The sequence below is a fragment of the Pseudomonas sp. UBA3149 genome, from assembly GCF_002364655.1.
In the GTDB taxonomy this organism is placed as follows: domain Bacteria; phylum Pseudomonadota; class Gammaproteobacteria; order Pseudomonadales; family Pseudomonadaceae; genus Chryseomonas; species Chryseomonas luteola.
Genome location: NZ_DEYV01000026.1, coordinates 330,560 through 445,902, shown reverse-complemented (window position 1 = coordinate 445,902; position 115,343 = coordinate 330,560). Strand labels below are relative to the sequence as shown.

Annotated in this window: 97 protein-coding genes and 5 tRNA genes (1 of these 102 cut by a window edge); 47 read left to right on the top strand and 55 right to left on the bottom strand. The window is 55.5% G+C overall.

Annotation, left to right across the window (positions count from 1 at the left end):
• Positions 1–10 precede the first annotated feature (10 nt).
• From B3729_RS16530 to fdnG, 7 genes are all read right to left on the bottom strand, one after another.
• Positions 11–106: transfer RNA gene (locus B3729_RS16530), tRNA-Sec, on the bottom strand.
• A 5-nt stretch (positions 107–111) separates the two neighbouring features.
• Complete coding sequence (gene selB / locus B3729_RS16525) at positions 112–2,034, bottom strand: selenocysteine-specific translation elongation factor (RefSeq protein WP_286788415.1); 1,923 nt, start codon at positions 2,032–2,034, stop codon at positions 112–114.
• Positions 2,031–3,443 (bottom strand): L-seryl-tRNA(Sec) selenium transferase, encoded by a 1,413-nt coding sequence (gene selA, locus B3729_RS16520; protein WP_286788414.1) that lies wholly within the window; start codon positions 3,441–3,443, stop codon positions 2,031–2,033. The genes selB and selA overlap by 4 nt, the downstream gene beginning before the upstream one ends.
• Positions 3,444–3,593: 150 nt before the next feature.
• Positions 3,594–4,520, bottom strand: coding sequence for a formate dehydrogenase accessory protein FdhE (fdhE, locus tag B3729_RS16515; protein WP_026004089.1), 927 nt, complete (start codon positions 4,518–4,520; stop codon positions 3,594–3,596).
• A gap of 128 nt (positions 4,521–4,648) precedes the next feature.
• On the bottom strand, positions 4,649–5,272 hold the full coding sequence (locus B3729_RS16510; RefSeq protein ID WP_010797237.1) for a formate dehydrogenase subunit gamma: 624 nt from the start codon (positions 5,270–5,272) through the stop codon (positions 4,649–4,651).
• Positions 5,273–5,319: 47 nt separating this feature from the next.
• On the bottom strand, positions 5,320–6,258 hold the full coding sequence (fdxH, locus tag B3729_RS16505; RefSeq protein WP_019366878.1) for a formate dehydrogenase subunit beta: 939 nt from the start codon (positions 6,256–6,258) through the stop codon (positions 5,320–5,322).
• Positions 6,259–9,333 carry a formate dehydrogenase-N subunit alpha gene (gene fdnG, locus B3729_RS16500; RefSeq protein WP_148100025.1) on the bottom strand — a complete coding sequence of 1,025 codons (3,075 nt, stop codon included), beginning with the start codon at positions 9,331–9,333 and terminating at the stop codon, positions 6,259–6,261.
• A 482-nt stretch (positions 9,334–9,815) separates the two neighbouring features.
• Between fdnG and B3729_RS16495 the strand changes: the two genes are divergently transcribed.
• On the top strand, positions 9,816–11,300 hold the full coding sequence (locus tag B3729_RS16495; protein ID WP_286788413.1) for a SulP family inorganic anion transporter: 1,485 nt from the start codon (positions 9,816–9,818) through the stop codon (positions 11,298–11,300).
• A 37-nt stretch (positions 11,301–11,337) separates the two neighbouring features.
• Complete coding sequence (locus B3729_RS16490) at positions 11,338–12,186, top strand: universal stress protein (protein ID WP_074822734.1); 849 nt, start codon at positions 11,338–11,340, stop codon at positions 12,184–12,186.
• Here the strand turns inward: B3729_RS16490 and B3729_RS16485 are convergent.
• The 4 genes from B3729_RS16485 to B3729_RS16470 form a co-directional block, all read right to left on the bottom strand.
• Positions 12,169–12,585, bottom strand: coding sequence for a VOC family protein (locus B3729_RS16485; protein WP_010797231.1), 417 nt, complete (start codon positions 12,583–12,585; stop codon positions 12,169–12,171). The genes B3729_RS16490 and B3729_RS16485 overlap by 18 nt on opposite strands.
• 48 nt (positions 12,586–12,633) lie before the next feature.
• Positions 12,634–13,944, bottom strand: a complete 1,311-nt coding sequence (locus B3729_RS16480; RefSeq protein WP_286788412.1) for an MFS transporter — start codon at positions 13,942–13,944, stop codon at positions 12,634–12,636.
• Between the two features lie 185 nt (positions 13,945–14,129).
• Entirely contained in the window at positions 14,130–16,664 is a 2,535-nt protein-coding gene (locus B3729_RS16475; protein WP_286788411.1) for a sulfite reductase flavoprotein subunit alpha, read from the bottom strand.
• A 120-nt stretch (positions 16,665–16,784) separates the two neighbouring features.
• Positions 16,785–19,028, bottom strand: a complete 2,244-nt coding sequence (locus B3729_RS16470) for a TonB-dependent receptor (protein ID WP_286788410.1) — start codon at positions 19,026–19,028, stop codon at positions 16,785–16,787.
• Positions 19,029–19,207: 179 nt separating this feature from the next.
• On the opposite strand from B3729_RS16470, the gene B3729_RS16465 reads away from it, so the two are divergent.
• On the top strand, positions 19,208–19,888 hold the full coding sequence (locus B3729_RS16465; protein WP_286788409.1) for a Fe2+-dependent dioxygenase: 681 nt from the start codon (positions 19,208–19,210) through the stop codon (positions 19,886–19,888).
• A 2-nt stretch (positions 19,889–19,890) separates the two neighbouring features.
• On the top strand, positions 19,891–20,709 hold the full coding sequence (locus B3729_RS16460; RefSeq protein ID WP_286788408.1) for a tetratricopeptide repeat protein: 819 nt from the start codon (positions 19,891–19,893) through the stop codon (positions 20,707–20,709).
• Between the two features lie 42 nt (positions 20,710–20,751).
• On the opposite strand, the gene B3729_RS16455 is transcribed toward B3729_RS16460, so the two are convergent.
• Positions 20,752–21,915, bottom strand: coding sequence for a type III PLP-dependent enzyme (locus tag B3729_RS16455; RefSeq protein ID WP_010797224.1), 1,164 nt, complete (start codon positions 21,913–21,915; stop codon positions 20,752–20,754).
• 579 nt (positions 21,916–22,494) lie between these two features.
• Between B3729_RS16455 and B3729_RS16450 the strand changes: the two genes are divergently transcribed.
• The 3 genes from B3729_RS16450 to B3729_RS16440 all read left to right on the top strand — a co-directional run bounded on the left by B3729_RS16450 (position 22,495) and on the right by B3729_RS16440 (position 25,732).
• Positions 22,495–22,686, top strand: coding sequence for a hypothetical protein (locus B3729_RS16450; RefSeq protein WP_010797223.1), 192 nt, complete (start codon positions 22,495–22,497; stop codon positions 22,684–22,686).
• Between the two features lie 272 nt (positions 22,687–22,958).
• Complete coding sequence (locus B3729_RS16445) at positions 22,959–24,011, top strand: glycoside hydrolase family 5 protein (RefSeq protein ID WP_286788407.1); 1,053 nt, start codon at positions 22,959–22,961, stop codon at positions 24,009–24,011.
• Between the two features lie 137 nt (positions 24,012–24,148).
• Positions 24,149–25,732 carry a peptide chain release factor 3 gene (locus B3729_RS16440; protein ID WP_286788406.1) on the top strand — a complete coding sequence of 528 codons (1,584 nt, stop codon included), beginning with the start codon at positions 24,149–24,151 and terminating at the stop codon, positions 25,730–25,732.
• A 48-nt stretch (positions 25,733–25,780) separates the two neighbouring features.
• Here the strand turns inward: B3729_RS16440 and B3729_RS16435 are convergent, their stop codons facing one another.
• Together B3729_RS16435 and B3729_RS16430 are read right to left on the bottom strand one after the other, a co-directional pair.
• A complete protein-coding gene (locus B3729_RS16435) occupies positions 25,781–27,334 on the bottom strand; it encodes an alkaline phosphatase D family protein (protein ID WP_286788405.1) in 1,554 nt (517 codons plus the stop codon).
• 92 nt (positions 27,335–27,426) lie between these two features.
• Positions 27,427–28,809, bottom strand: coding sequence for a chloride channel protein (locus B3729_RS16430; protein ID WP_286788404.1), 1,383 nt, complete (start codon positions 28,807–28,809; stop codon positions 27,427–27,429).
• 245 nt (positions 28,810–29,054) lie between these two features.
• On the opposite strand from B3729_RS16430, the gene arnB reads away from it, so the two are divergent.
• The 9 genes from arnB to B3729_RS16385 all read left to right on the top strand — a co-directional run bounded on the left by arnB (position 29,055) and on the right by B3729_RS16385 (position 39,071).
• The gene (gene arnB, locus B3729_RS16425; protein WP_286788403.1) at positions 29,055–30,203 is read left to right on the top strand and encodes a UDP-4-amino-4-deoxy-L-arabinose aminotransferase; all 1,149 of its coding nucleotides are present in this window, start codon (positions 29,055–29,057) and stop codon (positions 30,201–30,203) included.
• Complete coding sequence (gene arnC / locus B3729_RS16420; RefSeq protein WP_239381758.1) at positions 30,200–31,201, top strand: undecaprenyl-phosphate 4-deoxy-4-formamido-L-arabinose transferase; 1,002 nt, start codon at positions 30,200–30,202, stop codon at positions 31,199–31,201. Before arnB ends, arnC begins: the two co-directional genes overlap by 4 nt.
• Before the next feature lie 6 nt (positions 31,202–31,207).
• Positions 31,208–33,199 (top strand): bifunctional UDP-4-amino-4-deoxy-L-arabinose formyltransferase/UDP-glucuronic acid oxidase ArnA, encoded by a 1,992-nt coding sequence (gene arnA / locus B3729_RS16415; RefSeq protein WP_286788402.1) that lies wholly within the window; start codon positions 31,208–31,210, stop codon positions 33,197–33,199.
• A gap of 2 nt (positions 33,200–33,201) precedes the next feature.
• A complete protein-coding gene (gene arnD, locus B3729_RS16410; protein WP_286788433.1) occupies positions 33,202–34,083 on the top strand; it encodes a 4-deoxy-4-formamido-L-arabinose-phosphoundecaprenol deformylase in 882 nt (293 codons plus the stop codon).
• Entirely contained in the window at positions 34,080–34,424 is a 345-nt protein-coding gene (arnE, locus tag B3729_RS16405) for a 4-amino-4-deoxy-L-arabinose-phosphoundecaprenol flippase subunit ArnE (protein WP_074822769.1), read from the top strand. Before arnD ends, arnE begins: the two co-directional genes overlap by 4 nt.
• Positions 34,421–34,834, top strand: coding sequence for a 4-amino-4-deoxy-L-arabinose-phosphoundecaprenol flippase subunit ArnF (gene arnF, locus B3729_RS16400; RefSeq protein WP_286788401.1), 414 nt, complete (start codon positions 34,421–34,423; stop codon positions 34,832–34,834). Before arnE ends, arnF begins: the two co-directional genes overlap by 4 nt.
• The gene (locus tag B3729_RS16395; protein ID WP_286788400.1) at positions 34,835–36,223 is read left to right on the top strand and encodes a UDP-glucose dehydrogenase family protein; all 1,389 of its coding nucleotides are present in this window, start codon (positions 34,835–34,837) and stop codon (positions 36,221–36,223) included.
• Positions 36,220–37,908 carry an ArnT family glycosyltransferase gene (locus tag B3729_RS16390; RefSeq protein WP_286788399.1) on the top strand — a complete coding sequence of 563 codons (1,689 nt, stop codon included), beginning with the start codon at positions 36,220–36,222 and terminating at the stop codon, positions 37,906–37,908. The genes B3729_RS16395 and B3729_RS16390 overlap by 4 nt, the downstream gene beginning before the upstream one ends.
• A gap of 233 nt (positions 37,909–38,141) precedes the next feature.
• Positions 38,142–39,071: a zinc-binding dehydrogenase gene (locus B3729_RS16385; RefSeq protein WP_312126056.1), complete on the top strand. Its 930-nt coding sequence runs from the start codon at positions 38,142–38,144 to the stop codon at positions 39,069–39,071.
• 60 nt (positions 39,072–39,131) lie between these two features.
• Here the strand turns inward: B3729_RS16385 and B3729_RS16380 are convergent, their stop codons facing one another.
• From B3729_RS16380 to ptsP, 3 genes are read right to left on the bottom strand one after another with little or no spacing between them, the layout of a single operon-like run.
• Positions 39,132–40,886, bottom strand: a complete 1,755-nt coding sequence (locus tag B3729_RS16380; protein WP_286788398.1) for a PTS fructose-like transporter subunit IIB — start codon at positions 40,884–40,886, stop codon at positions 39,132–39,134.
• A gap of 13 nt (positions 40,887–40,899) precedes the next feature.
• Positions 40,900–41,841 (bottom strand): 1-phosphofructokinase, encoded by a 942-nt coding sequence (pfkB, locus tag B3729_RS16375; RefSeq protein WP_122043358.1) that lies wholly within the window; start codon positions 41,839–41,841, stop codon positions 40,900–40,902.
• Positions 41,838–44,720, bottom strand: a complete 2,883-nt coding sequence (ptsP, locus tag B3729_RS16370) for a phosphoenolpyruvate--protein phosphotransferase (RefSeq protein WP_286788397.1) — start codon at positions 44,718–44,720, stop codon at positions 41,838–41,840. Before ptsP ends, pfkB begins: the two co-directional genes overlap by 4 nt.
• 336 nt (positions 44,721–45,056) lie before the next feature.
• On the opposite strand from ptsP, the gene cra reads away from it, so the two are divergent.
• Both cra and B3729_RS16360 read left to right on the top strand, forming a co-directional pair.
• A complete protein-coding gene (cra, locus tag B3729_RS16365; RefSeq protein ID WP_286788396.1) occupies positions 45,057–46,052 on the top strand; it encodes a catabolite repressor/activator in 996 nt (331 codons plus the stop codon).
• Positions 46,053–46,064: 12 nt separating this feature from the next.
• On the top strand, positions 46,065–46,853 hold the full coding sequence (locus tag B3729_RS16360; protein ID WP_286788395.1) for a TatD family hydrolase: 789 nt from the start codon (positions 46,065–46,067) through the stop codon (positions 46,851–46,853).
• Between the two features lie 4 nt (positions 46,854–46,857).
• Here the strand turns inward: B3729_RS16360 and ampE are convergent, their stop codons facing one another.
• The 5 genes from ampE to B3729_RS16335 all read right to left on the bottom strand — a co-directional run bounded on the left by ampE (position 46,858) and on the right by B3729_RS16335 (position 51,816).
• On the bottom strand, positions 46,858–47,691 hold the full coding sequence (ampE, locus tag B3729_RS16355; protein ID WP_286788394.1) for a regulatory signaling modulator protein AmpE: 834 nt from the start codon (positions 47,689–47,691) through the stop codon (positions 46,858–46,860).
• Positions 47,688–48,248 carry a 1,6-anhydro-N-acetylmuramyl-L-alanine amidase AmpD gene (gene ampD / locus B3729_RS16350; protein ID WP_286788393.1) on the bottom strand — a complete coding sequence of 187 codons (561 nt, stop codon included), beginning with the start codon at positions 48,246–48,248 and terminating at the stop codon, positions 47,688–47,690. The genes ampE and ampD overlap by 4 nt, the downstream gene beginning before the upstream one ends.
• Positions 48,249–48,349: 101 nt before the next feature.
• On the bottom strand, positions 48,350–50,545 hold the full coding sequence (locus tag B3729_RS16345; RefSeq protein WP_286788392.1) for a DUF1631 domain-containing protein: 2,196 nt from the start codon (positions 50,543–50,545) through the stop codon (positions 48,350–48,352).
• Between the two features lie 684 nt (positions 50,546–51,229).
• Positions 51,230–51,305 (bottom strand) — tRNA-Thr (locus tag B3729_RS16340).
• Between the two features lie 31 nt (positions 51,306–51,336).
• The gene (locus tag B3729_RS16335; protein ID WP_286788391.1) at positions 51,337–51,816 is read right to left on the bottom strand and encodes a pilin; all 480 of its coding nucleotides are present in this window, start codon (positions 51,814–51,816) and stop codon (positions 51,337–51,339) included.
• A 219-nt stretch (positions 51,817–52,035) separates the two neighbouring features.
• Here B3729_RS16335 and pilB point away from each other — a divergent pair, with 219 nt between their 5' ends.
• The 5 genes from pilB to yacG all read left to right on the top strand — a co-directional run bounded on the left by pilB (position 52,036) and on the right by yacG (position 56,749).
• Complete coding sequence (gene pilB, locus B3729_RS16330) at positions 52,036–53,721, top strand: type IV-A pilus assembly ATPase PilB (protein WP_286788390.1); 1,686 nt, start codon at positions 52,036–52,038, stop codon at positions 53,719–53,721.
• A 131-nt stretch (positions 53,722–53,852) separates the two neighbouring features.
• Positions 53,853–55,070, top strand: coding sequence for a type II secretion system F family protein (locus B3729_RS16325; protein ID WP_286788389.1), 1,218 nt, complete (start codon positions 53,853–53,855; stop codon positions 55,068–55,070).
• Complete coding sequence (locus tag B3729_RS16320) at positions 55,070–55,939, top strand: prepilin peptidase (RefSeq protein WP_286788388.1); 870 nt, start codon at positions 55,070–55,072, stop codon at positions 55,937–55,939. The genes B3729_RS16325 and B3729_RS16320 overlap by 1 nt, the downstream gene beginning before the upstream one ends.
• Complete coding sequence (gene coaE / locus B3729_RS16315; RefSeq protein WP_286788387.1) at positions 55,939–56,553, top strand: dephospho-CoA kinase; 615 nt, start codon at positions 55,939–55,941, stop codon at positions 56,551–56,553. The genes B3729_RS16320 and coaE overlap by 1 nt, the downstream gene beginning before the upstream one ends.
• Positions 56,546–56,749, top strand: a complete 204-nt coding sequence (gene yacG / locus B3729_RS16310; protein WP_010797204.1) for a DNA gyrase inhibitor YacG — start codon at positions 56,546–56,548, stop codon at positions 56,747–56,749. The genes coaE and yacG overlap by 8 nt, the downstream gene beginning before the upstream one ends.
• Before the next feature lie 90 nt (positions 56,750–56,839).
• Here yacG and B3729_RS16305 read toward each other — a convergent pair whose 3' ends face one another.
• Positions 56,840–57,313, bottom strand: coding sequence for an FAD/FMN-containing dehydrogenase (locus B3729_RS16305; protein WP_286788386.1), 474 nt, complete (start codon positions 57,311–57,313; stop codon positions 56,840–56,842).
• 202 nt (positions 57,314–57,515) lie between these two features.
• On the opposite strand from B3729_RS16305, the gene B3729_RS16300 reads away from it, so the two are divergent.
• Both B3729_RS16300 and B3729_RS16295 read left to right on the top strand, forming a co-directional pair.
• Positions 57,516–57,998 carry an MOSC domain-containing protein gene (locus tag B3729_RS16300; protein WP_286788385.1) on the top strand — a complete coding sequence of 161 codons (483 nt, stop codon included), beginning with the start codon at positions 57,516–57,518 and terminating at the stop codon, positions 57,996–57,998.
• A gap of 105 nt (positions 57,999–58,103) precedes the next feature.
• A complete protein-coding gene (locus B3729_RS16295; RefSeq protein ID WP_286788384.1) occupies positions 58,104–59,402 on the top strand; it encodes an NAD(P)/FAD-dependent oxidoreductase in 1,299 nt (432 codons plus the stop codon).
• Between the two features lie 187 nt (positions 59,403–59,589).
• Here B3729_RS16295 and B3729_RS16290 read toward each other — a convergent pair.
• From B3729_RS16290 to rluD, 6 genes are all read right to left on the bottom strand, one after another.
• Positions 59,590–59,665 (bottom strand) — tRNA-Lys (locus B3729_RS16290).
• Positions 59,666–59,671: 6 nt separating this feature from the next.
• Positions 59,672–59,748 (bottom strand) — tRNA-Pro (locus tag B3729_RS16285).
• Positions 59,749–59,758: 10 nt separating this feature from the next.
• Positions 59,759–59,834: transfer RNA gene (locus B3729_RS16280), tRNA-Asn, on the bottom strand.
• A gap of 191 nt (positions 59,835–60,025) precedes the next feature.
• Entirely contained in the window at positions 60,026–62,590 is a 2,565-nt protein-coding gene (gene clpB / locus B3729_RS16275) for an ATP-dependent chaperone ClpB (RefSeq protein ID WP_286788383.1), read from the bottom strand.
• 136 nt (positions 62,591–62,726) lie between these two features.
• Positions 62,727–63,470 (bottom strand): peptidoglycan editing factor PgeF, encoded by a 744-nt coding sequence (gene pgeF / locus B3729_RS16270; RefSeq protein WP_286788382.1) that lies wholly within the window; start codon positions 63,468–63,470, stop codon positions 62,727–62,729.
• Positions 63,467–64,429 carry a 23S rRNA pseudouridine(1911/1915/1917) synthase RluD gene (gene rluD, locus B3729_RS16265; RefSeq protein WP_197872026.1) on the bottom strand — a complete coding sequence of 321 codons (963 nt, stop codon included), beginning with the start codon at positions 64,427–64,429 and terminating at the stop codon, positions 63,467–63,469. The genes pgeF and rluD overlap by 4 nt, the downstream gene beginning before the upstream one ends.
• 157 nt (positions 64,430–64,586) lie before the next feature.
• Here rluD and B3729_RS16260 point away from each other — a divergent pair, with 157 nt between their 5' ends.
• The 4 genes from B3729_RS16260 (at position 64,587) to B3729_RS16245 (ending at position 68,972) form a co-directional block, all read left to right on the top strand.
• Positions 64,587–65,600, top strand: a complete 1,014-nt coding sequence (locus B3729_RS16260) for an outer membrane protein assembly factor BamD (protein ID WP_010797197.1) — start codon at positions 64,587–64,589, stop codon at positions 65,598–65,600.
• A gap of 216 nt (positions 65,601–65,816) precedes the next feature.
• Positions 65,817–66,056 carry a PP0621 family protein gene (locus B3729_RS16255; protein ID WP_239381792.1) on the top strand — a complete coding sequence of 80 codons (240 nt, stop codon included), beginning with the start codon at positions 65,817–65,819 and terminating at the stop codon, positions 66,054–66,056.
• Entirely contained in the window at positions 66,046–67,629 is a 1,584-nt protein-coding gene (locus B3729_RS16250; protein WP_150347965.1) for a sensor histidine kinase, read from the top strand. The genes B3729_RS16255 and B3729_RS16250 overlap by 11 nt, the downstream gene beginning before the upstream one ends.
• Before the next feature lie 2 nt (positions 67,630–67,631).
• Positions 67,632–68,972, top strand: a complete 1,341-nt coding sequence (locus B3729_RS16245; protein ID WP_286788381.1) for a sigma-54-dependent transcriptional regulator — start codon at positions 67,632–67,634, stop codon at positions 68,970–68,972.
• On the opposite strand, the gene thiO is transcribed toward B3729_RS16245, so the two are convergent.
• Positions 68,973–70,082, bottom strand: coding sequence for a glycine oxidase ThiO (thiO, locus tag B3729_RS16240; protein ID WP_286788380.1), 1,110 nt, complete (start codon positions 70,080–70,082; stop codon positions 68,973–68,975). It lies immediately after the preceding gene.
• An 86-nt stretch (positions 70,083–70,168) separates the two neighbouring features.
• On the opposite strand from thiO, the gene B3729_RS24810 reads away from it, so the two are divergent.
• The 8 genes from B3729_RS24810 to B3729_RS16205 all read left to right on the top strand — a co-directional run bounded on the left by B3729_RS24810 (position 70,169) and on the right by B3729_RS16205 (position 78,178).
• Positions 70,169–70,693 carry a GspH/FimT family pseudopilin gene (locus B3729_RS24810; RefSeq protein ID WP_414704027.1) on the top strand — a complete coding sequence of 175 codons (525 nt, stop codon included), beginning with the start codon at positions 70,169–70,171 and terminating at the stop codon, positions 70,691–70,693.
• Positions 70,694–70,785: 92 nt separating this feature from the next.
• Positions 70,786–71,310 carry a GspH/FimT family pseudopilin gene (locus tag B3729_RS16235; protein ID WP_312126029.1) on the top strand — a complete coding sequence of 175 codons (525 nt, stop codon included), beginning with the start codon at positions 70,786–70,788 and terminating at the stop codon, positions 71,308–71,310.
• Positions 71,311–71,342: 32 nt separating this feature from the next.
• A complete protein-coding gene (pilV, locus tag B3729_RS16230; protein ID WP_286788379.1) occupies positions 71,343–71,930 on the top strand; it encodes a type IV pilus modification protein PilV in 588 nt (195 codons plus the stop codon).
• The gene (locus tag B3729_RS16225) at positions 71,927–72,733 is read left to right on the top strand and encodes a PilW family protein (protein ID WP_286788378.1); all 807 of its coding nucleotides are present in this window, start codon (positions 71,927–71,929) and stop codon (positions 72,731–72,733) included. Before pilV ends, B3729_RS16225 begins: the two co-directional genes overlap by 4 nt.
• Before the next feature lie 10 nt (positions 72,734–72,743).
• Complete coding sequence (locus B3729_RS16220; RefSeq protein ID WP_286788377.1) at positions 72,744–73,229, top strand: pilus assembly PilX family protein; 486 nt, start codon at positions 72,744–72,746, stop codon at positions 73,227–73,229.
• Between the two features lie 2 nt (positions 73,230–73,231).
• Complete coding sequence (locus B3729_RS16215; protein ID WP_286788376.1) at positions 73,232–73,561, top strand: hypothetical protein; 330 nt, start codon at positions 73,232–73,234, stop codon at positions 73,559–73,561.
• Positions 73,562–73,571: 10 nt separating this feature from the next.
• Positions 73,572–77,747, top strand: a complete 4,176-nt coding sequence (locus B3729_RS16210; RefSeq protein WP_286788375.1) for a PilC/PilY family type IV pilus protein — start codon at positions 73,572–73,574, stop codon at positions 77,745–77,747.
• Positions 77,747–78,178 (top strand): type IV pilin protein, encoded by a 432-nt coding sequence (locus B3729_RS16205; RefSeq protein ID WP_286788374.1) that lies wholly within the window; start codon positions 77,747–77,749, stop codon positions 78,176–78,178. The genes B3729_RS16210 and B3729_RS16205 overlap by 1 nt, the downstream gene beginning before the upstream one ends.
• A 69-nt stretch (positions 78,179–78,247) precedes the next feature.
• On the opposite strand, the gene ispH is transcribed toward B3729_RS16205, so the two are convergent.
• From ispH to murJ, 6 genes are all read right to left on the bottom strand, one after another.
• Complete coding sequence (gene ispH / locus B3729_RS16200) at positions 78,248–79,198, bottom strand: 4-hydroxy-3-methylbut-2-enyl diphosphate reductase (RefSeq protein ID WP_286788373.1); 951 nt, start codon at positions 79,196–79,198, stop codon at positions 78,248–78,250.
• 40 nt (positions 79,199–79,238) lie between these two features.
• Positions 79,239–79,685: an FKBP-type peptidyl-prolyl cis-trans isomerase gene (locus B3729_RS16195; protein ID WP_010797184.1), complete on the bottom strand. Its 447-nt coding sequence runs from the start codon at positions 79,683–79,685 to the stop codon at positions 79,239–79,241.
• Positions 79,678–80,181 carry a signal peptidase II gene (gene lspA / locus B3729_RS16190; RefSeq protein ID WP_286788372.1) on the bottom strand — a complete coding sequence of 168 codons (504 nt, stop codon included), beginning with the start codon at positions 80,179–80,181 and terminating at the stop codon, positions 79,678–79,680. The genes B3729_RS16195 and lspA overlap by 8 nt, the downstream gene beginning before the upstream one ends.
• Complete coding sequence (ileS, locus tag B3729_RS16185) at positions 80,174–83,005, bottom strand: isoleucine--tRNA ligase (protein ID WP_286788371.1); 2,832 nt, start codon at positions 83,003–83,005, stop codon at positions 80,174–80,176. The genes lspA and ileS overlap by 8 nt, the downstream gene beginning before the upstream one ends.
• Positions 83,006–83,015: 10 nt before the next feature.
• Positions 83,016–83,960: a bifunctional riboflavin kinase/FAD synthetase gene (gene ribF / locus B3729_RS16180; RefSeq protein ID WP_019367076.1), complete on the bottom strand. Its 945-nt coding sequence runs from the start codon at positions 83,958–83,960 to the stop codon at positions 83,016–83,018.
• 99 nt (positions 83,961–84,059) lie between these two features.
• Complete coding sequence (gene murJ / locus B3729_RS16175; protein WP_026004125.1) at positions 84,060–85,598, bottom strand: murein biosynthesis integral membrane protein MurJ; 1,539 nt, start codon at positions 85,596–85,598, stop codon at positions 84,060–84,062.
• A gap of 236 nt (positions 85,599–85,834) precedes the next feature.
• Between murJ and rpsT the strand changes: the two genes are divergently transcribed.
• Positions 85,835–86,113 (top strand): 30S ribosomal protein S20, encoded by a 279-nt coding sequence (gene rpsT / locus B3729_RS16170; RefSeq protein WP_010797179.1) that lies wholly within the window; start codon positions 85,835–85,837, stop codon positions 86,111–86,113.
• 105 nt (positions 86,114–86,218) lie between these two features.
• On the opposite strand, the gene proB is transcribed toward rpsT, so the two are convergent.
• The 4 genes from proB to rplU all read right to left on the bottom strand — a co-directional run bounded on the left by proB (position 86,219) and on the right by rplU (position 89,274).
• Positions 86,219–87,337 carry a glutamate 5-kinase gene (gene proB / locus B3729_RS16165; RefSeq protein ID WP_286788430.1) on the bottom strand — a complete coding sequence of 373 codons (1,119 nt, stop codon included), beginning with the start codon at positions 87,335–87,337 and terminating at the stop codon, positions 86,219–86,221.
• 10 nt (positions 87,338–87,347) lie between these two features.
• Complete coding sequence (cgtA, locus tag B3729_RS16160) at positions 87,348–88,574, bottom strand: Obg family GTPase CgtA (protein ID WP_074822896.1); 1,227 nt, start codon at positions 88,572–88,574, stop codon at positions 87,348–87,350.
• Between the two features lie 107 nt (positions 88,575–88,681).
• Positions 88,682–88,939, bottom strand: coding sequence for a 50S ribosomal protein L27 (gene rpmA, locus B3729_RS16155; protein ID WP_010797176.1), 258 nt, complete (start codon positions 88,937–88,939; stop codon positions 88,682–88,684).
• Between the two features lie 23 nt (positions 88,940–88,962).
• A complete protein-coding gene (gene rplU / locus B3729_RS16150; protein ID WP_010797175.1) occupies positions 88,963–89,274 on the bottom strand; it encodes a 50S ribosomal protein L21 in 312 nt (103 codons plus the stop codon).
• Positions 89,275–89,585: 311 nt separating this feature from the next.
• Here rplU and B3729_RS16145 point away from each other — a divergent pair, with 311 nt between their 5' ends.
• Positions 89,586–90,557: a polyprenyl synthetase family protein gene (locus B3729_RS16145; RefSeq protein ID WP_074822899.1), complete on the top strand. Its 972-nt coding sequence runs from the start codon at positions 89,586–89,588 to the stop codon at positions 90,555–90,557.
• A gap of 162 nt (positions 90,558–90,719) precedes the next feature.
• Positions 90,720–90,974 carry a hypothetical protein gene (locus B3729_RS16140; protein WP_010797173.1) on the top strand — a complete coding sequence of 85 codons (255 nt, stop codon included), beginning with the start codon at positions 90,720–90,722 and terminating at the stop codon, positions 90,972–90,974.
• Between the two features lie 26 nt (positions 90,975–91,000).
• On the opposite strand, the gene B3729_RS16135 is transcribed toward B3729_RS16140, so the two are convergent.
• The 5 genes from B3729_RS16135 to B3729_RS16115 form a co-directional block, all read right to left on the bottom strand.
• Positions 91,001–91,618 (bottom strand): FKBP-type peptidyl-prolyl cis-trans isomerase, encoded by a 618-nt coding sequence (locus B3729_RS16135; protein ID WP_010797172.1) that lies wholly within the window; start codon positions 91,616–91,618, stop codon positions 91,001–91,003.
• 113 nt (positions 91,619–91,731) lie between these two features.
• The gene (locus tag B3729_RS16130) at positions 91,732–92,049 is read right to left on the bottom strand and encodes a DUF6482 family protein (RefSeq protein ID WP_286788370.1); all 318 of its coding nucleotides are present in this window, start codon (positions 92,047–92,049) and stop codon (positions 91,732–91,734) included.
• Between the two features lie 61 nt (positions 92,050–92,110).
• Positions 92,111–92,605 (bottom strand): TIGR00645 family protein, encoded by a 495-nt coding sequence (locus B3729_RS16125; RefSeq protein WP_010797170.1) that lies wholly within the window; start codon positions 92,603–92,605, stop codon positions 92,111–92,113.
• A gap of 120 nt (positions 92,606–92,725) precedes the next feature.
• The gene (locus B3729_RS16120; RefSeq protein ID WP_010797169.1) at positions 92,726–93,067 is read right to left on the bottom strand and encodes a hypothetical protein; all 342 of its coding nucleotides are present in this window, start codon (positions 93,065–93,067) and stop codon (positions 92,726–92,728) included.
• Positions 93,068–93,223: 156 nt separating this feature from the next.
• Positions 93,224–95,656, bottom strand: a complete 2,433-nt coding sequence (locus tag B3729_RS16115; protein ID WP_010797168.1) for a Lon protease family protein — start codon at positions 95,654–95,656, stop codon at positions 93,224–93,226.
• 283 nt (positions 95,657–95,939) lie between these two features.
• On the opposite strand from B3729_RS16115, the gene B3729_RS16110 reads away from it, so the two are divergent.
• The 3 genes from B3729_RS16110 to B3729_RS16100 all read left to right on the top strand — a co-directional run bounded on the left by B3729_RS16110 (position 95,940) and on the right by B3729_RS16100 (position 97,873).
• Positions 95,940–96,320 (top strand): hypothetical protein, encoded by a 381-nt coding sequence (locus B3729_RS16110; protein WP_010797167.1) that lies wholly within the window; start codon positions 95,940–95,942, stop codon positions 96,318–96,320.
• A gap of 107 nt (positions 96,321–96,427) precedes the next feature.
• Positions 96,428–97,375, top strand: a complete 948-nt coding sequence (gene rhtA / locus B3729_RS16105) for a threonine/homoserine exporter RhtA (protein ID WP_010797166.1) — start codon at positions 96,428–96,430, stop codon at positions 97,373–97,375.
• A complete protein-coding gene (locus tag B3729_RS16100; RefSeq protein WP_010797165.1) occupies positions 97,376–97,873 on the top strand; it encodes a gluconokinase in 498 nt (165 codons plus the stop codon). It abuts the gene before it with no gap.
• Positions 97,874–97,920: 47 nt separating this feature from the next.
• Here B3729_RS16100 and ettA read toward each other — a convergent pair whose 3' ends face one another.
• Positions 97,921–99,585, bottom strand: a complete 1,665-nt coding sequence (ettA, locus tag B3729_RS16095; RefSeq protein WP_010797164.1) for an energy-dependent translational throttle protein EttA — start codon at positions 99,583–99,585, stop codon at positions 97,921–97,923.
• 296 nt (positions 99,586–99,881) lie between these two features.
• On the opposite strand from ettA, the gene B3729_RS16090 reads away from it, so the two are divergent.
• Together B3729_RS16090 and glyA are read left to right on the top strand one after the other, a co-directional pair.
• Positions 99,882–104,051 carry an EAL domain-containing protein gene (locus B3729_RS16090; RefSeq protein ID WP_286788369.1) on the top strand — a complete coding sequence of 1,390 codons (4,170 nt, stop codon included), beginning with the start codon at positions 99,882–99,884 and terminating at the stop codon, positions 104,049–104,051.
• 110 nt (positions 104,052–104,161) lie between these two features.
• Positions 104,162–105,415: a serine hydroxymethyltransferase gene (glyA, locus tag B3729_RS16085; protein WP_286788368.1), complete on the top strand. Its 1,254-nt coding sequence runs from the start codon at positions 104,162–104,164 to the stop codon at positions 105,413–105,415.
• A gap of 49 nt (positions 105,416–105,464) precedes the next feature.
• Here the strand turns inward: glyA and yjiA are convergent, their stop codons facing one another.
• The 3 genes from yjiA to B3729_RS16070 all read right to left on the bottom strand — a co-directional run bounded on the left by yjiA (position 105,465) and on the right by B3729_RS16070 (position 108,793).
• A complete protein-coding gene (gene yjiA / locus B3729_RS16080) occupies positions 105,465–106,442 on the bottom strand; it encodes a GTPase (RefSeq protein ID WP_286788367.1) in 978 nt (325 codons plus the stop codon).
• A 68-nt stretch (positions 106,443–106,510) separates the two neighbouring features.
• On the bottom strand, positions 106,511–106,714 hold the full coding sequence (locus B3729_RS16075; protein WP_010797159.1) for a YbdD/YjiX family protein: 204 nt from the start codon (positions 106,712–106,714) through the stop codon (positions 106,511–106,513).
• 12 nt (positions 106,715–106,726) lie between these two features.
• Positions 106,727–108,793 (bottom strand): carbon starvation CstA family protein, encoded by a 2,067-nt coding sequence (locus tag B3729_RS16070; protein ID WP_286788366.1) that lies wholly within the window; start codon positions 108,791–108,793, stop codon positions 106,727–106,729.
• A 308-nt stretch (positions 108,794–109,101) separates the two neighbouring features.
• Between B3729_RS16070 and B3729_RS16065 the strand changes: the two genes are divergently transcribed.
• Positions 109,102–109,467 (top strand): PilZ domain-containing protein, encoded by a 366-nt coding sequence (locus tag B3729_RS16065; protein WP_010797157.1) that lies wholly within the window; start codon positions 109,102–109,104, stop codon positions 109,465–109,467.
• A 10-nt stretch (positions 109,468–109,477) separates the two neighbouring features.
• Here B3729_RS16065 and radA read toward each other — a convergent pair whose 3' ends face one another.
• The 4 genes from radA to B3729_RS16045 all read right to left on the bottom strand — a co-directional run bounded on the left by radA (position 109,478) and on the right by B3729_RS16045 (position 113,673).
• Positions 109,478–110,842 (bottom strand): DNA repair protein RadA, encoded by a 1,365-nt coding sequence (gene radA / locus B3729_RS16060; protein WP_286788365.1) that lies wholly within the window; start codon positions 110,840–110,842, stop codon positions 109,478–109,480.
• Positions 110,843–110,941: 99 nt separating this feature from the next.
• Positions 110,942–111,517, bottom strand: a complete 576-nt coding sequence (locus B3729_RS16055; protein ID WP_286788429.1) for an ankyrin repeat domain-containing protein — start codon at positions 111,515–111,517, stop codon at positions 110,942–110,944.
• Between the two features lie 208 nt (positions 111,518–111,725).
• Positions 111,726–113,267 carry a catalase gene (locus B3729_RS16050; protein ID WP_286788364.1) on the bottom strand — a complete coding sequence of 514 codons (1,542 nt, stop codon included), beginning with the start codon at positions 113,265–113,267 and terminating at the stop codon, positions 111,726–111,728.
• A gap of 169 nt (positions 113,268–113,436) precedes the next feature.
• Positions 113,437–113,673 carry a YdcH family protein gene (locus B3729_RS16045; RefSeq protein ID WP_010797153.1) on the bottom strand — a complete coding sequence of 79 codons (237 nt, stop codon included), beginning with the start codon at positions 113,671–113,673 and terminating at the stop codon, positions 113,437–113,439.
• A 203-nt stretch (positions 113,674–113,876) separates the two neighbouring features.
• Between B3729_RS16045 and mscL the strand changes: the two genes are divergently transcribed.
• Complete coding sequence (gene mscL / locus B3729_RS16040; RefSeq protein WP_010797152.1) at positions 113,877–114,323, top strand: large-conductance mechanosensitive channel protein MscL; 447 nt, start codon at positions 113,877–113,879, stop codon at positions 114,321–114,323.
• A 44-nt stretch (positions 114,324–114,367) separates the two neighbouring features.
• Here mscL and B3729_RS16035 read toward each other — a convergent pair whose 3' ends face one another.
• The gene (locus tag B3729_RS16035) at positions 114,368–115,144 is read right to left on the bottom strand and encodes a ferredoxin--NADP reductase (RefSeq protein WP_286788363.1); all 777 of its coding nucleotides are present in this window, start codon (positions 115,142–115,144) and stop codon (positions 114,368–114,370) included.
• 97 nt (positions 115,145–115,241) lie between these two features.
• Positions 115,242–115,343, bottom strand: the 3' portion of a protein-coding gene (gene kduD / locus B3729_RS16030) for a 2-dehydro-3-deoxy-D-gluconate 5-dehydrogenase KduD (RefSeq protein ID WP_286788362.1). The gene runs 660 nt beyond the window's last position; only the last 102 of its 762 coding nucleotides appear in the window; its start codon lies off the right edge, out of view; the stop codon is at positions 115,242–115,244.

Here is a 115,343-nt window from a genome sequence, read left to right as displayed (position 1 = left end):
CTAAAGGAAATGGCGGAAGGCAGTGAGAGTCGAACTCACCCGGGAACGGCTGCCGTCCCCAACCGGGTTTGAAGCCCGGCCGCGCCACCGGGCACGATTGCCTTCCATCAATCAACTCGCCTGTTCGACCTGAGCAGCCAGTGCGCTGTCTGGACGGATCTTGCGCTCATCACCCATACGGCGAGTCAAACCGATCCGATCGAAGAATTCGAGTATCTGGATTGTGCGCTTACGTCCGATCCCCAGACCGTCCCTAAACGCGGCTGCACGAATGATCCCCTCTTCGCGCTCAAGACGCAACGTCAATTGCACTAAATGGTTTATCGTATTTTCAGGATAGAAGAGATCCTTGACGATCTGCTGCAGCTGCCCCAGGCGTGCCAGCTTGCGTAGCAGATGACGAACCCCTGCTTCGTCCTCACCAATTTCCCGGGCCAGATCACGTACCCACGGGGGATCAAAGCGGCCTGCTTCGAGAAGAGGCCAGAGCTTTTGTTTCAATGCCTCTTCGGCCTCGGTCAGACGAACCCGATGGCCCGGCAGGTGCAGCCACGGCCCGCTCGCCTCGATCTGGCTGGACGCCATCAGGCTTTCCAACAACGCAATGAACACAGGCCGCTCCAGTTGCGGCAAGGCAAAACGACGTAATCGATCACGATCAGGCCCTAGCTCATCGGGCTGTTCGACATGAAAGGCTCCGAGCCGCTCCAACAGCGTAGACTGCAAGTGCTGCCAGCGGGTCGCATCGAACAGACGGATACCCTGTCGGGTAGCAACTTCCATGACATGTTCAGGCAGTTGCCAGCGCGCCCTCGGTCGATTGAACTGGCGCTCCAGCACGGCAGGAGCTACGCCATTGTCCGCCTGTTTGAGCAACTCCGGCAGTGCGTCCTCAAAGGTGCCCTGACGCAACGCCTCAAGCTGTGCCAGACGTGTGGGGGTACGCCGATTGCGGGCAGGCCCGAAAGGATCCAGCACACGCCCACCGCCAATGGTTCGCTGCGCGGATTGATCCCGCAGTACCAGATAGTCACCATGAGCAGCCTGTAGCGGCGAGTTGAGCACCAGCTGCGCCAGTGTGCGTCCACCAGGCCTCAATACACCCTCATCCTCCAACAGCGCCACCCGACCGGTCAGATTCTGGGCACCCAGATGCACATGGACAGGGGTCCAGTGGGCCAGCGCCTTACCTTCGCTGCCAAGCAGGTGCAAATCAATATCGACACGGGTAGACGGCGCGTGGAGGGCTTCATCGAGCAGCCAATCGCCTCGCCGGATCTGTTCGACATTGAGCCGCTCACCCGCCAGGTTTACTGCCACACGCTGCCCTGCGTGGGCAATCTGGGCCTCTCGATTTTGCGCATGCAGGCCGCGCACGCGCACGCGACGCCCCAGCGCGCCCAATAACAACTCATCTCCGACTGCAACACGACCGTCGAAAGCCGTTCCCGTGACCACCACCCCGGCACCCGAGACGCTGAAGACACGGTCGACTGCAAGCCTGAAATACCCTTGGTCGCTGCGGGCCAGTGCCTGTTCAGCCTGATCCAGAAGCGCTGCACGCAGTGCCTCGATACCCACTCCCGTCTGGCTGGAGACCGGAAATACCGGAGCCCCAGCAAGGGGGCCGTCTGCTAACAGTGCATCAATTTCTTCCCGTACCGCGTTAACACGCGCAGCCTCAACCCGATCCGTTTTGGTCATGGCGACCATCGCACGGCGTATGCCCAGCAATTCAACAATGGCCAGATGTTCGCGTGTTTGTGGCATCACACCGTCATCGGCAGCCACGACCAGTAACACCAGATCAATTCCACTGGCCCCGGCCAGCATGTTATGAACAAACCGCTCGTGGCCAGGAACATCGATAAACCCCGTCAGCTCTCCATTCCCTAGATCCGAGTAAACGTACCCCAGGTCAATGGTGATGCCTCGCTCCTTTTCCTCACGGCGACGATCGCCCTCTATACCCGTCAGGGCTCGGATGAGGGACGTCTTGCCGTGGTCGATATGGCCCGCTGTTCCAACGATCATGCGTCCCACTCCCCAACCGATAGCGCTCCCAGCTGCCCCAGAAAGCCGGCCTCGTCATCGAGCTGACGCAGATCAAGCCAAAGCGCATCGTCATCGATACGTCCAATCACAGGGATAGGCAGCTGTCGCAAGGCCTCTTCCAGCAGACGCAGCGCACGGCCTCGCAGGCGCTTGGAGCTATTCGGCTGCATGCACAACGCTGCGCTGGGCAGACGAGCCACCGGCTGGGTACCACTGCCGATCATGCCGAGCGTAAGCTCACTCGTCACCTGCCAACGCTCGCCCAGTGCTTGAGATAAAGGACGCATTACCCGCTGAACCTGACTATCAATATCCCCCTGGCCACGGGAGAGTAATCTGAGGCTGGTCAGCTTTTCACCCAAACGATCCGGATCTCGATAAAGCGCCAACACCGCCTCAAGTGCAGCCAAGGTGATCTTGTCGACTCGCAAAGCACGTTTGAGGGGGTTTTTCTTGATGCGGGCAATCAGGTCCTTATGCCCGACGATAATTCCACACTGCGGACCACCGAGCAGCTTATCGCCGCTAAAGGTCACGATGTCAGCGCCATCGCGTAGCGCTTCCTGGACGGTTGGCTCCTTGGGCAGCCCCCAACGGGTGAGGTCTACCAGAGAGCCGCTCCCCAAATCCTCCAGTAAGGGGACTTCATAGGCGCGAGCAATAGAGGACAGTTCGGGAGTTGCCACACTGCTGGTAAACCCCTGCACAGTGTAGTTACTCGTGTGAACACGCATGAGCAGCCCGGTACGCTCGGTAATGGCGCTCTCGTAATCCTTGGCGTGGGTACGGTTGGTCGTACCGACCTCGACCAGCCTTACATTGGCGCGCGCCATGATATCCGGAATACGAAAAGCGCCACCGATCTCGATCAACTCGCCACGCGAAATGATGCCTTCCTTGCGAGCGCCAAGACTGTTAAGGGCAAGCAATACGGCGGCGGCATTGTTGTTGACTACCGTCACCGCTTCGGCGCCGGTCAGCTCACGGATCAATCCCGCAATCAGGTCGTCGCGGTCACCGCGCTTGCCGGTATTGAGGTCAAACTCAAGATTGAGCGGGTAGCGAGCAGCTAGGGTCATCGCATCGATGGCCTCTTCAGGCAGCAGCGCACGCCCAAGATTGGTATGGAGAACAGTTCCAGTCAGGTTGAATACGCGTCGGACCTGACGCTGGTTTCGGGCAGCCAATCGCTCCCCGGCCCGGCCTGTCAGCACGGCCTCATCGACATCCGCCTCGCTGATCTGTCCCTGTCGAAAAGGCTCACGCAGCTCATCGAGCAGCTCGCGAAAGGTCTTGAGCAATGCTTCACGACCATAGCGGTCCAGGAGCGATGTCGCAGCGGGATGACGTAACAGACGATCAACAGAAGGCAAACGGACGGCTGTCATGCAGGCCTCATAACAAGAACATGAGCCTGGAGTTTACAACCGGATGCAACATCGCGCATGCGCACGTAGCAAGACCAACACTTCAGCCCCGTAAAAGAAAGGCTGGCAGAGCCCGCCGCTATAAGCGAAACGGACTCTGTTTATCAGGAATCAGCCGCCGGGAGCCAGCAGCAGATTAGGGGCCTGACGGTGATAACCTTCCTGATCGAGCCGCATGTCCAGCGCCAAGCTGGCCAGATCGGCTGACACGGCCTCCGCCTCGGTATCATGCTCCAGATACAGCAGCTTGAGGTAGGTTTCGCAGCTGGGACAAGCTTCCGCTCGCAGCGGTGCCTTTTCGGCCAGGACCGCATCGTTTTCCAGCGAGAAGTAACCCAACTCCTTGCTGTTTTCGCACTGGGTGCACTTTACCCGCACGTAATGCCATTCACACGAGCACAGTGAGCAACTCAGGTAGCGAAGACCATTGAGCTTGCCGCGGTGACGAATTACACCGGCAACCGGTAGTGAGCCACAGGCTGGGCAATGGGTCTGACTCTTGGACTCACGAAACTTGTCCGTCTCGATCTGAAACAGCCAATTTGTCCAGGCAACCTGTAGCGCTGCGCCCAGGAAAGGCACCAGTGCCGCTGGAACCTGATCGTACTGCCCGCTGACCAAGGCAATTGCCCACACCTTGCGCTGTCCGGCGTCCGCTGTACGAATCTGCTCAAGCGCTTCCTGCACGGCAGTATTGCCTTCAGGCACCTGATACACCTTCAGTACGGCGTCTAGAACACCTAGCCACGCCTCTTCGCGGACCAGCGTATCGCAGCTCAGCGGGGGCAGGCCGTGATGCTGGCTCTGCTCAATCCGCTTAGCCTCCAGCGGAAGGTTTTCCAGGTTGTCGAAAACCTGCTGCTGAGCACGGCAGATGCCACTGACAAGCAGCAAGTAATCACGGAGTGGGTTACCGTCCGCCAACTTTTCCAAACGCTCGGCACGGTAGCTGAACGCATTTTTCGGCGGCAGGTTGATGAAGGGAGGCGTTACGGCTGAGGCTTCGATCTGCCCCGGTTCGAGAATCTGACCTGACACGCAGGAAACCTCTTCGGTAATGGGAGCCGCCACAGACCTCCTGGTCCGTGGCGGCGACAACCATGCCAGGCATGGCTACACGTTTGACGCCTGTTCATGGCCTGCCGAAACAGGCCATGAAGGGGCTTTTACTTCTTGTCTCGCGTGATGTCCTTGTACCAGAGCGAGTGATGCTTCTTGGCCCACAGGAGGCTGACCTTACCGTGCAGCATGGCACCAATCGAACCCTTGATCCAGATACCGGCATAGATATGCACGATGATCGACAGAATCAACAGGAACGCTGCAGCCGCATGGGCCAGTGCCGCCAGACGGATGCCACCAATCGGGAAGAAATGGCTGAAGTACTCACGCCAGATCACGATCCCGCTGAGCATCAGTACCAACATGGAAGCCAGCAGCACCCAGAACAACACTTTCTGCCCCGGATTGTACTTGCCGATTTCGGGCAACTTGTCTTCCCGGTTGTTCAGCACGTCACCGATCTGCTTGACCCACTGCATATCCCGCTTTTCCAGGATATTGTGATGCCAGAAGCGGATCACGAGTCCCATGAAGAACAGGAACATCGCCACACCCATGAAGGGGTGAAGAATCCGTGTCCACGGTCCGCCGCCGAACAGGTTGGTCAGCCAGAACAGCGCTGGATGGAACAGCGCCAGCCCCGACAGGCCTGCCATGAAGAACAGTATAGCCACCGCCCAGTGATTGGTGCGCTCACTGGCACCGTAACGAACGATCTCTTTTTTCATTTGAAGGCTCCTGGAGCGTCTCCCCCGCCTGCGAGGGAGACGTTATCTCAGCGTTTGGTCGGATCGAACGTCTTCACCGACGTGTCCTGGGACTTTTTCTCCACCTGCTCGGCGGCAGCATCGTGATGAGCCTCATCCTCTTCGTCCGCACGGTTCGGTCCGATACGTACGTAGTGGAAGAAGCCCGCCAGCACCGCAGCGCCCATGGCAAGCAGCGACAACGGCTTGGTGATGCCTTTCCACAGGCTTACCATCGGGCTGATGGCCGGATCGTTCGGCAGGTTGTTGTACAACGCAGGCTGATCGGCGTGGTGCAACACGTACATGACGTGCGTACCGCCTACACCCGCCGGGTCGTACAGACCGGCGTTCTCGTAACCACGGCTCTTCAGGTCGACGATGCGCTCTTCGGCATGGTGCTTCATGTCTTCCTTGGTGCCGAACGTAATGGCACCCGTCGGACAGGTCTTCACGCACGCAGGCTCAAGCCCTACGGACACACGGTCGGAACACAGGGTGCACTTGTACGCCTTGTGATCCTTCTGCGAGATCCGCGGAATGTTGAACGGACAACCCGTAATGCAATAGCCACAGCCAATGCAATGGTCCTGATTGAAGTCAACGATACCGTTGGCGTGCTTGATGATCGCACCCGGGCTCGGGCATGCCGTGAGGCAGCCCGGCTCCGCGCAATGCATGCAGCCATCCTTGCGGATCAGCCATTCCAGATCGCCGGCCTGGTTCTCATGCTCGGTAAAGCGCATGAGCGTCCAGGTATCGGAGGTCAGGTCGGCCGGGTTGTCGTACGTACCATGGTTGTGCCCCACCTCATCACGCAGCTCGTTCCACTCTGAACACGCCACCTGGCAGGCCTTGCAGCCAATGCACTTGGAGACGTCGATCAGCTTGGCGACCTCCTCCACCTGACGGATGGAGGAAGGCGTGGTCGTCGTCGCGGATTGGGCAACGATTTCTTGAAGTGCCATTTATGCCTTCTCCACGTTGACGAGGAACGATTTCGATTCGGGCGTTTGCGAGTTGCCATCGCCGACGAATGGAACCAGTGTGTTGGTCAGGTAACCGTGACGCGTCAGACCCGAGAAGCCCCAGTGCAACGGAATACCAATCTGGTGCACGGTCTGGCCGTTCACTTCCAATGGCTTGATCCGCTTGGTTACCACCGCGACGGCCACGATGTAACCGCGTTTGGAGCTCACCCGAACCTTGTCGCCCGCCGCAATGCCCTTCTCCTTCGCCAGCGCTTCGCCGATTTCGACGAACTGCTCGGGCTGGACGATCGCATTCAAACGGCAATGCTTGGTCCAGAAGTGGAAATGCTCGGTCAGACGGTACGTGGTCGCCGCATACGGGAACTTGTCGGCCTTGCCGAACGACTCCCATACGGAGGGCAGAACACGAGCGGCCGGGTTGCTGATCACCTTGTCGTTCTTCGGATGCATCGGGTTAACCCCGATCGGCGTCTCGAAGGGCTCGTAGTGCTCAGGGAACGGACCTTCGGCCATCTTGTCGACGGCGAAGAAACGCGCCACACCTTCCGGGTTCATGATGAACGGATTCATACCGGCTTCCGGTGCGCTGTCCGGCTTGAAGTCCGGAACGTCAGCGCCGCCCCAGTTCTTGCCGTTCCACCAGACCAGCTTCTTGTCCGGTCCCCATGGCTTACCGCTTGGGTCAGCCGAGGCACGGTTGTACAGAATCCGGCGGTTCATCGGCCACGCCCATGCCCAGCCCAGACTCTGACCGACACCATATGGATCGCTATTGTCACGGCGCGCCATCTGGTTGCCTTGCTCGGTCCAGCTGCCACAGAAGATCCAGCAGCCCGATGCAGTCGTACCGTCGTCCTTGAGCTGAGCGAAGCCCGACAGCTGTTGGCCAGCCTTGGCCACTACCGCGCCAGTGGCATCGGTAACGTCCTTGACGGCATAACCGTTGAATTCCTTGGCCAACTCCTCGGGAGACGGCTCGTGCGGAATCTTGTACGGCCAGTACAGGTTCAGGATCGGATCCGGATAGGCACCGCCCTCCGTGCGATACATCTCGCGCAGCTTGAGGAACATTTCCGACATGATGGTCACGTCAGTACGCGCCTCACCGGGTGCTTCAGCGCCCTTCCAGTGCCACTGCAGCCAACGGCTACTGTTGACCAGAGAGCCATCTTCTTCAGCGAAGCAGGTCGTGGGCAAACGGAACACCGCGGTCTTGATGCTGGCGGTATCAACGTTGTTGTACTCGCCGGCATTACGCCAGAACTCGGAGGTTTCGGTTGCCAGCGGGTCCATGATGACCAGCCACTTCAACTTGGCAAGCGCAGCTACTACGCGATTCTTGTCCGGCAACGATGCGATCGGGTTGAAGCCTTGGCAGAAATAGCCACGGACTTCGCCACGAGACATCATGTCGAACATCTTCATCACGTCATAACCGGCACCCGGTACGTCCAGCTTGGGCAGATAGTCGTAGCACCAGTTGTTTTCAGCTGTCGCCGCATCGCCATACCAGGCCTTCATCAGGCTGACATGGAATTTGCCGTAATTCTGCCAATAGGACATTTGCCCAGGACGAAGCGGTTTGAGCGCACGCTTGGTGATGTAAGCGTTAAAGTCCTGCTCACCATCATTGCCCAGCGTCATGTAGCCCGGCAGAAGGTTCGACAGCAGACCCAGGTCGGTCAGACCCTGGATGTTGGAATGACCGCGCAGTGCGTTCACACCGCCACCCGGCAGACCCACGTTACCCAGCAGCAGCTGAACCATTGCCGCTGTACGGATGATCTGGGCGCCCACAGAGTGCTGCGTCCAACCCAGGGCGTACAGAATGGTCATGGTCTTGCCAGGCTGCGAGGTCTCGGCGATTTCCGCCCAGATCTTCATCATGCGATCCTGCGGCATACCGCAGATATTGCTGGCAACTTCCGGTGTGTAACGGCTGTAGTGCTTCTTCATCAGCTGGAAGACGCAACGCGGGTGTTCCAGGGTCGGATCGACCTTGGCAAAACCATCCGCGCCCTTCTCATAGCTCCAGGTGGACTTGTCGCTATAGGTGCGCTTCTCGGCGTTGTAACCGCTGAACAGACCGTCCTCGAACGTGAAACCTTCGTTCACGATGAAGGAGACGTCAGTGTAGTTACGAACGTATTCGTGCTGAATCTTATCGTTTGTGATCAGGTAATTGATCAGGCCGCCCAGGAACGCAATGTCCGAGCCGGTACGAATCGGCGCGTAATAATCCGATACGGAAGCCGTACGGGTATAACGCGGATCGACCACGATCAGGCGTGCCTTGTTATGGGCCTTCGCTTCGGTCACCCATTTGAAGCCGCACGGATGCGCTTCAGCGGCGTTTCCGCCCATCACCAGAATCAGGTTGGCATTACGAATATCCGTCCAGGTATTCGTCATGGCGCCACGGCCATATGTCGGGGCAAGACTTGCCACCGTCGGGCCGTGTCAAACGCGAGCTTGGTTATCGAAACCGACTAGACCAAGGTTACGAACGACTTTCTGAGTCAGATAACCGGCTTCGTTGGAAGCAGCGGACGCAGCCAGGAACCCAACGGACGTCCAACGGTTAACCGTCTGGCCCTGAGCATTCTTGGTGATGAAATTGGCGTCACGCTCTTCCTTGACCAGTTTGACGATGCGATCCATCGCCTCTTCCCAGGAGATGCGCTTCCACTCGTTGGAGCCTGCTTCGCGGACCTCGGGATACTTCAGTCGATTCGGGCTGTGGATGAAGTCCAGCAGACCGGCACCTTTCGGGCACAGCGTACCGCGGTTCACCGGGTGATCCGCATCGCCTTCGATGTGAATGATGTTTTGCGCAACGTTCTTGGCCTTATCGCCATGGCTGTACATAACCAAGCCACAACCCACAGAGCAGTAAGGGCAGGTGTTACGCGTTTCGATGGTGCGCGCCAGTTTGAAATGGCGCACCTGTTCGGCAAAAGCTGGCGTCGGTGCCATGCCTAGTGCCGCCAGGCTAGATCCTGCAAGGCCGATACCCGCGACCTTGAAGAATTGCCGACGGTTCATATCCACGTCTTGACTCCTCATCAGAAGTGAAGTGCGATTCTTCGCCGCACCCCTGAGCAAAATATAACCAATCGAAGCGGTGGCAACTAGCCAGTTATCCGATTATTTTGCTCTTTTGGGAACTTTCGCAGAGCACTTCTGTCAGAGGCGCGCTCCGAAACTTCTGATTTTGTTATCGGCCTAATACAGCAAGTCTTTAATGCTGTCTGCACCTTTTTACATTTTGTGTTAAGGTCGCTCCCTCGTTTATTTTGAAGGCTGAAGACAGGTCTGATGACACTGCTTAACCCTCTTTGCTGGCTGCCTACGCCGCCATAGCGCTTTCCCCTCCTCGCCTGTACCGCTGACGTTGGAAGCACCCGTCAGTGCGGTATTTGCTGCGCGCCTTTCAGGCCCAGCACTTGTCTTTTTTCAACGTGTCATAACCCATGGGCTTCGCATGCCGTCTGCTCGGCGTGCGGGTTTTGGCTTTTGCTTTGGTACCTGCAATGCTGCATACCCTCAAGAATCACTGGTTCTACAATCTACGCGGCGACATTCTTGCCGGCCTGGTCGTTGCTCTTGCGCTCATCCCAGAGGCCATCGCTTTTTCCATCATTGCTGGCGTCGATCCGAAAGTCGGCCTGTATGCGTCCTTCTGTATCGCGGTGACCATCGCCTTCGCAGGGGGTCGTCCCGGCATGATCTCGGCAGCGACGGGCGCGACTGCCCTGCTCATGACCACCCTCGTGCGCGATTATGGCCTCCAATACCTGCTTGCCGCTACGCTGCTGACTGGCGTTATCCAGATCATCATCGGCTTTCTGAGGTTGGGCTCGCTGATGCGATTTGTCTCGCGCTCCGTAGTGACCGGCTTCGTTAATGCACTGGCTATCCTGATTTTCATGGCGCAACTGCCTGAACTGACCCATGTCACTTGGCATGTCTATGCCCTGACGGCGGCTGGCTTGGGCATCATTTATCTGTTTCCCTACGTACCCACGCTAGGCAAGTTCATTCCCTCGCCACTGGTCTGCATCCTGCTGCTGACTGCCCTCTCGATGTATCTGGGTCTTGATGTACGTACCGTAGGGGACATGGGTGAACTGCCTGACAGCCTGCCGGTATTTCTCCTGCCTGACGTGCCGCTCAACCTGGATACCCTGCTGATCATCCTCCCCTACTCGGCTGCCATTGCCGTGGTAGGCCTGCTGGAGTCCATGATGACTGCCACTATCGTGGATGACCTGACCGATACGTCTAGCGACAAGAACCGTGAATGCAAGGGCCAAGGGCTGGCCAATATTGTTTCGGGTCTTCTGGGCGGAATGGCAGGCTGCGCGATGATCGGCCAGTCAGTTATTAACGTGAAGTCTGGCGGCCGCTCCCGTTTATCCACTCTCGTAGCTGGAGTATTCCTGCTGATTCTGGTGGTTTTCATTGGGGATTGGGTCTCGCGCATTCCCATGGCTGCACTGGTTGCCGTCATGATCATGGTCTCTATCGGCACCTTTAGCTGGGACTCCATCCGTAACCTGAAAAAATACCCCCTATCCACCAATATAGTGATGCTGGTCACCGTGGCTGTGGTGGTTTTCACGCATAACCTCGCCTTTGGTGTGCTCACCGGTGTACTGCTGGCTTCGCTGTTTTTTGCCAACAAGGTGGCGTTCTACCTGACGGTAGAGAGTCGACTGGAAAATGGGCAAAAACGGATCTACGACGTAAAGGGGCAGGTTTTCTTCGCATCGACTACTCGTTTCAACGCAGCATTCGACCTGAAGGAAGCGGTTTCCCATGTAGTGATCGACCTGACCCATGCCCACTTCTGGGACATTACAGCGGTTTCGGCACTGGATAACGTCGTTCTCAAGTTCCGTCGGGAAGGAGCGCACGTGGAGGTCATTGGCCTGAACCAGGCTAGTGCTACGCTGGTCGACCGCTTTGGCATCCATGACAAACCGGACGCGGCCAACAAAGTGATGGGCCACTAGATATCGCGTTTTGAATGCTACTGATCGAGGAACAGTAATGAACAGGATCATCGCCTGTATCGATGGCTCCCCTGCAACACGAGGTGTTTGCGATTATGCTGCCTGGGCCAGCCTGAAGCTGGGCACCCCCATACATCTGCTGCATGTGCTTGACCGCAAACATTATCCTGCCGATTCTGACCTGAGTGGCACTATCGGGCTGGGCAGCCGGGAGCACCTGTTGGACGAGTTGGCCAGACTGGATGAGAAACGCAGGGGGCTAGGTCTCAAGCAAGGGCAGCTTCTACTGGAAGCGGCTCAGGAGCATGTTACCAAGCTGGGCGCTCAGGAAACCGATACGCTGCAGCGGCACGGAGACTTTCTCGATACGCTGCGGGATATGCAGGCGCAAAGCGCTCTTTTCGTCATGGGTCGACTGGGCGAGGAAACCCCACCGGCGCGGCTGATCGGTAGCCATCTGGAAAGCGCAATCCGCACCCTGACCCGTCCGATTCTTGTGACACCGGTAGCGTTTGAGATCCCTCAGCGCGTTATGCTGGGCTTCGATAACAGCAACAGTGCGCGAAAGGCACTCGAGCTTATGGCCGAAAGCCCGCTATTTCGGGGTTTGGAGTGCCATATCGTGACCGTCGGAAAGGATAACGCCGAAAATCGTCAGCCTCTTGAAGATGCAGCCACTATCCTACGCTCTGTGGGTTTGAGCGCTGTGACCGCCATCGTCGAAGGCGATGTAGAGCTTGCGCTTGAGAAGTACCGCAAACAGCAGGAAATTGGCCTGACGGTCATGGGCGCCTACGGACATTCCCGATTACGACACTTCTTCATGGGTAGCAATACCGGCAATATGCTGCGTACGGCCGGCGGCGCCTTACTGGTGGTGCGCTAACGGCAGCCCTTCGGCATGAACAAAGCATAACTTGTTGCCCTCAGGGTCGCGGCAGTACGCGCCATAGTAATCTGGCGCGTACTGTGGCCTTAGCCCCGGAGCGCCTTCATCGGAGCCGCCATGCAACAGCGCCTGACGCCATGCGGCATCCACTTTGGTCTGTGAGGGAGCCGCAAAACTTACCTGCGTTCCGTTACCCACCGAAGCGGGTTTTCCATCAAAGGGAAACTGGATAAAGAACTGCGGCCATCGCTGCCCGGGATACTGCCAGCCAGCACCCTCGGGACCACCGTCTTGCTCGTTGGGCATACGAATCATGCCAAGCTCGCTCAACACAGCGTTGTAAAAGGCCGTCATGCCTGACAGATCGTGAATGCCAAGCTGGATGTGACTGAACATGGGCGCCTCCGTAATCAGGACTTCTTTCAGCCTAGCAGCAGGTTGACCTCAGCGGTTTACCACCTTGGCCGGCAGGGCCAGTACAAGCAGACAGCTGAGCAGCAGCGAACCAGCAAAGCACCAGAGCGCTACGGCGCTGCTATGGGTCAAATCCAGCACAAACCCCATCAGCGAGTTGCTGACCAGACCCGCAATGTTGGCTAGCGAACAGGCCAGGGCAAAGCCGGTCGCAGCCGCCGTACCCCTGAGAAAGGTGGCCGGCAGGCTGAAAAAGACCGGGACGGCGCCAATGATCGCAGCCGAGGCGATTCCGAACAGCAGCACCAGCATCATGACGTCCTGGGAGAAGAAGGTACTCATGGACAGCGCACCAGCCCCTACGATGAACGGCACGATGATGTGCCAGCGGCGCTCCCGAAAACGGTCCGAGCTTGCGCCAATGGCCAGCATGCCGATCAGCCCCATGAGGCTAGGAATGGCGGTGAGCCATCCAATATGCACAGTATCGGCTACCCCAGCGCCCTTGATGAAGGTTGGCAGCCAGAATCCCATGGCATAAGCACAAAGCAGGATTGAAAAGTCGATTCCTCCCAGCATCCAGACCTTGATGTCCCAGAATCCGTCGCGAAAACGATAGGGCGTATTGGGTCGATCGGATTCATCTTCCTCAAGCTTCTGCAACAGCACCTGTTTCTGTTCTGCGCTCAGCCAGGCGGCTTCGCTGATGGTGTTGGGCAGCACCCAGAAAGTCAAAATACCCAGAACCACTGTAGGCACGGCTTCCAGCAGAAAGAGCCATTGCCAGCCCTGCAAGCCGTTGACCTGATGGAAATGGCTCATGATCCAACCCGAAATCGGCCCGCCAATCAGGCTCGACAGCGGCAGACCAATCATGAACAGTGCAATGACGCGGCTTCGGCGATAAGTAGGGAACCACTGGGTCAGGTAAAACAGAACACCAGGCAAAAAGCCCGCTTCGGCGGCCCCTAGAAGAAAACGCAGGAGGTAGAACTGCCACGCCTCGGTCACAAACATCGTGGCGCCCGACAATAACCCCCAGGTGATCATGATTCGGGCAATCCAGATACGGGCGCCGACACGCTCCAGCACCAGGTTACTGGGCACCTCGAACAGGATATAGCCGACGAAGAAGAGCCCTGCCCCCAACCCGTAAGCCGTCTCGGAAAGATGCAACTGATCAAGCATTTGCAACTTTGCGAATCCGATGTTGATACGGTCCAGGTAGGCAGCCAGGTAACAGAAACAGAGAAACGGAATGAGTCGCCAGATAACAAGACGGTAAGTCCCTGCCTCGTCAGCAGTGCAATGTTGGGTAGAACCGTGACGTACTTCCGACATACACATCCCTTCTAAGCGAATGCCAGGATCCGAACCATGGCAGTCAGAGTGGAAAGCTGCTTCTCAAGGGGCATCACCGCCGCTATGCATGTGCTTTCCCGAGTGGCCGGAGAGCTTATCGATTTACAGGCAAAGCGCAACTGGCCATCTCCCTCCTGCAAATGGGAATGGCCAGAGGCTATCCGTCAATAAACGTCCCGCTTGTAGCGCCCCTCCTCCTGCAACCGCTCCAGGCCCGATTCGCCCAGGATCTCAACCAGGGCGGCATGTACACCTCGCGCCATGCCCTGCAAGCTGCCACAGACGTAAATGACCGCGCCTTGCTCGACCCAGGCTCGGACGTCTTCTGTGGATTCCAGCAAGCGATCCTGAACATATACCTTGTCTTCCTGATCACGGGAAAAAGCCAGATCAAGCCGGGCAAGCTGCCGATGCGCCAGCCAGTGCTCCAATTCGTCCTGGTAGAAGAAATCATGCTCACGATTCCGCTCACCGAAGAGCAGCCAGTTCCGGCTGTGTCCTGCGTCGATGCGCGCCTTGAGCAGTGCCCGTAAGCCGGCTATCCCCGTGCCGTTGCCAATAAAGAGCGCAGGCCGATCGTCATGAGGCATATGGAACGCGGGATTAGGTCTTAGGCGTGCCATCAGGTGCCCACCCTCTGGAGCATGAATGGTCAGCCAGCCAGACGCGATACCCAACTGCCCACTTCGTTTGCGCTCCTGGCGAATGATCAGTGACATAGTCCCCTCAACGGGCAGGGATGCAATTGAATACTGCCTGACCGCCAAAGGCAGCAGCGCCTCAACCAATCCCTGTGCGTGCATGCCTACCATCTGATGCACGTCTTCAGGCAGAAAACGTGTTGCCAATGCCTGATCCAACGGCAACTCGATCCCGTCCAGCCATACAAGGGAATCTGGAGAAAGTCCCAATGGACTTAGCCATTCCTGTACGAATGACACAGGATAACGCGGCAGTATTTCGATAAGGTCGCCGGCTGCCCACGAGCAATTTGCCGGCATTTGGAGATCGACCCTGAAGACGGGCCATTCCTGCCCTCTGGGGTTCAAGCACTGACGGGCCGACAGGTGATAATCCTGGAACGGAGCAGTAGCTGGTTGGATATGCGCCACGGCACCCAACTCGCCCAGGCGAGACTGCCATAGACCCAAGGCAACCTCATCGTCCCGGTTTACCTCAACCGTATCGAACAGGCTATGAGCGCCCTGCCCGCTCAGCCAACGCTGCAGACGTCGTCCGAACGCACAGAAATCCGGATATTGCCGATCCCCTAGCGCCAGCACACCGTAGGAGAGCTGCTTCAGGGACACCGCCTGCCGTAATACGGCGCGCTCGAATTTGCGGGCATTATCTGGAGCCTCGCCATCACCAAAGGTGCTGACGATAAATAATGCCTTGCGAGCCGCCGTCAAGGCATCAGAATTGAGCTGAGCCAGCGGCTTTACCGTTGCTGGCTGGCCTGCAGCCTGTAGCTGGCCGGCGGTTTGCCAGGCCAGTTGCTCCGCCAAACCGCTCTGACTGGCAAAGCCGATCAACCAGGGCTCATCCCCTGTTGCCGTAGGTATGACTTCGCGACGAGCCTGGCGAATCCCCTTTTTCTTTCGGCGGCGATCCAGATAGAGCAACCAGCCCGTGATAAAGAACAAGGGCATGGCGAGGCTGGCTAGAAACATTAGCAGCCGCCCCGGCAACCCGAAGTATTCTCCCGTGTGCAGCGCATAGATGCTGCCCAGCAGCTGCCCGCCGATGCTCTTGTCAGCGTAGCGCTCATGGCTGCGGACCGCGCCGGTTTGCGGGTCCAGGTCCAGCTTGTTGAGTGCTCGTAGATGATCGGCATTCTGAAGGCGATAAAAGACTGTTGCCGGCTGACCGGCTGCCGAGGGCAGGCGTAAGGTATAACCTTCCAGCGTCGGACCGGCCGCTTGCTGCACGCTTGCCCAAAGGGCCTCATGATTGATGATGGGTGGCACCCCGTTTGGCTGAGGACGTTCCGGCCTGCCGCCTTTGCGCTCGCCTCGCTGCTCGGCAGGCGCATCATCCAACAACCGGATCAGGCCGTTGCGGTACCACTCGTAGGACCAGAAGAGCCCCGTGAGCGCCGCCAGCAGATAGAGCATAAGGCACCAGGTGCCTGCGACAGCATGCAGGTCCCAATTGAAGCTGCGCCCTTTACGGGCCCAATCCAAGGTCAACCAGGCGCGCCAGCTGGCAACCTGCCTGGGCCAGCGAAGATAGAGACCAGACAAACAGAAAAACACGAGCATTAGGGTACAGGCACCCACAATCGCCTTGCCGGTTTCTCCCACAGCAAGAAAACGATGCAATCGCAGCATGAGCCCAAAGAAGTCGGCGCCAACCGGTTCACTCAATACCTCACCGGTATAGGCATCGACAAAGCGCATAGGCCCGCGCCGCTCTCCTGGCGGGGGCTCGAGAAATACGCGGACATTACTGTTGAGCACCAGATCGGCCCATAGCCCGGTTACCTTTTTCCCCTCGTACGCCTCGACGCGCTTGATAAGCTCATAAGGTGCCAGTGCATTTCCAGCCATTCGCTCCTCTACCGCTGCAGAACGATTGATCAGGTTCGATATCTCCGGCTCGAACGAATACGCAGCGCCGGTCACGCCGATGATGACCAGCACCAGTCCTGCCGTGATGCCCATAAACCAATGCAGCTGGAAGAGAAGCTTTTTCATTTAAATCACTCGATCCACGAGCCATTCAAAACCAGAGCGCGTGTGCCATATGCGCCTGACAAGTAAGAGATATCCATACAAAAAGCCCGGCTCACAGGAGCCGGGCCATGCGCTTTTCCATCAGAAATGGAAATTGGCACTCAGGAGCGCTGTACGTCCGGGCGCTACGTGCGCCATATGGGTTGAGTACACTTGGTCGAAATAACGTTTGTCCGTCAGGTTCTGCACATTCAACTGCAGATCCAGATTCTTCGTCACGCGGTAAGCCGCCATCGCGTCATAGCGTGTGTAGGAGGAAATGTAGGTCGAGTTGGCCGTATTGCCGAACTGACGATCCACATATGTGGCACCGCCACCCACCGTGAAGTCCTGAGTAACATCATAGGTGGTCCACAGGGTAAAGTTGTTTTCCGGCGTCTGAGGCATCTTGTTGCCCTCATCAGAAGCGGTGGTCGACTTACGGATCTCGCTATCCAAGTAGGTGTAACCGCCGAATACTTTCCAGTGAGGCGTCAGCTTGCCACTGAAGCCTAGTTCAACGCCTTGAACACGCTGCTCACCGTCAAGGACCTGATAGGAGCTATTATCCGGGTCCGTAACACGTGCATTGGTCTTATCCGTACGGAACAAGGCAGCGTTAAGTGATAGCGCTTCGTTAAAGAAGTCCCACTTCGTGCCAATCTCATAATTACGGTTGCGTTCCGGCTCAAGACTTGTATTGGAAGTGCTCAGCTCCGACAGTCCTTCCCCTGATGTTTCACCGGAAGGGTTACTGGAGGTCGACCACGCCACATAGATACTGCCGTTGGATGCTGGCTTGTAAACGATACCGGCCTGGTAATTCCAGAAGTGCGACTTGTTTTCACGATCGAAATTTCCAGCCGCTGTGCCACGCCCGCCTGTACTGTAACCACTTGAGCGTGTTTCAAAATCATCGTAACGCAAACCTAAGTTAACCGACCATTGTTCGTTGAGCTTTAGCGTATCGAAGACATAAGCAGCACTTGTCTTGGTATCTGTGTCGGTAAAGGCGGCACCCTCAGTGTAAGTACCAGCCCAACCGTCTTTATAGGTTGGATTGTACAAACTTGTGCAATCGCCACTTGCCAGCAGGGCAGCATTACAGGTCGAACCTGAGACACTAGAGGTAAATGTATAAGGACGGCTGTGAACATCCTCATAGCTGAACTCTAGTCCAGTCACTAAGGTGTGCTCAATGTCTGCAGTTTTGAATAGCGATTTCAGCTCTGTCTGGTTAACCCAACCTTCAGACACTGAGTTACGACTTTTAGGTGAGCGGTAAACATAGCCATTAACAACGTTCCCTCTGCTGTCATCCGGGTTGGTTGCCACATAATCTAATGTAGTCCGTACCATACGGAAGCTATTAGATAGCGTGAGGCTGTCGTTCAAGTCATGCTCAATCCGGAACGTTCCACTGTCCGAGGTGCTCTTGCGGTAATCACGGCTAGAACCGTACCAGTTATCCTTGTCCACATGAGCCGGACGACTTGGATTCGCTTCGCTGCGATTGACGTTGGTCAACGGTATACCGTAATCAGGCGTATCGTCCGTATCCAGATGATAGTAAGAGAAGGTCGCACGCGTTGGTGTGCCTAAGCCGAAACTGATCGAAGGCGCTACACCCCAGCGACTGACATCCGGACCATCACGACCTGCTATGTTGGCATCATGTTTCATTAGGTTCAGGCGGAAAGCGGCGTTATCCGTAATCATCTGATTCACGTCGAGCGTAGTACGACGCGTCTGATCGGAACCGTAGGTAAAGCCACCGTTCACAAAGTTTTGCAGTTTGGGCGTTTTGGTAATCAGATTAAGGCTGCCGCCTGTAGAACCTGCACCGGTATAAGCTGAGCCCGGCCCTTTGCTGACCTCAATCTGCTCCAGATTGAATATTTCACGTGTTTGCGAAGCGACATCCCGCATGCCATCAACAAAGGTGTCACTTTCAGCACTGAAACCGCGAATGAAAGGTCGGTCACCTTGAGGGTTCCCCCCCTCGCCGGCCCCGAATGTAATACCTGGCACGGTACGCAATGCATCGGTTAAAGAAAGCGCGCCTGTATCACGAATCACTTGGGCAGGCACTACTGTCACGGATTTGGGCGTATCACGCAGCGGAGCCGTGTACTTAGAGGATGCCGACTCCTGAATATTGTAGCTGCCCTCTTCTTCTCCTAGGACAGTTGTGCTGTTCAAATCCAGAATGCTGGAACCTTTGGTAGTTCCCTCTTTTTCAGGTGCTTGTTGCGCAAACGTGTTACCCGAAAAAGCCGTTATGGCCATACCTACCGCTGAAACTAACAGTTTAGGCGTAACACCCAATTCGGTTTGACGCGTCATTTCTAATTATTCCCCACGAACGAAGCCGCAGAAAATATACGCAAATACGAATTAGTATCAATATTAATTTAAAGTATCTTAGATTCTTGAAAACAGATGGCAATCTTTCAAAGCAGATTTTGCAAAAATCCTGAGAATGACTATCATTAATAGCTTTTTTATGCTCGTCGGAGCGCGTCATGCTGCTAGCCATACCCCAGGTCTTTACTGCTGAAGAAACGGCTCGTATCCGAGAGGCGCTTGAACAGACCCAGTGGAGTGATGGAAAAATCACTGCCGGACACCAATCCTCCAAGGCCAAGCATAATCTTCAACTTCCCGAAGACCATCCGTTAACGCGTGAAATCGGCGAAGCGATTGTCCATCGGCTCTGGCAGCATCCCCTGTTCATGTCTGCGGCACTGCCCCACAAGATCTTCCCGCCCTTGATCAACTGCTACACCGCCGGCGGCTCATTCGACTTCCATATAGACAACGCCGTACGCAACGTGAAAAACAGCATCGAGCGCGTCAGAACCGATATCTCGACCACAGTGTTTTTCAGTGATCCCGACAGCTATGACGGCGGAGAACTGGTGATTCAGGACACCTATGGCACACAGCGCGTAAAGCTAAAGGCAGGCGACGCCGTACTCTATCCGGCTACCAGCCTGCACAAGGTGGAGCCGGTGACTCGAGGCACTCGATATGCCTCGTTTTTCTGGACTCAGAGTCTTGTTCGCGAAGATAGCCAGCGGGCCCTGCTGTTCGAAATGGACACAGCCATTCAAAACCTGACCCGCGACGTCCCTGATCATCCTTCACTGGTTCAGTTGACCGGGACCTATCACAACCTGCTACGCCGCTGGGTAGACGTATAACCATGGCCTACGTCTTGAGGCGACAGGAAGTTCTCGAAAACCAGGCGCTGGAACAGGCACTGGCATCGGATAATCCCAGGGAGGCGGCCCGTGTCATCCTGACGGCTGCCAAGGCCGGCTCGCCAGATGCCCAGGCCATGCTGGGCCAGATCCTGCTGGAGGGCCGCGGCATTGCACAGGACGCTAGCCTCGCATTGATCTGGTTTACTATCGCTGCCGATCAAGGCCACACGATGGCGCTCAACATGGTAGGACGTTGCCGCGAACATGGCTGGGGCTGCGAGCAGGATGCCCACGCAGCAGCCGAGGCCTATCGTCAGGCCGCCGAACAGGGCCTGGACTGGGGCATGTACAACTATGCCAATCTGCTGGCGACAGGACGCGGTGTCTCCCGTAACGAGCACAGCGCCTTTTTATTCTACCGACGCGCAGCTGAGCTGGGCCATGCCAAGTCCATGAATCTTGTTGGACGCTTCTACGAAGAGGGTCTTGTCGTTACACGGGATACAAAGGCTGCACATGACTGGTACAAGCGATCGGCAGAGGCAGGCGATTTTCGCGGTCAATATAGCTATGCGGCGGTACTGGCAACAACGGGTCGCCTTGAGGAAGCCCAGCACTGGTTGAAGGAAGCCTTGAAGACCGGCAACCTCAATTTTTTCAGGGCCAGCCGGCAAGGACTGTTGGACTCCGACCATGAAGCGCTGCGCCTGATCGGGCTGAGCTATTTCGAGCGCGCCGCCGAATTGGGCGACGAGACGGACCAAGCGGCTCTTACCAGAGCCCAGAGCAAGCGCTACGATTCGCCCCTTGCCGTCTGAATGATAAAAAACCCGCAAAAGCGGGTTTTTAATGGGCGCTATTTAGAGGTAATAGGCTTTGAGTGGAGGGAAGCCATTGAACTCCACAGCACTGTAGCTGGTGGTGTACGCCCCGGTAGACAACCAATACAGACGGTCACCGCTGGCAAGGTTCAGTGGCAAACCATACTTGTAGTGTTCATACATGATGTCGGCACTGTCACAGGTAGGGCCAGCAATCACGACCTCTTCCATCTCACCCTTCTTCTCGACCCAGATCGGAAACTTGATGGACTCGTCCATGGTTTCGATCAGACCGGAAAATTTGCCTACGTCGGTGTACACCCAGCGCTCAACGGCGGTGCGCGATTTGCGCGACACCAGTACCACTTCGCTCACTAGAATACCGGCGTTGGCAATCAACGAACGACCGGGCTCCAGAATGATTTCCGGAAGTTCATCGCCAAAGTCTTCCTTCAGGAAGCGGATGATCTCTTCAGCATAGGTTTCGAGATTGTTGGTCTTGGCAATATAGTTTGCCGGGAACCCGCCGCCCATGTTGATCATCTTCAGGACGATGCCGTCTTCTTCACGCAGGCGCTCGAATATCACCTTGACCTTGGCGATAGCCGCATCCCAGACGTCGATATCACGCTGCTGCGAGCCAACGTGGAAGGAGACGCCGTAAGGCACAAGGCCTAGCTGGCGGGCCAGGATCAAGAGGTCCAGCGCCAGATCGGTCTGGCAGCCAAACTTACGTGAAAGCGGCCAGTCAGCGGTATTAGAGCCTTCGGTCAGAATCCGCACATAGATCTTCGAGCCCGGCGCAGCTTTGGCAATATTACGCAGGTCAGCCTCGGAGTCGGTGGCGAACATCCGCACACCCTTCTCGTAGAAATAGCGAATGTCCTTAGCTTTCTTGATCGTATTGCCGTAGCTGATGCGATCAGGACTTACGCCCGTGCTCAGCACCTTGTCTAGCTCATAGATGGACGCGATGTCGAAATTTGAGCCCTTGTCGCGCAGGAGCTCAGTAATCTCGATGGCTGGGTTTGCCTTAACGGCGTAATAAATTTTGGCAAACGGAAAATTGTTCACCAAGTCATCGTAGGCTCTGGAAATGGTAGCCTTATCGATCACCACAAAAGGCGTTTCATGCTGGTCAGCGAAGGACTTCATTCGCTGGAAGGTCTCGCGCGAGTAGTAATCTTCGACCTGGATGGACATGCGTCGGACTCCCAATGGCAGAACAAATAGATTCGTAGGGGTATTGCTGAACGCCTAATCCGTTTCCCCACTTTGGTTCGCCTACTTCCCAAGGCACGTCGCCGAAAGCAAAAAGGTCAACATGTCCAGAGCGTTGACCTTGCTGTCTCGTCGTCAGTACTTGAGCCGGATGGATCGTTTCCAGCATGGACGTTCGGGCGCGAACTTTAGGACTACACGCCCGCAAGATCAATCAAAAATCCCATACGACTGTCTGATTTGCCTCGATCCGGTACGAACCCTCCTCGTAAAACCGACCGGCCAGGCGAACCGATGTTCCAAAATCCGTCAGGATTCCTCTGCAATTGAGAGAACCCGTTCAAGCCAGATAGGCATTTTCAACAAAGATTGATTTTTGCGAGAGAGTGCTAACCAGATTTGGCTACTGCCGCTCACCAAAAAGATGAAAGAAATATGGCAAGGCGTAAACTTTATTAAGACGCACAGGTCTTCGTGTGTCGCCATGCAGTGCCTTACATCACGGAAGGATATGGCCAAACTCCAACAATATGTTTTGCTTCATTTCATAGGGAAATCAAAATGTTTGGCATCGAAGTCGACGGCTCGGTAGAGCCTCCATCATTCATCAACTCGTTACAGGTTGCCTTGAAGGAAACCTGGGCGGTGATCTACGCCCATGGCGGAGTCATTGCCGAGTTCGATAACGAGCAGGATGCACGTGAGGAGGCTGAGCGCTGGACAGGAGTCTGCTTCCGTCTGGATGCCTGCTAAGCGCCAGGCTTGAAAGCCTGTGTCCTGAGTCCGGCTCAGGCTTTCAGCTTAATGGCTTTTTAACGCTTATCGAGTTTACTTCCCGCTCCTATCGCTGTACGTATTTTCAATAAAGCCATAGGCAATCACATTTTTACGTCAAACCCCGCCGGCCCCCCTTGTCAATCGACCTGCTCAAAGAGCACGTTTGACGGGTTTTGCTATCAGGCTATCCATGTTAACCCTGCAGGTACAGTTCTGGCCTGCCCATTACGCTTATGGCACTTATTTCGATGAATAGAACCGGGCGAATCAAACGCAACCTCAAGCGATATGCCTTTCTAGCATTCGCTCCCCTGCTCATGAGCCATACCGCCTCGGCGGCCGATTACCCAGCCGAGATGATCGGCCTGAATTTCTCGGGTGCCGGCTTTGCGGCGCAGGTGCTTCCGGGTGTGAACGGTACCAACTACTTCTTTCCTGACGACTCCTACTTCAGGCGCTGGGGCTATCGCGGGATTCGCGTCATACGTTTCCCGATCACCTGGGAGCGCCTGCAACCCAAGCTCAACGGTGAGCTGGACACTCAGTACGCTGACCTGATCAGCCAGACGCTGGATTCGGCCAAGCGCTACAAGATGCAGGTCATTCTGGACCTGCACAACTACGGGCGTTACCGCGACCAGATCATTGGCTCGGAGAGCGTACCCTACGAGGCTTACCAGGACATCATGGAGCGGATCGCCAAAACCTGGAGCAAGCACCCTGCCCTGCTAGGCTACGACATCATGAACGAGCCGCATGATGTGGAAGACCACTGGGACACCGCGGCCCAGTACGGCATCGATGGCATCCGCTCCGTCGATAAGAGCCGCCCGATCGTGATCGAGGGCAACTTCTGGTCAAGCAGCGCGCGCTGGCCTGATGTAAACAAAGGCCTGCTGAACCTCAAGGATCCGGCGGACAATCTGATTTTCTCGGCTCATGTGTATTTCGACGCTGATGCCGGTGGTCGCTACGAATCCAAAGACACCAGTCAGCTTGATCCCATGATTGGCGTCAAACGTGTTCAACCTTTTATTGACTGGCTCAAGGCCAATAACAAGAAAGGCCACATTGGTGAGTTTGGTGCACCAGGGGATGATCCCCGCTGGATGAAGGTCATGGATAACATGCTCTCGCATCTTCAGAAGGAATGTATCCCAGCTACATACTGGGCAGCAGGTCCGGGCTGGGGCGACTATTCCCTTTCCATCGAACCCCGGGATAACAAGGAGCGTCCGCAGTGGGCCATTCTCAAGAAGTATGTGAAACACTCGGGCTGCTCGGAAATAGGGCCTAAATAAGCCGCTGGCAGAGTGGCCCAGTGCATCAGGGCCACCCTGCTGAACAAGACTCGTCTGAAAAGCCAAAAGGCCTGAACCTACAGGCCTTTTGGCTTGCTATAATCGCCGGTTTAAGTATCCACCGGACATCAGCCTCCATGACCAAGCAGGCCGCCGAAGTCGCCAAGCGGCGCACTTTCGCCATCATTTCCCACCCGGACGCCGGTAAGACCACCATCACCGAGAAGCTCCTCCTGATGGGGCAAGCCATTGCCGTGGCCGGGACCGTTAAATCACGTAAATCCGACCGCCATGCCACCTCCGACTGGATGGAGATGGAAAAGCAGCGTGGTATCTCCATTACCACGTCGGTCATGCAGTTCCCCTATCGCGAGCACATGATCAATCTGCTCGACACGCCCGGTCACGAAGACTTCTCGGAAGACACCTACCGCACCCTGACGGCGGTTGACTCTGCCCTGATGGTGCTCGATGGCGGTAAAGGCGTTGAGCCTCGTACGATTGCCCTGATGGAGGTCTGCCGTCTGCGCGATACGCCCATCGTCAGCTTTGTGAACAAGCTGGACCGTGATATTCGCGATCCGATCGAGCTGCTCGACGAGATCGAAGCTGTCCTGAAAATCAAGGCGGCCCCGATTACCTGGCCGATTGGCTCCTACCGTGACTTCAAAGGGGTGTATCACCTCTCCGAAGACAAGATCTTTGTCTATACCCCTGGCCACGGCCATGAGCGTATCGCAACCCGCGTCATTGAAAAACTGGACTCGGACGAAGCCCGTACTCACCTGGGTGACCTGTACGATGATTTCGTCGAGCAGCTCGAACTGGTTCAGGGCGCGTGCCATGAATTCAATACAGATGAATTTTTAAAGGGCCAGATGACACCGGTCTTCTTTGGTACAGCCCTGGGCAACTTCGGTGTCGATCACGTCCTGGACGCGGTCGTGGACTGGGCGCCACAGCCGCTCTCGCGTGCGACCAACGAGCGTGACGTACAGCCGGTCGAAGAGAAATTCAGCGGTTTCGTATTCAAGATCCAGGCAAACATGGATCCCAAGCACCGTGACCGGATTGCCTTTATGCGGATCTGCTCCGGCAAGTATGAAAAAGGCATGAAACTGCGCCATGTGCGGATCGGCAAGGACATCAAGATTGCTGACGCCCTGACGTTCTTCTCTTCCGAGCGTGAACAACTGGAAGAAGCCTTTGCAGGCGACATCATCGGCTTGCACAACCACGGCACCATCCAGATCGGCGATACCTTTACCGAAGGTGAGAGCCTCGGCTTTACCGGTATTCCGCACTTTGCGCCTGAACTGTTCCGCCGTGTACGCCTGAAGGACCCACTCAAGTCCAAGCAGCTCCGCCAGGGCCTGCAGGAGCTGGCAGAGGAAGGCGCGACCCAGGTGTTCTTCCCTGAGCGTAACAACGACATCATTCTCGGCGCTGTTGGTGTGCTGCAGTTCGACGTCGTTGCCAGCCGCCTGAAGGAAGAATACAAGGTGGAATGCGTCTACGAGCCGATCAACGTCTGGTCTGCCCGCTGGATCGAGTGCAATGACAAGAAGAAGCTTGAGGAATTCAAGAACAAGGCCATGGAGAACCTGTCCGTGGATGGCGGCGGTCACCTGACCTACCTTGCGCCGACTCGTGTCAACCTGAGCCTGATGGAAGAGCGCTGGCCTGACATAAAATTCCGCGCGACGCGGGAACATCACTAAGCATAAGAGAAAGGGCTGATCATTCAGCCCTTTGTTTCTACCGCCTGATTAAACAGCCTGAAGCGTCTTTTCGAATACCGCCTTTCCATCCAGATCTCGCAGGGTCACAGTCAGATCACCGCTGTGCCCTTCGATATTGACCTCGCCAAAGAACTGGAAGCCCGACAGCGGCGAGCTGTTGGCTACCGGTGGTGCCTTCACAAATACGGCCTCCGGTCCGAAGGTGTTGTCCAGCTTGTTGGGCCCGAATGCACCAGCATTGAGCGGGCCTGCCACGAACTCCCAAAAGGGCTCGAAATCCTGGAAGGCTGCCCGATTGGGATGGTAATGGTGAGCCGCGCAGTAGTGCACATCTGCAGTCAGCCAGACCGTATTGCTGATATTCCATCGGCGGATGTAACGTAAGAGCTCTGCAATTTCCAGTTCGCGACCCAGAGGTGCACTGCCGTCGCCATTGGCAATGGCCTCCCAACGAGGCGTTCCTGCTGCATCCACTCCATCAGGGACCTCCAGGCCAATGGGCATGTCTGCCGCAATGACCTTCCAGGTAGCCGTAGACTCCGTGAGCCCCTGCTTGAGCCACTCGAGTTGCGTGCGCCCCATGAAAGCAGTGTCTGGTCCCTCATTGGGTTGCAGGTTGGTGCTGTTCCCGCCCCGGTAGGTCCGCATGTCCAGCACGAAAATATCCAGCCGAGGACCGTAGCTGATCTTGCGATAGATGCGTCCGGCATCATCACGCTGTTGCAGCCGCATGGGGGCATACTCTAGGTACGCCTGACGTGACCGCTTGGCCAGTACGTTGATGTCCTTTACGGTGTAACGGTCATCCAGCACCTTGGTAGAAGACCAGTTATTGGTGGTCTCGTGGTCATCCCACTGCCAGATCTGCGGGACTTCAGCATTGAACCGACGGACATTTTCGTCCATCAGGTTGTAGCGATAATTGCCACGATATTCATCGACCGTCTCGGCAACCTTGCTCTTGGCCTCTGTGGTGATGTTGCGCCAGACCTTGCCTTCCACCGTCGTGGTCTTGGCTTCTAGCGGGCCGTCTGCATAGATGGTATCGCCACTGTGCAGGAAGAAGTCCGGCTGTCGACGACGCATGGCCTCATAGATGCGCATGCCACCGATATCGGGGTTGATACCAAATCCCTGCCCGACCGTGTCGCCGCTCCAGACGAAGCGGATATCGGTACGATGCGTCGGTGCGCTACGCAAATGTCCAAAGACAGGCTCGCTCTGCGCACCGCTGTAAATATCTTCGAAACGAACCCGATAGAAAATGGATTGATCAGCGGGAAGTCCGCGCAAATCCATGCGCGCCGTGTAATCCGTGTCGGCTGTCACCACAGGCGAAACCATTCGGCGCAGATGGCGAAGGCTCTCCTTGGTGTCCCACTCGACGATCATCCGCGCCGGACGATCACAGCGGCTCCAGACAATGGCCCGGTTGCCCTGAACATCACCTGACTGAACCCCTTCAAGCATCAGCGGACGCTGCTTGGCGCCAGCGATCACGGCAGGTGCCACTCCCGGCAGCAGCAGTCCAACGCCCAGCCCCTGGATCAGGCGCCGTCTTCCATTATCGAACGTGCTCATCATGCGCTCCCACGATTATTGGAGCGAATGGGTTTAGCGAAAACGCCTGACAACCCTGTGACAGTCTGAAGAACAGCTGTTACGGCGTGATCTCAATCACACTTGGTAGGCTTCGACGCTTCAGGCTCCACCGCATGCAGGATCTGTTGAGCCAACGCATGATAAAGCGAGGTGGGCGAAAGCCAGCCGGACACACCATTCGCCAGCAGGCACGTTGCCAATACGGGGATCGCCATGTCGGGACTGTGGGCCAGCTCCAAGGTAATGACAGTCGAGGTGAGCGGTGTCCGGGTAACGCCCGTGAGGTAGGCCGCCATGCCCAGAAGCGCACCGGTCTGCAGAGTGACATCAGGGAGCCAATCGACCAGCCAGGGCGCAAAGCTGGCGCCTACTGTGAGCGAAGGCGAAAAGAGCCCGCCGGGAATGCCCGCCAGATACGAAACCACGTTGGCCAGAAACTTCCAGATGAGAAAGCCCTGATCGGTTATGGGCTGTCCCTCCAGAATGGCACGTGTTTCCTCGTAGCCGGTACCAAAGACATGTTGTCCGGACAGTGTCCCTAGACAGGCAACCAGTAATCCACAAACGGCAGCAAATCGAACCGGGAAGCGTGAGCGGATAGCGCCCAGCCTTCCAAGCCAGCCGTGGGATGTTGGAATGACCAGCCGCGCATAGCCGCCGCCCAACAGGCCGCCTGCCAGCCCGCATATGACCACCGCTACCCAGGCATCGCCCCAGGGCAAACTGGCACTGATAACGCCAAAATAGGTATACGGTCCGACCAGGCCCAGCGTGACCATACCGCCAATCACCACAGCCGTCAGTACCAGACCGCTGAAGCGCTGTTCAAAGGTATGACTCAACTCTTCAATGGCAAATACTACGCCCGCCAGCGGCGTGTTGAACGCCGCAGCAATACCCGCGGCACCGCCAGCGAGAATCAGTCCCGAAACCGTCTTTCGCTCATACAGGCCCAGCCGCCGACCAAAGCCATACAGTACCGAGGCGCCCAAATGTACGGTCGGACCCTCGCGGCCAACCGAGCCCCCCACTAGCAGGGCAAACAATGTCAGTATCATCTTCGCGAGTGCGATCGGCCAGGCCAACACCGCCGCCCTGAACTGACCAGAGGGCTTCTCCAGCGCTGCAATCACTTGTGGAATGCCGCTTCCCCTGGCATTACGCAGCCACCCCTGCGTCAGCCAGACTAGAAGGGCAAATCCTGCGGGTGTCACCAACCACGGCCATAAGTGGCTGTGATTCAACAGACGCTGAAAGAGCTGAAAGGCATGATCAGCCAGCCACGCAAAAGCCAGCGCCAGTAAACCCACCAGCAGCGCGCCGACCCAGAACGCCAGGCGTTGCCGAATGGAGCGAAACCGTTGATGGCGCTGTTGGGGTGCTTGAGATGCCGCAGCGCGGCGTGTAGATGTTTCCCTGTGGTCAGGGGCAGCAGGATCGCTCGAGTCGCTCATAAGCAAATAAAATAGGTTGGCTCTGTAATTGTAACAAAGTATTGAAGGATACAGTGGGTGGTTCGACTGCCTGAAGACCGGTGGGTTTAAGCATTTCACAAGCCCTGTCATCCGTGGTCTCCATCATTTCTCCATATAACCTGCAAAGCCACGCAAGCTTGTCATCCCAAAATTTGGCGGTTTCTACCTGAGCGCGATGTATATGCATGGCGCAGGTAGTGTCATGACCGTTACGGGATACAGACATGTCAACTGCCTTTCTTCCTTTCTCACGTCCAAGCATAGGCGATGAGGAAATTGCGGCCGTCAATGCCGTGCTCCGCTCCGGCTGGATCACCACCGGCCCTCAAAATCAGGAGTTGGAGCAGCGCTTCTGCGAGTATCTGGGCTGCCGTCATGCCGTCGCACTCTCTTCGGCAACGGCAGGTATGCACTTGGCATTGATAGCCCTGGGTATTGGTCCAGGCGATGAGGTCATCACGCCCTCCCAGACCTGGGTATCTACCGCAAACCTGATCTGCCTGCTGGGCGCAACTCCTGTGTTCGTGGACATCGATCGCGATACCTTGATGACCGATGCAGCGCGTATCGAAGCCGCCATCACGCCCCGAACGAAAGCGATCATTCCGGTTCATTACGCCGGTGCAGCCTTTGACCTGGATCCGCTCTACGCACTGGCCGAGCGCCATGGCATCCCCGTCATTGAAGACGCTGCCCACGCAATAGGTACACGCTACCGGGGCCGCCTGATTGGCGCTCGGAACACCGCCATCTTCTCCTTTCATGCCATCAAGAATCTGACATGTGCAGAAGGCGGACTTTTTGTAACGGATGACGAAGCATTGGCTAACCGCATCCGCACATTGAAGTTTCACGGCTTGGGCGTCGATGCCTATGACCGTATGACCCACGGCCGAAAGCCTCAGGCGCAGGTCATCGAACCGGGCTTCAAGTACAACCTGACCGATATCAACGCAGCCATTGCACTCGTCCAGCTGGATCGCATCGACGAGATTAACGCCAAGCGCAAACAGCTGGCCGAAATGTACCTGGAGCGCCTGAACGGCCTTCCCATTCAGCCGCTGAGTCTTCCGAGCTACCCTCAGGATCACGCCTGGCATCTTTTCATTGTGCGCGTCGATCCGGCGCAATGTGGTCTGGATCGCGATGTCTTCATGCAGACCTTGCAGGCAAACCATATCGGCACCGGTATTCATTTCATAGGAACGCACCTGCAGCGTTATTACCGGGACCGCTTTCCAGAGGTAAGCCTGCCAAACACCGAGTGGAATTCGGCTCGACTGTGCTCGATACCGCTGTTTCCTGACATGACCGCCGAGGAGCTCGAGCGCGTCGTCACTGCCATTCGCTCCACACTGGAGGCAGCCTTGTGAAGCCTTATCCGATCAATCGCGTGTCCGTGGTCATTCCGGTCTTCAATGAAGAAGCCAGCCTGCCCGAACTCCTTTTGAGAACCGATGCCGCCTGCCAGAAACTGGGCCGCGATTATGAAATCGTATTGATTGATGACGGCAGCCGTGACAGCTCGGCCAGCATTATCCAGGCAGCTGCCGAAGCCGAAGACAGTCATGTGGTAGCGGTCATCCTCAACCGCAACTACGGCCAGCACGCCGCCATCATGGCGGGCTTCGAGCAGTGTATTGGCGACCTGGTCATTACCCTTGATGCCGACCTGCAAAACCCGCCGGAGGAAATTCCGCGTCTCGTCGAGCAAGCCGCTCTGGGGTTCGATGTGGTCGGTACTGTACGCGAAAATCGTCAGGACTCCGCCTTCCGCCGCCTGCCATCCAGGCTGATCAACCTTGCTGTGCAACGTTCTACAGGCGTAGCCATGAGCGATTATGGCTGCATGCTGCGGGCGTATCGCCACAGCATCATCGAGGCCATGCTGGCCTGCCATGAGCGCAGCACGTTTATTCCCATCCTGGCTAACAGCTTCGCCCGCCATACCACCGAAATCAATGTGGGACATGCCGAGCGCGAATACGGTGAATCGAAATACACCCCCATGCGCCTGATCAACCTCATGTTTGATCTCGTGACCTGCATGACCACAACGCCATTGCGGCTGCTGAGCATCGTGGGTGGCGCCATGGCACTGGCCGGTATCTGCTTCGGGATGCTGCTTCTGGTGCTACGCCTGCTGCTGGGGGCCGACTGGGCTGCCGACGGCGTGTTTGTCCTTTTCGCCATCCTGTTCATCTTTACCGGCGCCCAGTTCGTCGGCATGGGGCTACTGGGTGAATACCTGGGCCGCATGTACCACGACGTCCGTGCCCGCCCTCGCTACTTCGTTGAGCAGGTTGTCCGGGGTGAAGCCTCCTGCTCCCCTGCGCCAGCCTCGCTCGATTCCATTCCTTCTGCAAGCTGATTACCCATGACCAAGACTGTTGTATTTGCCTATCACGATATTGGATGCGCCGGAATCGAAGCGCTGATCGCGGCCCAGTATGAAATCGCGGCCGTGTTTACCCATGCCGATGATCCGAACGAAAACCGCTTCTTTGCTTCCGTAGCCCAACTGTGTGCTCGCCACGGTATTCCAGTGCATGCCCCGGAAGATGTTAACCACCCGCTCTGGATCGAACGCATCCGTCAGCTTGAGCCGGAATTCATTTTCTCTTTCTACTACCGTCACCTGCTGAGCGAGGACATTCTCGCTATGGCCAGAAAAGGTGCCTATAACCTGCATGGCTCCCTGCTGCCGCGTTATAGGGGTCGTGCGCCTGCCAACTGGGTATTGGCCAATGGCGAAACCGAAACCGGCGTCACTCTGCACCGCATGGAGCGTCGCCCCGATGCCGGCCCGATCGTCAGCCAGTCCAGGGTAGCGATTGCCCAGGACGATACGGCGCATACTCTGCATGCCAAGCTGCGCGAAGCTTCACGCCAGCTCCTGGGCGAAACCCTGCCCCGCCTGGCTCGTGGCAATGTGGAGGAGACCCCTCAGGATGACAGCAAGGCCTCCTATTATGGCCGTCGCACGCCTGCCGATGGAGAGCTGGACTGGACTCGTCCGGCCAGTGAACTCTATAACCTCGTCCGCGCCGTTACCCAGCCCTACCCGGGCGCTTTCAGCTTTGTAGGCGATCGAAAGCTTATTGTCTGGCAAGCCCAGGCCGTAGATACCCGTCACGACCAGAAACCTGGCGCCGCCGTAAGTCTTGATCCACTGCGTATCGCCTGCGGTGACGGCGTATTGGAAATTCAGGCCGGCCAACAAGGTGATGCAGGCCTCTACCTGTCCGGGCCGCAGCTGGCACGGGAGATGGGACTGGTCGAAGGGCTTCGTCTGCGCCGCAGCGATGCCTTCAAGGCCAAGCGTCGCACACGTGTGCTGATCCTTGGCGTGAATGGCTTCATTGGTAATCACCTGTCTGAACGCCTGCTGCGGGACGGCAACTATGAAGTCTACGGTCTGGACATTGGCTCCGACGCTATCGACCGTTTGAAGGGCGATCCTAACTTCCACTTTGTGGAAGGCGACATCAGTATCCATACCGAATGGATCGAGTACCACATCAAGAAGTGCGACGTGATCCTGCCACTCGTGGCCATCGCTACGCCGATCGAATACACCCGTAACCCGCTGCGTGTATTCGAGCTGGACTTTGAGGAAAACCTCAAGATCGTCCGCTACTGCGTGAAGTACAACAAGCGCGTCATCTTCCCGTCCACATCCGAAGTCTATGGCATGTGCGACGACCCGGAGTTCGACGAAGACCAGTCTCGCCTGATCGTTGGCCCGATCAACAAGCAGCGCTGGATCTACTCCGTTTCCAAGCAGCTGTTGGACCGCGTGATCTGGGCCCACGGCAAGCAGGATGGCCTCAGATTCACCCTGTTCCGTCCCTTCAACTGGATGGGTCCGCGTCTGGATCGCCTGGACTCTGCTCGAATCGGCAGCTCCCGCGCCATCACCCAGCTGATCCTGAATCTGGTGGAAGGCACACCCATCAAGCTGGTGGACGGCGGTGCCCAAAAGCGCTGCTTTACCGACGTGGATGATGGCATCGAAGCCCTGTTCCGTATTATCGAAAACAAGGGTGGTCGCAGTGACCAGCAGATCATCAACATTGGTAACCCAGACAACGAAGCTAGCATTCGCGAACTAGCCGAAACCCTTCTGGCCCAATTTGAGGCACACCCGCTACGGCACAACTTCCCGCCGTTTGCAGGCTTCCGCGAAGTTGAGAGCCGGTCGTTTTATGGCGAAGGCTATCAGGACGTCTCCCATCGCAAGCCCAGCATTGCCAATGCCCGCAAGCTCCTGGATTGGCAGCCCACCATCGAGATGAGCGAAACCATCGGCAAGACGCTGGACTTTTTCCTGCGTGAAGCATTGAACAGCCAGGTGGACGAGGCGTAATGATCGAGGTGGGATTGCGGATCGACGTGGATACCTTTCGCGGCACACGTGAGGGTATTCCACGTCTGCTTGAGCTGTTGGATGAAGCTCAGGTCAAGGCGACGTTCTTCTTTTCGGTCGGGCCGGACAACATGGGGCGCCATCTCTGGCGCCTCATCCGGCCGCAGTTCCTTTGGAAGATGCTGCGCTCCAATGCAGCCAGTCTGTATGGCTGGGACATTCTCCTGGCGGGCACGGCATGGCCAGGCAAGCCCATCGGCCAGCACCTGGGTCATCTGATGCGACAGACTCAGGCGGCAGGCCATGAGGTGGGCCTGCATGCCTGGGACCACCATGGCTGGCAGGCTAACGCTGGGCGCTGGAGCATGGACCAGCTGACCCGGCAGATCCGTTATGGCGTAGACACGCTCAGTGACATCCTGGGCCAACCCGTAACCTGCTCCGCCGCTGCCGGCTGGCGGGCGGATGAGCGGGTTATCGAAGCCAAAGAGGCCTTTGGTTTTCGTTACAACAGCGATTGTCGAGGCCGCTCGTTATTTCGTCCTGAGCTCGCCAATGGTGCTGCCGGAACGCCGCAGATTCCGGTCACCCTGCCGACGTACGACGAAGCGATTGGCCCAGACCTGTCGGCAGCAGGCTTTAACAGCTACCTGATGCAACACATCATGCCGGCCGACCTGAATATCTATACCGCCCATGCGGAAGTAGAAGGGATTGCCCTGGCCGACCAGTTTCAGCGCCTGCTGGCACTGGCAAAACGGCTGAATGTTCAGTTCAAGCCGCTTGGGGAATGCCTGCCTTCTGACCCCTCCCGCCTTCCCCTGGGTACGGTTACCCGGGGCGCTCTGGCAGGCCGCGAAGGCTGGCTGGGCGTGCAGGCATGACCTTCGCCCTGGTGTTGGTGGTCAGCCTGCTGAGCGGTCTTGGGCAGGTCGCTCAGAAAGTCGCCGTGGAACGCTGGCGCGGGCGGTCCGTCAGCCTGTGGCGCAAGCTGACCTCACCCTGGCTGATGTTTGGGCTGGCCAGCCTGGGTACCGGCCTGCTGCTCTGGCTGCTGGTTCTGCAGCAGCTCGAAGTCGGCATGGCCTACCCCATGCTCAGCCTGAACTTTGTCTGGATCACTCTGGCGGCACATCGACTTTTCCACGAGCACATCGATGGCCGTCACTGGCTGGGTATCGTCCTCATCATGGTGGGCATTGTGCTGCTGAGTACACAACGATGAATCAGCATCGCGGACTTCTGCTGGCGCTGGCCAGCGTATGCCTGGTGAGCCTCGCCCAGCTCTCGATGCGCGGTAGCATGGCGGCTCTTCCTTCACTGACAGAGGCCATGGCCTCTCCTGAGCTGCTCAGACAGCACGTCGGGGCGCTGGCCGGACTGCTTGCCGGTATCGCCTGCTACGGACTTTCGATGCTCTGTTGGGTTGCTGCCCTGTCGGTATTGCCGTTGGGACGGGCCTACGCGCTGCTCAGCCTCAGCTACCCCCTCGTTTATATCGCCGCCGTGGTGGTTTTCGGTGAATCCATCACCTGGCTCAAATCGGTCGGTATCGCCCTCGTCATGCTGGGCGTATTCGCTATTCATTCAAGACGCCCGGATGACCCGCGTCCGCTGGCGCAAGAGGAGTTGTAAGTGAAAATCAGTGTGTTCGGTATTGGCTATGTAGGCCTCGTTCAGGCCGCCGTGCTGGCTGAAGTCGGTCATGATGTTCTGTGCATGGACATTGACCGACACAAAATCGAGCTGCTTGAGCAGGGCGTGGTCAGTTTGTACGAACCTGGCCTGGAAGGGCTCGTTCGGGAAAACATGGAAGCGGGCCGCCTGCGCTTTACCCATGATGCCGCCCGCGCGGTCCAGCATGGCCGTGTACAGTTCATCGCCGTCGGCACCCCGCCCCTGGAGGACGGCTCGGCCGACCTTGCAGGCGTCTTTGCCGTCGCCCAGACCATTGCCCGTCACCGTACGCAGCCTGTGGTGATCGTGGAAAAATCCACAGTACCCGTAGGCACTGGCGATCGCCTCACGGCACTGATCCAGAGCACACTGGACGAGATGGGCAAGACACTGGACTTCGATGTGGTATCTAACCCCGAGTTTCTCAAGGAAGGCGCTGCTGTAACCGATTGCCGTCGCCCGGACCGTATTGTCATCGGTACCGAACGGGAAGACAGCCGCGACGTCATGCGGGAGCTCTATGCCCCCTTCAACCGCAACCATGATCGTATCCTGTTCATGGACCGCCGCAGTTCCGAACTGACCAAATATGCGGCTAACGGCATGCTGGCGACTAAAATCAGCTTTATCAACCAGATCGCCGAACTGGCCGAGCATTTGGGAGCAGACATCGAGTCGGTTCGCAGAGGCATCGGAGCAGATCCACGCATCGGTTATCACTTCATCTATCCGGGCTGCGGCTACGGTGGCTCGTGCTTCCCCAAGGACCTGAAGGCTCTGATCCACACCGCCGAGCAGGAGAACTGCCAGACCAGCCTTCTTCGTGCTGTCGAGGAAGTTAACGAACAGCAGAAAAACAAGCTGTTCAACCTGATCCACGATCATTTCAAAGGAAATCTGGAAGGCAGAACCTTTGCCATTTGGGGTTTGGCATTCAAGCCCAATACGGACGATATGCGGGACGCACCCAGTCGCATTCTGCTGGAAGCCCTGTGGGCGCATGGCGCACAGGTGCGCGCGTTCGACCCTGAGGCCATGCAGGAAGCGCAGAGACTGTACGGGCACGATGAGCGTCTATTGCTGATGGGCACACCTGAGGCTGCGCTGAACGGTGCGGACGCCCTGGTCATCTGCACCGAATGGCAAATGTTCAAGGCGCCCGATTTCGACCTTATCCAGGACAAGCTCAGGGAGCCACTGATTTTTGATGGCCGTAACCTGTACGACCCTGCACGCCTGGAGCGTCGTGGCATTCAGTATTACGCCATCGGCCGCGGCCAATCTGTTCGCCGCGCCAGCTTGACCGCTACCTATTCGAATACGGCCGGTCAACGGGAGGCTTCATGAGTCAGGGAGCCTCCCGCCCGCTCTCGCCCAAGACGAAATTTTTCATCTGGTGCGGGCTGCTGTTGGCCTTTTACCTGGTGACAGGCCTGATCGGTCGTGGACTCTGGAAAGCAGACGAACCCTACTCGTTTGGCATGACCTGGAATTTTCTGACCAGCAGCGACTGGATCGTACCCCGGGTAGGCGCAGATCCCTTCATGGAAAAGCCGCCCCTGATGTATTGGACAGGGGCGATCACAGCCTACCTTTTCCTTCCCTGGCTCTCGCCTCCCGACGGCTCACGCATGGCCGTTCTGGGATGGATGCTGCTTACACTCTGGACGTTGTATCGCCTGACCGAGCGCCTCAGTCCCGGCAGAGGACTGGTCGCCTGCCTGTTGCTGTTGGGAACGATGGGTATGGTTCAGCATGCCCATCTATTGATTGCCGATATTCCGCAATTGACAGGCGCCATGCTCGCACTGGCAGGGCTTGTAGAATTTTCCCTGGAGCCGACACGCTACCGCCGCGACGGACTGCTCTTCGGAACAGGTTTTGGCATTGCCCTGATGAGCAAAGGTCTGCTGATACCGGGTGTGCTGGGCGTTACTGTTTGCGCTGCCGTCCTGCTTCAGCCGCGCCGCTACTTTACGCGCCCCGGCTTTGCCTGGCTGGACTGGGCACTCCTCGCGGCGTCGCCCTGGCTGCTTATCTGGCCGGCCCTGCTATGGAAGACCGATGAAACACTATTTCTGGAGTGGTTCTGGGTCAATAATTTCGGCCGCTTCTTTGGCCTTTCCCAACGCAATAGCATCAGTGGTGGGGCGGGCAGCAACCTCAAAGAACTACTGGGTCTGTCCTTTCCCGTAGGATGGGTGCTATTAGGCGCCTTCGTAGCCGGACTCTGGCGCAGCCTGCGCCAACAGCGCCTCAAGGCTGACTGGATCGCGCTGCGTGAGGACTCGGGCCGCTTTATGGTCTGGCTTTACGTTGCAGTTTTTCTGTTTGTTATCATGACCTCGGCGGTCTTTCGCAGTGTTTACGTGCTTCCGCTGTTTCCGGCACTTGCCCTCCTGGTAGCCGGCTTGCCACTGCCCGAGCGCTTCAACCGCGCCGGCCGTCTGTTTGCGATCATACTGTTCAGCGTAATGGGCGGATACCTGTGGTTTGGCTGGTGGGCCATCCAGAGTGGCCATACGAGCCTGATCGTCTCCGGCCTTCGCCGGCTGGTTCCAGTAGAAATCAAACTGTCACCCAGCCCTGCCTGGTTTGTTGCAGCGCTGCTACTGACCGGCCTGTGGTTGATCACTATCGCCTGGCGCAAGCGCCTGGAGGCTGCACACGTCTGGTTTGCCGGCATTACGCTGTTCTGGGGACTGGCCAATACACTTTGGCTTCCCTGGGTGGACCTGGGGCGCAGCTATGCACGACCGTTCGAGGCACTCGAGCAATCGCTTCCGGCACAATTCGATTGTCTGAACACAGTCAACATGGGTGAATCCGAACGCTCGATGCTGCATTACTACACAGGCATAAAGCCGGTCATGGTCGCCACGCCGGAGCAGGCTCAATGTGAGATTCAGATGCTGCTCGACCAGCAGCATCACCCGATCAAGGTAGACGAGGCGCATTGGCAGTTGATATGGCAGGGCCGGCGTGAAGGGGATCGCCAGGAGCGTCTCCGAGCGTTCATGAAAGCCCCCTAAACCGCCGTAGTCAGGACTGGTTACTGACGACGATACGAGGTAGCCAGTCCCTGCACCACTATTCGTTTCCTGCTTCGCATCCGCTGTTCCTGCTCATGTTTCTTTTCTGCCGGGCTTTTAGGTGTCGTTACGGATCCCCATAAAGGAAGAAACATGCCCCTCAACAGGAGACCTCTATGCTAGATGTACACGCCTGGACCTGACGCCACGGTAACGAGTCTACGGATCTAGTACTGGAAACCCATGCCATTAGCGAGGATCTGGCGCCTAATGAAATCCTGATCGCCAACAAGGTCATCGGCATCAACCCTGTCGACTGGAAATTCATTGCGCAGGCCGAAAAGGTCTGGAAGCCGGGCCATATTCCAGGCGTGGACGGCATGGGCGTCGTAATCGCGGCCGGTCGCGACGTGCACCTGCGTATCGGAACGCGGGTCGCCTATCACCAGAACCTCTACCACGCCGGCAGCTATGCCACGCATATCAAGATCGCCGCCCACATGGTGATGCCGGTGCCGGACGGCCTTAGTGACACTGCTGCCGCCGCCTTCCCCTGCCCTACCCTGACCGCCTGGCAGTCGGTCATGAAGGTACCGGATGCAACCAACAAGGATGTACTCGTGACCGGCGCCGGGGGCTCGGTCGGATCGCTGGTGGCACAACTGGCGTTGCAAAAAGGCTGGCGCGTCTGGGTAACCGCAGGGGAGCAGCACCGCGAAAAGCTGCTGTCACGTGGCGTGACCGAGGTCGTGGATTACCACCAGGAAAACTGGCGGGATCTGTTACTCGAAAAGCTACAAGGCCGTAAATTCTATGCTGCCTTTGACACAATCTCCGGCCAGCATGCCGCCTCGCTGGCCGGTCTTCTGGGCCTTAATGGCCATCTGGTCTGCATCCAGGACCGGATCGAGCAGCCGCCCTTGCCTGCCTTCACAACGGCGATCTCTTACCATGAGGAAGCCCTCGCCTCAATCCACCAGCATGGCACCGTCCTGGACTGGATGGAGCTGACCACCGCAGGAGCCGATCTGATGGATCAGATCAAGAACAATCGATTGGCCATACCTACTCTTGAGGTTGTTCCCTTCAAACAGCTGCCCAACGCGTTAAAGGATCTGAAAGCTGCCGTGCGGACACGCAAATATGTCGTTCAGTTGGCCTGATCCGGCAGTATCAGACAAGTCGCCAACGCATTAAAAAGGGCTCCTGAGAGCCCTTTTTTATCATGCCGCAGGTACCAGCTCTTCCTGTACTTCCCCCCGCTTGATCACAGCGTACACCACACCGGTCAAGATACTGCCCGCCGCAATGGCGGCCAGGTATAGCCAGGCGTGATTGATGGCGTTGGGAATCAGGAGTACGAAAAGACCGCCGTGGGGTGCCATCAGCTTGCAGTTGAACAGCATGACGAGCGCACCGGTCAATGCGCCGCCCGCGATGCTCGCGGGGATCACACGCAGCGGGTCTTTCGCTGCAAAGGGAATTGCCCCTTCGGAAATGAAGCACAACCCCAGGACAAAGGCCGCCTTGCCCGCTTCACGCTCGCTCTGGGCAAACTTGCGGCGCGCCAGAACGGTAGCAAGCCCCATACCGATCGCAGGCACCATACCGGCCGCCATCGTAGCCGCCATCGGACCATAGGTCTTGGATGCCAATAACCCTACGGTAAAGGCATACGCCGCCTTGTTGATCGGCCCACCCAGATCCACACACATCATGGCACCCAGAATGACACCCAGCAGAACGGCATTAGACGTCCCCATGTTTTCCAGAAAGCCCGTCAGCGCGGTCAATGCCTGGGCAACCGGCGTTCCCACCACATAGATCATCACAAGGCCGGTAATCAGGCTCGCCAACAGCGGAATGATCAGGATAGGCTTGAGAGCCTCCACGCTGGCCGGCAGCTTCACCCAGCGAGCGATCGCCTTCGCCACATAACCGGCCAGAAAGCCCGCCACGATACCACCGATAAAGCCCGCGCCCAGATTACTGGCCAGCAATCCGCCGATCATTCCCGGCGCAAGGCCCGGCCGGTCGGCAATGGAGTACGCAATGTAACCGGCCAGCACCGGCACCATGAGCTTGAACGCAGCTTCGCCACCGATCTGCATCAATGCAGCCGCCAGCGTGCCCTGCTCCTTGAACGCCTCGATCCCAAAGACAAACGACAGGGCAATCAACAGGCCTCCGGCGACTACCATAGGCAGCATGTAGGACACGCCCGTCAGCAGGTGCTTGTAGACTCCAGTCTTTTCCTTTTTCGCACCGGCCTTGGCTTGTCCGGAAGACGAAGCAGCCGCCGCGCCCCCTAGGATCTCACCCTCAGCCAATGCACGCTTGAGCGTAGCTTCAGGCTGCTTGAGAGCAACACCAGTGCCGCAGCGAAACACCTTCTTGCCCGCGAAGCGATCCGTATTGACCTCAATGTCAGTTGCCAGCAGAACCGCATCGGCCTCCGCGATCGCCTCGGCACTGAGAGGGTTGCGTGCGCCCACTGACCCCTGGGTTTCCAGATCCAGCTTATAGCCCAGCTTCTTGGCAGTCTGAATCAATGCCTCAGCCGCCATGAACGTATGCGCAACGCCGGTTGGGCAGGCCGTGATCGCCACCAGACGGGGCTGCTTGGCGGGCGTAGCGGCTGCGCTGACAGCTTCAGGCTCGGCGCTGGCTTCGTACACCTTGGCCTCACGCTCGGCACGCTGCAAAAAAGCATCGACGTCCCGCAGGGCTTCCGCCGGTGTTGCACGGTAAACGCGCTTGCCCGCGAAGCGACGAAGGTCTACCGCACCGGTATGCACAACGACAATCAATTCAGACCGAGCGATCTGATCATCCGTCAGCAGCGTAGCTTCGGGGCCGTCGTGGATTTCAACGCTGGTCTGCCAGCCACGGCGCTGTGCGGCAGCATCCAGCAATCGTGCACTGAGCACACTGGTAACCATGCCCGTCGGGCAGGTCGTAACGATTGCGATATTCATGAGTTATCCCTGCTTATTGTTCTGTCATGACGTGAACACTGACGCCGTTCGCCAACTCTGCCAAACGGGCAGGATCATCAATGCCAAAGCCGATTTGAGTGACGGCCATGGCAGCAATGGCTGTGGCATTGCGTAACGCGTCCTGCGGCTCAAGTCCGGTGAGCAAACCGTGCGCCATACCGGCCAGAAGCGAGTCGCCGGCCCCTACGGTGCTGGCCACCTGCACCCTGGGCGGAACGGCCTGCAGTACGCGACCTGGCGCAAACCACCGAACACCTTCGCTACCCTGAGAGATCACTATGTGCTCAACACCCTGAGCGGCCAGCTGAGCGGCCAGCTGAGCCTGCTGCTCGGCAGTATCGGCAGGTGCCGAACAGGCGTCGGACAGCTCCTCGGTATTAGGCTTGACCAGCCACGGCCCAGCCTTGAGCCCGGCACGCAGCGCGGCGCCACTGGTATCCAGTGCCACCCGCAAGCCTAGGGCTTTCAGCCGTTGAACCAGCTCGGCAAGCCAGTCGGCACCGATGCCGCGTGGCAGACTACCGGCCACAACGGCCAGATCGTGTCCCGGTGCTACGTCGTCCAGGGTGCGCAGCAACTGAGCCTGGGCAGTCTCGGTAACGTGCGGTCCCGGTCCATTGATGTCCGTAATGCGGCCTGAGGTTTCGGCCAGCTTGATGTTACTGCGGGTCTCGCCCTCTACCCGCACAAAGGCATCCTTGAAGCCACGCTCGGCAAACAAGGCTTCGAACGGCTTGGCGTTATCAGCGCCCAGAAAGCCGGTTACGGTCAGCGAATGCCCCAGGTCTGCCAGGACCTGGGCCACATTCAGTCCCTTGCCTGCCGCGTGCATGACAACCGCTTCACTACGGTTTACTTCTCCCGGATGCAGTTCGGGCAGTCGCACCGTCAGATCCAGCGCGGGATTCAAGGTAACGGTCAAAACACGGCTCATTGCATGGCCTCCACACTGGCGCGCACTTCATCTGCTGTCGCCAGCGCCAGTGCTCGCTGGGCACAGGCTTGTGCAGCCACGAAATCCAGTTCACGCACCCGCGCCTTGACCAGCGGAATGCTGCGCGCTGAAACGCTGAGTTCATCCACACCCAGCCCCATCAAAAGCGGAACCGCCAGCGGATCGGCGGCCAACTCTCCGCATACGCCTACCCACTTGCCATGTGCATGGGCGGCCTGGACCGTCATATCGATCAGGCGCAGCACGCTGGGATGCAAACCATCAGCCTCGCCGGACAGCAAGGGATGACCGCGGTCGATCGCTAAAGCGTATTGGGTCAGGTCATTCGTTCCGACGCTGAAGAAATCCACTTCCTGCGCCAGCACCGGTGCCAACAGGGCTGCCGAAGGTACTTCGATCATGATGCCTACCTGCAGATTGACCGCCGGAATCTCCTGCCGCAGACGATTGAGGATGTCTCGCGCCTGACGCCACTCCTCAACCCGTCCCACCATCGGAAACATGATTCTGAGCGGACGCCCCTCGGCCGCACGAAGCAAGGCGCGCAGCTGGGTTTCCAGCACCTCCGGGCAACGTAGGGTCAGGCGTATGCCGCGAATACCCAGGAACGGGTTCTCTTCGGCTGGAATCGGCATATAAGGCAACGGCTTGTCGCCTCCCACATCCAGCGTACGCACCACCAGCGGTCGTCCATCCAGCGCATCTAATACGCGTCGGTAATCCTTTTCCTGCGCCTGCTCATCAGGTGCCGAATCATGGCTCATGAATACCAGCTCGGTACGCAGCAGACCAACGGCCTCTGCGCCCTGTTCGACTACCGCCGGGGCATCCGCCGTGTTGCCTAGGTTCGCAGCCACCTCAATGCGGTGCCCGTCGCGGGTGACCGCAGGCTCAAACCGCTTGGCTTCGGCCTCCTGTCGACGATGCTCCCGCACCTCGCGCTCTACACGAACCTGCTCGATGCGTGCGGCATCCGGCCCGACCTCGACAAAGCCATGATCGCCATCCAGCAGAAGAATGGTCTGAGGTGCAAGGTTCAGTACGCGCGGGCCAGCGCCTACAATCGCAGGAATACCCAAGGCGCGGGAAACAATGGCGCTGTGAGAGCTGGCACCCCCACGTGCCGTCAGGATACCGGCGACCCTGTCACGGTCCAGACGCGCCACATCACCAGGCCCGACCTCATCCATGACCAGCACATAGGGCTCGCTTGGTTCACTGGCGGAGCCAACCCCACACAGATGCCCCAGAACACGGCGGCCTACATCACGCAGATCAGCCGCACGTTCGGCCAGGAGCGCATCCTTCAATGACTCCTGCTGAGCGGCCGCCTCCTCGATCTGTGCATTCCAGGCCGCTGCGGCGCTGGCATTGCGCTTGAGGCGCGTCTGTACGCCCTCACGCAGATCCGGATCATCAAGCATCTCCAGATGGGTCAAGAAGATGTCGCGAATAGCGCCCGCCTCGCTACGGCTGATCAGGGCATCGATTTCCGTTCTGACTGCCGCCAGTGCCGCTTCGAGGCGCTCGGTTTCAGCGGCAGCCCCCTCACCCTCGGCAGGAAAGTCAAAATGCTGCTGAGCCACGACATAGGCTGGCCCAACGGCTAGCCCCGGTGCCGCAGCAATGGCCTTGAAGGTATCGCCTGAGGCTAGCGGCGCAGTGTCCTCTGCTCGCGCCAGAATATTGGTTTCAACCGGCACGGCCGCGTGCGTCGGTTGAGTATTGGCGCTAATGGGCTCAACCTCTTCACCCAACCCGGCCTCGACCGCCGCGACAAGATCCCCCAGCAGCGCTTCGGCATCGGTTCCCGGCTCAGCCAGAAACTCCAGCACCTGACCACGGCGAGCACCCAATGCCAGCAGGCGAGACAAGCTCTTGGCCGAAACGGCCGTTCCGCCATCCACTCTGACCTGAACCTCACCTGTTGAAGCCTTCGCCACACGCGCCAGCTCCTTGGCCGGACGCGCATGCAAGCCATGGGCATTGGCCAGCACCACACTCGCACTGGGCCAGTCCGGTGCTACCTCACCGCCCAGCGCTTCGAGCACCGCCCGGCTGGAGGTTGCCTGGCTAAGCTCCTGGGCACGGCCAGCGATCAGCAAGTCACACAGGCGCTCCAGCAAATCACGGTGAGCCTCGCCAAGGCTGGCCAGACAGAACAAGCCCTTGACTGGCTGCCCTTCAAGCGTCACCGGCGCTGCGGGTGTCACAAACGCAAGACCAGGACGGCTTACAGCATGGTCGCTGTGCAGCCACCAAAGCCCTTCTCCTAGTGGCAGAGGGACGCCCGTCTGTAGCGCGCCGGCAAAGCCGGGCTCAACACACTGCGTCCTCTTAAGAAGACGTGCCCCTTCCCACGCTAAGTCTTCAAGATCATCAGCCTCCACGTGCAGACGCACCAGCTGGTCATCCAGCTCAAGCTCTTGCGGGGCGCCATGCAGCAATTGAACAATCGCCTCGGCGCTTTCGGCACGGCGAATCGCCTCGTCCAGCGACTTTTCACCCAGTGCACGCGTCAATAACTGGAGAATTCGAAGGTGTTCATCAGATTTGGCGGCAATTGCAATGGCCAGATAAGCGGTCTGCCCTTCCCCCCAACTTACACCATCGGGGAATTGCATGATTCGTACGCCCGTTGTAAACACATGGTCACGGGTCTGAGGAGTACCATGGGGAATGGCAATACCCTGTCCAAGGTAGGTAGAACCCTGGGCTTCGCGAGCACGCAAACCATCGATATAGCCGGGAGCCACAAGCCCATCCGCGACAAGGGCCTCACCCAGCAGGGCAAGCGCGCTATCCTTGTCAGCGGCCTGTTGTCCCATGCGAATATGCTGCGCATCGAGTTCGAACATTCAAATCCTCCATGGCACTACGAGCGACCGAAGAGCACCGTGCCTTTCTTGTAATGATTGTTTTAGCCTAATCGCATGTTGAATCATCGACATCGGGCGATACAGACATAACAGCGATAAGACACTATTGTGCTGAAACGTTTCACCAAAACAGAGTGGCACGTTACTCGATAATCGTTGATCCTTGAAGCACTACACACAATAAAGGCCAGCCCATTGCGTTAGATACCGGACCGTCTGTTTTCGAAAATGGATTATCGTCAATGAAAGGCAAGGTATTGCGGTCATATAAGCAAGAAAGGCGTTCCAGACCGCACGGCCACAAGAGGAATCGTTTTGAAGCTCAGTGATATAGCTCGACTGGCAGGCGTCTCCGTGACCACGGCCAGCTACGTCATCAACGGAAAAGCCGACCAGCGGCGCATCAGTCCAGCCACCGTCACGCGCGTACAGCAAGTGGTCGAACAATACGGCTACCAGCCGGACCAGCGCGCCGCTGGCTTGCGCCGCGGCCAGACCCTGACGCTTGGGTTCATCCTGCCTGACCTGGAAAACCCCAGCTATGCACGGCTGGCCAAGCAGCTGGAAATCAGAGCTCGGCTGCGGGGCTATCAACTGCTCATTGCCTGTACCGACGATGAGCCCGATACCGAGCGGCAACTGCTCTCGCTGTTCCGCGCACGCCGCTGCGATGGCCTTATCACCGCCAGCTGTCTGGCCGATGACGATACGCCCTATCGCCGCCTGCAGGCAGAGGGATTGCCTGTGGTAGCCGTGGACCGTCAGCTCGATCCCAGTCAGTTCAGCTCTGTCGTCAGTGACGACCGGACCGCCAGCTCCCTTCTGACGAGGACCCTGTTGGATACGCCGCCTCGAGAAATCGCCCTGATCGCGGCCCGTCCGGACCTCGTCATCAGCCGTGAGCGCGCCGCGGGTTTCGAATCGGCCCTGCAGGACTTCAACGGCAAGAAGCTGATTCGCTATGGCGAGCAGTTCAGCCGTACCTGCGGACGCGACCTGATGCTGGACCTGATGAGCGAGCTGGGCCATATGCCTGATGCGATCATCACGACGGCATACGTGCTGCTGGAAGGCGTTTTCGATGTTTTCCAACAGCAGGCTGAAGGCTGGCCTTCCCATCTGCGTCTCGCCACCTTTGGTGACGCCCAGCTGCTCGACTTCGTTCCTATCAAGGTCAACGGACTCTATCAGCAGCACGAACTCATTGCAGAGCAGGCCCTGAACCTCATGCTGGATGCCATCGAATCCCACCATTACGAGCCCGGTGTTCATGCCATCCCCCGGCAGCTCAAGACTCGTCACAAGGACTAGCCGGCCCCTACCATGTTGATCGACACCCATAACCACCTGGACTTTCCCGGCTTCGACGATGATCGGGAGGCACTCCTGCACCAGTGCGCATCGCTAGGCGTACGGCGTCAGGTGCTGATTGGTGTCGAGGAATCCCTATGGTCGCAGTTATGGTCTACCGCGCTGGCCCATGAGCCGCTCTACGCGGCCCTGGCCCTGCATCCCTGCTATCTGGACGTGCACAAGGAGAGCGACATCGACACGCTCAGGGCATGGCTGGATCAATGGGCTGGTCATCCCAAGCTTTGCGCACTGGGTGAATTCGGACTGGATTACTATATCGAGCAGCCCGACAAGGCACGCCAGCAGACGCTTTTCGAATCACACCTCGAACTGGCTATCGAATACGAACTGCCGAGCCTGCTGCACGTCAGAAAAGCCCATGCCGATGTCATCGCCACGCTAAAACGTTACAAGCCGCCCAGAGCGGGCGTTGTTCACGCTTTTGCAGGCAGTTACGAAGAAGCACGGGAGTACCTGAAACTAGGATTCAAGCTGGGCTTAGGCGGCGCGCCGACATGGCCGCAAGCCAATCGACTGAGAAAGGTCGTGCCGCGGCTGCCGCTGGACGGCATCGTTTTGGAAACCGACGCCCCTGACATGGCCCCTGCCATGTACCCAGGCATCCGTAACAGCCCTACCCACTTGCCTGATATCTGCGCAGCACTGGCCGAGCTGTTCGGCGTGACCTCCGAAGCGCTTGCCCAGGCCAGTACAACCAATGCGTGTGCCGTCTTCGGGTGGAACCCTGACACACTGTAGAAGACTAGCGTCCCACTACCGTCCAGAGCGCTAACAAGACGTACCAGAGCACAGCAGCCCTGACGAGCAACTGCCACAACGTATCAAGACTGTGAACTCCCGCCTCGGCATCCAGAGCCACAGGCAAATCAGCCGCAGCGCGACCGGCATCAGCCAGTAGCTTGGGAGTGGGAATATCCCAGTTCAACCACTCGGATAACGTTGCGCGGCTGGCGCAAAGAAAATCACCGACTAGCGCAAAGCTGGCAGTGAGTAAGCGTGCCGGCAGCCAATCAAAGGCATGGCACAGCTGTTCTGCATGGGCGCGCAAGGCAGGGCTACGCGCATGGGCAGCCGTCAGCGCAACCAGCCGGTAAGCCAACGCCATGAGCGGTCCCAGCACAACGTACCAGAAAATCACGGCAAAGAAGCCCTCGTGGCCTCGCCATAGCAGCTGCTCTTGCACACGCGCCAAGAGCCCATCCGGCGTTTCCGCTTGAAGACCCAGATCCTGCTCTGCACGCAAGGCTGCGGCCTCCAGATCACCCCGCCGCCAGGAATCCCTGAAACCTGCCAATGCCTGCCTGGGGTCATGTCGGCCCAGGCTATACAACAGCACGAGCACATGTACGGGCAACAGCAGCCAGCCATAGGCAACCGGCTTTAATACTGCCAGCACCAGAGCCAATATCAGCAGGGGCACACCTACCACAACGATCAGCGAGATTGAGCTATGACGCCCCACATGCAGCTCCACCTCAGCCAACAGCGCGCGCCACCAGCCATCACGCTGCAGCCGCAACCGCCAGTGGGTTGTCCACACAACGCCCAATACAAGCAATAAGCTCAGAAAGGTCATTTACCCTCCCCTGTCAAAGATACCCGATATTGGTGCCAATCAAAGGCAGGCCCAGGATCGGTCTTGCGGTCTGGTGCAATATCACTATGCCCGCAAATACGGTCAGGTGTTATGGCTGGGTAATGCCGAAGCACATCGCGCGTCAGTTGCTCAAGCACATGGTATTGCGCCTGCGTATAAGGCTCGGTATCAGTACCTTCCAGCTCAATCCCTATCGAAAAATCATTACAACCTTCCCTGCCCGCAAAACAGGATACGCCAGCGTGCCAGGCACGATCGTCACAGGACACAAACTGCGTCACAGCGCCTGTACGTTCAATCAGAAAATGGGCTGACACCCTTAACGAGGCTATTTCCTGAAAAAAGGGATGTTCACTGCAGTCCAGCGTGTTTTGAAAGAAAGGCTGGACCTTTCCCGTCCCAAACTGGCCGGGCGGCAAACTGATGTTGTGGATAACCAGCAGCGAGACCTGCTCTCCCACGGGACGCTCATTGTAGTTGGGTGATGGGCAACGCTGGGCGTGAGCCCACCATCCCGCCTGAAAATCTGGGGACATAAGAACTCCTGTGAGCGCTTAATGTAAACCAGAGCGGCAGAAGGACCAAGAACACCGATCCGAGCGGCCCTATGATCGGTGTTTAGATAAGCGGAAAGGGATCAGGTGCGTTTGAGCGTGCGAAGATTTCCGATGACGGATTCCAGCGCTCGATCAAACAACAGGGCATCGTCCAGAATACGCAGCTTTCCATGACTCAAGTCGACAGCCAGGCTTTCACGTGACTTTTCCATCACCTTCATGCCTGCGCGATTTACAAAAATATAACGTCCAGCAGACTTAATAACCGCCGCCAGCTTGCAGCGGACCTTGTGATCATCGGCCTCGGTCAGCTCAATCCAGCTACCCACATGGATAGCATCGATCGTTCTGAGCGATTCCTCATCCGGCTTGAACTCTGTCTCGGCAGGCTTGGCCTGAACCGGCTGAAGCACGATCTCATCAGCCACCTCAACCATCGCTGCTAGTGGCTCATGGGCTACCGCCGCCGCACCGTGCTCGACGCGCTTAGCCTGCTGGAATGTCTGTACATGCAGGGCTTCAAGCTGGGTGAAAAACTCACTGGTAGAGAATGGATCGAAGGCCGCGCTGGCAAGCCCTTCACGCAAGGCCTTGAGCAGCCCCGGCACCATACCCAGCAACTTCTGCCGCGAGCCGGCATCTTCATGCGGCTCAACACTCCAGATCAGATCATCCATCGTCTGCAGCGCGGCGAGCCATTCGGCGGAGCCATAGCCCTGCTTGAGACAAGTCAACAAGAGCACCTGACTCCATGCTTCACGAATGACCCGAACCACTACCTCCGGCAGCGTACGCCCAACCAACCGCTCATTCAGCGCGGCCTCTACCTGCTGGCGAGCTTGCTCGGCCCGCGCACGCCCCTCTTCCGCATCCCGGGTGCGCTGCTCAAGCAACTCACTCCGGCGACGCTCATCACTCATATAGGCCAGGAAGTCATTCAACAATTCGTTGAATATATCCGGGTCGTCCACGAAATCACTGAGCAGCCGCTGAACGATCTGCTCGATCTTCAGATAAAGCCCATCGCGCTGCAGCTCATTCTGCTCTTCCCAGCCGAGCGAAGCCGCCGCGATCTCATTCAGGAGCTTACGGGCTGGATGATTGGGTCGGCTGAAAAAGGCCTTATCCAGCACCGCCACCTTGAGCATAGGAATCTGCAGGCGGGCAATCAGCGCTTTCAAGGAATCAGGCAGTGTCAGGTCATCAAGGATGAACTCAAACAGCATGGACACCAGATTGATAACATCATCATCAACCTGCCCCACTACCCGCTTTCGACCGCTACGGGCACTGATACGCCCCAGCGCGTCATCCAGCATCCCGCGCAAGTCGTAACTGTTCTCGACATGCGAAGGCACATGCTGCTGCAAGTGGGACAACAGCCGCATCAGGTCGTAACTGGTAATAGGATGAAGCTCAGCCGTGCCTGCTGGCTCACCGCCAGATATACCCATTGAGCCGCCGCCACTGCGACGTACCTGCGCCAGCAGCCCCTGCAGCGCGCTGAATACTTCCTGATCCTGCTCGCTGTCTGGTGTGGTGGATGCCGTGCGGCCGGTATAACCCGAGGCACTGCGGCCGGTATTACGCGGCGGCGCCAGTTTGAGATGAGGGAGAATCCCTGCATCGATCAGCTGCTGATTCGCCTCGGCATACACACGGTCCAAACCGTTCAGCACAAAACGCTCGAACAGCTTGAGAATGATCAGCTTGACCTTGATCTCAACACCCAAACCACGGCACGCATCCAGAAACGCTTCGCACAAGGGGCGAGGCGCCAACGGGTTGGAGTTTTCGTCCAGCGTTCGGCTTAACTGGGTGTTGAAACGAATACTTAGATGGCCCAGGGCCAGCGCATTACGGGTGACAGCTTTGGTCACCATTGTATCGAGCGCGACAGACTCTTCGAGCTGGTCATTCTGGACCAAGCTCAGATCCTCGAACGAAATGGCGTCGAGCTGAGCAGTATTTTTTGCCGTATCTGCCTGATTCAGGCCCGCGAAACGCTCAAAGTAGCGCTGCAAAAAGTTACGCTCGATCGTCTTGCGCTTCAGGCGCAAGTCACGCATCGCTTCGAAGAACAGATTCTGCTCGTTGTTGCTGGTGGCGCGGTCAGCCATCTCGAACAGCGCATCGTCCGCGTTATCGAACAATTGCTGGAGCGCTGCATTGAGCCGCTGGGCAGCTTTGTCGCGTACCGGAACGAGGGCAGCAGGAATCCGCAACGCCGCATCACTGAGCGTTTTGAAATGAACCACATTAGCGTCGTTCTGCATTGCCCGCCTCCTGCAGCGTACCGTTATGACCAGCCTGCCTGCATACCACGTTACGAGCCTTGAACAACGTTGATCCCATAGCGTTGATAAGTGAACGTTGCGTTGATCATCATTACAGAGTAGCTGTACCAGCTAACCGAGATCACCGCATAGGTATGACCTTGATCATGTTTATGGTTGAGCTACGGCGACTCCCATCTCTAGTGTGGGAATCTGAACAGCGTTCATCCATAAAGTTGCCTTTACCCGCTAATCGTACCCTGAGAAGCGTGAGCTAACCATCAAGATTTCGACCAATCGCCAGCCAAACGCTGATTGGTCTGGAGACTTCACAGAAACGCATTAAGAAGAAGCTTGCCGATAGCGTTGCGCTTACTCCGGCTAAAGCTGGCTAGGATATTGCTAGGAAACCCTTTGGCCTGTTTTTTGAGATCCTTAACAAGGATGGTTACACCAAGCTATTGTCTTTTTGAGCAAGAGCGCTGTCTTTTATTACTCCCACACCAGCACCTGCCCTGCAAAGCCCCTTAAAAAGAAACAAGCGAAGCTCACCAAGGCTTTAGGTAATAAAAAAATATCCATTCTAAAGTTTAGTCTACAAAAGTTAGGTAACTCGCCTTAACGCCAAACCACTATGTTTCCGCCTAAAACAAAAAGCCCAGCTAATCAGCTGGGCTTTAAGTATGGTGCCGGAGATAGGAGTCGAACCTACGACCTTCGCATTACGAATGCGCTGCTCTACCAACTAAGCTACACCGGCCTTATCACACAGGCAACCTCAAACCACTAGCTTACTGCACAGAACAGTTAATACCACGACCTGGGGTAGTAGCAGCACAACCAGTACCAGACAGAACCCATCTCATAGCACCCTGCTGAACTGTAGCATTGTTAGCTCCAGCAGTAGTTGTTGATGGAGTAAAGGTTAAAGCAAGCGCGGTACCAGCGGCATCAGTTCCTGTAGTGGTTAGACTAATAACGCCATCGTCAATGCTTAAAGCATTTACGTAATTAATTGTGGCTCCTGCGTTATTTGCACCGATAGCAGGCGGAATATCATTAGTTCCACTATCACAACCAGTTAAAGTCCCTAAATTTTGAAAACAAAGAGCCACTGCGGTTTTATAAGAAGTAATCCCAGCAACCGCACCAGCAACTTTAGTTCGCTGCGTGTAATTTGCATATTGAGGAATTGCAATTGCAGCCAAAATACCAATGATCGCTACAACGATCATCAATTCGATTAGAGTAAAACCTTTTTGAGCTTTCATGCTTGTCTCCATTAGAAGAAGTAGGCTCAACATGCCTGATTCTCCTTAAGCATTCAGCGTGCCAACCGCTTAGATCACAGTATTTGTGTGAAGTAGATTCCTTGCCGCTTCGCCTGCATGACAAGTACTGACAATAATTGTCATGCAAAAGGCCGTATTTGATAGGACTGCTTTCGACTGCTATAAGGCAGGCATCGCTTATCCTTATCGGCCCGTCTTATGAATGATTTAGCGCCCCTCTCTGGTCTTGCTCGTCAGCTTGTTTTGGCAGAGTTGCTAGATGAAAAAACGGCTCAAAGTGCGGTTGCGCAGAGCAAGGTCAGTAAAGTCCCGCTGGTGACGCACCTGGTCCAGAATCGCCTCGTTAAAAGCCGCGCAATTGCGGAACTGTCTGCTGAACAATTCGGCTTGGCGTTTTTAGACCTGAGTGCCGTTGATAAGGAGTCGCTACCTAAAGAGATCGTGAGCGAGAAGCTGATGCAGCAGCATCACTTCCTGCCGCTTGCCAAGCGCGGCAATAAACTCTTTATTGGCATATCCGACCCGACCAATCAGCAAGCGATTAATGACATTCAATTCAGCACGGGGCTGACTGCCGAACCCATACTGGTTGAGGATGACAAACTTCATAACGCCATTGATCAGTACCTGGATAACGGTACCGGTGGGCTGGATCTTGGTGATATTGATCTTGATATCGAGATCAATACAGAAGAGGAGAAAAAGTCTGAAGTAGACGCTGACGATGCCCCAGTTGTCCGCTTCGTCAACAAGATGCTGCTCGACGCCATCAAGCGCGGCTCGTCTGACCTGCACTTCGAGCCTTACGAGAAGATGTACCGAGTGCGCTTCCGTACCGATGGTGTCATGCATGAAATGGCACGTCCGCCCATTCAGCTGGCCCCACGTATTTCGGCCCGCCTGAAGGTGATGGCGAGCATGGATATCTCTGAACGCCGCAAACCTCAGGATGGGCGTGTGAAGCTCAAGGTTTCCAAAAACAAGTCCATCGATTTCCGTGTGAATACCCTGCCTACCCTTTGGGGCGAGAAGATCGTGATGCGAATTCTCGATCCCTCCAGTGCCCAGATGGGTATTGATGCCTTGGGCTATGAAGAGCGCCAGAAAGAGCTGTATATGGAGGCGCTTAGCCAACCACAGGGCATGATTCTGGTAACCGGCCCTACCGGCTCTGGCAAAACCGTGTCGCTGTACACGGGACTGAATATCTTAAACACGGTCGATATCAATATCTCGACGGCAGAAGACCCTGTAGAGATCAACCTGGAAGGTATCAACCAAGTCAACGTCAACCCGCGTCAAGGAATGGACTTTGCCCAAGCGCTTAGAGCGTTTCTCCGTCAAGATCCTGACGTGATCATGGTGGGCGAGATCCGTGACCTTGAGACGGCAGAGATTGCAATCAAAGCTGCACAAACGGGCCACATGGTTATGTCGACACTCCATACCAACAGCGCTGCAGAAACACTGACGCGCCTGCGGAACATGGGTGTACCTGCTTTTAACATCGCTACATCGGTCAACCTGATCATTGCCCAGCGGCTGGCACGCAAGCTGTGCCCTAAATGCAAAAAGCCACATGACGTGCCAAAAGAAACCTTGCTGAGCGAAGGCTTCCCTGAAAGTCAGATCGGCAAGTTTACGCTGTACTCACCTATTGGTTGCGAGGAGTGTAATAACGGCTACCGTGGCCGCGTGGGTATTTATGAAGTCGTAAAGATTACGTCTGCCATGCAGAACTTGATTATGGAAGAAGGCAACTCAATCGAGATTGCCCGTAAGGCGCGTGAAGAGGGCTTTAATGACCTACGGACATCTGGCCTGCTCAAGGCCATGCAAGGCGTAACCAGCCTGGAAGAAGTAAACCGCGTTACCAAGGACTGATTGGCGCGAACTTTGCCTGTCCACTCGATGCCCATGAAGGGCTGGTCAGTCACATGAACAAGAGTGGACGTCGTCAAACAGCATGGCTGCACATTGACAAGACGCACTCCAGCACCTGAAGAGCGGATTGCATGGCCGACAAAGCATTAAAAATGAGCGCTTTTACCTGGGAGGGAACGGACCGTAAAGGCGTCAAGATCAAGGGCGAAATGACCGGGCTGAATCCTGCCCTGGTCAAGGCCCAACTGCGCAAGCAGGGGATCAACCCCACACGCGTACGCAAAAAATCAGTCTCGATCTTTAGCCGCGGCAAAAAGATCAAGCCGATGGACATCGCCCTGTTCACTCGCCAGTTGGCTACCATGCTGGGGGCAGGTGTTCCTTTGCTGCAATCGTTCGACATTATCAGCGAAGGCTTTGATAACCCGAACATGCGCAAGCTGGTCGATGACATCAAGCAGGACGTAGCGGCGGGCAACAGCCTTTCCAGCTCTCTGCGCAAAAAGCCACAGTATTTCGATGATCTTTACTGTAACCTGGTTGATGCAGGTGAGCAGTCCGGTGCGCTGGAAACGCTGCTGGATCGCGTAGCGACCTACAAAGAAAAAACCGAGCAGCTCAAGAAAAAAATCAAGAAGGCTATGACCTACCCTGCCGCGGTTGTCGTGGTAGCGATTGTGGTAACAGCCATTCTATTGATCAAGGTTGTACCTCAGTTCCAATCCGTATTCGAGGGCTTTGGCGCAGAGCTACCTGCGTTTACGTTAATGGTGATTGGCCTTTCAGAAACCTTGCAGGAATGGTGGTTCATCGTTCTGCTGGCCCTTTTCGCGCTGGGTTTCGGCTTTCAGATGGCACACAAGCGGTCCGAGAAATTTCGCGATGCCGTTGACCGCTTTGTACTCAAGATACCCATCGTGGGCGCCATTCTTTATAAGTCTGCGATTGCACGCTATGCGCGTACCTTATCCACCACCTTTGCTGCGGGCGTACCGCTGGTAGATGCGCTGGATTCGGTTTCCGGCGCTACGGGTAACGTTGTCTTCCGCAATGCCGTCGACAAGATCAAGCAAGACGTCTCGACCGGTATGCAGCTGAACTTCTCCATGCGTACAACTGCCGTGTTTACTTCTATGGCGGTGCAAATGACGGCGATTGGTGAGGAGTCGGGTGCACTGGACGAAATGTTGGATAAAGTGGCCACTTTCTATGAAGAAGAAGTGGACAACATGGTCGACAGCCTTACCGCTCTGATGGAGCCCATGATCATGGCAGTTCTGGGCGTACTGGTGGGCGGCTTGATCATCGCCATGTACCTTCCTATCTTCCAACTGGGCTCGGTTGTTTAATGGAGGCTATCGAGCTTTTGGCAACCTACCCCGCCGCGTACTTGAGCTGTGCGTTGGTACTGGGCTTATTGGTTGGCAGCTTTCTCAATGTAGTCGTACACCGGCTCCCCAAGATGCTTGAACGGGACTGGATAGCCCAGTCTCGCCAAATGCTGGAGCTACCCAGCGAAGGCGAGGCGGAAACCTATAACCTTGCCAAGCCCCACTCCCATTGTCCTCACTGCCAACATCGCATTCGGCCGTGGGAAAACATTCCTGTTATCAGCTATGTCATGCTGCGCGGCAAATGCTCCAGCTGTAAGGCGCCCATTAGTGCTCGCTATCCGCTGGTTGAATTGACGTGCGGCCTGCTTTCCCTGTTTGTCGTCTGGCATTTTGGCTTTACCTGGCAGGCAGCCAGCGCCTTGTTACTGACCTGGGGGCTGCTCGCCGCCAGCCTGATCGATGCTGATCATCAGATTCTTCCTGACGTCATTGTTCTTCCGCTGCTATGGGTTGGCTTGCTGGTTAACCAGTTTGAGTTGTTCTCTAGTCTCTCCGATGCAGTCTGGGGTGCAGCGGCGGGTTACATGAGCTTGTGGGTGGTTTTCCAGCTTTTCAGGCTGATCACAGGCAAGGAAGGGATGGGCTTTGGTGACTTCAAGCTGCTAGCCATGCTGGGCGCCTGGGGTGGCTGGCAAATCCTGCCGCTTACGATATTGCTGTCCTCTTTAGTGGGCGCGATTCTCGGCATCATTCTGCTTCGCCTCAAGAATGCCGAAAACAGCACCCCGATACCGTTTGGGCCTTATCTGGCCATTGCGGGGTGGATTGCTTTGCTTTGGGGTGATCAAATAACAGGCATGTACCTTCACTTTGCCGGTTTTTGATGAGCAACCCTTGGATTCTCGGCCTTACGGGTGGGATTGGTAGCGGTAAAAGCGCCGCTGCCGAACATTTCGGCTCGCTGGGCATTCACACAGTAGATGCTGATCACGCGGCCCGCTGGGTGGTAGAGCCTGGTCAGCCCGCTCTTGAGCAGATCGCTCTCCATTTTGGCGGCGATATCCTGCTCGATAATGGTCGCCTGAATCGCCCAGGACTACGTGCTCGCATATTCGCCATCCCCGAAGAAAGGCGCTGGCTTGAGTCGTTGTTACACCCTTTGATCCGCCAGGAAATCATTCGGGCACTAAACGAAGCCACATCGCCCTATGCCGTTCTGGTTTCCCCTTTGCTTATCGAATCAGGCCAGACGCAGCTTACTCAACGGGTACTCGTGATAGATGTGCCGGAAGCCTTGCAGCTCGAACGTGCCATGCGGCGCGATCAGGCTGACGAGACACAGATCAAGGCCATCCTTCAGGCGCAAATGAAGCGAGCCGAGCGCTTGAAACACGCGGATGATGTCCTCATTAATGACGGGACGCTCGCGCAGCTCCATGAGCATGTCGAACGCCTGCATCACTTTTATCTCACCCTACAAGGAGGCAAGCATGCCTAAGCCACCTTTAACCGTAGATTGCCCTACGTGCGGCGCTCCCGTGGAGTGGAGCGAGGCCAGCCCCAACCGCCCCTTCTGTTCAGACCGCTGCAAACTAATAGACCTGGGCGCCTGGGCAGCAGAGGAGCACGCCATTCCCGGCAACGATCTGGAAGACGATTTGTTTTCAGAAGACATGCCACGCCGGGACCATTAAACCACTGCTCCATGGCGTCCCATACTGACCATTTTCGCCACACTTGGCTTTAAGCCGAAGCGCTCAATAACGTTTCGGCTAGCGCCTCCCTTATTTGGCCTTTGCCTTTAACGCATCTTTCAGCCCTTCGGCAGAGTCGAACTCTCGCTGCCCTACGAAACGGCCATGATCCAGCATGAGCCAAAGAACCTTTTCCTTGTCACCAGGGTAACGGGGCGCCACCCGCCCTTCATGATCCAATAGCACGCGGTAGTTATAGTCACGCATGGCAGGAATGGCGAACAACGTCGATATCACCTTGGGCATCTGACTGATATCAGCCAGGAAGGCTACCTTGCTAGCCTCTAGATAGCCCTTGGGCTGATCCTTCAAAGCCGCCTTCACGAGATTTGCACCCGTCATGCTGCGAGCAACCAGCAAAACCTGCAGATCATCGTCCAGCGTATAAGGCTGGTCGTTCTGATCCAACAGCGTCCAGGGTGCAAGGCGCTCTCCTGGCGCCAGTGCCCAGGTCAATCCGGGCAGTAAAGCAATCAGCAATAGCACAGAGCGCAAGACGCGCATGGAGCCTCCAGTTACTGGTTCAAAGAGCGAAACTGTATCAGCGAGCAGCGCCAGGGTGACTGGCATTTCGCTGTCATCACTGTAAAAATATTCACGCCAGTCATTTTTCAATGTAAGCAGAACATCTGCCGCAGATCCGCAAGCCTCCTCTAGAGCAAGGGCGTTGTACGCCGCCACCCTACTATCGTAATAGGCCCACCTGATGATACCGCTAAAAGAGCTTTTGGCAGCTGTGCCTCAAACGGGAACCGTACAATGGATGGGTGTCCGCCCCGCCGCTCGAGCAGAGATGATCATTGTTGATGCTGTTGAGGCGCGCCGCGAGGCTGGCTTGACGGGCGACCATACCCGCCCCAGCCCACGCAATGCACGTCAGGTCACGCTTATCCAGTGGGAACATCTGGCAGTTGTCAGCGCGCTCATCGGACGATCGCTTGAACCTCAGGACCTGCGCCGCAATATAGCAGTCACAGGTATTAACCTTTTCAGCCTTAAAAATCGCCGCTTTCAGATCGGTAAGGCCATTTTCGAAACAACCGGCTGGTGTCAGCCATGCGCTCGCTTGGAAGAGCGCCTAGGGCTGGGCACGTTTCAAGCGATGCGTGGCCACGGTGGAATTACTGCCCGCATATTGAGCGGCGGAATCATCAGAGTCGGCGATACCGTAAGCGTCATCGACGACTAACCCAACGAATTACTTCATACGAGCCGACTCATCAGCGGCTCGTATCACCGCAGGCGCCTTGGCTGCCCGCGCCAAAGAATTCCAACACTATGAGTATGAAACACCATGACACATCGAATCGTAATCGTCGGCGGCGGCGCTGGGGGCTTGGAGCTGGCTACCCGCCTGGGCAGAAAGTTCGGTAAGCGAAACCAGGCACATGTCACGTTGGTCGATGCCAACCTGACCCATATCTGGAAGCCGCTCATGCACGAAATCGCCGCGGGCTCCCTGAACTCTTCAGCTGACGAACTCAACTATGTCGCCCAGGCGAAATGGAATCACTTTGAGTTTCAGCTAGGTCGCCTGACTGGCCTGGACAGAGCAAATAAGCGCATTCGTCTTGCACCTATCACCGACGAGCAAGGCAAGGAAGTTCTTGCTGAGCGAACCATGCCCTATGACACGCTCATTATTTCCATCGGCAGTAAAACAAATGACTTCGGCACACCTGGCGCTGCAGAGCACTGCCTGTTTCTGGATACCCGCGCCCAGGCCGAGCGCTTTCATCAGCAGCTGCTCAATCAATATCTGCATGCTCAGGCAAGCAGTGAAACGGCAGCGCCCATTGATATCGCAATTGTTGGCGCTGGCGCCACGGGCGTGGAGCTGGCGGCAGAACTTCGCAATACCTCTCAGCAGTTGGTCTCCTACGGCTTGAATCGTATTCGCCCGGAAGACCTTCGTATCACGATTATCGAGGCAGGCCCGCGCGTACTACCAGCACTGCCTGAACGCATCGGAGAGCCGGTCGCTCAGCAGCTGCAGAAACTAGGTGTCCGCCTTATGACAGGCGCAGCCGTAAGCTCTATCACCGAAGATGGTCTAACCACCAAGAGCGGCGAATTCATCCCTGCCAAGCTTAAGGTATGGGCAGCTGGCATTCGTGCACCGGAGTTTCTGGCTAATATGGACGGGCTGGAAAGCAATCGAATCAATCAATTGGTGGTACGTCCTACGCTTCAAACCACGCAGGATGATGACATCTTTGCCTTTGGCGATTGCGCGGCGTGCCCGATGTCTGGAGAGGACAATCGTAATGTCCCGCCCCGGGCGCAGGCTGCGCACCAACAGGCCTCTCTACTGGTGAAATCCATAACGGCTCGCCTGAAAGGCGAAGCGCTGCCTGAATACCATTACAAGGATTATGGCTCACTGATCTCGCTTTCGCGTTATTCAGCCGTGGGCAACCTGATGGGTAATCTGACCGGGAACGTCATGCTGGAAGGCTGGCTGGCGCGCATGTTTTACGTGTCACTCTATCGGCTGCACCAGCGGGCGCTCTATGGAAACTTCAGAACCTTGCTGCTGATCATTAGCGATCACTTGGGCCATACACTCAAGCCAAGGCTAAAGCTGCATTAAATGGTAGATGCCCTGTTTGCAAGGTGCAGACAGGGCACAATACCCTGGACATGACGAATTTGCACAAAGCAAATGGCGCTGCGCCAAACAAACATGTTCTGAAAAGAAGAAGACTTTAAAACGAGACACAGCGAAGAACTCGCTGCTTAGCAGAAATGCTTAGGAGGTTAACGCTTAGATAAGAAAGTGGTGGGTCGTGTAGGATTCGAACCTACGACCAATTGGTTAAAAGCCAACTGCTCTACCGACTGAGCTAACGACCCACTTAATGGTCGGGGTAGGGGGATTCGAACTCCCGACATCCTGCTCCCAAAGCAGGCGCGCTACCGGGCTGCGCTATACCCCGACAAGGAAGTTGGCTCCGCGACCTGGACTCGAACCAGGGACCCAATGATTAACAGTCATTTGCTCTACCGACTGAGCTATCGCGGAACTTCTAAGCTTCCAATCTCAACCTTTGCTCTTCAGCGTTAAGCTGCGCTGCATCAGCTGAGGTGCGCCATTTTACGGGTATTGATTCCTGTGTCAACACCCTTTAGCAAATTTTATTGCAAAAAATTCATGCACTTAAGATATGCCTCGTCTGGAAACGCAAAGGGCGCCTTAAGGCGCCCTTTAGCAGACTAAGCAAATACGATGTCGTCGCCTTCTACCCTCGCCTCTATCTTGCTGCCTGGAACAAATTGCCCAGACAGAATCTGCTGGGCAAGAGGGTTCTCGATCCAGCGCTGAATGGCACGCTTCAAGGGACGTGCCCCATAGACAGGGTCGTAACCTACTGCAACCAGCTTGTTCATTGCCTCTGCCGAAAGCGCCAGATCCAACTCGCGCTCAGCCAGACGCTGACGCAGGCGGCTCAATTGAATATCAGCGATACCAGCGATCTGATCACGTCCGAGCGGTTCGAACACAACCACCTCGTCGATACGATTGATGAACTCCGGCCGGAAGTGGGCCGAGACCGCATCCATAACAGCAGCACGCTGAGCCTCTTGGTCGCCAACTAATTCCTGTATTTGCGCTGACCCCAGGTTCGAAGTCATGACGACAACCGCATTACGGAAGTCGACAGTACGCCCTTGGCTATCAGTCAGGCGGCCATCGTCCAGCACTTGCAGCAGGATATTGAAGACATCCGGATGCGCCTTTTCCACTTCATCCAGCAGAACCACGGAGTATGGCTTACGCCGCACCGCCTCGGTGAGATAACCGCCTTCCTCATAGCCCACATATCCTGGAGGCGCACCAATCAGACGGGCAACGGAATGCTTCTCCATGAACTCAGACATGTCGATACGAATCATGGCGTCTTCTGTATCGAACAGGAACTCAGCCAACGCTTTGCAAAGCTCGGTCTTACCTACCCCGGTTGGGCCCAGGAACAGGAACGACCCGCTCGGCCGATTCGGATCAGCCAATCCTGCACGCGAGCGTCTAACGGCGTTCGCTACCGCCGTCACCGCCTCATTCTGCCCAATGACACGCTGATGAAGCGCATCTTCCATGCGCAACAGCTTGTCACGCTCGCCTTCGAGCATTTTGCTGACCGGAATGCCCGTCCACTTGGAGACCACTTCAGCAATTTCGTCCTCGGTCACCTTGTTGCGCAGCAGCTGGTTGGCCGGCTTTTCATGCTGGTCCACCATCTGCAGGCTACGCTCAAGGTCAGGAATGACGCCGTATTGCAATTCTGCCATACGGTTGAGATCACCCTTCCGGCGCGCCAACTCAAGCTCCTGCTTGGCTTGCTCAATCTTCTGCTGTAATTGCGCAGAGCCTTGAACCTCCGCCTTCTCAGCCTTCCAGACCTCTTCCAGATCGGCATACTCCTGCTCAAGCCGGGCGATGTCTTCACGCAGCTTGCCAAGACGCTTCAGGGCACCTTCGTCACTTTCTTTTTTGAGCGCTTCCTGCTCAACCTTCAGCTGGATCAAACGACGCTCCAGGCGGTCAAGCGCTTCGGGCTTGGAGTCGATTTCCATCCGAATACGGCTTGCGGCCTCGTCGATCAGGTCAATTGCCTTGTCGGGCAGTTGCCGATCCGTAATGTAGCGATGCGACAGCTTGGCGGCCGCAATGATGGCCCCATCAGTAATCGCGACCTTGTGATGCACTTCATACCGCTCTTTCAAGCCGCGCAGGATCGCAATGGTATCCTCCTCGCTCGGCTCATCGACCAGGACTTTCTGGAAACGACGCTCCAAGGCGGCGTCCTTTTCAATGTACTGGCGATACTCGTCAAGCGTGGTAGCGCCTACACAATGCAGCTCGCCACGAGCCAATGCAGGCTTGAGCATGTTACCTGCGTCCATGGCGCCTTCCGCCTTACCGGCACCCACCATGGTATGGAGCTCATCGATAAAGAGGATGACACGCCCTTCCTGTTTGGAAAGCTCATTCAACACCCCCTTGAGGCGCTCCTCGAACTCTCCCCGGAATTTGGCACCGGCAATCAGAGATCCCATGTCCAGGGCTAACAGACGCTTATCCTTCAGGCCATCGGGCACTTCACCGTTGACGATCCGCTGAGCCAGCCCTTCAACAATGGCTGTTTTACCAACGCCCGGTTCACCTATCAGCACCGGGTTATTCTTGGTACGGCGTTGCAGGACTTGGATGGTGCGGCGAATCTCGTCGTCACGACCGATCACAGGGTCAAGCTTGCCCTCCTCCGCGCGCTTGGTAAGGTCAACCGTAAACTTATCCAATGCCTGACGAGACTCCTCAGCATTAGGATCGTTGACAGCATCACCGCCGCGCAGGTTGTTAACGGCATTTTCCAGAGCCTTACGGGAAACCCCCTGCGCCAGCAGTATCTTGCCAAGCTTGGTGTTCTCGTCCATAGCAGACAGCAGCACCAGCTCGCTTGAAATAAATTGGTCTCCCTTCTGCTGAGCCAGCCGATCGGCCTGATTCAACAGACGCGCCAGATCCTGAGACAGGCTGACATCCCCGGTAGGGTTCTGAATCTTCGGCAGACTGTCCAGCTCCTTGGTCAGGGCCTGGCGGAGCATCTGAATGTCAAAGCCGACCTGACGAAGCAGCGGCAGAATCGAACCGCCCTGCTGATCCAGCAAGGCAGAAAAAAGATGCACGGGCTCGATGGCCGGATGGTCATGCCCCACCGCGAGGGATTGGGCGTCGGCCAACGCAAGTTGCAATTTACTGGTTAAACGGTCAATTCGCATGACTATGTCCTTTATATGAGCGCGGGTCAGGGACGCACCATAAAAAGCGTCACAACGATTACCCGCCGAGATGCCTCTTACATAAGGACAATTCTGCTCGATTCAAGCGCTGGCCATTTGACCTGGATCAGTCGGATTACGTCTCATCCAGAGGTTGGGTCAGCCAGATCAGGCTGGCCAGGCGTCCTGTCTGCGGGGAGCGCCTAAAGGAATAAAATCGCGCAGTGTCGGTATACGTGCACCATCCGCCACCGTAGATGGCATCAATGCCGATGGATGCCAGCCGCAACCGCGCCAGCTGGTAGATATCCGCCATGAAGCGTCCGTCATTGACGCTGGGTTTGAAGGCTGTTTTTGCCCGGGAATGCTCTGACACGAACGCCTCGCGCACTTCAGCCCCAACTTCAAAGGCGTCAGGACCGATTGCAGGCCCAAACCACACCAGGATATCTCGAGGGCTCGACTCAAGCGACGCAGCCGTTGCTTCGAGCACACCACTTACCAGCCCTCGCCATCCGGCATGAGCAGCCGCGACACGCGTCCCTTGCCGATTACAAAAAAAGACAGGCAGGCAGTCTGCCGTCATGATCGTTGCAGCAATGCCAGGCGTCGACGTCCAGGAGGCATCAGCCTCAAGCACTTGGGCCGGATCAGCCTCAACGACAGAAATCCCATGCACCTGCTTTAGCCAGGCGGGTCGACACCCTAGCGAGTCGACCAACCGTTGCCGGTTTTCCGCCACGGCGGCCGGATCATCCTGCACATGATCGCCCAGATTAAGGCTCTGATAAGGCCCATGACTGACGCCCCCTGACCGAGTCGTAACGCAGCCTCTCACATTGGCAGGCGCAGGCCAGTCGGGAATCAGCCAGTCATTCATCCGGTAAACGCCTCACGATCCTGACGCAAAAGGCTAAGCAGCCAGACGATATCCTCAGGCAGAGGAGACTCCCAGCTCATACGCTCCCCCGTCACCGGGTGATCGAGTTCCAGGAAGCGGGCGTGCAGCGCTTGCCTAGGAAACTCTCGAAGCGTCTTGACCAGTGTTGGGTTGGTAGCAGGCGGAATTCGGAAACGCCCGCTGTATACCGGGTCCCCTACCAGCGGAAAGCCAATGTGAGTCATATGGACCCGTATCTGGTGAGTTCTGCCAGTCTCCAGCTTGACGCGCACATGCGTATAGGCCCGGAATCGATCCAGGACACGATAATGGCTGACCGCCGGCTTTCCACCGGTAACCACAGCCATTTGCTGGCGCCGTTGGGAGTGACGGCCTATAGGCGCATCTACCGTACCGCCGGAAACCACCACGCCCGCTACAACCGCCTCATAAATACGACTGACGGAGCGTGCCTGAAGCTGGGCCACCAGATTGGTTTGTGCTTCCAGGGTCTTGGCGACAACCATCAGGCCGGTCGTATCCTTGTCCAGACGATGGACAATACCGGCACGGGGCACGTTTGCCAGCGACGGTACATGATGGAGTAACGCATTGAGGAGCGTACCATCGGCATGGCCTGCCGCAGGATGGACGACCAGCCCAGCAGGCTTATCCAGCACGAGCAAATGGTCGTCCTCATAGACGATATTGAGTTCGATATCCTGCGCCACCCAATCGCCCTGCGCTTCTCGCTCCGCGCGCAAGGACAGTATGGCGCCGCCATGCACCAGATCACGTGGACGCAGGACCGCGCCATCAACAGTTAGGCTGCCTTCCTTGATCCAGGACGACAGGCGAGAACGGGAATATTCAGAGAACAGCTGAGCCGCTACCTGGTCGAGACGCTGACCGCCGAGTTCTGTAGGCACTTCGGCGTTGAGTTGGATAATATCGGACATAGCAGCCAACAAAGGCGTGTAGCTTTTGGTTTCAGCCACACGCTGTGGTTAAATACGAAAACTTTTTGCCCTGGCATGATGTTCATGCCGGGTTGTTCATCATAACAGGACGGTTCCGGCTCCGTCAGCCGGCCGTTTCAGGGAACGCAAAGCCGCCATGCAATTGAAGCACCTGCTGCTGATCGCCAGCCTCGCCCTCACCGCTGCCTGTTCCTCCAAAGCACCTGAAGTGGCAGAAAACCTGAGCGAAACCGAGCTCTACAAGCAAGCTCAGGAAGATTTGAACAACAACAACTACAACCAGGCTGTCAGCAAACTCAAGGCTCTTGAGTCCCGCTATCCGTTTGGCCGTTATGCAGATCAGTCTCAGCTTGAGCTTATCTATGCCAACTACAAGAACGGAGAGCCTGAAGCTGCCCGTACATCGGCAGACCGCTTCATTCGTCTGCACCCCCAGCATCCAAATGTCGACTACGCCTACTACATGAAAGGTGTAGCATCCTTTGAACAGGACCGCAGTCTTCTGGCGCGCTTCCTGCCATTGGATATGACCAAGCGTGACCCGGGTGCTGCCCGTGACTCATTCAATGACTTTGCTCAGTTCACCAGCCGTTTTCCAAACAGCCGGTACGCACCTGATGCCAAGGCGCGCATGACCTATCTGCGCAACCTGCTGGCAGCGTATGAAGTCCATGTGGCCGATTACTACCTGCGCCGCAAGGCTTATGTCGCTGCGGCCAACCGTGGTCGTTATGTTGTCGAAAACTTTCAGGGCACCCCATCGGTAGGGGATGGCTTGGCAGTCATGACTGAGGCCTATCAGCATCTGGGCCTCAACGACCTGGCAGCTACCAGCCTGGAAACGCTGAAAATGAACTATCCGGACAACCCAAGCCTGGATAACGGTGAGTTCAAACCCAAGCAACGTAGCGAAGATGATCGCTCATGGCTGGCACGCGCAACCCTCGGTCTGGTTGATCGCCCCAGCGAGCCGCTTCCGCCAGGCGAGACACGAGCTGCTCAGGATGTACAGCGCCAATACGAAGATGCGAAGCGTGAAATTCCTCAGGAGCTGCTTCCAGAGAATCAACCTGCGCCTGGAGAGGCCGAAAATCCTGATGCTCCGCGTCGCTCATGGTTCAGCCGTCTGACGTTTGGTCTTTTCGACTGATGCGAACCTGAACAAAAAAGGAGGCTTTAAGCCTCCTTTTTATTTACTCCTGAAGGTCCGCAAAATAAGACACCTCATTCATATGAAGACCATGATGAGGTATAACGCTTCAACGGCCATCACACGCTGTGATGGAGTTTACTTTTGCAGTCTTCTAATGTGCCGTAACACCCGAAACGAATTTTGTAACGGCCGTACTACTATTTAGAGAACACTATGGGTTTGTTTCGCCTGCTTTTCTGGCTAGCTCTGATTATCGCTGTTGTATGGCTGTGCCGCCGCCTGCTACAGGCGAAACCACAGAAGTCACAGAAAACACGCCTAGCCAAACCACAGCCAATGGTTCGCTGCGGTCACTGCGGGGTACACATTCCTCGCGATAAAGCCCTACCCCACGGGGAGCTCTGGTTCTGCTGCCAAGATCACTTACAAAAAAGCCTGAGCAGTGAGCGCTGATTTTTTTCATTACAACCTGCAGGACAGTCGTATCCTGAGGTTGTATCACTACTACCGGGTCATTGTCGGGCTGGTTTTTATCCTTCTGGTTTCCACCAATCTGGACGACAACCTTCTGAAGGTAACCGAGGGTAAAAACTTTGTGGTTGGCAGCTGGATTTACCTAGCGGGTAATATCCTAGCGATTTTTCTGCCACCACTTCGTAAGCAAAAACAGATCTTTGCCCTGGCGCTAGTGGATATCGGGCTGCTGACCTATCTCATGTACAGCGCTGGCGGTACACCGAGCGGCATTGGCAACCTCATCATCATTACCGTATCGATCGCCAACATTCTTCTCGTTGGGCGTATTGGAATTCTGCTGGCGGCCTTGGCTACCCTTGCCCTCATTTATGCCACCGCCTATAGAACGCTTAGCCTTCCCTCAGAGGCCAATCAGTATGTTCAGGCGGGAGGCCTGGGCGCACTGTGCTTTGCCGCCGCATTTCTGGTGCAAAGTCTCGTCAGTCGGCTGTCCAAAAGCCAGACCCTGGCAGAAGAGCGGGCGCACGTCGTTGCCGATCTGGAAAATCTGAATGCGCTGATCCTGGACCGTATGCGCACCGGCATTCTGGTTCTGGACTCAAGAATGGCACCTATTCTAGCCAACCCTGCCGCTCGAGAGCTGCTCGGTCATCCAGAACTCGATACCGGGGAGTTGAATGATCAATGCCCCGAATTGATGGACCGGCTACAACAGTGGGAAAGGAACCGGACGCTTCGTCCTGCACCCATGCAAGCGTTCAGCGAAGGCCCACTGATCCAGCCCAGCTTCGTCCCCATCCAACGGAGCGGCAATCAGCATATTCTGATTTTTCTGGAAAACATTTCCCGTATTGCTCAGCAGGCCCAGCAGCTAAAGCTTGCATCATTGGGACGCCTCACGGCGGGCATTGCCCATGAAATTCGCAACCCGCTGGGGGCCATAAGCCACGCGGCACAGCTTCTTCAGGAATCAGAAGTACTCGATCAGCATGATCTTCGCCTGGCCCAGATCATTCAGGATCACTCCCGGCGCATGAACATCATCATCGAGAATGTCCTGCAACTGTCCAGACGCCGCCAGGCAGAGCCCCAACTGCTGGACCTCAAGTACTGGGTGCACCGCTTTGCGGGTGAATTCAGAACCACTCTACGTGAGCAACAGTTTGTCTATGTGCAAACGACATCAGGTACGATACAGACCCGCATGGACCCTAGCCAGCTGACTCAGGTGCTAACCAACCTCGTTCAAAATGGCCTACGCCATAGCAGCAAGCTGCACGGCAAGGGACAAGTGTGGCTGGATCTCTTCCGTGACCCCGACTCAGACCTTCCCATATTGGATGTCATTGATGATGGGCCAGGTGTACCTGAAGACCAGATCACCAACCTTTTCGAACCCTTCTTTACCACCGAAAGCAAAGGAACCGGGCTCGGCCTCTATATTTCCCGCGAATTATGCGAGAGTAACCAGGCCCGCCTCGACTACCGCCAGCAGGAACAAGGCGGCTGCTTCCGCATTACCTTTGCCCATCCGCGCAAGTTGAGCTGAACATGAATCGACAGAAAGTCCTGATCGTTGATGACGAACCCGATATCCGAGAGCTGTTAGAAATTACATTGGGTCGCATGAAGCTCGACACCTTTAGCGCAAAGAACGTGAAAGACGCAAAGGATCTGCTGGCTCGAGAATCCTTTGACTTGTGTCTGACCGACATGCGTCTTCCAGATGGCTCCGGTCTTGATCTTGTGCAATACATCCAGCAGAAATATCCAAATGTTCCTGTAGCCATGATTACCGCTTTTGGAAGTCTGGATACAGCCATCCAGGCATTGAAAGCGGGCGCCTTCGATTACCTGACCAAACCTGTTGATCTTCCTCGGCTCCGAGAGCTTGTAAGCACCGCCTTACGCCTGAGCAGCTCAGCGCCTGCCCCCATCAAGGTGGCAGATCACAGGCTGCTGGGTGACTCACCGCCCATGCGTACGCTACGGGCCCAGATCGGCAAACTCGCTCGCAGCCAGGCGCCCGTCTATATCAGCGGTGAATCCGGCAGCGGTAAAGAGCTGGTCGCCCGACTGATTCACGAGCAAGGCCCTCGTGCGGATCGCCCTTTTATTCCAGTCAACTGTGGCGCTATTCCATCAGAGCTGATGGAAAGCGAGTTTTTTGGTCACAAAAAAGGCAGCTTTACGGGCGCCATTGAAGACAAACAGGGCCTATTCCAGGCCGCCCAGGGCGGTACTTTATTTCTGGATGAAGTCGCCGACCTGCCGCTAGCCATGCAGGTAAAACTGCTTCGTGCCATTCAGGAAAAGGCTGTACGCCCCGTCGGCGGGCAACAGGAAGTAGCGCTGGATGTACGGATACTAAGTGCCACACATAAAGATCTGGCCGCTGAAGTAGCCGCTGATCGCTTCCGGCAAGACTTGTTTTATCGCCTCAACGTCATCGAACTTCGCGTCCCTCCGCTACGTGAGCGACGTGAAGACACTGCGGAACTGTGCTCGACTATCCTGAAGCGTCTCGCCAAGGAATCACAACAGGATCTGGCCCAGCTGACAGATGATGCTCTCGCCAAACTCAAGAGCTATCGCTTTCCGGGTAATGTTCGCGAGCTGGAGAACATGCTTGAGCGAGCCTATACCCTTTGTGAAGACAACCTGATCAAACCAAGCGATCTGCGCCTTGCAGATACCCCCCAGTCGTCCAGCACTGGCGAAACCAGTCTGGCCAATATCAATAATCTTGAGGATTATCTGGAGGAGATCGAGCGAAAGCTGATCATGCAAGCGCTTGAGGAGACGCGCTGGAACCGTACAGCTGCCGCTGAACGGCTCGGGCTTTCCTTCCGCTCGATGCGGTATCGCCTGAAAAAGCTGGGCATCGATTGATTACACGTAGCTGATCTCCAGCCGTGAGTCCGGCAGATAAGGTGCCGGATCGATGATAGGCGCCTCCCCTGTGATCAGATTGGTCAATAGCTGGCAGGAGGCAGGCGCCAAAACCAAACCGTTACGATAATGACCGCAGTTGAGCCACAAGCCAGGCCGCGCGGATACTGGGCCAATATAGGGAATGCCTTCAGGCGATCCTGGTCGTAGCCCAGCCCAATGAGCGACCATTGGGCTACCTTCCAGTGCAGGCAACAGCTCGATGGCTGAACGCAAAAGACTTTCGTGCGCTGCCTGGGTAGGCTTCTTGTCAAAGCCTGCATGCTCCAATGTACTACCTACCAGAATATGTCCATCTCGCCGCGGGATGGCATAGCGCCCTTTCGCCAGCACCATACTGGGCAGAAAATCATCTGCGCATTTGAATAGCATCATCTGGCCCTTAACCGGCTCGACAGGCAAGCTGATGCCAACGCTCTTCAATAACGAGCCGCTCCATGCTCCCGCTGAAACCACAACATGCCTAGACTGGACGGCAATGCCATCCACATAAACACCGGTGACAGCGTCCCCTTCCTGAAGAAATGCCTGCACTTCGCTTCCAGTCTTTATGGTTACGTTGGGCATAGCCGCCAGAGCGGCTTGAAGGGACTTAACCAGCCGCGGGTTTCTGACATTAGCCACATCCGCCATATAAATAGCCTTCTTGAAGCCCTCCCCTAATACCGGAACGTGGGAATAGGCCTCTTGAATAGGTACCGAGGCCAGAGGCCGTTGCCTTTCTCTAGCCCACGAAAGCGCCTCAGCTTCATCATCAAGATCCAGCCAATATAACCCTGTTACATGGACTTCAGGATCTACACCTGTCCTTTCGAAAAGCTGAGCGCCAAGTTCCGGGTAGAAATCTTGAGACCAGTGTGCCAACGCGGTGACGGGAGCGCTGTAGCGCCAGGGATAAAGCGGAGAAACGATACCTCCGCCGGCCCAGGAGGCCTCCTGACCAAGCTCTGCTCTTTCCAGAAGCAAGACGCTTTGCCCTGCCAAGGCGAGCTGCAAAGTCGAAAGCAGGCCAATAACGCCCCCACCAATGATCGCCACGTCAAAAACCACGTCACACCCCGCGCGATGCCACATTGACATCAAAAGTCAAAAAATAATCAAATTTCATTCAGCCAGGAAGGCTTGTATTGATAAGAATGGATTCGCTTATGAGCAATAAATATTCAGGATTTTCGCTAATAGAAATATTATTCGTATTAATTTTAGTCGCTACATTGTCAAGCTTTTCAATAGCGCCGCTCCAAAATTTTCTAAACAAGAGCAAAATGGAAGCTCTAGCAAATAACCTGTATACAGATATCGTTAGCGCTCGCCATATAAGTATTCAAAAAAACAAAAGAATCGTTGTATGCCCACTTCTTGAGTCTGGCAAATGTGGTACGGACTGGAGCAAGGGATGGCAAATCATGGACGATTTAGGCGTAATACAAATTCGCTATTCTGACACCAAAAGCAAGATAACTACGTCAAGGACAGAACCGCAAATAGTTTTCCAGCCTATAGGTACTAGCTTAGGCCATAACAACACCTTTCTAATCTGTGATGCGGATAGCAACGTTACGTGGCGGCTGATCTTAAATAACCAGGGTCGTCTCCGACAAGTTAAAGGAGCTGATCCTTTACAACACGCTAGTTCATGCAGCACTTCCCCTTCGGATTGACCGACTATCCCACAGAGAAACCCAATTGTCCCTCAGCCTGCGACAGCACCTAACCGTCAAGCAATAATTCAATGTCCTGATGGGAGAATCGTATGCTGTTCTTGAGAAGGAGCTCAGGCTTCACTCTGATTGAGCTTGTCGTCACCGTTGCTATCTTGGCTATCGTAGCTACGATAGCCACGCCCTCTATGAGCTATTTCATAGTAAAGCAAAGGGTTTCTAGCGATGCCTCAGAGCTTTACGGCTTTCTGATGCTTGCAAGAGCCGAAGCGACTAAACGGAATGCACAGATTAGTCTAATCCCTCGCCAAGACTCTTCAAATGGATGGAGTGCAGGTTGGTGTATTGGTCCCAGCAGTATTAACAGCTGTAACGATGCAAGCGTAATAAGATCGTACGAAGCCTCGGGGAAAACCCAGATAAACAGTGCTTACCTCAGTTCGTCGAACCGGCTGACCTTCAGAAGAGATGGAACACTGCTGGGAGGCGTAAGTACGAACTCATTCAAAGTCAGCTCTGATGTCCTAAAACAAAGTGAGACTGATGCTCGCTGCATTACTATCAATGCAGTAGGGCAAGCCTCTTTACGTGCAGCGCAACCCAACGTGCAGTGCTAAGGAAAGACATGACGCAAGGCTGCCTCATCTCTATGAACAAAGAAAAAGGACTCTCCTTAATTGAAGTTCTTGTCACTTTATTAATATTTACTATTGGTTTACTAGGCCTTGCAACTCTGCAACTGAATGCCCTGAAAAGCACTGCTGACAGCAATCAGCGATCCCAAGCTACTTGGCTCCTACAGGATCTCGCGGAGCGAATGAGGGCAAACGATTCATTTGCATCCAATACATCGGACACTGTTTCTGCGTATACAGAAACACCTAATTGCACGGCACTTCCATCGCCTATCTGCGCTGATCATTACGATCCTATTAGTGGTGCAAAAGTTAACGCCTCTAGCTGCGATGCTGTACAAATGGCTAAATTTGATCGATGGGAAGCACAGTGCTCTTACGCAGCGAGCAGCGCATATTCAAAAAATAGTGCTGCAGCTTCCGCTCGTTACAATAGTAGAGACTTCATAAGCGCACCCTCGTCTGGAAACCCAATCACTGTTACTGAACTTAAGGCGGGTTTGTATAAGTTGAACGCGTCCTGGAAGGGAAAAGGTGATGACAGCACAAACAGAAGTGCGGGATCGGAAAAACTTTCAGCTGAAGTAACCGTGACGCCATGAATAAAAATTACCGTTTCCAAAGCCAGCAAAAAGGGCTTTCTATTGTCGAGCTAATGATAGCGCTTACGCTAAGCCTTATCTTACTTGCAGGAGTGATACAGGTTTTCTTATCAACACGTCAAACCTATCAGACCAATGAAGTCATTTCACGGATGCAGGAAAATGGCAGATTCGCCCTTGACTTCATGACAAGAAGCGTTCGCTTAGGAGGATACTTAGACCCTAGTTCTGCATTACCTAAGCCTGCTGGAATTGAGGGGGGCTGCAGCATTATAGCGAATGACATCCCTTACTGCACAGTAAACGGCGCAGGTACCGCCTCTGATACATTGGCAGTCGCTTATCAAGTACCTGAAGATCCGAGTGATAATAATAAAAGAAGGGATTGTGCAGGTAAGGAGCTGACAGGCGCTAACATAGAAAAAGTATTAGTGAACGTTTTCTTTGTGGAAGACGGCTCCCTGAAATGCAGCTCTTATATAAAGGGAAATGCTTCATTTTTTTGGTTTAGCCAAAAACAATCTCTTGTTAATGGCATAGACAGCATTCAAATTCTGTATGGTTTAGGTAGTGGAACAGATACAGTCAAACAGTACGTCTCAGCTGATCGAATAGAAGAGACAGGTAATTGGTCAGATATAAAAACCGTAAGAATCGCTGTACTGGCCAACTCAGGCGCACCAAGCAAACCAGCAGCGCCGCAAAAAGACTATTATTTATTGGATAGTCCGCCTGTATCGCCAAACGACGGATATGTACGTCAGATATTTACAACGACCGTTCAACTCAAGAACACTTACTAAGGAAAATATGATGACGAGCAAACAACAGGGCGCAAGCCTAATTGTTGCACTTGTTTTCCTTGCAGTACTAACTATTGCTGGAATCACAGCAGCTCGCCTTGCGACTGTAGAAGAGCGTATGGCGGGCAATTCCCAGTCACGCTCAGAGCTATATCAGGCTACCCAGAGCGAGATACGCGCACAAATAGCTAACTTCAACGCAGACGTTGGCAAGCGTGCTTCACTTCTTAGCGCTGCGAATGCAGGTTTAGAACCCCTAGCAGGCAAACTACCAAATCGCAGAGCAGCAATTGGCCTCTCCAGCCTGTTAGACAAACAGATAGGAAATGCAAAAATATCTACTAATACGGTTAGGTTTATAACAAAAGGCAACTGTGAGGGAGCGTCAATAGGAAAATTTGAATGCTCCGCCTATGAACTTAACACAAAAACCACTCACGAGAATGGCGCTTACTCAGACCAGACTCAAGGCATCTATTTTCTTAACATAAAATAATCATGAAAAGAATAATCATCTTACTCGCGATGCCATTTTTTTTAGCCTTAATTAACTGGGCAAATGCCGATGACTCGGACCTTGGCTATATTGAAGATGCTCAAATAATATTAAACAGGATGCCCATCCAAAATGGTACACAGGGATACTTGCTGGCTACACCCTGCATGAAATGCCAAGTCAAAAAATTTAGCTTTGACAGTAAGACCTTATTTTATGTTAAAGGCGAGCCCGTTTCTGAAAAAGAACTGGGTGGGCGCATAGATTGGCGTGGAATGATTATGTTCTCACCTAAAACACCTTCAGTCGCACATACAGTGTTTTTGCAATAAGGGAATAGAAATGGAATTTATAAAGCGAAACAGACTTCCCAGCCTTGCTTCACTCATGTGTGTATTAGCAGCAACGTCTGCTATTGCTGATGACACAGAAATTTATGTGACACGTGACCTACCAGCCGATCAAAAAGTAAGACCCAATATTCTTTTTGTTGTAGACACATCCGGCTCAATGCAAAGCGGTGTTCCGGGCACAAACTGCTCCACCTTGAACTACAACAACACTAATACCTTACCTAGAAACTGGTGCACCAGCACTTATAAATGGACTAATGGAGCGACTAAAACACGCATACAGGTTGTAAAGGAAGTTATAAACAACCTAGTAAGTGAATTAGCAAGCAGTAACGACGTTAATATCGGCCTGGCACGCTTCGACTCTAACAGCAATGGCGGCTTTATCAACATTCCTGTAGACAGGGCCGCGACTAACGCCTCATCAATTATATCCGAACTTAACTCTTATTATGCAAATGGAGCAACTCCACTGCTCGAAACCTACTACGAAGCATCTCGCTACATGAGAGGAGAGGATGTAGCTTGGGGAAACAGCTCTGTGGGATATAGAGAATATGGCACTAACGCTATTCGTCAGAACTGGCGAAGCAATAATGCGTCTCGAAATGGAGACACTTACATTTCGCCAATTCAATACTCTTGTCAAAAAAGCAATATAATTCTAATTACTGATGGCCTACCTAACGGTGATAGCGACAACAACCAAACCATACAAAACCTAGTTTCTAAAACTAATACAGCTTACAAACAATGCAAAAATTATCCAACAGATGGTGAGCCCTACGCTGGCTGCTGGGCACCTGGCCTTGCAGAATATTTAGCCAATCAAGACAACAACCCAAACCTACCTGGCTCCCAGAGAATAAACACCTACACTATTGGCTTTGGCAATATAAGTAATACATCATTACTACAAGATACCGCAAACCTCGGAGGCGGTCGATTCTTTACAACCACTAACACATCTGAGCTAACTTCAGCTCTAAAATCTATTGCTGTAGATATCTTGGCCGAGAACACCACCTTCAGCACGCCTAGTGTAGCAGTTAGCGCTTATAACAATCTTGGCTATAGAAATGACCTTTATTATGCTCTATTTAGACCTGCAGAAGATGCACGCTGGTTTGGTAATATAAAAAAATATAAACAAGGCAGAGATAGTTCCGGTAATACTGCCGTGCTTGATCGCAACGGATCATTAGCAATAGATAATACGACTGGTTTCTTTAGCAATACCTCCATGAGCTATTGGAGCGGTGTTGTTGACGGAAGAGATGTAAAGCTCGGTGGCGCTGCTGGTCAACTTAGCAATCCCTCTTCAAGAAAAGTTTTAACGTATACAGGAGCAGACAGAGCACCTGGCGAAACCACCAGTGTCAATCTAAACACTTCCACTCATCTGCTTACCACAAACAACTCCGCCATCACTAATGCCATGCTAGGTTTATCCAGTTCTGCTACTGCAGATAATCGTGCAAACGTGATTAAATGGGGAAGAGGGCTTAATCCCACCGATGGTACTGCGCGCCTAGCATTGGGTGATATTCTTCATAATGAGCCTAAATTAATTGCGTACGTAACAGATGAAGACCTAGTTCGGGTGGCAAATTCGCAAGCGATACCGCCAACAGCAACATCTACTGAGAAGCTGGTACTTTTTTATGGTACGAATGAAGGCTTCATCAATGCGGTAGACCCAGCTACAGGCAATGAAATTTTCTCATTCATACCTAAAGAGCTGCTTCCTAATCTCAATACTTATTACACTGCACCGAAAGGGACTAGCCAAAAGAAATATGGCATGGATGGGCAGTTTGACTTATATGCTGAGTACGGCTCGCTAAGCGCAAACAACACTCGGACTCTTTCCAAAGCTACTTTTTACGCAGGCATGCGCCGTGGCGGCAAAAATTACTACGCGCTTGATGTCACACCTACCTCCGTTTCAGGTACTGTAAGTATTGATCCTAAATTAAAGTGGGTTATAAAGGGAGGCACAACTGCGGGCTTTGAGAAGCTAGGCCAGACATGGTCGACACCTAAAGTCTCCAAAGTAAAGTTTAACAATAAAACCCGTCAAGTATTGATATTTACTGGCGGTTACGATACGCGGCAAGACATTGAATCACCGAATACTCCCGCAGATGATGCTATCGGTAATGCACTATACATAGTAGATGCAGATACAGGTGCCCTGCTATGGCACGCAGGAAGTACAAACGAAGCTTCAGCCAATTTAAAAATTGGATCAATGACCAATAGCATTCCAGCCGACCCTACCTTGGTTGACATTAATAATGATGGAAATGTTGATTATATATTTCTAGCTGACACCAGGGGCCAAATCTTTAGGGTCGACATCAATCAAAGCAATTCTGGTGCAGCCGACTTTGCAAAAGGTGGTCGCATTGCCAACTTTGGCGGGACCACTGCTGCAGATAACAGAAGGTTTTACAACTCTCCAGACGTAGCACTGATACGTGAGCGTGGAGGAAAGACATACTTTACTATCGCTATAGGCTCTGGGTACAGAGAGCATCCCCTAAATGAAGATACAGCAGATCGCTTTTATGTATTAAGGGACAGTAATGTCTATAGCTCCCCCGCTACCTACACAACACTAACAGAATCAAATTTGGTTGATGTTACCAGCGTAAATCTAACATCAGCTCAGGCTCAAGAAATTCAGGAAAAAATAGATTCCAAACTGAATGAGATCAATATACTTAACCAAAAGACCACACTAGCGGAAAATAATTTTTCCAGCTATAAATCAACGGTTGGCTATATAGAAAAACTTAATTTGCTCACACAGGCCAACAGCGATGCCAATTCGAGGCAAGCTCAGATTGATGCATTGTACGCAACAGATCCTTACTTAGATGACCATGCAGCAGAGTCCTCATCTCAAAGTGCTTTGCAAGGAAAAATTCTGGATCTTCAGCAAGCATTGACCAAGCTTAACAGCTACGATTCCGAACTAGCAAAGCAACTTGGCCAACAGCTTTCTGGACTGCTACTCGTTCAGAGCAGTCTCGATACCGCCAGTGCTAATGTTGCAAGCAAAGAGCAAGCAGTAATTGATGCTAAAGCTAAAGGTGCTTCCGGAGATACCATATTAAGGCTTGAGGAGGATCTATCAGCTGCTAGAAGCAATTATGAAAATATGGCCTGGTATGGAAAGCGTAGCAGTATTAATCAACAAGACATTACTACCATTCTTCGCAGTTTAAGTAATTTAGTAGATGCTAAAGACAATAATGCTATCCAGTCGTCGTTATCCGAGCTAGCGCAGTCTCTAAACCTAACTACTGTACCCAGCAAAGAAAACAGTGATGTTTTAACGCTGCTAGCCAGAGACGAGCAAGGAAAAGCTACTACACTTGCAAACACAGCTCAGAATCAGCAAGGTCTTGTTACGCTAGCCAAAAAACTGGAGAGCGAGCGACTTACGCTTGCGGGCCAAGCCTCCTCTTTACAAAGTGATTTGGCGGCACTAACGAACCGCGAATATGACAACTCAAGCAATTTGTTGAGCGCAGAAGATCTTGCAGCTGCAACCGCACAGGATGCTGCAGCACCACTTACCATGTTTGAGGCTTATGAGTTCTTGATATCTAAAGCACGTAATGCAGCGTTAAATCAGATTCCAGCGCTTCGCTCGGATATCAACAATCTTTATACTCAACTGACCCCAGGAAACACCTACACACCTAATATGACACTGCTTAATAGCAGCAGTGGCTGGTTTGTACGCTTCCCGCAAGGGGAAAAAGTTTTAGCAGCCTCGACCAGCTTTGATGGCTCCGTACTGTTTACAACTTTCAGCCCGAACGGCCAGACCGTCACAACATGCGGTCCTGATATAGGCAAGGGCCGCTTCTATGCAATGAATCTCACTGATGCTACGGCTGTATTTACCACCACGGTTAATGGCTCTGATATCCCTACCAGAAGCTTTGACCTAGTAAGGGGTGGTATCCCACCGACCCCATCAATAATCCTTGACGACAAAGGTGCAGGGATTCTGGTTGGCTCGGAAAGTGCTGGGCCTAAGACACTTCCAAATGGCAGCGAAGGCCAAGTTAAGTGCTCTTTATCAAGCTCGGGCTTTTGCAAATCAAATAATGCCGTGAGCGGAACCTATTGGAGAGAAAACTGATGAAGAAAGCTTACGGCGGTTTTACTTTAATCGAAGTTATGGTTGTTGTAGCCATTGTTGGCATTCTTGCCGCTATTGCCTATCCCAGTTATCAATCTTATGTACGCAAAGGCCAGCGTAGCGAGGGCAAAGCCAAGCTGATGGAAATCATGCAGGCACAGGAACGTTATAACTCTCAAAACCAGTCCTATGTTGCTAATCTGGGAACAGGTGGCCTTGGTTTCAATGCGCTTGCCAATGCGTCAGTCTCTAGCGAGACCAGACTTTATAACATCAGCGCTCAGGCATGTGCCGGGCAAACAATTGCCAGCTGCGTCCTTTTGACCGCAACCCCAACACGTAATGATCCAGAGTGCACGACGCTAACGCTAGATAGCCGAGGGACGAGAGGGAGCTCAGGAACAGCAACATCGCAAACTTGCTGGCAATAACACAATAGTAAAAAGGCCTGATGCTTTAGAGCATCAGGCCTTTTTACTTTCTACAACAAGTTTACACGTCTATACATCAACCGCTTTTACCCTTAACTCCTTTGGTAGCGAGAACGTAATATTCTCCGGCTGGCCTTCAAGCTCCAGCCCTTCGCTCGCGCCCCAGGCTTTTAGCTGGTCGATAACGCCTTTGACCAGAACCTCAGGAGCCGAGGCGCCTGCGGTGATACCGATCCGCTCTACCCCACTAAACCACTCCTGCTTGAGATCTTCCGCACCATCAATAAGGTAGGCAGGCGTACCCATACGCTCGGAGAGCTCACGCAGACGGTTGGAATTGGAGCTATTAGGACTTCCGACGACTAGAACGATGTCTGACTCAGCTGCCAGTGTTTTAACGGCGTCCTGGCGATTCTGAGTGGCGTAGCAGATGTCGTCTTTGCGTGGGCCGCCAATGTTCGGAAACTTGCCGCGCAAGGCATCGATGACCTTGCTGGTGTCGTCCATAGACAGCGTAGTCTGAGTAACGAAAGCTAGCGAGTCAGGGTTGCGGACCTGAAGCGCCGCAACGTCTTCCTCGTCTTCTACAAGGTAGATCGATCCGCCATTACGCGTATCGTACTGACCCATAGTGCCCTCTACTTCTGGATGACCTTCATGGCCAATCAGAATGCATTCGCGGCCGTCACGGCTGTATTTGGCTACTTCCATGTGAACTTTGGTCACCAGCGGACAAGTAGCATCAAAAACCTTGAGCCCTCTGTTTTCAGCTTCCTTGCGTACCGCCTGGGAAACGCCATGGGCGCTGAAGATCACGATAACATCATCAGGCACCTGATCCAGCTCTTCGACAAAAACAGCGCCACGGTTGCGCAGGTTTTCTACGACGAACTTGTTATGCACCACTTCATGTCGGACATAGATCGGCGGGCCGAACACATCAAGCGCGCGATTGACGATATCGATTGCGCGATCAACCCCTGCGCAAAATCCCCGAGGGTTGGCTAATTTGATTTGCATGTTGAATTCCTTTCGCTCAGCGTCTGCTACTGAGCAGGCCTCAATGGGCAACAACCGGCTCAATGGCGATAATTTCGACTTCGAACGTCAACGTGCGCCCAGCAAGCGGGTGGTTGAAGTCTATAATCACCGCATGATCATCGAAGGATTTAACGATGCCGGGCATTTCGCCTCCTGCCGCATCGGTAAAGATAATCAGCAACCCTTCGGACAAGTCCATATTCTCGAAATCGTCTCGAGGCATCTGCTGCAGATTTTGCGGGTTTGGCTGACCAAACCCCTGCTCAGGCAGAATCGTCAGGCTACTACGCGCGCCCTCAGGCAAGCCGAACAACGCTTGCTCGAAGCCAGGCAGGAGATTGCCGTCCCCTACCCTGAACGTTGCAGGCGCCTTGTCGAAGGTTGTGTCAACAATATCGCCGTTTTCCAGCTTGATCGCGAAATTGAGCGTTACGCGCGTTTCTGGACCAACCGTTATCTCAGACATGGGCTTCTCCCGTCTTTTTGGTACGGAACATATCCAGGGCAAGCATGATGGCACCTACGGTAATGGCGCTGTCTGCCAGGTTGAAAGCGGGAAACAGATGTTCCCGCCAATGTACAAGGACGAAATCAATAACGTGCCCCAACACGATACGGTCGTACAGGTTACCGATAGCGCCGCCCAGGATCAGCGCCAGGGCAATAGCAATCCAGGTATCGTTGCGTCCCAACCGCTTGAGCCAGACTATCAGGGTAATGCTGACTGCAATGGCAATCGCAGCAAAAAGCCAACGCTGCCAACCGGAATGATCCGCCAGAAAGCTGAACGCTGCGCCTGTGTTATAGGCGAGCGTCCAGCTGAACAGATCAGGAATCACCTCGATGCGCTGATACAGACTGAGCTGCCCTTCAAAATAAGCCTTGCTCAGTTGATCCAACACAACGACAACCACACTCAACCATAACCAGGCCAGACGGCCAAAACGGCCTGCCTCAGGCATAGCGGCGCACCTCACCATTGCCAAAGACGTTACTGACGCAACGGCCACAGATTTCAGGGTGGTTGGGGTCAATTCCTACGTCATCACGATGGTGCCAGCAACGGGCACACTTGGTGCTGCCTGATTTGCGAACCAGAAGTTTGAGACCTGCCACCTCGCTCTCTACCGCTTCGTCAGGCGCCTCGTCAAACGTTGCAACCTCGACCCGAGAAGTGATCAGGATAAAGCGCAGGTCTTCACCCAGTTTCTTCAGTACCGCACTCAGCGGGCCGTCAACGAACAGCGTGATTTCTGCCTGAAGGTTGCCGCCGATTGTCTTGGCGTTACGCTGGTTTTCCAGCTCTTTATTGACAGCAGCCTTGACCGCCATCACCTGATCCCAGAATGCGCGATCAAGCTCAGTGTCAGCTGGCAGTTCGGTCAACTGGTCATACCAGGTATTAAGCATGACAGACTCGTTGCGCTTGCCTGGCAGGTATTGCCAGATTTCCTCGGCAGTGAAGGCCAAGATAGGCGCAATCCAGCGAACCAGTGCTTCCGCAATATGGAACATGGCTGTTTGGCAGGAACGGCGAGCGCGGCTGTCAGTGCCCGTGGTGTACTGGCGATCCTTGATGATGTCGAGATAGAAGCCACCCAGTTCATGCACACAGAAGTTGTGCACTTTCTGGTACACGTTCCAGAAACGATACTCGTTGTAGGCTTCCTCAAGCTCATGTTGCAACAGGAGCGCGCGATCCACAGCCCAGCGATCAATAGCGATCATGTCTTCCGATGCCAGCAGATGCTGCTCAGGATCGAAGCCGTTCAGGTTGGAAAGGAGGAAACGTGCAGTATTGCGGATACGGCGATAAGAGTCAGCCGAACGCTGCAGGATCTGTTGTGAAACCGCCATTTCACCCGAGTAGTCAGTCGCCGAAACCCATAGGCGCAAAATGTCAGCGCCCAGCGTATCCGTCACCTGCTGCGGTGCAATCACGTTGCCCAGCGATTTGGACATCTTGCGGCCATTCTCATCTACGGTAAACCCGTGCGTGAGCAATGCTTTGTAAGGTGGGTGGTCGTCGATGGCACAACCGGTCAGCAGCGATGAGTGGAACCAACCACGATGCTGGTCGGAGCCTTCCAGATACAGGTCAGCAACCGGCCCCTGATCATGGCCCAGCTGATGCGAACCACGTAGCACATGCCAATGGGTAGTGCCCGAGTCAAACCAGACGTCCAACGTATCAGCGATTTTTTCATACTGGAGGGCTTCATCACCCAGCAATTCGGCAGCATCCAGCTTGAACCACGCCTCGATACCGGCCTGCTCAACGCGCTGAGCAACCTCTTCCATCAACTCTACCGTGCGAGGATGCAGCTCTCCGCTTTCCTTATGCAGGAAGAATGGAATCGGGACACCCCAGGTACGCTGACGCGAGATACACCAGTCAGGCCGACCGGCAATCATGCCATGCAGACGGGCCTGTCCCCAGGCGGGCACAAACTGGGTCTGCTCGATGCCTGCCAAGGCACGCTCACGAAGGGTGCCGCCCTCTACTGGCTGCTTGTCCATGCCCACAAACCACTGCGCGGTCGCACGGTAGATCAGTGGGGTTTTGTGACGCCAGCAATGCATGTAGCTGTGAGTGATATTCTCGCTGGCCATCAGGCAGCCGACTTCGCGTAGCTTCTCGACAATGGCGGGATTGGCTTTCCAGATGAACTGACCACCAAAGAAGGGCAACGACTCGACATAAACGCCGTTGCTCTGCACAGGGCTCAGGATGTCATCGTTAGTCATGCCATAGCGCTTGCAGGACCGGAAGTCATCCTCGCCGTAAGCAGGCGCACTGTGCACAATACCTGTACCAGCACCCAGCTCAACATAGTCAGCAAGGTAAATGGGCGAGCGGCGATCGTAGAAAGGATGATTGAAGGCGATCAGCTCCAGCGCTTCACCCTTGGCCGTCGCGATGACCTTTCCTTCCAGCGAGTACCGCGTCAGGCAGCTCTCGACCAGTTCCTCAGCCAGCAGAAGCAGCTTGTCGCCCACGTCCACCAGTGCATAGTCAAACTCGGGATGCACATTAAGCGCCTGGTTGGCCGGGATGGTCCAGGGTGTGGTAGTCCAGATGACGATATAGGCTTTCTTGGGCAGCGCTTCCAGGCCGAAGGCAGCAGCAAGCTTGTCATCCTCGGCGCTGGGAAAGGCCACATCGATCGTCATGGACTGCTTGTCCGCGTACTCCACTTCAGCTTCGGCCAATGCAGAACCGCAATCGAAGCACCAGTTGACCGGCTTCAGACCCTTGAATACAAAGCCTTTACGAACCATTTCAGCCAATGCACGGATTTCTCCCGCCTCGTTGGCATAATCCATGGTTTTGTAGGGATTATCCCACTCACCCAACACACCCAAGCGGATGAAGTCGGCTTTCTGTCCTTCTACCTGCTCAGCCGCATAGGCTCGGCAGAGTTCGCGGGTTTTGTCTGCTGGCAGATTCTTGCCGTGGGTGATCTCAACCTTGTGTTCGATAGGCAGGCCATGGCAATCCCAGCCGGGAACATAGGGTGCGTCATAACCCGACAGGGTTTTGGAGCGGACAATAATGTCCTTGATGATCTTGTTGACCGCATGACCAATATGAATATTGCCGTTGGCATAGGGCGGGCCATCATGAAGGATGAAGGTAGGACGCCCTTTGCCAATTTCGCGCAGCTTCTGGTAGAGACCAATACCATTCCAGTACTTGAGGGTTTCAGGCTCGCGTTGCGGCAAGCCGGCTTTCATGGGGAAATCGGTAGCTGGAAGGTTAAGCGTGGCTTTGTAATCGGTCATTTCGGGCTCTTCAGATCTCATCAAGCGGTTGGCCCAGCCAATAAGCTCGGGCGGCGGCGACATCGGCATCAATCGCCGCCTTCAATGCCTCCAGAGAGGCGAAACGCTGCTCGTCTCGCAGCTTGCGGTGAAAAACAACAGTCAGATGCTGACCATACAGATCGCCAGCATATTCGAGAAGATGTACTTCAAGATGGGGACGGCCATCGCCTTTTACAGTAGGACGAAGACCAATATTTGCAACGCCTCCCCGGATCTGGCCATGAATATCCACGTTGACCAGATAAACCCCTTTCATGGGTGGCAGACGGCGCTTCAGCTGAACATTAGCAGTAGGCCAGCCTAATTGGCGAGCAAGCTTCTGTCCATGCAGTACACGCCCAGATAAGGTATAGGGGCGTCCCAGCATTCGATTTGCAAGAGACAGATCCCCCGAAGCCAACGCTTCTCGAATGCGCGTACTGCTTATTCTCATGCCATCCAACTCGACCGTTGTAGCGGCCTCAACCGTAAACCCGTTGATCCGCCCTGCATCGACCAGAAAATCAAAGTCGCCAGCACGGTCACAGCCAAAGCGGAAGTCATCCCCGACCTCAAGGTGCTTGATGCCCAATCCCTGGATAAGCACCTGATCGATAAAGGCTCGTGCTGAAAGCTCGCGCAGTCGACGGTTGAAGGCCAGACACACAACACGGTCTACGCCTGCCTTGGATAGCAACTCCAGCTTCTCGCGAAGGCGCGTCAACCGCACTGGAGCTTGTTCAGGCGCAAAGTACTCACGCGGCTGTGGCTCGAATATAACTACACAACTAGGCACTCTGAGCTCTATTGCTCGTTCATGCAGACGAGCCAGAATCGCCTGATGTCCCAGGTGTACTCCGTCGAAATTGCCTATGGTGGCAACACAGCCCTGCGGCAGGGGACTGAGATTATGAAGGCCTCGAACCAGCTGCATAGCACGCGTTCTATTTGCAAATTCTACGATTATACGCACGCTTGCCCGCAGACAACAGGCAGTCACTGACAAGCTTGCCCATGAACATCAAACCATTGGTCATGCTAGCGCTTTTTTCGTGAAGTCTTTGATACGAAATCCAAATGCCGCCAACACGCCAAAATAAGCGATCACTCCAGCAGCAACTACCAGTCCAAGCCGTGAAAAGCGCGCCAGCATATTGCCCTGATCCCATGCGGGCATGACATAAAGCAGCCCTAGAAGTACGGTCGACATGACCACAACCGCAACCACTAGCTTGATCAGGAACAAGGTCCATCCGGGCTGCGGCTCGAAAAGCTTGTGCTTTCTCAACTGCCAATAGAGAAGACCTGCGTTGATACAGGCGGCCAGCCCGATCGCCAAGGCCAGACCTACATGCTGAAGCGGACCAATAAAGGCCAGGTTCATGAGCTGGGTTATTACCAATGTGAAAATAGCGATCCGAACAGGCGTCTTGATGTTCTGTCGAGCATAAAACCCGGGGGCCAGTACCTTGACCAAAATGATTCCGACCAAACCTACCGAATAGGCGATCAAGGCATGCTGGGTCATTTGTGCATCATGAGCCGTAAAACGACCGTACTGGAACAGGGAAATAGTCAGCGGCTCGGACAAAATCGCTAGCGCCAACGAGCACGGCAGAACCAAAAGAAAGCAGAGCCTAAGTCCCCAATCCAAAAGGCGGGAGTATTCGTGCCGATCATCCTTGGCATAAGTCTTGGCTAGCGCCGGCAAAAGGATAGTACCAAGCGCAACACCCAGAACACCGGAAGGCAGCTCCATCAAGCGGTCGGCGTAATACATCCATGAAACCGAACCGGCAGCCAGAAAAGAGGCAAAGATGGTGTTGATGATCAGGGAAATCTGGCTAACCGACACTCCGATAATGGCCGGGATCATTTGCCTCAATACCCGCCAGACTCCGCTATCCCGTAGATTGAGGCGAGGCAGCACAAGCATGCCAATTTTTTTCAAGTGTGGCAGCTGGTACACCAGCTGTAGAAAACCGCCCGCCAGTACAGCCCATCCAAGCACCATGACCGGTGGATCAAAGTATGGCGTCAGGAAGACAGCAAAAAAGATCATGCTGACGTTTAGGAGCGTGGGCACAAACGCCGGGACGGAGAACCGGTTCCACGTGTTGAGCACTGCACCGGCAAGCGATGACAGGGAAATCAACAGAATATACGGAAAGGTTACGCGAAGAAGTGAAGTGGTCAGCGCAAACTTTTCAGGCGTATCGCTAAAGCCAGGGGCGGTAATCCAGATAACCCAGGGCGCAGCTACCATGCCCACCAGGGTCACAATCGCCAGGACTAGCGTCAGCAGGCCTGATACGTAGGCGATAAAGGTTCGGGTCGCCTCTTCTCCGCGCTGGCTCTTGTATTCTGCCAGAATCGGGACAAACGCCTGGGAGAATGCGCCCTCTGCAAAGATGCGCCGCAACAGATTCGGCAGCTTGAACGCTACGAAGAAAGCATCAGTGGCGATCCCTGCGCCAAAAATACGTGCTACGATGGTATCGCGAATAAAGCCCAACACCCGGGAAACAAGCGTCATTGAGCTAACCGCAGCTAGCGATTTAAGAAGGTTCATGCGTTTGGATTCTATACATACCGATGACAGGGCCTGTGTGTCTCCAAGCCTCAAGAAGATGCCTCATAGGCAAGCCCGCGAGTGTAGGACGATCAAACAGATAAAGCACGTACAGATGCAGTTGTTACCAACCACTCGTCCAGCCGTCTTTATAACCTTGACAATCGATTAACACATCGGCATGATTCGCGGCCTTATTTGCGTGGTACCCCCCCAGTTTTTCGAGGAGCTCGACGGTGGCAAACACACCTTCCGCCAAAAAACGCGCCAAACAGGCTGAGAAGCGTCGCAGCCACAATGCTAGCCTGCGTTCAATGGTTCGTACTTACATCAAGAACGTAGTTAAAGCGATCGACGCTAAAGATCTGGAAAAAGCACAAGCTGCCTACGCCGCTGCAGTACCTGTGATTGATCGCATGGCCGACAAGGGCATCATTCACAAGAACAAGGCTGCTCGTCACAAAGGCCGCCTGAATGCCCATATCAAGGCTATGAGCCAAGCTGCTGCCGCTTAAGGCTTAGCTTGCAATAAAAAACCGGCGAAAGCCGGTTTTTTATTGCCTGCATTTTCAAGCATAAAAAAACGGCGCCCATCGGCGCCGTGCTTCATGCGGGTGACGTTACACCAGCACCATATTGTCTCGATGAACAAGCTCAGGCTCATAGACATACCCAAGCGCCTGACCAATGAACTCCGAGGACTGCCCCATGATCTTCTGTGCCTCGACAGCACTGTAATTTACCAATCCGCGCGCCACTTCATTTCCGTCAGGCCCCACGCACGCCACCATCTCACCACGACGGAAGCTGCCTTCTATCGCTTTAACACCCACAGGCAAGAGACTCTTATGGTCTTCAGTGAGGGCCTTTACCGCCCCCGCATCCAGCACCAATGTGCCACGCATTTGAAGATGACCTGCCAGCCATTGCTTGCGAGCCGCCACCAAGCCCCGCTCAGGGGAAAGCAACGTACCCAGCCGCTCACCCTCACGCAACCGGCTCAGCACGCGCTCAATGCGCCCACCTACGATAACCGTACAGGCACCAGAGCGAGCTGCCAGACGAGCCGCACGCAGCTTTGTCTGCATACCACCACGCCCCAACGCCCCTGCAGAGCCACCAGCCACCGCATCCAGCGCAGGATCGTCTGCACGAGCCTCGCTGATTAGCGCGGCTTCAGGATTATGTCGCGGGTCGGCATCGAACATGCCATCACGATCCGTCAGGATAACCAACAGATCCGCCTCAACCAGGTTTGCCACCAGAGCAGCCAATGTATCGTTGTCACCAAAACGGATCTCATCCGTAACGACCGTATCGTTTTCATTGATGACAGGCACCACCCCCAACTCAACCAGGGTTCGAAGGGTGCTTCGAGCATTCAGATAACGCTTTCGGTCGGACAAGTCATCATGGGTAAGCAGCACCTGTGCCGTTTGCACATCATGCTCGGCAAAACTGGACTCCCATGCCTGAACCAAGCCCATCTGACCAACAGCCGCAGCAGCCTGCAACTCGTGAATGGCACTGGGCCGCGAAGCCCAGCCCAATCGACTCATGCCTGCCGCCACTGCGCCAGAGGATACGAGGACAAGCTCAACACCCGCACGATGCAGAGCAACCATCTGCTCGACCCAGCCCGACATGGCGCGGCCATCAAGGCAGCGCCCATCATCCGTCAGCAAGGCACTGCCAATCTTTACCACCCAACGCTCGGAGCGAGTCACCCGATCGCGTATCGAAAGCTCTTTATCTGACATAGATGATCTCTGGTCCTTCACCATCGTCTTCGTCATCATCATCGAAGTCATCGTCGAGACTTTCATCATCGACGCTCTTTATGCCAGCACGACGCAGCGCACGCGCATCGTCCAACGCCTGTAGGCGAGCACGGGCCTCATCCTCGATCTGCTGATCCAGTTCCTGCGCCGCTTCAGCAAAGGCTGGATCTTCAGCGATACGCTCGGCACGCTCATCCAGATAGCGCATGATAGCCTGACACAACGCTTCGGTGCCGTTACGCTCCAGGGCCGAGATCACAAAGACAGGCCCTTCCCAGCTCAGACGCTCAACGACAGCCTTGACCCGAGCATCACGCTCTTCCTCATCCAGGATCTGGTCAGCCTTATTCAGAACCAGCCAGCGGTCACGCTCCATCAGCGCCGGACTGAACTTGTTCAACTCATTGAGAATCGTCTCAGCCGCATCAGCCGGATCGCTTTCATCCAGCGGCGCCATATCGACCAGATGCAATAACAGGCGTGTACGCGCCAAGTGCTTGAGGAAGCGAATCCCCAGCCCTGCACCTTCGGAAGCGCCTTCGATCAAACCGGGAATATCCGCCACAACAAAGCTCTTGAGGCGCCCCACACTCACAACACCCAGATTAGGCACCAACGTTGTAAAAGGGTAGTCCGCCACTTTGGGCTTGGCTGCCGACACCGCCCGGATAAATGTACTCTTACCCGCATTTGGCAGACCAAGCAGACCTACGTCTGCCAAGACCTTCAACTCAAGCTTGAGATCACGCGCCTCACCAGGCTTACCTTTGGTGGTCTGACGGGGAGCACGGTTGGTACTGGACTTGAAGCGCGTGTTACCCAACCCGTGCCAGCCGCCTTGCGCTACACGCAGACGCTGTCCCGGCTGGGTCAGATCGCCAATCACTTCCTGGGTGCCCGCATCGATAACAGTCGTACCTACAGGCACCTGGAGAACCAGATCTTCACCCTTGGCACCCGTACAATCCGTACTGCCACCGTTTTCGCCACGCTGCGCCTGGAAACGGCGGGTGTACCGATAATCCACCAGGGTATTGAGGTTGACGTTGGCCTCCAACCATACAGAGCCACCGTCACCACCATCACCACCGTTCGGCCCACCTTTCTCGATGAACTTTTCCCGGCGGAAACTCATCATGCCATTACCGCCATCGCCGGCTTGCACGTGAATGGAAACTTCGTCGACAAATTTCATTAAAACCTCCCGCCGGAGCGGGCCGACTGAAAATAACTGGAAAAGAATAGAATACAGAAACAAAAAAGCCCCGTCGTTAAGACAGGGCTTTTTCGGTGAATCTGCGCTTAGGCAGCAACGACGCTTACATAGCGACGGCCGAAGGCGCCCTTCACTTCGAACTTGATCACGCCGTCGACTTTAGCGAACAGAGTGTGATCCTTGCCCAGACCAACGCCGTAACCGGGGTGGAACTGAGTTCCGCGCTGACGCACGATGATGTTACCTGCTTTAACAACCTGGCCGCCGAACAGCTTCACGCCAAGGCGTTTAGATTCTGAATCGCGACCGTTGCGGGTGGAACCGCCAGCTTTTTTGTGTGCCATGTGTCAATTCTCCGAAAAGGCAATCAGGCCTGAATGCCGGTGATTTTGATTTCAGTGAACCACTGACGGTGGCCCTGACGCTTCATGTGATGCTTACGACGACGGAATTTGATGATGCTGACCTTGTCGTGACGACCCTGAGCAACTACTTCAGCAGTTACTTTGGCGCCATCAACTACCGGCAGACCGATCTTGACGTCATCGCCGTTGCCAACCAGCAGAACGCGATCAAAAGTCACGGTTTCGCCAGTTGCGATGTCGAGCTTCTCGACTTTCAGGAATTCACCTTCGGTGACTTTGTGCTGCTTGCCACCGGTAACGATTACTGCGTACATGGAATATCTCCGTTTAACCTGCTCACCCGGTGCTTTATAAAAAGAGTGATTGACCGGCATGGCTGCATGGGGTGGATAGACGCCCAGGCAATTGCGTAAGACAGGGGGTTAACCCTTGGGATTTCAGGGCCAGCAATTCTACGCAAGAAGGGATAATGTAGCAAGGGCTGCACTACTCTGCCTTGACAGTGCCACCCCTCCCCCCTAGCATGCCGCGCAACCCTATTGGAGCCCCGGCAGGTTACGCGCCCAGCGCTCCGCCCCGGCGCGCACTGTGCTGTAACAACGCACCGCACTTGGATACGCCCTACATGACGCAACCCCAGGCCTTTTATCGCGTGGTGGCTGATGATTTCGCCGCAGTCGATGGCATCATTCGCCGACAACTCACCTCCCGCGTGCCCCTGGTCGAAAAAATCGGAGACTACATCGTCTCCGCTGGCGGGAAACGCCTACGTCCCCTCCTGGTCCTGCTGACTGGAAATGCATTGGGCCATAGCGATTACCCGATTCGGCTACTTGCAGCCACCATCGAGTTCCTGCACACCTCAACCCTGCTGCACGATGACGTTGTCGATGCCTCAGGTCTACGTCGCGGACGCTCAACGGCCAATGCCCTTTGGGGTAATGCCCCTAGCGTGCTGGTGGGTGATTTTCTCTATGCCCGCTCCTTCGAGATGATGGTCGAGCTGGGCTCCATGGAGGTCATGCGCATTATCTCCCAGGCAACACGCGTTATTGCCGAAGGGGAAGTGCTACAGCTTTCCAAGGTCCGTGACGCCAGCACAACCGAAGAGATCTATATGGAGGTCATTCGGGGTAAGACCGCCATGCTGTTCGAAGCGTCAACACACAGTGCTGCGGCCCTGTGTGGCGCCTCAAGTGCGCAGGCAGAGTCCCTTCGGCAGTTTGGGGATTATCTTGGTATCGCCTTCCAGCTGGTCGATGACCTGCTGGATTACCGCGGCGACGCTACGACGCTAGGCAAGAATGTGGGTGATGACCTGGCAGAGGGTAAGCCTACCCTTCCCCTGATCGTAACCATGCGAGAAGGCACCGAGGAACAGGCGACCCTGGTTCGCAAGGCCATCCAGCAAGGTGGCAGCAAGGACCTGGAAGGTATTCGCAATGCAGTCGAAGCCGCCGGCGCGCTTGACTACACCGCCAATCTGGCACGTGACTATGCCGAGCGGGCCATTGCCTGCCTGGAGAGCCTGCCTGACAGCGTTCACCGTGATGCGCTCATCGAGCTAAGCCAATTTGCAGTAGCGCGTACGCACTGATATAGCAACCAAAAAGAACGCCACCTGCCGTCAGGCACGTGGCGTTTTTTTATGTCTGTTATGTGCTGCTGGTCGCCTTGGCCAGAAAAATTCGGATTAACCCTTGATTAATCAATAACAAGAATTATTCTCATTAATACACTTGATATGGAGGGATATGTCATGACTTATTTGATCGATGCCTGGCTGGACCGCCCACACCCCTACCTTCGCATACTCAATCGCGAGACTGGACAGGTATGCGTTGTACTGGATGAAGACGCATTGAATGAATTGTGGGAGATGGGCGAGCTTGATGTGCAAAGTTTGAGCAGCAGCGAACCTGCTCGCCAAAAGGAGCAGGTCCGCCAACTCTTTCTGTTCTGCTATGCACGCGCCTTGCGGCCGGAGGACAGCAGTCAGCAGAGCTTTGGCTAAGCTGGTCTTGCGGTCAGCCCTAAGATTCAGAGAATCTCGAGCAGCTCTACGTCGAAGACCAGTACGCTATGGGGCGGGATACTGCCAACACCTTGAGCGCCATAAGCCAGCTCACTCGGCACGGTCAGGCGCCATTTGCTGCCTACACTCATCAGCTGCAACGCTTCGGTCCAGCCTGCAATGACGCCACCGACGGGAAATTCGGCAGGCTGGCCACGTTCATAAGAGCTGTCAAAGACGCTGCCGTCGATCAGGGTGCCATGGTAGTGAGTACGCACATGACTCTGGCGGCTAGGCTTGTCGCCCTGCCCTTCAACCAGCACTTCGTACTGAAGGCCAGAAGGCAACAGCACAACGCCGTCGCGCTTGGCGTTTTCCAACAGGTAGGCGGCACCGGTTTCTGCGGCTGCAGCAGCCTTGGCCTGCGCTTCAGCCTGCATACGCTCGCGAATGTGTTTGAAGCTGTCATTCAGATCATCAACCGACACACGACTGTCTTGCTCGGTGTAGGCATCCGACAGACCCGCCAGCACAGCCTCAAGAGACATGCCAGGTACCGGATTCTGACGAAGCTGATCGCCCAGTTGACGGCCAATGCCGTAGCTCACACGACTTTCATGCGTGTCCAGATTGAGTTCGCTCATTAGTTACCTCGGCTACAAAACGCCCAGCCTAACACAGACGACTGCAAGGCTCGGCGTGCATGCGGCAGGTAAATGACGGGGGATACTGTCTCTCTTTGAGCTACCGCTCAGGCTCAAACGCTTGCTTCACCGTTACGGTTGAAACCAAGGCGCGTCTTCAGAGGCGCCTCGCTACGCGGCGCAGCGCCCACCATTTCGTCATAGGGAGAATACTGCACAAGGTAGAAGGGAAGCTCCGGTATCTCCCTGAGCACATGCTGGGCATGGCCGGGCGAGCGCAGGTGCATGGTCTTGCCATCGTTTTCCTGAAGGCGGCTGCGAGTCTCTACGCCGAGTATGTCAAGGATATAGAACCCTCCTTCCAGCGATAGAAGGTTGAGTTCCTGAATGCGACCTGTCTGGGCTAATGCCTTTAACTCTTCGAGTCTCATAGCGCCTCCGGGAAAGTAGCTGCCAGCACGGCTAACAACTGTCTTGACCTCTTATGACCCGTTAATGGTCATGCTTGGTAAGCTTGTCCAGATAACCCATGGCAAATGCCGAGAGCACGAAGGTCAGGTGAATGATCACGTACCATTTCAGATAGGTGGTATCGACATTTTTTGCGTCCATGAAGATTCGCAGCAGGTGAATCGATGAAATCGCAACAATGGAAGCGGCGACCTTGTTCTTCAATGAACTGGAATCCATTTTGCCGAGCCAACTGAGTTTTTCCTTGTCATCTCCCAACTCAAGTTGAGACACAAAGTTCTCGTAGCCTGACAGCATGACCATGACTAGCAAACCGCCCACCAGAGCCATATCGATCAGCGACAGGACCAACAGGATCAGATCTGCTTCAGTTTGTTCGAATATATGCGGAAGTAAATGAAAGATTTCCTGGAAAAACTTGATGGCCAGCATGACCAGGGCTAGCGAAAGGCCAAAATAGATAGGTGCCAGCAGCCAGCGGGCAGCATACATAGCATTTTCGAAAAAGCGTTCCATGTAACTCGCTCATGACAAGTGATCCGGCGAGTATACCGGCGCATACCGCCCCGACAAACGCCTGGAACGGTACAAATCATGGCAAATCATGAGAGGCCCAACCCTTTTAGGCCAATTCGCTCACAGCTCGGGTCGAGCTTGGTACTTCATGACAGGTTGTGCACGTTCTCCGTTCATTCGACGGAGTTCACCTTGAATGTGCAAGCGCCAGATCTGTGGATCAGACGCAGGAACATAGCCTTGTTCCTGCAGATTCTCGGCAATCGCTGCCATGACTGCCTCAGCGACAACCGGTCCGTGAAAAGGCCCTTGCGCCTTGATCGCCGTTGGATGCTGACCCGTCAGACCAGCAGCACACAGTAGAGTCCACATTCCTGGCTGATGAGCCAATGGTTTGACTTCACATTCGATACGGGTAACAAGACCCAGGCAAGGACGAATTAGAGTGATGCTGCGCGGCATGGCATCTTCCTCGATCTGTTTTTTCTAATAAGCCTGTCGTGCCCGAGGAGTTATCGAGGAGCGATAACGAACTTCAGCAGCGCAAGCCAGCTGCGGTGTGCCATGACCCGCAGGCCATGGCACATCTCTTATTCTTCCGACCTGACCGCTATGTACTCAGTTCTCGTCGTGCGTGTCCTTTTTGCTCTTATCTTTCAATTTGTCGGCCAGTTCATCTTCTATCTCGAGTTCAGCGATGTCTTTAAGCCGCTCGACAACCCGAGCATTCACGCTGCCCTCAGGAAAACGCCCTTGTGCGTCTGGTGCACCTGCCGGCTCACCGACCAGAAGGCTTAGCGCTTCGTCTGCCTGACGAACGGCATAGATGTGGAAGCGCCCCTCTCTAACCGCCTCTACCACGCGCTCATCAAGCATGAGATTGATTACATTGGCCCTAGGAATGATCACACCCTGCTCGCCGGTGAGGCCGCGTGCAGCACATAGGCGGAAGAAACCCTCAATTTTTTCGTTGACGCCGCCAACAGGCTGCACCTCACCAAACTGGTTGATGGAGCCGGTTATGGCAAAACACTGCTTCAACGGTGTACGTGAAAGCGCGGAAATCAAGGTGCAGGCTTCTCCCAGAGAGGCGCTATCACCATCCACATAACCATAGGACTGCTCAAGAGCAATACTGGCAGAAATGGCCAAAGGGAATTCCTGGGCGTAGCGACTTCCCAGATAGCCTGTCAGGATCATCACACCCTTTGAGTGGATCGGCTGCCCAAGACTGACCTCTCGCTCGATATCGAGAATGCCGCTGGCGCCGGGATAGACCGTAGCGGAGATACGAGCAGGCATACCAAAGGCCGAGTCTGCTACCTCAAGGACGGTTAGGCCGTTGCATTTGCCAACCGCGGCGCCTTCTGTATCAATCAGGATCTGACCCGCCATGATGTCGTCCAACACACGGGCCGAGACACGACCTGTACGGGTTTCCTTGGCTTTCAACGCACGCTCTACGTGGCCTCGATCGGTCACTTCGTCACCTGCCAGCTGACGAATGAAATCCGCCTCGCTGACCAGTTGGAACAGATCACCGATTCGAGCCGACAATCGACCTTGATGTTCGGCCAGGCGAGCGCTGTAAGTGGCAAGACGCGCAACTGCCGTTGCGGTCAGGGGCGCCATGCCCTCTTCGGAGGTCCGTGTTTTGAGGAGCTGTGCAAACTGCTCAAGGCTGTCGTCACGCAGCGGAATCTCTTCATCAAAGTCCACCAGCACACGAAACATCTCCTGGAACTCCGAGTCGAGCTCCTGAAGGGTGTAATAGAGCTGCCGCGAGCCAATAATGATGACTTTGATGTTTAGCGGAATAACTTGGGGCGTCAGGCTGACGGTCGCAAAGCGACCAAGATCGGCCAGCGGCGACTCCATCTTGAGCTGACGTGAATGCAGGGCACGCTTCAGGGCATCCCAGACAAAGGGTTCGGTAAGCAGTTTTTCCGCCTCGACGATCAGAAAGCCGCCGTTGGCCCGATGTAGTGCTCCTGGACGCAACTGTCGGTAGCTGGTGTAGAGCGCGCCTTGATCAGAGCTGTACTCGATGCGACCGAACAGATTGTCATAGGTGGGATGAGGCTCGAAAATGACCGGCGCACCACTGGTCGCATGGTGCCCAATAACCAGATTGGGCAGGTATTGCTCTTTTAGATCCTTACGGCGCTGTGTGTCCGTTTTGGCATCGTCGATCAGCAGATCGACCACCGTTTTGAGCAGGTCGACCTGCATGGCCTGCAAGTAGGCACACACACCCGGGTTGTCATTGTATTTCTCAACCAGCGGAGCCAGCAGCGGTTGGAGAGCCAACGTGATGGTCTCTTCATTCAGGCGGCGCAGCTCATTACTGGATTCGCGACGCCATTGCGGCAGACTGGCAAGCTCCTCATTGAGCCGCTCCTCTAGTGAGGATATATCGGCATGGAACTGTTCGCGCTCCGCTTCAGGCAACTGGGCGAATTCAGCCTCATCCAGAGCCTTGCCCTCCTTCATGGGCGTAAAGGCAATATTGGTACTGTCGCGGTAGAGCGCTACGCTTTTTTCCAACGCTGCACGTTCTACCGCATCCAGCGCCTGGTCGTAGCGCTGGTTGAAGGCTCGATCGATGGCGCTCTTTTTCTGCTGATAGGCAGGATGCTCGAACACGGCTGGAAATGTGGAGAGCAGGTTATCGATCAGCTGCTCGATATCAGCGATGAAGTCATCGCCATTGCCTGGCGTCAGCTCGACAGCACGGGGCTCGCGCAGCTCTTCGAAATTGTTTAGGTAGGCCCAGTCCGAGGGCGTAGGCAAGCGCTTGCCTTCCGCTTTCAGGAACCGTTGCACGAAGGAAAACCGTCCCGTTCCCGGCTCTCCCATGACATATACGTTATAGCCTGGACGTGGCATCGCCACACCAAACTGCAGGGCCTCTACAGCGCGCTCCTGCCCGAGAATACCCCGGAATGGGTCTAGCTCATCGGTAGTACTAAAGGACAGCTGGGCGGGATCAAAGGGACTGGTCAATTCGTCAGGTGCCAGGCGCAGGCCGGCAGCTACAGGATCATGCATCGGAAATCCTTGTGTCGTTCGGACATATCTGTCCGCATTCTGGCGTTGCGAGCCGGATAAGAGCAAGGCATGGCACTGCCTACCCGGTCATCATGGCACACGAAGCGGTCACACCGTTTTGACGAATTTGTGACATGGAAGTGCCTAACTTCAGAAATAACACCGACTCGCCAGTCCGGGGCTACGCTTAACGGAAGGGAGCAGGAAAAGAAACAGGTTATGCGCAGTCAATCCAAGGGTCTTCGTACTGCGCCAGCGACGAAGTTTGCGCAGGAGTCAGACCATGTGGATGAGAATGTTATTGGCTGTAACGCTACTTACCGGGCTGAGCGGCTGTGAGAGCTACCATGACCAGTTGGTTGCAAAGGGTTATCCACCTCCTTATGCCGATGGCTATCACGACGGGTGTCTGACAGGTAAACAGGCGGTAAATGGCATTGGAGCCCTCCACAAGAACGTCCCGCGCTATGACCAGGAGCGTTATTACGCGCAGGGGTGGGAAGACGGTTATCGCCAGTGTGCCAGCACGGCTCAGAACGAACAGACCCGTCGCTACTATGAAGAACATTGGAGTGAGCACGAGGAGGACTGGGAACGCAGCAAACGCCGTGGAATGGCCCGGGCCCTGCGCGGCGACAGCAAGGAACAGAAAGACAGCAATTGAACGCACACCAGAAACATCCGACGCTCTGGCGTGACGCTACTAAGTAGTACTCGCTTTGGCTTTCCCATTCTGCTATTGCTCAATCAAAACGGATAAGCACTAGCAGAATGTCTCAACTAAACGCTCGCCCCCTGGCTACTCTCATACCGGTCTGCCTGTTACTGGTGGCAATGATCTCTCTTCAAAGCAGCGCCAGCTTGGCCAAAAGTCTTTTCCCTGTCCTGGGTCCGATTGGTGTAACCGCGCTGCGCCTTCTCTTTTCCGCCCTGCTGCTTGTAGCTGTTCTTCGACCGTGGAAAGTCCTTGGCAAAGGGAAGCCATGGAAATCTCTGGTCGTATATGGCATTGCCCTAGGCATCATGAATGTTTCGATTTATCTGGCCATGCAGCGGATTCCCATTGGAATCGCAGTCGCCCTTGAGTTCACAGGCCCCCTGGCTGTCGCCATAATTGCCTCTCGCCGGCTGATCGATTTTGTCTGGATCATCCTAGCCATTTTAGGGCTGGTATTGCTTTTGCCGGTCGGGCATGCTGCCAGTGGTGTAGATCTACTGGGCGCGTTTTTCGCCTTGCTGGCAGGTGCCTGCTGGGCCCTCTACATTGTATTCGGCAAGAAAGCCGGGGCCGTCTATGGTGCGAGCACCGTTGCGCTGGGCTCGTGCATCGCAGCACTGGGAGTTCTGCCACTTGGACTTTATGAGACAGGTCCCGGTCTGTTTGCGGTGGAAACACTGCCGGTCATTCTGGCAATCGCCGTCATGTCCTCCGCGCTCCCCTACGTTCTGGAAATGATGGCGCTGACAAAGTTGCCTACCCAGACCTTTGGCACCTTGATGAGCCTGTCACCGGCCTTGGGTGCCCTGTCAGGCTTTATCTTTCTCGGCGAAACATTGACCCTCGGCCAATGGACGGCGCTGGCCTGTATTGTAGCTGCCTCTATCGGGACGACACTTACCATCGGGAAATCTTCTGATGCACCTCCCCCTGAATCCGGGGAGGCGCTTGCGGGTGAAGGGACTACCCTTAAAGGATCGAAACCCAATCGTGGAGGATGAATGATTTATCTGATCATGGGTGTATCTGGCAGTGGAAAAACCACTATAGGGGAACGCCTGGCCCAGCGTCTGGGCTGCCAGTTTTCCGATGCCGACGAGTTCCACAGCGACGCCAACCGGCAAAAAATGGCCAAGGGCATTCCTCTTGATGATGAGGACCGCTGGCCGTGGCTGGATGCCATTCGCACTGCGATGCAGGATGCCCATCGCCATCAGCGAACCCAGGTATTTGCCTGCTCAGCCCTGAAGAAGCAGTACCGGGAACGGCTGCAAACCGCCACCGACGGGATCGTTCTGGTCTTTTTGAATGGACCGGCCGAGGTACTCAGCGAGCGCATCCTCAATCGACGCGGGCACTTTTTCGATCCACGGCTACTACAAAGTCAGATCGACACACTTGAGCCGCCCGGTGAGCAAGAGGCGCTACTGGTTGATATTCGCCAGTCTCCGGATGAAATCATAGACAGCATTCTCCGGGCCACTCAGCACAAGAAATAAAAAAGGCCGCAGCATTACGCGGCGGCCTTTGGGTACAAAAGGGCTGATCAGCTCAGCTTTTTGTATTTCACTCGCTTGGGCTGCGTGGCAGCATCGCCAAGACGCTTCTTGCGATCCGCTTCGTACTCAGTGTAGTTCCCTTCGAAGAACACCACCTGAGAGTTGTCTTCATAGGAGAGGATATGAGTGGCGATACGGTCGAGGAACCAGCGATCGTGCGAGATCACGATGGCGGTGCCCGGGAAGTCCAGCAATGCTTCTTCCAGTGCGCGCAGGGTTTCGATGTCGAGGTCGTTGGACGGTTCGTCCAACAGCAGTACGTTACCGCCCTGCTTCAGCGTCAGCGCCATATGCAAGCGGCCACGCTCACCACCGGACAGGTCCTTGACGAACTTCTGCTGATCGGCACCCTTGAAGTTGAAGCGACCGACATAGCCGCGGGAAGGCACTTCATAGTTACCCACGCGAATCATGTCCAGACCATCGGAGACCTGCTCCCATACGGTCTTGTTGCCCTCCAGGCTATCGCGACTCTGATCGACACTGGCGATCTGTACGGTTTCACCGATCTCGATGGTGCCCGAATCTGGCTGCTCTTTGCCGGTGATCATGCGGAACAGTGTGGATTTACCGGCACCGTTACCCCCGATCACACCAACAATCGCGCCCTTGGGCACACTGAAGCTCAGATTATCGATCAGAACGCGATCACCGTAGCCCTTGGTGACGTTATGGAACTCGATAACCTTGTCACCCAGGCGCGGACCAGCCGGGATGTAGATTTCATTGGTCTCGCTGCGCTTCTGGAATTCCTGAGATTGCAATTCCTCGAAACGCTGCAGACGAGCCTTGGACTTGGACTGACGGGCCTTGGCACCGGAGCGCACCCACTCCAGTTCCGCTTTCATGGCCTTCTGGTGAGCCGCTTCCTGCTTGGCTTCCTGCGCCAGACGGTTGGCTTTGGATTCCAGCCAGCCGGAATAGTTACCTTCAAACGGGATACCGTGGCCACGGTCCAGTTCGAGAATCCAGCCAGCCACGTTGTCCAGGAAGTAGCGGTCATGCGTGATGGCTACGACAGTACCAGCGAAGTCGTGCAGGAAGTGCTCGAGCCAGGCAACGGAATCGGCGTCCAGGTGGTTGGTAGGCTCGTCGAGCAGCAGCATATCAGGTGCAGACAGCAGCAGACGGCACAGCGCCACGCGACGCTTTTCACCACCGGACAGGTGCTCGATCTTCGCATCCCATGGCGGCAGGCGCAGGGCATCGGCGGCCACTTCCAGCTGCCGCTCGAGATTGTGGCCGTCAGAGGCCTGAATGATGGCTTCCAGACGCGCCTGCTCAGCGGCCAGCGCATCAAAGTCGGCATCCGGTTCGGCATAGGCAGCGTATACTTCGTTCAGACGATCCTGAGCGTCCTTGATCGCACCAACGGCCTCTTCGACGATGTCCCGAACCGTCTTGCTCGGATCGAGCTGCGGCTCCTGCGGAAGATAACCTACGTTGATACCGGGCATCGGGCGAGCTTCGCCGTCGATCTCCGTATCGACCCCGGCCATGATGCGCAACAGGGTAGACTTACCCGCACCATTCAAGCCCAGCACGCCGATCTTGGCGCCAGGAAAGAAGGACAGGGAGATGTCTTTCAAAATCTCTCGCTTCGGGGGCACGATCTTGCTGACCCGATGCATGGAGTAAACGTATTGAGCCATGGATGAACCTTGGTACTGATGCAAAAGTAGGCGAATAGTATGGCGGGACTGAGCCAAGCTGTCGAAGTCCCTCACACACTATTTGATGGATTGCAGGTTATCGCTTCAGACGACAGCCAAACAATCATTCAAGAATCTGCACCCCGCGGGCGATAACGCAAAGGATATCCCAAATTCTCTTTTGTAATGGTGGACAGGATGATGACGATACCTTCCATGAGCGCCTCACCCAGTGACAGGACTGTCTATAGCGTGTGCGGTTACCGCTTGTAACTGCACTCTTTTGGAAAACCGATGTGAAAGCTTCTGCCGGCCTACCCTTACAAAACCTGCTGACGCGCTCTCCTGCACTCCGTATGTTGAAGTGGGTGCTGGCTGGGCTGATTCTGTTATTGCTGGGTGTATTGTCCTGGCAACTCCATAAGGAGCTGAATCAGCGAAGTGCCATGCTGGGCAGCTTCGCTCGGGAGCAGAGCCTGCAAAAGGCCGAATATATCGAGCAAGCCCTTGCGTTTCTTGCTCACCAAGCGGCGGCAGAGCTTGATGACGTAACGCCGGAGACAGGCATCGAGGCGCTACCGGCACAGTTGCAGGCTATCTATCCTAAGGCCAACCACCTCTATTGGGTTCCAGCCGGCGCGCTTGAAGACCCGTCCTTATTTCCGTCAGCAGTCGACCCAAACTACCTGAGCCCTGCCCTACGACGTTTGGAGGCGAGACCGTTTTATTACGGCTATACGCCTCACGACGGTAGCTATGTGCTCCTCAGGCAGAAAAGCCAGAGCGATCAGGGCTGGTGGCTGATCACGGGCGAAGCCGGGTTAGGGCTGGAAAGGCTGAAAAACCACACCCATGAACTGATCTGGACTATTACAGACAAGGCAAGCGGCGCCACGTTGGCCAGGGATATGCCTGAGGAGCCTGCCGTTTCGGACAGCCAGACCTTTGCCCTCACATTGGATGGCACCAACTGGCAGCTCCGTAGCCATTTGAGCCCTTCGGTCCTGACCTGGAAAACCCTGTTTTTGTGGCGAGTTGCCACGTTTGTGTTGCTGACCCTATGCGCGTCCCTTCTGGTGTACTGCCTGCAGCGGGAGCAATCCGGCTTTCATCTTTCCTCACGCTCGTCACGGCAGAGCCTGCGTCTGATGATGCAAGCCCTGAATGCGGTAGATGAGTGCGTACTGGTCACCTATGAAGAGGGCCGCCTGCTTTACCTCAACCGGAAAGCCTCCCTTCTTTTGGGCATCGAACAGACAGATGCGGAGCAGCACACCTTGAGGGGTCTGCTCCCTGCACTAGACCTATCGACTCCGCAAGAGGCCGACAAGGATTGGATCGTCGAGCTATCCCAACCTGACGGCCAGCGCAGACTGTTTGCCGTCAGCCGCTACGGCGTAGGCTCGAATCGTTCCCTGGAGGAACTGGAAGATCATACGTCGGCCTTTACCGGGTGCGCCTGGATACTGCGGGACGTCACCGAGCAGCAGCAGGCGCTCCGGACGATAGAAAGTACACGCCAGCGCTACCAGAGCATTTTCGAAGGCATCAACACCGGCATTTGTGTATTGGACTTCTCCCGCCTGCAGCAGGTCCTGCTAGCACATCACATCACAAGTGCCCGGACGTTCTATCAATGGCTTGAGATCAACCCTTCACGGGGCCATGAGCTGCTTGGCCTGATTCGCATCACTGAAATGAATCAAATGGCGCTGACCCTGCTAGGCATTAAGACCATTGATCAGGCACTGGCCAACCTGATCGGCGATAGCAAACCCAACGCCCATGGCAAGCGCATGAAGATGATTGCCGCGCTGGCTGAAGGACAGCAGACCCTGGATGTGGAAGGCCGCCTCATAACACCGCAAGGTGATCGCCATCTCTGGTTCTCTGTCCACCTTCCTCCGGCAGAAATGGGATACGAGGCCGTACCGCTGAGCATAACGGATGTATCACGGCGCAAACGCACCGAACTCTCGCTGATCGAGCGGGAGCGCTTCTGGTCCGACTTGGTCAAAGCGGCGCCGGACACGCTTTATACCTATGACCTCAAGACCCAGACCATTGATTATCAAAACCATCCGCTGGGACTCAAGCTTGGTTATAGCGAAGCCGAACTGGACGCGTTGGGCCCGGACTACCTGACCACGCTCCTGCATCCGGATGACCATGAGCTGTACGAGCGCCTGCGCACCATGCGGCAGATCATTCAGGAAGGCCAGGTGAACGACTGCCTAGTTCGCTGGCATCACAAGAATGGCCACTGGTGCTGGTTCGATCTGCGCGAGCAGGCGTTCCAACGTGACAGCCAGGGTCAGATGCGCCAGATCATCGGCCTTGCGCTGGATGTTACCGAGATGGTCAACGCCAATGATCTGCTGCGTGACCAGGAGCGGCGCTATCGCCTGCTGGCGGAAAGTATCAGCGACATCATTTTCAGCACGGACCAGCAGCTGGCTATCAACTACATAAGTCCTTCGGCTGAAAACCTTCTGGGCTACAAACTCGAAACGCTCTACCAGCTCAACCCCTATGATCTGGCGACGCACTCCCAGCAACTCAAGAAACTGCGGGATTGGATAAAAAAGCTGCGTCGATCGCTTAGGTCAGCTCAGCTGATGGCGGAAGTAGATCAGGAATCCAGTCAGGTCATTATCCTGGACTGCCTCCACGCCGACGGGCACAAGTTAAGCCTGGAAATGCGTCTGGAAACGCTATGGGACAAGCATGGTCGTTTCGAAGGGCTGCTGGGCATCTGCCGGGACATTACCGCCCAGCGACGCGCGGAAAAAGACATGCGGATGGCCGCTACCGTTTTCGATCACTCGGCAGCCGCCATTCTGGTCACCGATCCGGCCGGCTACATCGTACGCGTCAACCAGATGTTCACCCGTATGACCGGTTACGAGCCAGAGGAAGTCATCGACCAGCAACCGCGCATGCTATGTGCAGACCTTCAGGAAGCCAACCAGCTCTCTCATATCATGAACCATATGGCGGTACAGGGCAGCTGGGAAGGTGAACTGTGGCAAAAGCGCAAGGATGGTGAGCCTTACCCGTCCTGGATCGGCATTACCGGCGTACGCGACGATGAAGGTGATCTGGTCAGCTTCGTGTGTTTCTTCGTGGATATCAGTGAGCGCAAGGCCAGTGAGCGACATATTCACCGTCTGGCCTATTACGATGCCCTGACGCTCCTGCCAAACCGCACGCTGTTCCAGGATCGTCTCCACACTGCATTGGAGCAGGCGGTTCACCATGCCAACTGGGTTGTGCTAATGTTCCTAGATTTGGATCGTTTCAAGCCGATCAACGATTCGTTGGGGCATGCTGCTGGCGATCGAATGCTCAAGGAGGTAGCTGTACGCCTAACCGCCTGTGTAGGAACGGAGGATAGCGTGGCTCGCATGGGTGGCGATGAGTTCACCTTGCTGCTGGCCAACCTAGGTAGTCGGGAGGAGGCCATGGCCTGTGCTATCCGCGTGGCCGAAAATATCCTGGAAAGCCTGTCCGAAGCATTTATTCTGGAAAATCGTGAGTTTTTCGTCAGCGCCAGTATCGGGATCGCGCTATCGCCTCAGGATGGCAGTGAACTCAGTCAGCTAATGAAAAACGCGGACACGGCGATGTACCACGCCAAGGAGATGGGCAAGAACAACTTCCAGTTCTACCAGGCGGAAATGAACGCCCGTGCGCTGGAGCGCATCGAGCTTGAAGCCGATCTGCGACACGCCTTGCTGCAAAATGAATTTACCCTGCATTACCAGCCGCAGTACCGGTGCTCCAATGGTCAGCTGACCGGCCTTGAGGCCCTACTCCGCTGGAGCAATCCGCGCCGCGGCAACGTCTCGCCTGTCGATTTCATTCCAGTGCTCGAAGAAACCGGTTTGATAATTCAGGTTGGGGATTGGGTCATCAAGGAAGCCTGCCGCCAGCTGCGCGTCTGGCATGATGAAAAGGTTCGCATTCCAAAGGTGTCCGTCAACCTCTCGGCCCGACAGTTCGCCGACAATCGCTTGGGCGAACATATTGCCCAGATCCTGCAGGAAGTGGGCTTACCCCCCGCCTGCCTTGAGCTTGAACTCACGGAAAGCATCCTCATGCAGAACGTGGATGATGCGCTGATGACACTCAAAAGCCTGAAAGAACTGGGTGTATGCATTTCGGTAGATGACTTTGGAACCGGCTACTCCTCCCTCAACTACCTGAAGCAGCTTCCCATCGACATTCTCAAGATCGACCGCAGCTTTGTGGATGGCTTGCCCCATGGAGAGCAGGACGCCCAGATTGCGCGCGCCATTATTGCCATGGCCCACAGCCTCAACCTGTCGGTCATTGCCGAAGGGGTGGAAAATGAAGAGCAGCTCAAATTCCTGCGTGACCATGAATGCGACGAAGTTCAGGGGTATCTGTTCGACAAACCGCTGTCACCCGAGCTGATCGAGGCCCGATTGCGGCTAATGTAGCCGCCATGAATGCTGTTCGACTGCTGCATGACGGGTGCTCATACCCAGTCCACTGTGGATTGGGATAGAATGCGCCCTCTTTTAGCCCAGTCGCTTTTCAGGGGAACCCCATGTTCAGCCGTGACTTAACCCTCGCCCGCTTCGACGCCGATCTGTATGCCGCTATGGAGCAGGAAGCCCAGCGTCAGGAAGATCACATCGAACTGATCGCTTCGGAAAACTACACCAGCCCGGCTGTCATGGAAGCCCAGGGCTCTGTCCTGACCAACAAATACGCCGAAGGCTATCCACACAAGCGCTACTACGGTGGTTGCGAATTCGTCGACAAGGTCGAGCAACTGGCAATTGACCGTGCCAAGCAGCTGTTTGGTGCCGACTACGCCAACGTTCAGCCCCACGCAGGCTCGCAGGCCAACTCTGCTGTTTACCTGGCACTGCTGCAGCCTGGTGATACGATCCTCGGCATGAGCCTGGCCCATGGTGGTCACCTGACCCACGGCGCCAGCGTCAGCTCTTCCGGCAAGATTTATAACGCAGTTCAGTACGGTATCAATGAAAACGGCCTGATCGACTATGATGAAGTCGAGCGTCTGGCGGTTGAGCACAAGCCGAAGATGATCGTGGCCGGTTACTCGGCATACTCGCAGGTACTGGATTTCGCCCGCTTCCGTGAAATCGCGGATAAGGTGGGCGCTTACCTGTTCGTCGACATGGCTCACTTTGCCGGTCTGGTTGCCGCAGGTATCTACCCGAATCCGGTTCCGTTCGCCGATGTCGTGACCACGACGACCCACAAGACCCTGCGTGGTCCTCGTGGCGGCCTGATCCTGGCCAAAGCCAATGAAGAAATCGAGAAGAAGCTGAACTCGGCTGTCTTCCCAGGCGCCCAGGGTGGTCCGCTAATGCATGTGATTGCCGCCAAGGCCGTATGCTTTAAGGAAGCGCTGGCGCCTGAGTTCAAGCAGTACCAGCAGCAGGTCATCAAGAATGCCCAGGCCATGGCCGAGGTGTTTATCCAGCGTGGCTTCGATGTGGTTTCCGGCGGTACTCAGAACCACCTTTTCCTGCTGTCCCTGATCAAGCAGGACATCACCGGTAAGGATGCCGATGCGGCTCTGGGCCGTGCATTCATCACGGTAAACAAGAACTCCGTTCCGAACGATCCCCGCTCCCCCTTCGTGACCTCGGGCCTGCGTATCGGTACTCCGGCCGTTACCACCCGCGGCTTCAAGGAAGCTGAATGCCGTGAGCTGGCCGGCTGGATCTGCGACATCCTCGATAACATGGGCGATGAGTCCGTGATCGATGGCGTACGCGAAAAAGTCCAGGCTATCTGCGCCAAGATGCCGGTTTACGGTCAGTAAGCTCAAGCCTTACGAAAAGCCCGGCTTATGCTGGGCTTTTTCATATGCCTTAGACTTGTGCCGCCTCGAGACCTTCGCGCAGCTCGGTCTCCGGCAATTCCATGCCAATAAAGACGATTACGCTTTCCCGCACTTCGCCCTCCTCCCACTCCCGGTCCCAGTCAGCGCCGTACAGCCGCTGAACCCCCTGAAACAAGAGCTTTCGAGGCTCTCCGGCAATGTCCAGAATACCCTTGTAACGCAGCAGATTACTGCCGTGCCGCTCAAGCACCCCTTCCATGAAGCCACTGACGCGGTCGATATCGAGCGGACGTTCGGCCTTGAGCGCCAGCGAAGTGATGTTGTCCGGCTTCTGGGTACGCACCGGCGTTAGCGGGCGGAAAAGCATCTGACGATCCAACTGATCGTTCAGATTGAACCCCCTGATATCCAACAGGACGCTCAGGTCAACCTGACCATGATCCACCACATGAATCGGCGCCCTTCGATTGATGCGCTGCAAACGTTCGCTCAAAGCTGTGAAGGCAGTCTCATCAACTAGATCGCGCTTGCTAACCAACAGGCGATCCGCAAAGCCCACCTGGGCCTGGGCAATGGGTCTGGATAGCTGCTCCTGGGCATGAACAGCATCCACCAACGTAATGATGCCATCCAGTAGATAGCGTTCGCGCAGATCCTCATCCATGAAGAAGGTCTGAGCAACTGGGCCTGGATCGGCCAGGCCGGTACACTCGATCACCAGTCGGTCGAATTCGATCTCGCCTTGGTCGAGCTGCTCCAGCAATACCGTCAGCGCGTAGGACAGGTCTTTACTGCCGGTACAGCAGACGCAACCATTGGCTACCTTTACGATGCGTGCAGCCTTATCGCCCAGCAAGGCGCCGTCAATGTCGGCCTCACTGAACTCATTTTCGATGACAGCGATCTTGAGGCCATGATCACCTTCAAGCAGGTAACGCAGCAGGGTTGTCTTGCCAGCACCGAGAAAGCCGGTCAAAACCGTTACAGGGATGGGGGTTGTAGACATATAAGCGGCCTTAAATGAAACGGGCCAGGCTAAAAGGCCTGGCCCGGTTGAATCACACCTTGACGTGCTTAGCAGCAGCGGAAGGTCTTGCCTTTGCCGCCACCATAACGCGCTTCCTGCCGCTCACGAAAGAACTCTTCGTAGGTCATGACAGGCAGGTCCGGATGTTTGCCGCGCATGTGCTCGACGTAGGTGTCGTAATCCGGCATTCCGACCATGAGGCGAGCCGCCTGCCCCAGGTACTTTCCAAGATTGGCGAGGTCATTGAACATGCGCAGCTCCCATCAGACATTTGTCAGCGGTTGGAAAGGCGTTTCCTTGTCCGTACGCTGAGGCTTGGACAAGGCGGCATAACCCACCTTCACGGTATAGAACAGCACGCTGGCGACTACGATCAGGAACAGTACGGTCAGAGTCGCATTGGTATAACTGTTGATCATGATCTGCTGCATCTGCTCAACCGACTTGGCTGGCGCCAGAATCTGATCAGCCGCCAGCGCATCGCGGTATTTGTGCGCCTGAGCCAGGAAGCCAACCGCCGGGTTGCTGTCAAACAGCTTGATCAGACTGGCCGTGGTTGTGCAGATCAGCAGCCACACGGCCGGCAATGCAGTTACCCAGGCGTAACGCTGACGCTTCATCTTGATCAGCACGACCGTACCCAACATCAAGGCAACACCGGCCAGCATCTGGTTGGAGATACCGAACAGCGGCCAAAGCGTATTGATGCCGCCCAGCGGATCGACAACGCCCTGGTACAACAGATACCCCCAGAGCGCAACGCAGCCACCTGTGCCAATCATGTTGGCGATCCAGGAGTCGGTACGCTTGAGTGCCGGTACGAAATTGCCCAGCAAATCCTGCAGCATGAAGCGACCCGCACGGGTTCCGGCATCAACAGCCGTCAGGATAAAAAGCGCCTCGAACAGGATCGCGAAGTGGTACCAGAAGGCCATGGTGTTTTCACCCGGCAGCACCTGATGCAGGATCTGCGCGATACCGACCGCAAGTGTTGGAGCACCGCCGGCCCGCGCCAGGATGGTGGTTTCGCCAATGTCCTGTGCGGTCTGGGTCAGGATCTCGGGTGTTACCGCAAAGCCCCAGGAGCTGATCGTGGCAGCAACGCTTGCGGCATCGGCGCCTACAATGGCCGCCGGACTGTTCATGGCAAAGTAGACGCCCGGCTCGATGACCGATGCTGCCACCATGGCCATGATCGCCACAAAGGATTCCATCAACATGGCACCATACCCAATATAACGGGCATCCGTCTCACGGCTGAGCAGCTTGGGCGTGGTGCCTGACGAGATCAGCGCGTGGAAACCGGAAACAGCGCCACAGGCGATGGTGATAAAGAGGAACGGGAACAAGCTACCCTTCCAGACCGGGCCGGTACCATCCACAAACTGGGTAACAGCCGGCATCTTCAGCTCAGGTGCAATGAAGAGAATACCGATAGCCAGCGCGATGATGGTGCCGATTTTAAGGAAGGTCGACAGGTAGTCACGGGGCGCCAACAGCAGCCAGACGGGCAGCACCGAGGCCACGAAGCCATAGCCGATCAGCATCCAGGTAATCTGTTCACCCGTAAAGGTGAGCCGCGGTCCCCATATTGGATCAGCCGCAATCACGCCACCAAACCAGATCGCGGCTAAAAGCAACACCAGGCCGACCACAGAAATCTCACCGATATGGCCCGGACGGATATAACGCATATAAACGCCCATGAATACCGCGATGGGCAGCGTTGCCAGAACGGTAAACATCCCCCATGGGCTGTGGGCCAGAGCTTTCACCACAATCAGGGCCAACACCGCCAGGATAATGATCATGATCAGGAAGCAGCCAAACAAGGCAATGGTTCCCGGTATCTGCCCCATCTCCTCGCGGACCATCTCGCCCAGCGAGCGGCCGTTACGGCGGGTGGAGATGAACAACACCATGAAGTCCTGGACCGCACCGGCAAAGACCACGCCGGCAATCAGCCAGAGTGTGCCGGGTAGGTAGCCCATTTGCGCGGCAAGTACCGGGCCGACCAGCGGGCCTGCGCCTGCAATGGCAGCGAAATGGTGACCGAACAGGATGTGCTTGTTGGTCGGTACGTAGTCCAGACCATCGTTATTGAGAACAGCCGGTGTTGCCCGGTTCGGGTCCAGCTGCATGACTTTGGTAGCGATGAACAGGCTGTAATAGCGATAGGCAACGAGATAGAGCGCGACGGCTGCAACGACGATCCATAACGCATTGATCGTCTCTCCACGGCGCAAGGCCACCACTCCCAAGGCGCAAGCCCCTACAGCCGCGACCACGGCCCAGGGCACGTGGCGGAATACACTCTTGTTATTATTCATAAAGGCCCCATGACAAACGGACAAAGAAGCTGCCGCTCAAGCTTAGTTCAAGCTGGCAATTCCGCCATCAGACCTTGGTCTAGAGCGTTTGGTTTGTAGTGGCCATTTGAATATTCATACCGCAGAAGGCAGATGCCGGATAGTCATGCCGACACCCGGTTGCATCAGCAGACCAAGCCCGGACCTTTTGTCGAACAACCTGCCGTTCGTTGACTAAGCTGTAACGCTAAGCGGCAATACTTTAGACGCCGCGCCTTGGGCCGATAGAATGAGGTGAAGTCACCTCTATCGCATTCAGGAGTAGCGACATGACTGATTCAACCGAACGTCGGCGTTTCAAGCGCTTCGCGTTTGACGCCACGGCGCGGATTCAACAGGGCGAACAGCACTGGACAGCGCTGGTCAACGACATTTCCCTGAAGGGATTACTGACACAAAAGCCTGACGACTGGAGCGGCCGTCAGGAGGTGCCCTTCCAGATCGTCATTACACTGGACGCGGAAACACAGGTCGAGATGAGCGCCGAACTGGTACGGCTAGAAGCCGAACAGCTGGGCTTTGCCTGCCAGCAGATCGATCTCGACTCCATCAGCCACCTGCGCCGTCTGGTCGAACTCAACCTGGGCGACCAGTCCCTGCTTGAGCGCGAACTGGCGGCCCTTGGCAAGGACTGACCCAGGCGGCTTACTCGAATAAGGCATCCAGCGCCTGGTCAAAACGGGTCACTGCGACCACTTCAAGACCAGCGGGTGCCTCCTTGGGCGCATTGCCTTTAGGTACGATGGCGCGCTTGAAGCCATGCTTGGCGGCTTCCTTCAAGCGCTCCTGTCCACTGGGCACTGGACGAATCTCACCCGAAAGACCGATCTCGCCAAAGACCAGCAGGTCGTGCGGCAAGGGGCGGTCACGTAGGCTGGAGATAACCGCTGCCATCAAGGCCAGGTCCACAGCTGTTTCCAACACCTTCACACCGCCAACGACGTTTATAAACACGTCCTGGTCATAGGTGGGAATGCCGCCATGGCGGTGCAGTACGGCCAATAGCATGGCCAGACGGTTCTGATCGAGACCGACCGTCACCCGACGCGGGTTGGCCAAGTGACTGGTATCGACCAGGGCCTGCACCTCAACCAGCATCGGTCGGGAGCCTTCCCAGGTAGCCATGACCACACTGCCTGGCACGGCCTCTTGTGCACGGGTCAGAAAAATGGCCGACGGGTTGGATACTTCCTTCAGGCCTTTATCGGTCATTCCGAAAACACCCAGCTCATTTACAGCACCGAAGCGGTTTTTCACTGCCCGAAGCAAACGCAGACGGCCATCCGATTCGCCCTCGAAATACAGAACAGTGTCCACCATGTGCTCAAGCACGCGCGGACCCGCCAGGGCACCCTCCTTCGTCACATGTCCGACCAAAAACACAGCCGTTCCGGTCTGTTTGGCAAAACGCACCAGAAGTGCCGCGCTTTCACGCACCTGGGCAACGCCACCCGGTGCGGATTGAAGATGCTCAGTAAAAATGGTCTGGATGGAGTCCACTACCATGACCCGCGGCTTTTCCTGACGTGCCGTGGCAATAATGCTCTCGATGCTCGTCTCGGTCATGACCTTGAGTTTGTCTTCCGGCAGCCCAAGGCGCCGGGCCCGCATGGCCACCTGTTGCTGGGACTCTTCGCCTGTCACATAAAGTGCTGGCATACGCTCGGCAATGCGGCAAAGCGTCTGTAGCAAAATGGTGGATTTACCAATGCCTGGATCACCGCCGATCAGCACAACCGACCCATCGACCAAGCCACCACCCAATACGCGGTCCAGCTCTGTGGAGTCTGTAGTGAAGCGTGGAGTTTCCTCAACGCTGACCTCGGCCAATGTCTTGAGCACGGCCTGCTGCTGGCCCGCCCAGCCGCCACGGCCGGAGGCACCGGGCGCTGACTCAACAACCGTTTCGACAAGCGTGTTCCAGGCGCCGCACTCGCCACACTGCCCTGCCCATTTGGGAAACGTTGCGCCGCACTCTGTGCAGCCGTACATGCGCTTGGCTTTGGCCATTCCAGGCTCCTGAAAGCAAAGCCTGATTATACACCACTGTATGAATTTACAGTTAACTCGATTCGCATTCTCAGCCCAAGGTCTGCTGCAGCACTAGGGTCAACGGGTCGGGAGCTGGCTGAATTCACCGCGCTTGAGCTTTTCGACATCGTTGCCCATCGCATCCCTGGCATTAAGGTCTGCGCCCTTGGCCGCCAGATCGTCCAGCACACTCTTGCGTTGAAAAAGCGCAGCGTACATGGCGGCCGTCTGGCCGGCATTGTTACGCTGGTCGGGGTTGCACTTGGCCTGAACCAGGCGGTGGGCAATAGTAATCTCCCCTTTGAAGATGGCGCCCATCAATGCAGTATTGCCTCGGTTGTCCTGTATGCAAGGGTCTGCGCCTGCAGCCAGCAGCTGCTCGACGGCTTCCTTGTGGCCATGGTAGGCCGCCAGGATCAAGGCGGTGTAGCCTTTTTTATCCTGGGTATTGAGGTCATAATGAGCCTTGATGAACTCTTCCAGCATCTCCTGACGGCCATCACGGGCCGCATCGAAGAAATAGCTTTTGAGCTGTGCCTTTACCGCATCGGGTGAGGGCTGACCAGGTGTTTTCGCCTCGACTGCAGCCGGCTCGGCTACTGATGCCTCAGGTGGCGGATCAGCCAATACCAATGTGCTGGTGAGGGAAAGCATCGTAATGCCAAGAAAAAATAAGCGCATAGCGTGTTCTCTCGCGGTCAGGGCTGCCCGTGCGCGAGCGGCATTGGGCATGATCTGGCTTGTGCACTGTCTATGGTTACCCGGCTGGCATGAACACTCGCCAGGCAATTTGTCAGGCTTGCCTATCCAGGCAGGCAAGCCGACAAGGGAGCACGGGCAGGATTAGCCTGCCCGGAGGACATCAGTCCTTGAGGGTCGCGGCCACTTCCTTGACGCGCTTGAGGTCGCCTTTGGCCACCTTGGTCAAGCCTTCGCCATATTCCGCGTCAGCCTTGTAGAAGTACGCCAGCATCATGTTTTTGCTTTCGTCATCCACAACACGCAGATCACCGCCCAGGCTTTCGATCAGGTCCTGACGCTCCTTCTTGCTGTAGGAGCGATACAGATCGCCCGCCTGCTTGAAATTCTGCTCGCGCTGGATCTTGGCCTGCTGGGTCGTACCAGACAGCGGCAGCTGGCTGTAACGTGCGGAAGTGTCTTCCTCATGCGGCTGCAGGCGGCTCGGCTGGTAGTTCACGGAGGTCGCCGTGTGGCCGATGTTCATCGCCCCGTCCTGGTTGCCGTTGTTCACCTCTACGTGAGGCTTGTTGATCGGTAGCTGCAGACCATTGGTGCCAACGCGATAGAGCTGCGTATCGGCGTAGGAGAACACACGCCCCTGAAGCAGACGATCCTCGGAGGGCTCGATGCCAGGCACAACGTTGGCAGGCGCCATGGCAACCTGCTCGGTTTCCTGGAAGAAGTTGTCCGGGTTCTTGTTCAGGACCATCTGACCAATCTTGCGCTCGGGCACGCCCGGCCAGATCTTGGTGGCATCCAGCGGGTCAAAGTCGAACTTGGGCAGATCTTCCGGGTTGAGCACCTGAACGTACAGGTCCCACTTCGGGTAGTCGCCCTTGTCGATGGCGTTGGCCAGATCACGGGTCAGATGGCTGTAGTCCTTGCTCTGAACTTCGGCCACTTCCTTCGGATCCAGGTTCTTCTTGCCGGACTGCAAGCTCTTCCAATGGAACTTCACATAGTGAACTTCACCCTTGGCATTGACGAACTTGTAGGCATGTACGCCATTGCCATCCATGGTGCGGTAGCTGGCCGGTGTACCTTCATTGGAGTACAGCTCGGTCAGGGTACGGGTCGCTTCCGGAATGTGAGAGAAGAAGTCGAACGTACGACGCGGGTCATCCAGGTTGGTACGTGGGTCAGGCTTGAACGCATGAACCATGTCCGGGAACTTGATGGCGTCACGGATGAAGAACGTTGGGAAGTTGTTGCCTACCAGATCCCAGTTGCCGTCAGCAGTGTAGAACTTGGTGGCAAAGCCGCGCGGGTCGCGCAGGGTTTCCGGTGAGTGATTACCATGGATCACCGCAGAGAAACGTACGAAGACCGGCGTTTTCTCGCCTGGGCGGAAAACCTTGGCCTTGGTCAGGTCAGAAACGTCGGCCGAGGCGACGAACTCTCCGTGGGCACCCGCGCCACGTGCGTGAACGACACGCTCTGGAATACGCTCACGGTCAAAGCGCTGAAGCTTTTGTACCAGTTGCACGTCCTGCAGGAGCGTCGGGCCTGTGGCTCCGGCGGTCTGGGAGTTCTGGTTGTCTCCGACTGGCGCACCGTTGTCACGCGTCAGGGTACCTGCATAGGCCGCCGAAGCGACTGTGGCAGACAGGATGCCCGCTGCAAGCAGATTCAGGGCATATCCGGAAAAGGTCCGAATGGACATTGTTGGGTTCCTCTCTTTTTTAAGTGCTCTGTTCCAAGCACGTAAAGAGTAAGGAACCCGAACCGCTTCGCTAAATTGAATACCTTTTGTTCCGCTATTAGCAGAATCAATACCCAAGCCAAGCGTTTTAAGCTATGGCCGCTACGCAGGGGCAGCGGCCTAGAGCTGATCAGCTACCTTGCAGCTCGCGTGCGATCTTGTCCTTGATCACGACGCGTTCTCGTCGGCATCGATTCAACTCCTCATCGCCACTGTTCTCGACCATCCCTTCGATTTCCAGGATCTCCTGATCCAGCGCATCGTATTGCTCGATCAGCTTGGCAAATTCTGGATTGTTCTGGCGCAGCTCTTCAAACTTCTGAACCTTGTCTGGAAAATCCTTGTGCAAGTTGTGCTCGGCAACCATGTGTGACCTCCTGAGGCAGGTTGAATATCTTGAGCCTTTCAGCCCATCCATATGGTGGACCGCAGCCGTTCGGCAAAGTGCAGCAACGAGAGGCAGCACACTTTTTCAGGAAGCATTTCGAAACAACCAGACGCTTTTGCGGTTCAAAGTGCCCGAGACGTTAGCGATGGCGTCACTACCATTCCACCGCAAAAGGAGTGCTTATGAGCTTTTTCAGCGAATTCAAATCGTTCGCCATGAGGGGCAACGTCGTCGATCTGGCTGTTGGTATCATCATTGGCGGCGCTTTCGGCAAGATCGTGTCGTCATTCGTTGCCGATGTGATCACCCCGCCTCTCGGGATTCTTTTGGGTGGCGTGGACTTTTCGCACCTCGCCATTACGCTGCAGGCTGCCCAAGGCGATAAACCGGCAGTGCTGCTATCTTACGGCAAGTTCCTGCAATCGATCTTCGACTTCATCATCATTGCATTCGCCATTTTCAGCGCCATCAAGGTTCTGAATCGACTGCGCCTGCATGAGGAAAAGAAGGCAGCGGCCGGCCCTACCAAGGATCAAGTACTGCTGACTGAAATTCGCGACCTGCTCAAGGAACAAAGCCAGAAGCCTGAGGCCACCGTCACACGTAATGACCCTCCGACCTCTTCGTGACTGTTCGCTACAAATAGGGCCCTTGCGGGCCCCATCCGCATCTTTTACCAGTAATTTTCTACCGCGATCTGTCCAGGCCGGCGCGTCAGGGCCAGCTGGAAATCACGTGCCTTGAGCACGGCTCGCGTGTCATCCACCATTTCAGGATTACCACAGATCAGGATGCGGGAGTGCTCTGTTGAAAGCTCAAGCCCTGCGGCCTTCTCCAGCTCACCGTTTTCGATCAGGGTCGTGATTCGCCCCCTCAGCGCGCCGGGATGATCCTCACGGGTTACAACAGGAATATAGATCAGCTTCTGTGCAACCCCTTCCAGGTACTCCAGCTCCGCCAGCCCCTTAATCATTTCCTGATAGGCCAGGTCCTTTGCTTCCCGGACGCTATACACCAGCACGATACGCTCATACCGCTGCCAGATATCCGGCTCCTGAAGCATGGACAGAAACGGTGCCAATCCCGTACCGGTGGATAACAGCCATAAATCGCGTCCGCCGGTAAAGCGCTCCAGGGTGAGATACCCATAGGGCTGCTTTTCCACCAGCAACGTATCACCCGGCTTAAGGCGACTCAGCTCGCTGGTAAAGGCTCCGCCAGGCACGACGATGGAAAAGAACTCCAGAAATTCGTCATGAGGCGCGGAGACCATTGAATAGGCACGCCAGACGATTTCGCCGTCTGCCTTTTCGACACCCAGGCGGGCAAACTGGCCGGCACTGAAGCGAAAGCGCGGATCACGCGTCGTACGCAGGCTGAACAGGTTATCGGCCCAGGGCCACACCTCCGTGATGGTCTGGCGGGTGTATTTCTCGTCACTGGCGGTCATGCTGGGCTACCTCGTTTTCCGGGCCGATATCAGGCCGTCATGAAAACAAGCCCGGCACTGGTTTTCAACGGACAAACTGTAGGTATAACCGGCCGGACTAACGCGCCAGCCAACCACCGTCCACGGCCAGAGTATGACCGTGGACATAATCCGAGGCAGACGACGCCAGAAACACCACAGGCCCTGCCAGGTCGATTGG

Coding starts and splice junctions, on each gene's coding strand:
- selB (WP_286788415.1), bottom strand. CDS start 2,034: ATGATCGTTGGAACAGCGGGCCATATCGACCACGGCAAGACGTCCCTC.
- selA (WP_286788414.1), bottom strand. CDS start 3,443: ATGACAGCCGTCCGTTTGCCTTCTGTTGATCGTCTGTTACGTCATCCC.
- B3729_RS16510 (WP_010797237.1), bottom strand. CDS start 5,272: ATGAAAAAAGAGATCGTTCGTTACGGTGCCAGTGAGCGCACCAATCAC.
- fdxH (WP_019366878.1), bottom strand. CDS start 6,258: ATGGCACTTCAAGAAATCGTTGCCCAATCCGCGACGACGACCACGCCT.
- B3729_RS16495 (WP_286788413.1), top strand. CDS start 9,816: ATGCTGCATACCCTCAAGAATCACTGGTTCTACAATCTACGCGGCGAC.
- B3729_RS16490 (WP_074822734.1), top strand. CDS start 11,338: ATGAACAGGATCATCGCCTGTATCGATGGCTCCCCTGCAACACGAGGT.
- B3729_RS16485 (WP_010797231.1), bottom strand. CDS start 12,585: ATGTTCAGTCACATCCAGCTTGGCATTCACGATCTGTCAGGCATGACG.
- B3729_RS16480 (WP_286788412.1), bottom strand. CDS start 13,944: ATGTCGGAAGTACGTCACGGTTCTACCCAACATTGCACTGCTGACGAG.
- B3729_RS16475 (WP_286788411.1), bottom strand. CDS start 16,664: ATGAAAAAGCTTCTCTTCCAGCTGCATTGGTTTATGGGCATCACGGCA.
- B3729_RS16470 (WP_286788410.1), bottom strand. CDS start 19,028: ATGACGCGTCAAACCGAATTGGGTGTTACGCCTAAACTGTTAGTTTCA.
- B3729_RS16465 (WP_286788409.1), top strand. CDS start 19,208: ATGCTGCTAGCCATACCCCAGGTCTTTACTGCTGAAGAAACGGCTCGT.
- B3729_RS16460 (WP_286788408.1), top strand. CDS start 19,891: ATGGCCTACGTCTTGAGGCGACAGGAAGTTCTCGAAAACCAGGCGCTG.
- B3729_RS16455 (WP_010797224.1), bottom strand. CDS start 21,915: ATGTCCATCCAGGTCGAAGATTACTACTCGCGCGAGACCTTCCAGCGA.
- B3729_RS16450 (WP_010797223.1), top strand. CDS start 22,495: ATGTTTGGCATCGAAGTCGACGGCTCGGTAGAGCCTCCATCATTCATC.
- B3729_RS16445 (WP_286788407.1), top strand. CDS start 22,959: ATGAATAGAACCGGGCGAATCAAACGCAACCTCAAGCGATATGCCTTT.
- B3729_RS16440 (WP_286788406.1), top strand. CDS start 24,149: ATGACCAAGCAGGCCGCCGAAGTCGCCAAGCGGCGCACTTTCGCCATC.
- B3729_RS16435 (WP_286788405.1), bottom strand. CDS start 27,334: ATGAGCACGTTCGATAATGGAAGACGGCGCCTGATCCAGGGGCTGGGC.
- B3729_RS16430 (WP_286788404.1), bottom strand. CDS start 28,809: ATGAGCGACTCGAGCGATCCTGCTGCCCCTGACCACAGGGAAACATCT.
- arnB (WP_286788403.1), top strand. CDS start 29,055: ATGTCAACTGCCTTTCTTCCTTTCTCACGTCCAAGCATAGGCGATGAG.
- arnA (WP_286788402.1), top strand. CDS start 31,208: ATGACCAAGACTGTTGTATTTGCCTATCACGATATTGGATGCGCCGGA.
- arnE (WP_074822769.1), top strand. CDS start 34,080: ATGACCTTCGCCCTGGTGTTGGTGGTCAGCCTGCTGAGCGGTCTTGGG.
- arnF (WP_286788401.1), top strand. CDS start 34,421: ATGAATCAGCATCGCGGACTTCTGCTGGCGCTGGCCAGCGTATGCCTG.
- B3729_RS16390 (WP_286788399.1), top strand. CDS start 36,220: ATGAGTCAGGGAGCCTCCCGCCCGCTCTCGCCCAAGACGAAATTTTTC.
- B3729_RS16380 (WP_286788398.1), bottom strand. CDS start 40,886: ATGAATATCGCAATCGTTACGACCTGCCCGACGGGCATGGTTACCAGT.
- pfkB (WP_122043358.1), bottom strand. CDS start 41,841: ATGAGCCGTGTTTTGACCGTTACCTTGAATCCCGCGCTGGATCTGACG.
- ptsP (WP_286788397.1), bottom strand. CDS start 44,720: ATGTTCGAACTCGATGCGCAGCATATTCGCATGGGACAACAGGCCGCT.
- B3729_RS16360 (WP_286788395.1), top strand. CDS start 46,065: ATGTTGATCGACACCCATAACCACCTGGACTTTCCCGGCTTCGACGAT.
- ampE (WP_286788394.1), bottom strand. CDS start 47,691: ATGACCTTTCTGAGCTTATTGCTTGTATTGGGCGTTGTGTGGACAACC.
- ampD (WP_286788393.1), bottom strand. CDS start 48,248: ATGTCCCCAGATTTTCAGGCGGGATGGTGGGCTCACGCCCAGCGTTGC.
- B3729_RS16345 (WP_286788392.1), bottom strand. CDS start 50,545: ATGCAGAACGACGCTAATGTGGTTCATTTCAAAACGCTCAGTGATGCG.
- B3729_RS16335 (WP_286788391.1), bottom strand. CDS start 51,816: ATGAAAGCTCAAAAAGGTTTTACTCTAATCGAATTGATGATCGTTGTA.
- pilB (WP_286788390.1), top strand. CDS start 52,036: ATGAATGATTTAGCGCCCCTCTCTGGTCTTGCTCGTCAGCTTGTTTTG.
- B3729_RS16325 (WP_286788389.1), top strand. CDS start 53,853: ATGGCCGACAAAGCATTAAAAATGAGCGCTTTTACCTGGGAGGGAACG.
- B3729_RS16320 (WP_286788388.1), top strand. CDS start 55,070: ATGGAGGCTATCGAGCTTTTGGCAACCTACCCCGCCGCGTACTTGAGC.
- coaE (WP_286788387.1), top strand. CDS start 55,939: ATGAGCAACCCTTGGATTCTCGGCCTTACGGGTGGGATTGGTAGCGGT.
- yacG (WP_010797204.1), top strand. CDS start 56,546: ATGCCTAAGCCACCTTTAACCGTAGATTGCCCTACGTGCGGCGCTCCC.
- B3729_RS16305 (WP_286788386.1), bottom strand. CDS start 57,313: ATGCGCGTCTTGCGCTCTGTGCTATTGCTGATTGCTTTACTGCCCGGA.
- B3729_RS16300 (WP_286788385.1), top strand. CDS start 57,516: ATGATACCGCTAAAAGAGCTTTTGGCAGCTGTGCCTCAAACGGGAACC.
- B3729_RS16295 (WP_286788384.1), top strand. CDS start 58,104: ATGACACATCGAATCGTAATCGTCGGCGGCGGCGCTGGGGGCTTGGAG.
- clpB (WP_286788383.1), bottom strand. CDS start 62,590: ATGCGAATTGACCGTTTAACCAGTAAATTGCAACTTGCGTTGGCCGAC.
- pgeF (WP_286788382.1), bottom strand. CDS start 63,470: ATGAATGACTGGCTGATTCCCGACTGGCCTGCGCCTGCCAATGTGAGA.
- rluD (WP_197872026.1), bottom strand. CDS start 64,429: ATGTCCGATATTATCCAACTCAACGCCGAAGTGCCTACAGAACTCGGC.
- B3729_RS16260 (WP_010797197.1), top strand. CDS start 64,587: ATGCAATTGAAGCACCTGCTGCTGATCGCCAGCCTCGCCCTCACCGCT.
- B3729_RS16255 (WP_239381792.1), top strand. CDS start 65,817: ATGGGTTTGTTTCGCCTGCTTTTCTGGCTAGCTCTGATTATCGCTGTT.
- B3729_RS16245 (WP_286788381.1), top strand. CDS start 67,632: ATGAATCGACAGAAAGTCCTGATCGTTGATGACGAACCCGATATCCGA.
- B3729_RS24810 (WP_414704027.1), top strand. CDS start 70,169: ATGGATTCGCTTATGAGCAATAAATATTCAGGATTTTCGCTAATAGAA.
- B3729_RS16235 (WP_312126029.1), top strand. CDS start 70,786: ATGCTGTTCTTGAGAAGGAGCTCAGGCTTCACTCTGATTGAGCTTGTC.
- pilV (WP_286788379.1), top strand. CDS start 71,343: ATGAACAAAGAAAAAGGACTCTCCTTAATTGAAGTTCTTGTCACTTTA.
- B3729_RS16225 (WP_286788378.1), top strand. CDS start 71,927: ATGAATAAAAATTACCGTTTCCAAAGCCAGCAAAAAGGGCTTTCTATT.
- B3729_RS16220 (WP_286788377.1), top strand. CDS start 72,744: ATGACGAGCAAACAACAGGGCGCAAGCCTAATTGTTGCACTTGTTTTC.
- B3729_RS16215 (WP_286788376.1), top strand. CDS start 73,232: ATGAAAAGAATAATCATCTTACTCGCGATGCCATTTTTTTTAGCCTTA.
- B3729_RS16210 (WP_286788375.1), top strand. CDS start 73,572: ATGGAATTTATAAAGCGAAACAGACTTCCCAGCCTTGCTTCACTCATG.
- B3729_RS16205 (WP_286788374.1), top strand. CDS start 77,747: ATGAAGAAAGCTTACGGCGGTTTTACTTTAATCGAAGTTATGGTTGTT.
- ispH (WP_286788373.1), bottom strand. CDS start 79,198: ATGCAAATCAAATTAGCCAACCCTCGGGGATTTTGCGCAGGGGTTGAT.
- B3729_RS16195 (WP_010797184.1), bottom strand. CDS start 79,685: ATGTCTGAGATAACGGTTGGTCCAGAAACGCGCGTAACGCTCAATTTC.
- lspA (WP_286788372.1), bottom strand. CDS start 80,181: ATGCCTGAGGCAGGCCGTTTTGGCCGTCTGGCCTGGTTATGGTTGAGT.
- ileS (WP_286788371.1), bottom strand. CDS start 83,005: ATGACCGATTACAAAGCCACGCTTAACCTTCCAGCTACCGATTTCCCC.
- ribF (WP_019367076.1), bottom strand. CDS start 83,960: ATGCAGCTGGTTCGAGGCCTTCATAATCTCAGTCCCCTGCCGCAGGGC.
- murJ (WP_026004125.1), bottom strand. CDS start 85,598: ATGAACCTTCTTAAATCGCTAGCTGCGGTTAGCTCAATGACGCTTGTT.
- cgtA (WP_074822896.1), bottom strand. CDS start 88,574: ATGAAATTTGTCGACGAAGTTTCCATTCACGTGCAAGCCGGCGATGGC.
- rpmA (WP_010797176.1), bottom strand. CDS start 88,939: ATGGCACACAAAAAAGCTGGCGGTTCCACCCGCAACGGTCGCGATTCA.
- rplU (WP_010797175.1), bottom strand. CDS start 89,274: ATGTACGCAGTAATCGTTACCGGTGGCAAGCAGCACAAAGTCACCGAA.
- B3729_RS16145 (WP_074822899.1), top strand. CDS start 89,586: ATGACGCAACCCCAGGCCTTTTATCGCGTGGTGGCTGATGATTTCGCC.
- B3729_RS16140 (WP_010797173.1), top strand. CDS start 90,720: ATGACTTATTTGATCGATGCCTGGCTGGACCGCCCACACCCCTACCTT.
- B3729_RS16135 (WP_010797172.1), bottom strand. CDS start 91,618: ATGAGCGAACTCAATCTGGACACGCATGAAAGTCGTGTGAGCTACGGC.
- B3729_RS16130 (WP_286788370.1), bottom strand. CDS start 92,049: ATGAGACTCGAAGAGTTAAAGGCATTAGCCCAGACAGGTCGCATTCAG.
- B3729_RS16125 (WP_010797170.1), bottom strand. CDS start 92,605: ATGGAACGCTTTTTCGAAAATGCTATGTATGCTGCCCGCTGGCTGCTG.
- B3729_RS16120 (WP_010797169.1), bottom strand. CDS start 93,067: ATGCCGCGCAGCATCACTCTAATTCGTCCTTGCCTGGGTCTTGTTACC.
- B3729_RS16115 (WP_010797168.1), bottom strand. CDS start 95,656: ATGCATGATCCTGTAGCTGCCGGCCTGCGCCTGGCACCTGACGAATTG.
- B3729_RS16110 (WP_010797167.1), top strand. CDS start 95,940: ATGTGGATGAGAATGTTATTGGCTGTAACGCTACTTACCGGGCTGAGC.
- rhtA (WP_010797166.1), top strand. CDS start 96,428: ATGTCTCAACTAAACGCTCGCCCCCTGGCTACTCTCATACCGGTCTGC.
- B3729_RS16100 (WP_010797165.1), top strand. CDS start 97,376: ATGATTTATCTGATCATGGGTGTATCTGGCAGTGGAAAAACCACTATA.
- ettA (WP_010797164.1), bottom strand. CDS start 99,585: ATGGCTCAATACGTTTACTCCATGCATCGGGTCAGCAAGATCGTGCCC.
- glyA (WP_286788368.1), top strand. CDS start 104,162: ATGTTCAGCCGTGACTTAACCCTCGCCCGCTTCGACGCCGATCTGTAT.
- yjiA (WP_286788367.1), bottom strand. CDS start 106,442: ATGTCTACAACCCCCATCCCTGTAACGGTTTTGACCGGCTTTCTCGGT.
- B3729_RS16075 (WP_010797159.1), bottom strand. CDS start 106,714: ATGTTCAATGACCTCGCCAATCTTGGAAAGTACCTGGGGCAGGCGGCT.
- B3729_RS16070 (WP_286788366.1), bottom strand. CDS start 108,793: ATGAATAATAACAAGAGTGTATTCCGCCACGTGCCCTGGGCCGTGGTC.
- B3729_RS16065 (WP_010797157.1), top strand. CDS start 109,102: ATGACTGATTCAACCGAACGTCGGCGTTTCAAGCGCTTCGCGTTTGAC.
- radA (WP_286788365.1), bottom strand. CDS start 110,842: ATGGCCAAAGCCAAGCGCATGTACGGCTGCACAGAGTGCGGCGCAACG.
- B3729_RS16055 (WP_286788429.1), bottom strand. CDS start 111,517: ATGCTTTCCCTCACCAGCACATTGGTATTGGCTGATCCGCCACCTGAG.
- B3729_RS16050 (WP_286788364.1), bottom strand. CDS start 113,267: ATGTCCATTCGGACCTTTTCCGGATATGCCCTGAATCTGCTTGCAGCG.
- B3729_RS16045 (WP_010797153.1), bottom strand. CDS start 113,673: ATGGTTGCCGAGCACAACTTGCACAAGGATTTTCCAGACAAGGTTCAG.
- mscL (WP_010797152.1), top strand. CDS start 113,877: ATGAGCTTTTTCAGCGAATTCAAATCGTTCGCCATGAGGGGCAACGTC.
- B3729_RS16035 (WP_286788363.1), bottom strand. CDS start 115,144: ATGACCGCCAGTGACGAGAAATACACCCGCCAGACCATCACGGAGGTG.